General features: G+C 40.0%; 88 protein-coding genes and 1 other annotated feature (1 of these 89 only partly in view). Of the genes, 85 read left to right on the top strand and 3 right to left on the bottom strand.

Translation table 11 applies throughout. The features are described from left to right. From BM098_RS02155 to pyrE, 35 genes are all read left to right on the top strand, one after another. A partial coding sequence (locus BM098_RS02155; protein ID WP_200795823.1) for an IS200/IS605 family accessory protein TnpB-related protein occupies positions 1 to 711 on the top strand: 711 nt, incomplete at its 5' end. A 498-nt stretch (positions 712 to 1,209) separates the two neighbouring features. Next, on the top strand, positions 1,210 to 1,593 hold the full coding sequence (locus BM098_RS02150) for a DUF3397 domain-containing protein (RefSeq protein ID WP_089829912.1): 384 nt from the start codon (positions 1,210 to 1,212) through the stop codon (positions 1,591 to 1,593). A gap of 304 nt (positions 1,594 to 1,897) precedes the next feature. After that, positions 1,898 to 2,329: a division/cell wall cluster transcriptional repressor MraZ gene (gene mraZ / locus BM098_RS02145; protein WP_089829910.1), complete on the top strand. Its 432-nt coding sequence runs from the start codon at positions 1,898 to 1,900 to the stop codon at positions 2,327 to 2,329. Between the two features lie 45 nt (positions 2,330 to 2,374). Then, positions 2,375 to 3,352 (top strand): 16S rRNA (cytosine(1402)-N(4))-methyltransferase RsmH, encoded by a 978-nt coding sequence (gene rsmH, locus BM098_RS02140; RefSeq protein ID WP_089829908.1) that lies wholly within the window; start codon positions 2,375 to 2,377, stop codon positions 3,350 to 3,352. Further along, positions 3,349 to 3,708 carry a cell division protein FtsL gene (gene ftsL, locus BM098_RS02135; RefSeq protein WP_089829906.1) on the top strand — a complete coding sequence of 120 codons (360 nt, stop codon included), beginning with the start codon at positions 3,349 to 3,351 and terminating at the stop codon, positions 3,706 to 3,708. The genes rsmH and ftsL overlap by 4 nt, the downstream gene beginning before the upstream one ends. A gap of 10 nt (positions 3,709 to 3,718) precedes the next feature. Next, positions 3,719 to 5,932 carry a penicillin-binding transpeptidase domain-containing protein gene (locus BM098_RS02130; RefSeq protein WP_089829903.1) on the top strand — a complete coding sequence of 738 codons (2,214 nt, stop codon included), beginning with the start codon at positions 3,719 to 3,721 and terminating at the stop codon, positions 5,930 to 5,932. Between the two features lie 441 nt (positions 5,933 to 6,373). Next, positions 6,374 to 7,852 carry a UDP-N-acetylmuramoyl-L-alanyl-D-glutamate--2,6-diaminopimelate ligase gene (locus BM098_RS02125; RefSeq protein WP_089829937.1) on the top strand — a complete coding sequence of 493 codons (1,479 nt, stop codon included), beginning with the start codon at positions 6,374 to 6,376 and terminating at the stop codon, positions 7,850 to 7,852. Further along, complete coding sequence (locus tag BM098_RS02120; RefSeq protein ID WP_089829901.1) at positions 7,853 to 9,184, top strand: UDP-N-acetylmuramoyl-tripeptide--D-alanyl-D-alanine ligase; 1,332 nt, start codon at positions 7,853 to 7,855, stop codon at positions 9,182 to 9,184. It abuts the gene before it with no gap. Between the two features lie 39 nt (positions 9,185 to 9,223). Then, complete coding sequence (gene mraY, locus BM098_RS02115) at positions 9,224 to 10,207, top strand: phospho-N-acetylmuramoyl-pentapeptide-transferase (protein ID WP_089829899.1); 984 nt, start codon at positions 9,224 to 9,226, stop codon at positions 10,205 to 10,207. Then, positions 10,208 to 11,551: a UDP-N-acetylmuramoyl-L-alanine--D-glutamate ligase gene (gene murD, locus BM098_RS02110; RefSeq protein ID WP_089829898.1), complete on the top strand. Its 1,344-nt coding sequence runs from the start codon at positions 10,208 to 10,210 to the stop codon at positions 11,549 to 11,551. It begins immediately after the preceding gene. Positions 11,552 to 11,839: 288 nt separating this feature from the next. After that, a complete protein-coding gene (locus BM098_RS02105; protein WP_089829896.1) occupies positions 11,840 to 12,670 on the top strand; it encodes a cell division protein FtsQ/DivIB in 831 nt (276 codons plus the stop codon). 4 nt (positions 12,671 to 12,674) lie between these two features. Continuing rightward, positions 12,675 to 13,358, top strand: a complete 684-nt coding sequence (locus BM098_RS02100; RefSeq protein ID WP_089829894.1) for a DUF881 domain-containing protein — start codon at positions 12,675 to 12,677, stop codon at positions 13,356 to 13,358. Positions 13,359 to 13,374: 16 nt separating this feature from the next. Then, positions 13,375 to 14,088, top strand: coding sequence for a DUF881 domain-containing protein (locus BM098_RS02095; RefSeq protein WP_089829892.1), 714 nt, complete (start codon positions 13,375 to 13,377; stop codon positions 14,086 to 14,088). Continuing rightward, on the top strand, positions 14,088 to 14,492 hold the full coding sequence (locus BM098_RS02090; RefSeq protein ID WP_089829890.1) for a small basic family protein: 405 nt from the start codon (positions 14,088 to 14,090) through the stop codon (positions 14,490 to 14,492). The genes BM098_RS02095 and BM098_RS02090 overlap by 1 nt, the downstream gene beginning before the upstream one ends. Before the next feature lie 294 nt (positions 14,493 to 14,786). Beyond that, entirely contained in the window at positions 14,787 to 16,088 is a 1,302-nt protein-coding gene (gene ftsA / locus BM098_RS02085) for a cell division protein FtsA (protein WP_373863167.1), read from the top strand. Positions 16,089 to 16,125: 37 nt separating this feature from the next. After that, positions 16,126 to 17,238, top strand: a complete 1,113-nt coding sequence (gene ftsZ, locus BM098_RS02080; RefSeq protein WP_089829885.1) for a cell division protein FtsZ — start codon at positions 16,126 to 16,128, stop codon at positions 17,236 to 17,238. Positions 17,239 to 17,583: 345 nt separating this feature from the next. After that, the gene (gene pgeF / locus BM098_RS02075) at positions 17,584 to 18,375 is read left to right on the top strand and encodes a peptidoglycan editing factor PgeF (protein ID WP_089829883.1); all 792 of its coding nucleotides are present in this window, start codon (positions 17,584 to 17,586) and stop codon (positions 18,373 to 18,375) included. A 29-nt stretch (positions 18,376 to 18,404) separates the two neighbouring features. Beyond that, positions 18,405 to 19,079, top strand: a complete 675-nt coding sequence (locus BM098_RS02070; protein ID WP_089829881.1) for a YggS family pyridoxal phosphate-dependent enzyme — start codon at positions 18,405 to 18,407, stop codon at positions 19,077 to 19,079. 8 nt (positions 19,080 to 19,087) lie between these two features. Further along, positions 19,088 to 19,546, top strand: a complete 459-nt coding sequence (locus BM098_RS02065; protein ID WP_089829879.1) for a cell division protein SepF — start codon at positions 19,088 to 19,090, stop codon at positions 19,544 to 19,546. After that, positions 19,546 to 19,797, top strand: a complete 252-nt coding sequence (locus tag BM098_RS02060) for a YggT family protein (RefSeq protein ID WP_089829877.1) — start codon at positions 19,546 to 19,548, stop codon at positions 19,795 to 19,797. The genes BM098_RS02065 and BM098_RS02060 overlap by 1 nt, the downstream gene beginning before the upstream one ends. 9 nt (positions 19,798 to 19,806) lie before the next feature. Further along, positions 19,807 to 20,589 (top strand): YlmH family RNA-binding protein, encoded by a 783-nt coding sequence (locus BM098_RS02055; protein WP_089829875.1) that lies wholly within the window; start codon positions 19,807 to 19,809, stop codon positions 20,587 to 20,589. A gap of 65 nt (positions 20,590 to 20,654) precedes the next feature. Beyond that, positions 20,655 to 21,149 (top strand): DivIVA domain-containing protein, encoded by a 495-nt coding sequence (locus BM098_RS02050; RefSeq protein WP_089829873.1) that lies wholly within the window; start codon positions 20,655 to 20,657, stop codon positions 21,147 to 21,149. A gap of 77 nt (positions 21,150 to 21,226) precedes the next feature. Then, positions 21,227 to 21,439, top strand: a binding site (T-box leader). A 47-nt stretch (positions 21,440 to 21,486) separates the two neighbouring features. Then, complete coding sequence (gene ileS / locus BM098_RS02045) at positions 21,487 to 24,246, top strand: isoleucine--tRNA ligase (protein WP_089829871.1); 2,760 nt, start codon at positions 21,487 to 21,489, stop codon at positions 24,244 to 24,246. A gap of 148 nt (positions 24,247 to 24,394) precedes the next feature. After that, positions 24,395 to 24,856 carry a signal peptidase II gene (gene lspA, locus BM098_RS02040; RefSeq protein ID WP_261766415.1) on the top strand — a complete coding sequence of 154 codons (462 nt, stop codon included), beginning with the start codon at positions 24,395 to 24,397 and terminating at the stop codon, positions 24,854 to 24,856. Continuing rightward, positions 24,853 to 25,764 (top strand): RluA family pseudouridine synthase, encoded by a 912-nt coding sequence (locus BM098_RS02035; protein WP_089829869.1) that lies wholly within the window; start codon positions 24,853 to 24,855, stop codon positions 25,762 to 25,764. The genes lspA and BM098_RS02035 overlap by 4 nt, the downstream gene beginning before the upstream one ends. Positions 25,765 to 25,950: 186 nt before the next feature. Then, the gene (gene pyrR / locus BM098_RS02030; protein ID WP_089829867.1) at positions 25,951 to 26,493 is read left to right on the top strand and encodes a bifunctional pyr operon transcriptional regulator/uracil phosphoribosyltransferase PyrR; all 543 of its coding nucleotides are present in this window, start codon (positions 25,951 to 25,953) and stop codon (positions 26,491 to 26,493) included. 174 nt (positions 26,494 to 26,667) lie between these two features. Beyond that, positions 26,668 to 28,038, top strand: coding sequence for a solute carrier family 23 protein (locus BM098_RS02025; protein WP_089829865.1), 1,371 nt, complete (start codon positions 26,668 to 26,670; stop codon positions 28,036 to 28,038). A 66-nt stretch (positions 28,039 to 28,104) separates the two neighbouring features. Beyond that, on the top strand, positions 28,105 to 29,049 hold the full coding sequence (locus BM098_RS02020) for an aspartate carbamoyltransferase catalytic subunit (RefSeq protein ID WP_089829863.1): 945 nt from the start codon (positions 28,105 to 28,107) through the stop codon (positions 29,047 to 29,049). Then, entirely contained in the window at positions 29,015 to 30,292 is a 1,278-nt protein-coding gene (locus BM098_RS02015) for a dihydroorotase (protein WP_089829861.1), read from the top strand. The genes BM098_RS02020 and BM098_RS02015 overlap by 35 nt, the downstream gene beginning before the upstream one ends. After that, positions 30,289 to 31,371: a carbamoyl phosphate synthase small subunit gene (locus BM098_RS02010; protein ID WP_089829857.1), complete on the top strand. Its 1,083-nt coding sequence runs from the start codon at positions 30,289 to 30,291 to the stop codon at positions 31,369 to 31,371. Before BM098_RS02015 ends, BM098_RS02010 begins: the two co-directional genes overlap by 4 nt. Beyond that, positions 31,371 to 34,571 carry a carbamoyl-phosphate synthase large subunit gene (carB, locus tag BM098_RS02005; protein WP_089829856.1) on the top strand — a complete coding sequence of 1,067 codons (3,201 nt, stop codon included), beginning with the start codon at positions 31,371 to 31,373 and terminating at the stop codon, positions 34,569 to 34,571. Before BM098_RS02010 ends, carB begins: the two co-directional genes overlap by 1 nt. Then, on the top strand, positions 34,571 to 35,338 hold the full coding sequence (locus BM098_RS02000; protein ID WP_089829851.1) for a dihydroorotate dehydrogenase electron transfer subunit: 768 nt from the start codon (positions 34,571 to 34,573) through the stop codon (positions 35,336 to 35,338). Before carB ends, BM098_RS02000 begins: the two co-directional genes overlap by 1 nt. Beyond that, on the top strand, positions 35,335 to 36,249 hold the full coding sequence (locus BM098_RS01995; RefSeq protein WP_089829850.1) for a dihydroorotate dehydrogenase: 915 nt from the start codon (positions 35,335 to 35,337) through the stop codon (positions 36,247 to 36,249). The genes BM098_RS02000 and BM098_RS01995 overlap by 4 nt, the downstream gene beginning before the upstream one ends. After that, positions 36,242 to 36,949, top strand: coding sequence for an orotidine-5'-phosphate decarboxylase (pyrF, locus tag BM098_RS01990; RefSeq protein WP_089829848.1), 708 nt, complete (start codon positions 36,242 to 36,244; stop codon positions 36,947 to 36,949). The genes BM098_RS01995 and pyrF overlap by 8 nt, the downstream gene beginning before the upstream one ends. After that, entirely contained in the window at positions 36,939 to 37,556 is a 618-nt protein-coding gene (pyrE, locus tag BM098_RS01985; protein ID WP_089829844.1) for an orotate phosphoribosyltransferase, read from the top strand. Before pyrF ends, pyrE begins: the two co-directional genes overlap by 11 nt. A gap of 52 nt (positions 37,557 to 37,608) precedes the next feature. On the opposite strand, the gene BM098_RS01980 is transcribed toward pyrE, so the two are convergent. Next, a complete protein-coding gene (locus BM098_RS01980; RefSeq protein WP_089829837.1) occupies positions 37,609 to 39,324 on the bottom strand; it encodes an Rqc2 family fibronectin-binding protein in 1,716 nt (571 codons plus the stop codon). 279 nt (positions 39,325 to 39,603) lie between these two features. Between BM098_RS01980 and remA the strand changes: the two genes are divergently transcribed. The 12 genes from remA to BM098_RS01920 all read left to right on the top strand — a co-directional run bounded on the left by remA (position 39,604) and on the right by BM098_RS01920 (position 51,713). Beyond that, positions 39,604 to 39,864 carry an extracellular matrix/biofilm regulator RemA gene (gene remA, locus BM098_RS01975; protein WP_089829836.1) on the top strand — a complete coding sequence of 87 codons (261 nt, stop codon included), beginning with the start codon at positions 39,604 to 39,606 and terminating at the stop codon, positions 39,862 to 39,864. 34 nt (positions 39,865 to 39,898) lie between these two features. Next, entirely contained in the window at positions 39,899 to 40,522 is a 624-nt protein-coding gene (gmk, locus tag BM098_RS01970) for a guanylate kinase (RefSeq protein WP_089829834.1), read from the top strand. After that, complete coding sequence (rpoZ, locus tag BM098_RS01965) at positions 40,522 to 40,734, top strand: DNA-directed RNA polymerase subunit omega (protein ID WP_089829933.1); 213 nt, start codon at positions 40,522 to 40,524, stop codon at positions 40,732 to 40,734. The genes gmk and rpoZ overlap by 1 nt, the downstream gene beginning before the upstream one ends. Before the next feature lie 78 nt (positions 40,735 to 40,812). After that, positions 40,813 to 42,015, top strand: a complete 1,203-nt coding sequence (gene coaBC / locus BM098_RS01960) for a bifunctional phosphopantothenoylcysteine decarboxylase/phosphopantothenate--cysteine ligase CoaBC (protein WP_089829832.1) — start codon at positions 40,813 to 40,815, stop codon at positions 42,013 to 42,015. Beyond that, positions 42,012 to 44,423 carry a primosomal protein N' gene (gene priA / locus BM098_RS01955; RefSeq protein ID WP_089829830.1) on the top strand — a complete coding sequence of 804 codons (2,412 nt, stop codon included), beginning with the start codon at positions 42,012 to 42,014 and terminating at the stop codon, positions 44,421 to 44,423. Before coaBC ends, priA begins: the two co-directional genes overlap by 4 nt. A gap of 14 nt (positions 44,424 to 44,437) precedes the next feature. Further along, positions 44,438 to 45,379, top strand: coding sequence for a methionyl-tRNA formyltransferase (gene fmt / locus BM098_RS01950; RefSeq protein WP_089829828.1), 942 nt, complete (start codon positions 44,438 to 44,440; stop codon positions 45,377 to 45,379). After that, positions 45,372 to 46,733, top strand: a complete 1,362-nt coding sequence (gene rsmB, locus BM098_RS01945; RefSeq protein ID WP_089829826.1) for a 16S rRNA (cytosine(967)-C(5))-methyltransferase RsmB — start codon at positions 45,372 to 45,374, stop codon at positions 46,731 to 46,733. The genes fmt and rsmB overlap by 8 nt, the downstream gene beginning before the upstream one ends. 21 nt (positions 46,734 to 46,754) lie before the next feature. Beyond that, a complete protein-coding gene (locus BM098_RS01940) occupies positions 46,755 to 47,504 on the top strand; it encodes a Stp1/IreP family PP2C-type Ser/Thr phosphatase (RefSeq protein WP_159430084.1) in 750 nt (249 codons plus the stop codon). After that, complete coding sequence (gene pknB, locus BM098_RS01935) at positions 47,498 to 49,516, top strand: Stk1 family PASTA domain-containing Ser/Thr kinase (RefSeq protein ID WP_089829824.1); 2,019 nt, start codon at positions 47,498 to 47,500, stop codon at positions 49,514 to 49,516. Before BM098_RS01940 ends, pknB begins: the two co-directional genes overlap by 7 nt. Then, positions 49,517 to 50,401: a ribosome small subunit-dependent GTPase A gene (gene rsgA, locus BM098_RS01930; protein WP_089829821.1), complete on the top strand. Its 885-nt coding sequence runs from the start codon at positions 49,517 to 49,519 to the stop codon at positions 50,399 to 50,401. A gap of 2 nt (positions 50,402 to 50,403) precedes the next feature. Continuing rightward, positions 50,404 to 51,063, top strand: a complete 660-nt coding sequence (gene rpe, locus BM098_RS01925) for a ribulose-phosphate 3-epimerase (protein ID WP_089829819.1) — start codon at positions 50,404 to 50,406, stop codon at positions 51,061 to 51,063. A 2-nt stretch (positions 51,064 to 51,065) separates the two neighbouring features. Beyond that, complete coding sequence (locus tag BM098_RS01920; RefSeq protein ID WP_089829817.1) at positions 51,066 to 51,713, top strand: thiamine diphosphokinase; 648 nt, start codon at positions 51,066 to 51,068, stop codon at positions 51,711 to 51,713. Between the two features lie 184 nt (positions 51,714 to 51,897). Here BM098_RS01920 and rpmB read toward each other — a convergent pair whose 3' ends face one another. Beyond that, the gene (gene rpmB, locus BM098_RS01915) at positions 51,898 to 52,086 is read right to left on the bottom strand and encodes a 50S ribosomal protein L28 (protein ID WP_089829815.1); all 189 of its coding nucleotides are present in this window, start codon (positions 52,084 to 52,086) and stop codon (positions 51,898 to 51,900) included. A 355-nt stretch (positions 52,087 to 52,441) separates the two neighbouring features. Here rpmB and BM098_RS01910 point away from each other — a divergent pair, with 355 nt between their 5' ends. The 11 genes from BM098_RS01910 to rnc all read left to right on the top strand — a co-directional run bounded on the left by BM098_RS01910 (position 52,442) and on the right by rnc (position 62,672). Continuing rightward, positions 52,442 to 52,804 (top strand): Asp23/Gls24 family envelope stress response protein, encoded by a 363-nt coding sequence (locus tag BM098_RS01910; protein ID WP_089829813.1) that lies wholly within the window; start codon positions 52,442 to 52,444, stop codon positions 52,802 to 52,804. A gap of 37 nt (positions 52,805 to 52,841) precedes the next feature. Further along, entirely contained in the window at positions 52,842 to 54,509 is a 1,668-nt protein-coding gene (locus tag BM098_RS01905; RefSeq protein WP_089829811.1) for a DAK2 domain-containing protein, read from the top strand. A 93-nt stretch (positions 54,510 to 54,602) separates the two neighbouring features. Then, positions 54,603 to 55,268, top strand: coding sequence for an L-serine ammonia-lyase, iron-sulfur-dependent subunit beta (sdaAB, locus tag BM098_RS01900; protein ID WP_089829810.1), 666 nt, complete (start codon positions 54,603 to 54,605; stop codon positions 55,266 to 55,268). Positions 55,269 to 55,357: 89 nt separating this feature from the next. Beyond that, positions 55,358 to 56,239: an L-serine ammonia-lyase, iron-sulfur-dependent, subunit alpha gene (gene sdaAA, locus BM098_RS01895; RefSeq protein ID WP_089829808.1), complete on the top strand. Its 882-nt coding sequence runs from the start codon at positions 55,358 to 55,360 to the stop codon at positions 56,237 to 56,239. Between the two features lie 10 nt (positions 56,240 to 56,249). Beyond that, positions 56,250 to 58,286 (top strand): ATP-dependent DNA helicase RecG, encoded by a 2,037-nt coding sequence (gene recG / locus BM098_RS01890; RefSeq protein WP_234987379.1) that lies wholly within the window; start codon positions 56,250 to 56,252, stop codon positions 58,284 to 58,286. Positions 58,287 to 58,378: 92 nt separating this feature from the next. Then, positions 58,379 to 58,942, top strand: coding sequence for a transcription factor FapR (gene fapR, locus BM098_RS01885; protein ID WP_089829805.1), 564 nt, complete (start codon positions 58,379 to 58,381; stop codon positions 58,940 to 58,942). Between the two features lie 12 nt (positions 58,943 to 58,954). Continuing rightward, positions 58,955 to 59,959 (top strand): phosphate acyltransferase PlsX, encoded by a 1,005-nt coding sequence (gene plsX / locus BM098_RS01880; protein WP_089829803.1) that lies wholly within the window; start codon positions 58,955 to 58,957, stop codon positions 59,957 to 59,959. Further along, the gene (gene fabD / locus BM098_RS01875) at positions 59,956 to 60,897 is read left to right on the top strand and encodes an ACP S-malonyltransferase (RefSeq protein ID WP_089829801.1); all 942 of its coding nucleotides are present in this window, start codon (positions 59,956 to 59,958) and stop codon (positions 60,895 to 60,897) included. The genes plsX and fabD overlap by 4 nt, the downstream gene beginning before the upstream one ends. Continuing rightward, a complete protein-coding gene (gene fabG / locus BM098_RS01870; protein WP_089829800.1) occupies positions 60,894 to 61,628 on the top strand; it encodes a 3-oxoacyl-[acyl-carrier-protein] reductase in 735 nt (244 codons plus the stop codon). The genes fabD and fabG overlap by 4 nt, the downstream gene beginning before the upstream one ends. Positions 61,629 to 61,661: 33 nt before the next feature. Continuing rightward, positions 61,662 to 61,895, top strand: a complete 234-nt coding sequence (locus BM098_RS01865) for an acyl carrier protein (RefSeq protein WP_062319884.1) — start codon at positions 61,662 to 61,664, stop codon at positions 61,893 to 61,895. Positions 61,896 to 61,988: 93 nt separating this feature from the next. Continuing rightward, positions 61,989 to 62,672 (top strand): ribonuclease III, encoded by a 684-nt coding sequence (gene rnc / locus BM098_RS01860; protein WP_089829798.1) that lies wholly within the window; start codon positions 61,989 to 61,991, stop codon positions 62,670 to 62,672. A 54-nt stretch (positions 62,673 to 62,726) separates the two neighbouring features. Here the strand turns inward: rnc and BM098_RS01855 are convergent, their stop codons facing one another. Next, positions 62,727 to 62,936, bottom strand: a complete 210-nt coding sequence (locus BM098_RS01855; RefSeq protein WP_159430083.1) for a DUF1128 family protein — start codon at positions 62,934 to 62,936, stop codon at positions 62,727 to 62,729. A 122-nt stretch (positions 62,937 to 63,058) separates the two neighbouring features. Here BM098_RS01855 and smc point away from each other — a divergent pair, with 122 nt between their 5' ends. The 27 genes from smc to fliI form a co-directional block, all read left to right on the top strand. After that, positions 63,059 to 66,628, top strand: coding sequence for a chromosome segregation protein SMC (gene smc, locus BM098_RS01850; protein WP_089829795.1), 3,570 nt, complete (start codon positions 63,059 to 63,061; stop codon positions 66,626 to 66,628). A gap of 15 nt (positions 66,629 to 66,643) precedes the next feature. Beyond that, positions 66,644 to 67,636 (top strand): signal recognition particle-docking protein FtsY, encoded by a 993-nt coding sequence (ftsY, locus tag BM098_RS01845; protein WP_089829793.1) that lies wholly within the window; start codon positions 66,644 to 66,646, stop codon positions 67,634 to 67,636. Positions 67,637 to 67,712: 76 nt separating this feature from the next. Further along, the gene (locus BM098_RS01840; RefSeq protein ID WP_089829930.1) at positions 67,713 to 68,030 is read left to right on the top strand and encodes a putative DNA-binding protein; all 318 of its coding nucleotides are present in this window, start codon (positions 67,713 to 67,715) and stop codon (positions 68,028 to 68,030) included. A gap of 13 nt (positions 68,031 to 68,043) precedes the next feature. After that, positions 68,044 to 69,396 carry a signal recognition particle protein gene (gene ffh / locus BM098_RS01835; RefSeq protein WP_089829791.1) on the top strand — a complete coding sequence of 451 codons (1,353 nt, stop codon included), beginning with the start codon at positions 68,044 to 68,046 and terminating at the stop codon, positions 69,394 to 69,396. An 80-nt stretch (positions 69,397 to 69,476) separates the two neighbouring features. Next, entirely contained in the window at positions 69,477 to 69,749 is a 273-nt protein-coding gene (gene rpsP, locus BM098_RS01830) for a 30S ribosomal protein S16 (protein WP_089829789.1), read from the top strand. 14 nt (positions 69,750 to 69,763) lie between these two features. Further along, positions 69,764 to 69,991 carry a KH domain-containing protein gene (locus BM098_RS01825; protein ID WP_089829787.1) on the top strand — a complete coding sequence of 76 codons (228 nt, stop codon included), beginning with the start codon at positions 69,764 to 69,766 and terminating at the stop codon, positions 69,989 to 69,991. A 191-nt stretch (positions 69,992 to 70,182) separates the two neighbouring features. After that, positions 70,183 to 70,707 carry a ribosome maturation factor RimM gene (rimM, locus tag BM098_RS01820; RefSeq protein WP_089829785.1) on the top strand — a complete coding sequence of 175 codons (525 nt, stop codon included), beginning with the start codon at positions 70,183 to 70,185 and terminating at the stop codon, positions 70,705 to 70,707. After that, on the top strand, positions 70,697 to 71,461 hold the full coding sequence (trmD, locus tag BM098_RS01815) for a tRNA (guanosine(37)-N1)-methyltransferase TrmD (RefSeq protein WP_089829783.1): 765 nt from the start codon (positions 70,697 to 70,699) through the stop codon (positions 71,459 to 71,461). The genes rimM and trmD overlap by 11 nt, the downstream gene beginning before the upstream one ends. A 128-nt stretch (positions 71,462 to 71,589) precedes the next feature. After that, positions 71,590 to 71,931: a 50S ribosomal protein L19 gene (rplS, locus tag BM098_RS01810; RefSeq protein ID WP_089829781.1), complete on the top strand. Its 342-nt coding sequence runs from the start codon at positions 71,590 to 71,592 to the stop codon at positions 71,929 to 71,931. A gap of 217 nt (positions 71,932 to 72,148) precedes the next feature. Beyond that, positions 72,149 to 72,673, top strand: coding sequence for a signal peptidase I (lepB, locus tag BM098_RS01805; RefSeq protein ID WP_089829780.1), 525 nt, complete (start codon positions 72,149 to 72,151; stop codon positions 72,671 to 72,673). 12 nt (positions 72,674 to 72,685) lie between these two features. Further along, the gene (ylqF, locus tag BM098_RS01800) at positions 72,686 to 73,543 is read left to right on the top strand and encodes a ribosome biogenesis GTPase YlqF (protein WP_089829778.1); all 858 of its coding nucleotides are present in this window, start codon (positions 72,686 to 72,688) and stop codon (positions 73,541 to 73,543) included. A gap of 104 nt (positions 73,544 to 73,647) precedes the next feature. Then, on the top strand, positions 73,648 to 74,424 hold the full coding sequence (locus tag BM098_RS01795; RefSeq protein ID WP_089829776.1) for a ribonuclease HII: 777 nt from the start codon (positions 73,648 to 73,650) through the stop codon (positions 74,422 to 74,424). Positions 74,425 to 74,447: 23 nt separating this feature from the next. Next, positions 74,448 to 76,298 (top strand): hypothetical protein, encoded by a 1,851-nt coding sequence (locus BM098_RS01790; protein ID WP_089829774.1) that lies wholly within the window; start codon positions 74,448 to 74,450, stop codon positions 76,296 to 76,298. Continuing rightward, positions 76,295 to 76,594 carry an EscU/YscU/HrcU family type III secretion system export apparatus switch protein gene (locus tag BM098_RS01785; protein ID WP_089829772.1) on the top strand — a complete coding sequence of 100 codons (300 nt, stop codon included), beginning with the start codon at positions 76,295 to 76,297 and terminating at the stop codon, positions 76,592 to 76,594. Before BM098_RS01790 ends, BM098_RS01785 begins: the two co-directional genes overlap by 4 nt. A 174-nt stretch (positions 76,595 to 76,768) precedes the next feature. Next, the gene (gene dprA, locus BM098_RS01780; protein WP_089829771.1) at positions 76,769 to 77,674 is read left to right on the top strand and encodes a DNA-processing protein DprA; all 906 of its coding nucleotides are present in this window, start codon (positions 76,769 to 76,771) and stop codon (positions 77,672 to 77,674) included. 122 nt (positions 77,675 to 77,796) lie between these two features. Further along, entirely contained in the window at positions 77,797 to 79,875 is a 2,079-nt protein-coding gene (gene topA, locus BM098_RS01775; protein WP_089829769.1) for a type I DNA topoisomerase, read from the top strand. A gap of 325 nt (positions 79,876 to 80,200) precedes the next feature. Beyond that, positions 80,201 to 81,106, top strand: coding sequence for a tyrosine recombinase XerC (xerC, locus tag BM098_RS01770; RefSeq protein WP_089829767.1), 906 nt, complete (start codon positions 80,201 to 80,203; stop codon positions 81,104 to 81,106). A gap of 13 nt (positions 81,107 to 81,119) precedes the next feature. Beyond that, positions 81,120 to 81,665 (top strand): ATP-dependent protease subunit HslV, encoded by a 546-nt coding sequence (gene hslV / locus BM098_RS01765; protein WP_089829764.1) that lies wholly within the window; start codon positions 81,120 to 81,122, stop codon positions 81,663 to 81,665. 15 nt (positions 81,666 to 81,680) lie between these two features. Then, complete coding sequence (gene hslU / locus BM098_RS01760) at positions 81,681 to 83,060, top strand: ATP-dependent protease ATPase subunit HslU (RefSeq protein WP_089829761.1); 1,380 nt, start codon at positions 81,681 to 81,683, stop codon at positions 83,058 to 83,060. Between the two features lie 15 nt (positions 83,061 to 83,075). Beyond that, positions 83,076 to 83,861 carry a GTP-sensing pleiotropic transcriptional regulator CodY gene (codY, locus tag BM098_RS01755; RefSeq protein ID WP_089829759.1) on the top strand — a complete coding sequence of 262 codons (786 nt, stop codon included), beginning with the start codon at positions 83,076 to 83,078 and terminating at the stop codon, positions 83,859 to 83,861. A 651-nt stretch (positions 83,862 to 84,512) separates the two neighbouring features. Continuing rightward, positions 84,513 to 84,905 carry a flagellar basal body rod protein FlgB gene (flgB, locus tag BM098_RS01750; protein WP_089829757.1) on the top strand — a complete coding sequence of 131 codons (393 nt, stop codon included), beginning with the start codon at positions 84,513 to 84,515 and terminating at the stop codon, positions 84,903 to 84,905. Between the two features lie 2 nt (positions 84,906 to 84,907). Further along, positions 84,908 to 85,363 carry a flagellar basal body rod protein FlgC gene (flgC, locus tag BM098_RS01745; RefSeq protein ID WP_089829754.1) on the top strand — a complete coding sequence of 152 codons (456 nt, stop codon included), beginning with the start codon at positions 84,908 to 84,910 and terminating at the stop codon, positions 85,361 to 85,363. A gap of 18 nt (positions 85,364 to 85,381) precedes the next feature. After that, positions 85,382 to 85,681, top strand: a complete 300-nt coding sequence (gene fliE, locus BM098_RS01740) for a flagellar hook-basal body complex protein FliE (protein ID WP_089829752.1) — start codon at positions 85,382 to 85,384, stop codon at positions 85,679 to 85,681. Positions 85,682 to 85,716: 35 nt separating this feature from the next. Continuing rightward, positions 85,717 to 87,327, top strand: coding sequence for a flagellar basal-body MS-ring/collar protein FliF (gene fliF / locus BM098_RS01735; protein WP_089829750.1), 1,611 nt, complete (start codon positions 85,717 to 85,719; stop codon positions 87,325 to 87,327). A gap of 11 nt (positions 87,328 to 87,338) precedes the next feature. After that, complete coding sequence (gene fliG, locus BM098_RS01730; RefSeq protein ID WP_089829749.1) at positions 87,339 to 88,349, top strand: flagellar motor switch protein FliG; 1,011 nt, start codon at positions 87,339 to 87,341, stop codon at positions 88,347 to 88,349. Then, the gene (fliH, locus tag BM098_RS01725) at positions 88,342 to 89,133 is read left to right on the top strand and encodes a flagellar assembly protein FliH (protein ID WP_159430082.1); all 792 of its coding nucleotides are present in this window, start codon (positions 88,342 to 88,344) and stop codon (positions 89,131 to 89,133) included. Before fliG ends, fliH begins: the two co-directional genes overlap by 8 nt. Then, positions 89,123 to 90,283, top strand: the 5' portion of a protein-coding gene (fliI, locus tag BM098_RS01720; RefSeq protein ID WP_089829745.1) for a flagellar protein export ATPase FliI. It continues 147 nt past the right edge of the window; only the first 1,161 of its 1,308 coding nucleotides appear in the window; its start codon is at positions 89,123 to 89,125; its stop codon lies off the right edge, out of view. Before fliH ends, fliI begins: the two co-directional genes overlap by 11 nt.

Here is a 90,283-nt window from a genome sequence, read left to right as displayed (position 1 = left end):
ACCTCAACATCAACGGGTATGGTTGGTGTTGATTTGAATGTGAATCATATCGCCGTCGCCAATATCAACGCCATAGGTCAATGTGTGGATGCCTTTACCCTTCCGTTTAACTTAGAGGGTAAAACCAGTGGACAGAGGGCGAAAATCATCGAAGCAGAGGTTATTGCCCTCGTTGACTATGCCGTTAAACATCATAAACCACTCGCGATTGAAAAATTGGATACAACGCGGTCCAAAGTGTCGCGTCCTTATGGAAATAGGAAAGCCAATCGCCAAATGAGTCAGTTTGCTTATCAGAAAATGATCCTAGCGATTAAATCAAGAGCTGAAAAAATGGGGGTGGCTGTCTACGTTGTTAACCCCGCTTATACCAGTCAAATTGGCAAGATGAAATATATGAAGCGACTCGGTGTGTCCATTCACATGGCAGCCGCTTATGTCATTGCCCGTCGGGCAATGGGCTTTAAAGAAAAACTCCCACCGGTATTGTATTCACTTGTTCCAGAGCAGAAACAAGGTCTACATCATTGGGCGCACTGGGCGTATTTGACGCGTACCCTGTCTTTTGTCAGAACCTATACGTTCTATCAGACAGAACGATTCGACCCAAGTAAGTTGTGCTCCTGGAGCGCACTATTTCCCCAACATGCTTTAATAGATGTTGAGAAAATAGGTTTGCGGCGGTTGGAAAGTAGAAAAACCTATGCTTAGTTGAACGAGCATGGGTCGCCTTTAGGGTGTCCTTACGGAATCCCCTTCCTCAAACATTCGTGAGAATGTTAGGTGGGGGTAGTTCAATTTGGTTGTATAATAACTGGTGTTGGTGAAGGGATTTTAAAAGCAAAAGAAAATCCTTTGACGAATGAAGGGGTGTAAGCTATATTGGTAATGATGGTAGATGACAAAAGTAAGGTGTCTAAAGTGGGATAAAGCAATTACAGGGATCGGTGCGACTGGATTGATAGTTGCTTCTTGTATGCGCAAAATCACGCGATTTTTCGCTCTACGCCCGGAATCAGTAACTGTGTTATCACCAGGCAGTGTGACTGAAAAAACAATTATAGGTGTGTACCATAGATGTTACCCATCAATCGATATTAAGTCTCATGAGATTACCATGATTCTGTAAGAAGGCTATTCGTGTGGGTTCAACAGTTCCGGTAGTGACATCTTTATATTAGACCATTAAAAAAGAGAGGGTGAGTATACATGACGACCTTTTTATCAAATATCGTTGCCATCTTTATTACATTCCCACCGATTTTTATGATTGTGTTTTACTACATATTTAAATGGTTATATCAACATAAAAAGCACGCCTTTCATTTGAGTGTAGAAGTATCTAGTTTAGTGTTTATTTTAGCGAATCTCGTTATTTTAAATCATATGTTTGCTTTTTCATATGGCTGGTTGATTGTTATTGGTCTACTTACTTTGTTTATTATCTTTTTAGTCACCCAGTGGAAGTTAGTCGGAGATGTGCTAATTAAACGACTCACAAAATTGTATTTGCGTTCATTATGGTTGATTGGTGTGATTGGCTATATTGTACTTGTCACATTAAGTATTATTTTGAGTGTTCAGGGTGCCTAATATAAGATCATACTGGTGTAGTAGTCCTACCGCTTTAGTCGGTGGGGCTATTTTGTTGTACTTTAAATTTTCTAATTGGTCGTTCTAGCTGGTTGGGTAATCAGCATAGAAAGCAGCAAGTAAAAGCAAGGGGAAAAAACATTCATCCTTTCCTTAAAATGAATCCATTTCCAATGAAAAACGCTTTTGTAAATGATAAAAGGCGAACACATGTACTATTTACCAATTTTTCTAATCGTAACCCAAAAATATGTGGTGAGAAGTGGGGGGATGTGGTAGACTATAAGAAAAGGTGGCGATGATTATGTTTATGGGTGAATACAAACATAATATTGATACGAAAGGTCGGTTAATTATGCCGGCTAAATTTCGCGACGACCTTGGTGAACGTTTTGTAATCACCCGTGGTTTAGATCAATGTTTATTTGTATATCCAGAAACAGAATGGCACATCTTAGAGGAGAAAATCAAAAAGCTCTCGTTAACTAAGAAAGATGCCCGAGCATTTAGTCGCTTCTTTTTCTCTGGTGCGACAGAGTGTGAAGTAGATAAACAAGGGCGAGTTAACTTACCACACACCTTAACTGAGTATGCGGGTATAGAAAAAGCGTGTGCGGTTGTCGGTGTATCCAATCGAATTGAGATTTGGGCAGAAGCCGCATGGGAAAGCTACATGGAAGCTTCCGCAGATACGTTCTCAGAGATTGCTGAAAATATGATGGACTTTGATTTGTAAGGAATATATAGAAGTTATAGAATGCTATAAATGAGGTGAAATGATATGTTCGAACACGAAAGCGTATTAATGAAAGAAACAATTGATGGACTTAATATTAACCCGGAAGGAACTTACGTAGACGGTACTCTTGGTGCTGGTGGACATTCACTTCAAATTGTCAAACAATTAACGACTGGGAAACTGGTTTGTTTTGATCAAGATTTAGAGGCCTTATCTGCAGCAAAAGAACGATTAAGGCAATATGAAGCTAATATTATTTTTATTCATTCGAATTTTAGACATATGAAACAAGAGTTGGTATTACGCAATATCCAATCAGTAGATGGGTTTTTATTTGATTTAGGTGTTTCATCACCACAACTGGACCATAGTGAACGTGGCTTTAGCTATCATCAAGATGCCCCGCTCGATATGCGCATGGACCAGACTCAAACATTAAGTGCCTATCAGGTGGTTAATGAATGGGACTATCATGATCTTGTGAAAATATTTTTCCGTTATGGTGAAGAGAAATTCTCAAAACAAGTAGCCCGTGCCATTGAAAAGCGACGTGAACTTGCGCCGATTAAAACAACAGAAGAACTCGTGGATGTCATTAAGGAAGCAATTCCGCACCGCGCAAGAAGAAAAGGTGGTCACCCGGCGAAGCGGATTTTCCAAGCGATTCGAATAGCGGTAAACGATGAATTAGAAGCTTTTTACGATGTTCTACATCAGGCTGCTGAATTAACAAGCATCGGTGGGCGGATAGCAGTTATTACCTTTCACTCGTTAGAAGACCGCATTTGTAAACAAGCATTTAAAAAGTGGGGCACACCGCCGCCGCTTCCTAGAAATATGCCGGTCGTTCCTGAAGGGAACCAACCGCCGTTTAAAATGGTGACAAGAAAACCAATTGTCGCAAATGAAACGGAATTATCCGATAATAGACGCGCACGGTCAGCGAAATTACGTATTGTTGAAAAAGTAAAAACGTGGGATGAACAATTCTTTTATAGCAAAGGACGGGATGAAGGATGAGTCTAGAAAGAGCCTATGTGCATCAACAAATACCACAAAAAAAACAATCGAAGCAAGTTAAAGTTGTCGTTAAATCTAAACGTTTTACATCAGGTGAATACATATTGATGGGTCTATATGCGTTAGGATTTTGCCTCGCTCTCTTTTTTGTCGTTCATATGAGCGCGGATATTGACGGGATCAATCGGAATATTGAGTCAATCAAAACAGAGATGACCGAACAACAGAGTACCAATGAAAATTTAGCTTATCAAAAAATGGAGTTATCTAATCCAGATCGTATTTTAGCTGTCGCGAAAGAGAATGGATTAGATATTCAAAATACTAAAGTTAAACAAGCATCAAAAGTTAATTGAGTGAATGACAATGAAAAAACAACCAACACCAAAGAAGCAATCAACAAGAATTAAATCATACCACCCGGTCATTATCGTGGTGGTATGCTTCTTTATTGCCCTGACAGGAAAGATGTTATATATTCAAGCGACAGGAGAAGTAGATGGGTTTAACTTAGAAGCGTGGGCGAGAGACCAGCGTGAGAAAGAAGAAGTCACACCCGCAACACGCGGGTATATATATGACCGCAATGAGATGGTGTTAGCACAAGATATCAATGTCTACCGTCTTTATGCGATTGTCGATGCCGATTTTTCACCAGACCCTAATAAGCGATTGAATCACGTTGCTGACCCTGCGACGACAGCAGAACAGATCGCTCCTATCATTGGGATGGAGGCGTCGGAGGTGCAACAAATCCTTGAAGAAGGGGCTGCAGATGATAGATTTCAAGTTGAGTTTGGTCGTGAGGGAACAAACTTAACCCGAGAACAAAAATTGCAAATTGAAGCACTTGACTTACCGGGTGTGCACTTTATTGAAGAAGCAAAGCGCTATTATCCGAATGGTATCTTTGCTTCACATGTCATTGGTTTAGCACAAACAAATGACGATCAGCTCATCGAAGGTATTACAGGTATTGAAGCACAACTGGATGATATTCTAACAGGGACGGATGGTGCTGTAACGGCACTTGAAGATAGCTATAATGACCCGTTAGTAAATGAAGAGATACGTGTATTAGAAAAAGCTGATGGTTTTAATGTTCAACTCACATTAGATCAAAAGGTTCAGACGATTTTAGAAGATGCGTTAAGTCAAGTTGAGACTGAATTTAATCCAAAGCGAGTAACCGCAACCGTCGTGAATCCAAAGACAGGTGAAGTGCTGGCAATGGGCTCACGTCCCAGCTATAATCCAAATGATTTAGGGAATGTAACCAACTGGTATAACGATATTGTCTCAACACCGATTGAACCAGGTTCAACAATGAAGATTTTCACCCTAGCCTCAGCGATTGAAGAAGGGGTATATAATCCAAATGAAACCTATCAATCAGGGACGTATAAGATCCCTGAGATTACTCGTCCGGTTCCTGATTACCGTAAACATTGGGGGACGATAACGTATGCAGAGGGTTTCCAACGTTCTTCAAACGTAGCAATGGCTAAATTGGTTTGGGAGAAAATTGGACCGGATAGATTTTTAGATTATTTAAAAGCGTTTCAATTTGATCAATTAACCGGCATTGACTTGCCGCGTGAGACGATGGGACGCCTTGTATATCGTTACCCGATTGAACAGCTAAATGCCGCTTTTGGTCAAGGGTCGACAGTAACACCGATTCAAATCGTTAAGGCCGCAACTGCGATTGCGAATAAGGGCCAAATGATGAAGCCTTATATTATTCAATCGATTACCGATCCAAATACAGGCGAAGTCATCAAAGAGAACACACCGACAGTAGCGGGAGAACCAATCTCTGAAGCGACAGCTGAAGAAGTGTTACAAGCGATGGAAGACGTTGTAACCGAAGAAACTGGCACAGCCAATGGTATTTTTGAATTGCCATCATATACGTTAGCGGGTAAAACCGGTACAGCGCAAATTTCAGGAGGGGCATCTGGTTATTTATATGGGCGCGAAAACTATATATTCTCATTTATCGGTATGGCTCCGAGTGAGGACCCAGAATTATTGATGTACGTTACCGTGCAACAACCCGAGCTTGAAGTGACCGAATCCGGTTCTAAACCGGTGTCGTATATTTTTAATCATGTGATGGAAAATGCCTTACATTATCAAAATATTCAACCTGACAAAGACCAGACAGCGACCGTTAATCAATTGGTGATGCCGATGGCGGTTGGCTTAAAGACAGCAGACGTATCAGAGAAGTTAACAAGCCAAGGCGTGCGAGTGACTGTCATTGGTGATGGTGAGACGGTAATCGCAAGTAATAAAACAGCGAGTGAAACCATTTTATCGACTGATCATGTCATGTTAGTGACCGAACATCCGAAAATGCCAGATCTTACTGGTTGGTCACTACGAGAAGTCGTTCAATTAAGTGACTTACTTGAGCTTGATCATGAGATTGTTGGTCAAGGTTATTTAGAAAAACAATCAATCGAACCTGGCACTGAGGTCACAAAAGGTGACTATGTTTTATTTGATTTCACTGACTTTGAACCAGTGACACCAGAATCAGATAGTGAAGCAGCTGAGGGAACGAATGACTAACGAAGCGCTCGCTAATATATAGTGAAAGACAGTGCATGATGCGCTTTTTACTCGATACCGTAAACGGCTAGCCGGCAGTTAGGTTAGGTCAATACTGTTTTTGAGTGAGTAAGCGCATTGTCACTGCTTTTTTGTTTATAGTTTTCTTTTATAATCTAGTGTGACGTTAGGATGAATGATGATTGAACCAAGATCAAAAAGAGGCATGAGAATAAAGCAATGGCATTTTACAATCCAGTGAGAATTAATCATGGCATCATACGTCATTTTTGATATAATAGGTAAGGATGAATGAACAAAAGGCATTTATAAAGAATGCCTTTTTCCTATGGCGTAGAGACGAAAGATTTTAGTGATGAAAAAATGAAAGATGGATATAAGATAAATTGAATGACTAGAGAGGAGGTAGAGGTAGAAAGCTATCTTTCTACTGAAACCATGATGAAAGAACTTCAAACATTATTAAAAGAACTCCCGTATGTTTATCGCTTAATTAATGACAACAACCCAATCATTACTCAGATTACGGCTGATTCGCGTGAAGTAAAGGCGGGTGCCTTGTTTTGTTGTGTCAAAGGATATACCGTTGATGGACATGACTTTGCTAAAGAAGCTTATGCACAGGGTGCAGTGGCCCTTCTTGTCGAACGTGAAGTATTAGATGTTCCCATTGTTCAGATTAAAGTAAACGATGTTTTTCGCGTGCTAAGCTTTTTGGCGAATGCGTTGTATAGTTACCCGACCAATGATATGCATATGATTGGGATTACCGGGACAAATGGAAAAACGTCTGTCACATATATTCTTGAAGAAATATTCAAACAGAATCAGGCTCGTACCGCTTTGATTGGGACAATCCAAATGAAGATTGGGGAGAAGAGTTACCCAATAAAAAACACAACACCAGAACCCTCATATTTGTTTAATAGTTTTCGAGCGATGAAAGAAGCGGGTGTGGACCATTGTATGATGGAAGTGTCGTCACATGCGCTTGAAGAAGGCCGGATTAGGGGGATTGACATAGATATTGCCGTCTTTACGAATCTCACGCAAGACCATCTTGATTACCATCCAACGATGACGGATTATCGTTTAGCCAAAGAACGCCTCTTTCAACAGCTAGGCAATCGTTACGATCCACAATACCCGAAATATGCCATCATTAATGGCGATGATCCTTACGCTGATTATTTCATCCGGGCAACAAGTCAACCAGTTGTGACGTACGGTTTGACGAAGACGAGTGATTTATATGCCTCAGATATCAAATTATCAGCAACAAAGACACAATTTACATTAGCAGGTATGGTAAGTGACGTGACCATTACATCTAGATTGATTGGTAGATTTAATGTTTATAACATGCTAGCCGCCGCCGCAACAGCGTTAAAAAGTGGTGTGCCTATGAGCGATATCAAAGCAGCACTTGAATCAATCCCAGGTGTGAAAGGGCGATTCCAATCTGTTCAAACGACCCGTGACTATTCCGTTATTGTTGATTATGCCCATACACCGGATTCTCTTAAAAACGTCCTAGAAACAGTTCAAACGTTTACCAAAGGAAAAATTTATTGTGTTGTAGGTTGTGGTGGTGATCGCGATAAGACGAAACGTCCCCTTATGGCGCATGTCGGCGAAACATATAGTGATATGACGATTTTAACGTCAGATAACCCACGCACAGAAGAACCTGAAGCAATTATTAAGGATATGGAACAAGGGCTAGAAACAACCGACTATGTCATAGAGGTTGATCGTAAACAAGCAATTCACCGGGCGATTGATTTAGCGGGTCCTGATGATGTTATTTTAATTGCAGGAAAAGGACATGAAACGTATCAAATCATTGGACGAGAAACCTATCCATTTGATGATTATCAAGTCGCTCATGATTACTTAGAACAAAGGCTAGGTGATTAAATGATACCGTATCAATTATTAACAGGAGTGGCGCAATCTGTGATAGGAAAAGCGCCGGAGGATGTGGTGGGCGTGTCAACGGATAGTCGCTTGCCCATTGCTAATCACTTATTCATCCCACTTGTTGGAGAACGTTTTGACGCCCATGATTTTCTACATGATGCTATCAAACAGGGAGCGACGGCGATTTTTTGGCAAGCCGATCATCCGTTACCCGATATCAATGTTCAAGCCCTTACAGTGTATGTAGTAAAAGATACCCTAACAGCCTTGCAAACTTTAGCAAAACAATACAGACAGACGCTTTCAGCCACTGTGATTGGTATTACTGGCTCTAATGGGAAGACGTCAACGAAAGATTTGATTGGCGCAGTAGCAAAGGTCAGAGGGAAGACCCATCTAACCAAAGGGAATTTAAATAATCATATCGGGTTACCGTTAACGATTTTATCGGCACCTCAGGATACGGCTTATTTAGTGTTGGAAATGGGAATGAGTAACTTTGGTGAAATTAAACAGCTATCAGAAATCGCTTCACCGGATATTGCGGTGATTACTAATATTGGCGAATCGCACATTGAATTTTTAAAAACGCGTGAAGGGATAGCGATAGCGAAATTAGAAATTATCGCAGGTCTAAAGTCATCGGGTGTATTGATTTATGATGGTGATGAGCCCTTACTAAAACAGTCTTATTATGTTAAAACGCGAACAGTTGGTTTTTTAGATGGTAGTACAGATGGCATTCATGTTGAAGCGTTAACGCTTGAGAGAACAACCTTTAGAGATAACGTACACAAACAATCGTTTACGATCCCACTGATTGGTCAGCATCATGCGAAAAATGCGATGTATGCGGTTCTAATCGGCCGAGAAATCGGCTTAACTGATGCACTTATTCAACAAGGGTTTAATCAGTTAACCTCAACCGGTATGCGATTTGAGCAAGAAGAATGGAACGGGCACTTACTGATTAATGATGCTTATAATGCCTCGCCTACGTCGATGAAGGCAGCCATTAAAATTATTCAGTCATTATCAGACCCACGTCAGAAAGTGCTTGTGTTAGGTGATATGTATGAACTCGGTGAGCAATCAGATGATTACCACCGGGCCGTAGGTAAAGTGATTGAAGCACCGATTGATTACGTCTTGACTGTTGGTCAACAGGCTAAACATATCGCTGACGATACTAAAGTAACACACAGACACGTGGAGACACTTGTAGAAGCTAAAACTTTGCTTAAACAGTTGAAAAAACCAAGTGTAATTTTATTTAAAGCTTCACGTGGTATGCGTTTAGAAACACTTATTCAACAATTAAAAGCCTAGTTAAAAATAAAGGTGAGATGAGAAAGATGGAGGAACAGTATGGATTTACTTTATATTATCGCAAGTATACTTGTTAGTTTTTTAATTGTCGTGATGACGGCACCTATCATTATTCCTTTTTTACGCCGACTGAAATTTGGTCAAAGTATCCGTGAAGAAGGTCCAAAATCCCATCATAAAAAAACAGGTACACCAACGATGGGTGGGGTCATGATCATTGTTAGTGTCGTGCTCGGCAGTCTTATTTTACATCGGTTTGTTTTGGGGACGTTTTTTTCAAGAGAATGGCTATTACTTATGGTCGTGTTTATCGGCTTTGGTGCGTTAGGTTTTATTGATGATTTTATCAAAGTTGTACTCAAACGAAATTTAGGTTTAACATCGATTCAAAAATTGATTGGTCAACTCGTTGTCAGCGTGTTATTTTATCTTTTACTTTTAGGCACAGATATTGACACGGCACTTCAACTACCAGGAACCGACATGTCCTTTGATCTCGGGTTTCTTTATCCTGTTTTTGTTGTTGTGTTACTCGTTGGTGCATCAAATGCGGTCAACTTAACGGATGGTTTAGATGGACTTGTTGGTGGGTTAGGTGCCATCAGTTTTCTCACTTTCGGGTCAATCGCGGTATTAACGACGAATGAGTCAGTAATTGCGCTTATTAGTTTTAGTGTAGCTGGTGGTTTACTTGGCTTTTTAGTCTTTAATGTACACCCGGCTAAAGTTTTTATGGGTGATACGGGTTCGCTTGCGCTTGGCGGTTTACTCGGAGCAATTGGTCTTATGCTTAAACTTGAAATATTACTTGTCTTAATCGGCTTCGTCTTCGTTATTGAGACGTTATCGGTGATGATTCAAGTCATTTCTTTTAAGACGCGTGGGAAGCGTGTGTTTCTTATGAGCCCGATTCACCATCATTTTGAACTAAAAGGATGGTCAGAGTGGCGTGTTGTGACAACGTTTTGGTTAGTCGGTTTACTTTCTAGTGTGCTCTCGATTCTTATTCAGGTGGTGTTATAAATGGTTCATCATATTAAAGATTTTCCTTATCAACAAATCCTTGTGTTAGGTTTAGCTAAGACAGGGACAGCTGTCAGTAAAATATTACAAGCTGAAGGCTTTCATGTTGTCGTGAGTGATTTAAAAGCAAACGAAACAGACTTAGAAGTAAAAGCCCTGATCGATCTTGGCGTGACAGTTCATCTGGGTGAACCGTCTGAGGCATTGTTAGATGGTTGCGACGTGATCATTAAAAATCCTGGTATTCCTTATACGAATCACTTATTACAACAAGCGGATCAACGCGGGATTCCGGTACTGACTGAAATTGCTTTATTACCTTACATGATTGACGTTCCAATAATCGCAATTACCGGCTCAAATGGAAAAACAACAACAACAACATTGACAGAACAGATGTTGTTAAAGAGTCATCAAAGTGTTGCTGCTGCTGGAAATATTGGACATGTTGCGACTGAAGTAAGTTATGAACTTGATAAAGATATCCTTGTATTAGAATTGTCGTCATTTCAATTGATGGGTAGTGGCTCGTTTAGACCAAAGGTGAGTGTATTGCTTAATCTGTTTGAAGCGCATCTCGATTATCACGGTGATTTTGACGCTTATAAAGAGGCGAAAGCGCATATATTTAAATATCAACAAGCAGATGATTATCTCGTCTATAATGCCGACAACGCAGATGTCACTAATCTTATAAAAACAGCAAAAGCAAAACCTGTTCCTTTTTCACGCAAAAGCGTCGTATCAGAAGGTGGTTATGTTAAAGAAGATGCACTGTTCTTTAAAGATAAAAAAATCATCGATATTGCGGATATAAAACTTGTTGGGGCCCATAATTTAGAAAATATTTTAGCAAGTAGTGTGAGTGTCCTATTGCTAGGCGCAACAGTTGAAGGAATTCGACAGGTGCTCACAACATTTACTGGGGTAAAACACCGATTACAGTTTGTTTTAGAAAACAAGGGTGTTCGTTTTTATAATGATTCAAAAGCAACCAATATCTTAGCGACAGTGACGGCTTTACAAGCTTTTGATGCCCCTGTTCGACTAATTGCAGGTGGGCTTGATCGTGGGAATGGTTTTGATGAATTAGTGCCGTACTTAAATCATGTTGTAGGTGCTTATGTCTACGGTGAAACAAAGGATAAGATACAAGCAACAATGATGAAACAGAACATACCAACAATGGCTGGTGAATCATTAGCGGAAATGACAAAACGTGCAGCTGCAGATGCTAAAACTGGTGAGGTTGTATTATTATCGCCTGCTTGCGCAAGTTGGGATCAATTTGAAAATTTCGAAATACGCGGTGATGTATTTATCGACACCGTCCGCACACTCTAACAATTAGATGTTGTTAGAGTGTTTTTTTATCTTTGTCTATCCGCTATAATATATCATTTTCAGCCGGATCGAACACTAGACCAGAGACAGCTTGTGTACATAAGATTGGTTGAGGGGTGTTATCTTGTTAAATATTGAAAATAATAACGATTGATGTTACCGACTTTTTTCTTTTTAACTATAAAAAACCATTCAATAGTCATATAAAAAACCGCATCATAACTTGAGTAAATATGCTATAATTAGGAAGAGACACATTGATTATATTATAGATAGAAGGCGTTAATAATGACCGAAGAAAAAAAGGTCGTATCGATAGAAGATCGCATACCAAGACTTAGAGAAGCGCGCCGAAAGCAAGCCAATCGGCGCTTTATTTTTTATTTTACAATTTTACTTGTTTTAATTGTCCTTGTTGTCTATTTGCAGTCACCACTTAGCTATGTAAGGAAGGTAAAAGTCACGGGGTCTCAGTTTATCTCAGAAGAGATTATTCTAAAACAAAGTCATTTGTCAACAGAACAGAGTCTGTGGTCTTTCCAACTTAAAGATATTGAAGCAGCTATTTTAGCTTTACCTGAAATCGAATCAGCTGAGGTCAAGCGTTTATGGTCACATACTGTTACCATTAATGTGACCGAACATAAGAAGATTGCTTATATTGACCAGGGAGATTATTTAGCACCCCTGCTTGAGAGTGGTCATACATTAGATTATGTTGAAAAGGTGGACTATAAAGGAGATGCGCCCTTACTGATTGGATTTGACGACGAAGAAATTCGCCAGCTAATGATCGAAGGCTTACAAGCCTTGCCTAGTTACTTATTAAGTCATATTTCTGAAATATATCACCAACCAACAGAAGCAAATCCTTATCAAGTCCATTTAAATATGATTGATGGGTTTGAACTCTTAACAACGATTCGTGGATTTAGTGAACATTTAAAAGTTTATCCATCGGTCGTGAGTCAATTAGATAAAGAAAATCCAGGTTTGATTGAAATTGATCATTCTGGGGCGATCTTTAATCAATTTTCAAATGAAGATACAACCGATCCAGATTTAGAGATATATGAAGAAGGCGAAGAAAATCAATTGATTATAGAAGAGGATGAATAGCTTCATGCATGTGAGTGGAAAACATGTTATATTATCGCTTGTCTTGTTTGTATTTGGTTATTTAGTTGCGGTCAGTTATGAACAAGCACAAAACTTATTAGAAGATGAAGAGGTCTCGGTTGAAGAGTGGGACCGGGCCTTTTATTACCGACAACAATTGATTGATTTTGAAGAGCGCAACCATGCGCTTGAACAACAAATCAATGATTTACGCGTTGAGCTTTTGCAAACGGAAACCTCACTCAGTGAAGAACAACAAAATTTAATGTCTGCAGTTGATTTAAAGCGCGAATTACAAGCCTACGTTGGGGAGTTAGCCATTGAAGGTCCAGGCGTCTTTATTACATTAAATGATCAAGACTATGTCCCCGATCGCGCCAATGTGAATGACTATATCGTTCATGACCGGCATGTTCAATTGGTGATAAATGAACTTTTAAGTGCCGGGGCCGAAGCAATTGAAATTAATGGTCAACGCCTCTTGCATAATAGTCATGTTTTTTGTGTTGGGCCAGTTATTACTGTTGATGGAACGACCTATCCTGCGCCCTTTACAATTGAAGCGATTGGCAATCCAGATACGTTGTTACAGTCGCTTGAATTAGACCAAGGAGTGATTGACCAGCTCGTTAATGAGCGCATTGAAGTAGAATACGGGGAAAAACATGTGGAGATGACGCCACAATAAGAGGGATGACAAATATATGAATAAACAGACGTTCATTCTTGCGCTTGCGGCTTTTTTTATCGGTGTCCTGATTAGTTTACACCTTTCAATTGAAGAAGAGACACCAGAGCGGGATACGCGAGATTTATGGGAAATAAGAACAGCATTACTAGAAGAACAAGAACAACAACAAACGCTCCAAGACGAACTGAATGACTTAAAAAATATACAAGTCGATTATGAAGATAATGTCTATGGCACTCAGATTCGAACATTACGTAAGCAAATCAATGATTTACAAGACCAAGCCGGGTTAACAGAAATGACAGGACAAGGAGTAGAACTTATGCTTGTTGCCGATTATGAACAAGCTAATGAGTCGGAAGGTTTTCCTGAATTAACGAGTGAATTATTAAATCGCTTGGTTAATGAATTAAATGTTTACGGGGCTAACCATTTAGCTGTAGGTGATGAGCGGATTGTGAATCATACCGCTATTCGTGATGTATTAGGGCGAGTCTACATCAACCAGCGGCCGCTAAGAGATTTACCAGTGACTGTGAAGGTCTTAACCGATGATCCCGAACGATTAATTAATTACATGGAAGTAAGCCAATCACTGAATGACTTAGCAATTCACAATATTAGCCTGACAATGAACGATAAACAATCTGTCACGGTACCAAGCTATACTGGAGACTTTGTACTTGAGCATGTTGACGTGAAGGATTATGAAGAGGGTGATGAATAATGTGGTTAATGATAATATTTTTAGGTTTAGGCATAGGGCTAGGCTTGTTGTCCGATTTTTCGATTCCAGCGCTTTATTCTAACTACCTGTCGCTCGCAATTTTAGCAGCGTTTGATACCCTCTTAGGAGGGATTCGTGCTCACTTTGAACATGTCTTTAATCAGTTTATTTTCGTGACAGGCTTTTTCTTTAATATTACGCTAGCAATTTTTTTAACGTTTATAGGTGCGCAATTAGGGGTAGACCTTTATTTAGCTGCTGTATTTGCTTTTGGTTGGCGTTTATTTCAAAATATCGCCATTATAAGACGACGTATACTTGACCGATGGCAACAACAAAAAACATTAAAAAAGAAAAGTCAGTCAACGTTATCGATTGAAAAGTCAAAGTTAATCGACAAATAAAACGATATGTCGAATAAAATGTAGGTAATGGTTATTTTTATGATAAAATCATTAAAAAAGTATGATATTTTAGAATAGACTATTAAATGTCTTGCAATTAAATGATATACTTAGCATATTGCATACCTTTTTAACAAATAATTGTTGTTATTGTAAAAGACGTTATGAAGGAAGTAGTTTAGGGAATAAGGAAATATGTGAAATAAATTAAAACAAACATTAAAACCATTGAAAACATTCAAAATGAATGGAAATAAGTGAACGAAGTGATTTCGCTTATAGGAGGTGCTAGTATTGGCTAACGAAGTGTTAGTAAGTTTGGATATAGGAACATCCCAAATAAAAGTGGTCATCGGTGAAATAACTGAAGATCGGTTAAACATTATTGGCGTAGGAACAGCTAAATCAAAAGGCATTAAAAAAGGTGGCATCGTTGATATCGATAAAGCAGTTCAATCGATTCGTGCTGCCATTGAGTCAGCGGAAAGAATGATTGATATGCAGATTCATTCTGTGATTATTGGTTACAATGGTAATCAAGTCGAACTACTGCCTTGTCAAGGGATTGTCGCTGTCCCAAATGATGATAAAGAAATTAACGATGAAGATGTGCTCCGTGTTATTGATAATGCCAAAGTAATTTCTTACCCGCCAGATCGAGAGTTTTTAGATCTTGTAATTAAACAATTTATTGTGGATGGTTTAGCTGGCATTAATGACCCCAGAGGCATGATCGGTGTCAGACTTGAAATGGAAGGCACGATTATGACATCATCACGAACTATGATACATAATACAACGAAATGTGTAGAAAGAGCGAACCTTGATATTCAAGACCAAGTATTGCAACCATTAGCAGCAGGCTCAATTGCCCTATCAGAAGATGAAAAAGAACTCGGCGTTGCTTTAATTGACATTGGTGGTGGTACAACGACAGTGTCTATCTTTGATGATGGGCAGCTTAAAGGCACACGAGTGATTCCTATTGGTGGTGAAAATATCACAAAGGATATTTCTTATGGTTTAAAAACAAGTTTTGAAGAAGCAGAACAAATAAAAATTAAACATGGCTATGGGTATTTCCCTGACGCCAATGAAGAAGAACAGTTTGAAGTGAAAGCGATTGGAACAGAAGATATATCAACATTTAATCAAAAAGACTTATCGGACATAATTGAAGCCCGATTAGAAGAAGTTTTTGTTTTAGTCGCAAAAGAAATTTCAAAATACGGTTACCGTGACTTACCTGGTGGCTTTGTCTTAACAGGTGGAACGATGTTAATGCCGGGCGCTTTAGAACTGGCAAGAGACCTCTATCAAGGCAATGTACGCGTGGCTGTACCTGATTACATTGGGGTAAGAGAACCGCAATATACACCTGGTGTTGGAATCTTGAAATTTGCATATGATAATGCGAAAATACAAGGAAAACCTTTAAGAGATGCTGTGTCTGACCAAGCGCAATATGAAGAACGACCGGTCAAAAAGGATAAATTAAAGCAACCGAAACAGCAGAAATCAACCAAGCCAAAGAAATCAAAAGATGAAAACAAAGAATCAGGTGTAGCAAAATTATTCAAAGTGTTTTTCGATTAATAAACTAGAGAATTGTGGCGATTAGGAGGAACAAATTATGTTAGAATTTGATACAGAATTAGATCAATTAGCAAAGATTAAAGTCATTGGGGTTGGTGGCGGTGGTAATAATGCTGTTAACCGTATGATTGAACATGGGGTCCAAGGTGTAGAATTTATTGCTGTGAATACCGATGCTCAAGCCTTGAACTTATCAAAAGCAGAAGTAAAAATTCAATTAGGTACAAAATTGACACGAGGTCTTGGTGCTGGAGCGAATCCTGAAGTTGGTCGCAAAGCTGCAGAAGAAAGCAAAGAACAGTTAGAAGAAGCCTTACAAGGCGCTGACATGATCTTTGTTACAGCTGGTATGGGTGGTGGTACCGGTACCGGTGCAGCACCTGTCATTGCTCAAGTCGCAAAAGAAATTGGCGCATTAACGGTCGGTGTCGTGACCCGTCCATTTATGTTTGAAGGGCGTAAACGCTCAACTCAAGCCATTCAGGGGATCGACGGTTTAAAACAAAACGTCGATACATTAATTGTCATTCCAAATGACCGTTTACTAGAAATTATTGATAAAAACACGCCTATGCTAGAAGCGTTTAGAGAAGCTGATAATGTCTTGCGTCAAGGTGTTCAAGGGATCAGTGATTTAATTGCAACACCGGGTATTATTAACGTTGACTTTGCCGATGTAAAAACCATCATGCAGGACAAAGGGTCAGCATTGATGGGAATCGGGATTGCGACTGGTGAAAATCGTGCAGCAGAAGCGGCGAAAAAAGCAATCTCATCACCATTACTTGAAACAACCATTGATGGTGCTCACGGTATCTTAATGAATATTACGGGTGGGGCTGGCTTTACGTTATACGAGGTGCAAGAAGCGGCAGCGATTGTAACAGACGAAGCTGACCAAGAAGTTAACGTGATCTTTGGTGCAGTAATGAACGAAGAATTAAAAGACGAAATTGTTGTCACAGTAATTGCGACGGGTTTTGATGAAACGAAGAAAAAATCTGATAACACACGTCCAACACAGAACGAAAGACCAACCCAAGAAACAAAACAAAAACCTGAACAAACAACACCGGATGAGCCCGGATTTAATGAAGACGATACGCTAGATATTCCAACGTTTTTACGAAATCGCAATCGTCATCGATAAGTGATATTTAAGTCAATGATTAAATAATATACCACGCAAAAAGAATGCACCTCATTCTTTTTGCGTGGTTTTTGCGTTGATTAACACAATTTCAAACACTTTCGCCATAAAAACATGATCCACATAATGAGTTAATCGTGGCGAGATCAGATGATTCTTATAAGCGCAGGCGCTTTAAGACGGCTGAGTGTTGTTGGCCTATTAAAGAGCCGTATGTCTTGAGTAACTCTTTAATCCATGATTAAAAGAACCATTTCTTTCTTACAGGAGAGAAATGGTTCTGTTTCTCTCACTAAATATGATAAAATAAAGACGGTTAAATAATTGATGTGAGGAAGCGAATAAATGGACCTTTTTAAACGACAATCCAAAAGACGGCTGCATGCCGAAAAAGTTACGCATCAACACCACATCAATTTAGGTATGTCTACTCGTATAGGTGGTGTATCAAAAGGTAACTATACGAGTCTAAACACTGGGCTCCATGTAGGTGATTGTGATGCTGATGTCATCGAAAATAGAACGCGTGTTTTAAATGAAATGAATCAATCATTAGACCGGGCTGTATTTGCCGAACAAGTTCACGGACATAAAGTAAAGATCATAGAATCATCGGATGCAGGGCGGGGTGCTTATCGCTTGAGCAATCATATACCAGGTGTCGATGGCTTGATTACCACCTCTTCTGATATCGTCTTAGCCCAGTTTTATGCTGATTGTGTGCCTCTTTACTTTTTTGATCCAATCCATCATATTGTTGGCATTGCCCATGCTGGATGGAGAGGCACGGCAAAAGGTATTGCGAAAACCATGCTAGATGCTTTTTTATCAGTTGGAGCTGATCTTAATCATATTCATGTCGTTATTGGACCGGCCATTGCCCAAGCAAATTATCAAGTAAATGGTGATGTAGTTAAACAAATGCCAGTGCCGGTTGATAAAGACATTGTTGTTCAGGTATCGGAGGACCAATACTTATTAGATGTCAAAGCGGTTAATGCAAAATATTTACGGTTGTTAGGTGTTAACAACGATCAAATTATGACGTCGTTGCTTGATACGTACAGTCATCCTGACTTGTATTCTTACCGGAAAGAACAACAAACAGGACGCATGATGGGCTATATTTTTCAGTAACGAGAGAAGTGTTAAGAGGAGGAAAACATGTGACTTTAGAAGTGCGTTATCACAAACTTATTGAAGACATTCAGTCGGCTTGTAGTAAAGCCAATCGTGATGTCAGTGAAATCACTCTCATTGCGGTGACGAAATATGTTACAATAGATGAAACGAAACAGGTACATGCGCTTGGTATTCATGACTTAGGTGAAAATCGAGTGAAAGAAGCAAAAGAAAAAATTGAAGAGATTGAAGACGTGACGTGGCACTTTATTGGTCCACTGCAATCACGTAAAGTAAAAGAGATTGCGGAACAAATCAATTATTTTCATGCGTTAGACCGTTTGAGAATCGCAAAAGAACTTAATAAACGTCGTTCATCCCCGCTTGAATGTTTTGTTCAAGTGAACATTAGCAAAGAAGCAACCAAAGGGGGCGTCGAACAAGAAGCGCTCAAAGATTTTATTCAATCGCTGGCGGGACTTGAGAACATTCGCGTCGTTGGCTTAATGACAATGGCACCCCATTCAGATGATGAATCACTTGTGCGCGGAGTCTTTAAAGAACTCAATAAGTGTCGCGACGATATCCAAGCACTTGATTTACCATATGCGCCATGTCAGTATTTATCGATGGGCATGAGTAATGACTTTGAATGGGCTATTCTAGAAGGAGCTACACATCTTAGAATTGGTTCAACATTAGTGAATCCTGAAAGGTAGGGAGTAACATGAGTATGAAAAATAAGTTTCGAACACTTTTTTCTGTAGATGAAGAAGAGTACTATGAGGAAGTACCAGAAGAGTCTTATGACACATTCCATCAAACACGGAGTGATAAACACGATAAAGACGAACCAAAAAAGAAAAAAGAAAACATTGTGAGTTTACAGTCGGTCCAATCACAAGCAAAAGTGGTTTTATCAGAACCAAGGCATTACGAAGAAATTCAAGATATTGCGGACCACGTCGTTAACAGACGGTCCGTTGTGATTAATTTACAGCGTGTATCAAAAGAAGAGGCCACCCGGATTGTTGATTTTTTAAGTGGCACTGTTTATGCTGTATCTGGTGATATTCAAAAGCTTGGACCGCACACGTTTTTATGTACACCGGATAACGTAGAAGTTGAGGGTGCGATTTCTTCACTGATAGAAGATGACTTTGATGAACAAGGAAGGTATAAATAATGGAAAGTTTATTGTTAAGATTGTTTGATTTGTATCAGTTTGCGATTATTGGTTATATTTTGATGTCTTGGTTTCCTGGGGCACGACAGTCATCCATCGGTCACTTTTTAAGTTCAATTGTTGAACCTTATCTAGAGCCATTCAGACGTATTATTCCACCGATTGGCATGTTGGATATTTCAGCTATTGTTGCGCTATTTGTATTAAGATTTGCTCGTACTGGACTTATTTATGTCTTAACGGCATTTTAGGTGGTTGCCATGGATTTATATCAACATTTTAGACCAGAAGAACGACCGTTCGTTGACCATGTTCTCGACATGCGCGACCGGGTTGAACAACAGTTTATGACGTTGTTTACTGATTTTTTAGACCCTAGAGAAGCCTATATTTTCGAGTCGATTATTGGAAATGATGACCGCTTTAACGTTGATTGTTTATTTGGTGAGAACCAACTCGAGCGCACGATGTATGCTCTTAGTCCTTATTATGCATCAGTTGAAGATAAAGACTTTCCTGTTCAATTACTTGAAGCGAGTTATCCAGCTAAGTTTATTGACATTAAACATCCCGATGTATTAGGCAGTTTTTTGTCACTAGGGATTAATCGTAAGAAATTAGGCGACGTGACGATTGAGGAAACAACCGGTATAATTTTGTTACTAGTTCATCAAGATATCGCTGGATTTGTTTTGCGTGAATTCACCCAAATTAAAAAAGCACAAGTGACGTTTACAGAAGCTTTACTAGGTACCTATCGCCCGCATCCATCCACATGGACAACGCATCAAACAACGGTGTCCTCATTGCGTTTAGATGTACTTATAAAAGAAATGTATCAAATGAGTAGAAAAGATGCGAAGGCACTGATTGAACGAGAGTGGGTGAAGGTAAACTTTAAAGTTGTTGAGTCACCGGCCTTTTTGATTGAACCGAATGATTTGATTAGTGTGAGAAAAAAGGGACGGGCAAGGTTAACATCGATTGAAGGACAAACAAAAAAAGAAAAATGGCGCATTTTGTACCAACGTTTGGTACAATAGAAGCAAGGGTTTTCTTTTAAACGAGGCTGCTTAAGAACATATTTGATACAAAGGAGGAATACATAATGGCATTAACACCACTTGATATTCACAATAAGGAATTTTCTAGAGGAATGCGCGGGTATGACCAAGATGAGGTCAATGAATTTTTAGATCAGGTTATGAAAGATTTTGAACTCGTTATTCGTGAGAAGAAGGAACTAAAGCGCGAGATAGAATTACTAGAAGATAAATTAACCCACTTCTCAAACATTGAAGAGACATTAAATAAATCGATACTCGTGGCTCAACAAACGGCGGATGAAGTAAAAGGCAATGCGACGAAAGAATCTAAATTAATCGTACGCGAAGCAGAAAAAAATGCCGACCGGATCATTAATGAAGCGTTAGAAAAGGCGCGTCGTATTGAAATTGAAGTAGAAGAGTTGAAAAAACAAGGGAAAGTATTCCGTACCCGTTTGAAAATGTTGATTGAAGCACAACTTGAACTTGTTGAAGCAAATGATTGGGATCAATTATTAAATATGGAACTCAATGAACTAGAAGAGGGCGACGAATAAAAAATATTGACACAACTTGACGTCTGTGACATAATTACCTATAATTCATGAACAGAGAGTTTTTAATTAAATGAAACGATAAAGCGATGCGAAGAACAGTAGGTCATTTATTATCATATGAGCGAGCTAGGGGTGGTGAAAGCCTAGTATGATCCCTAAATGAACGAAAATCATCTTCAAGCTTTCATTCTGAACTAAGAGTAAGAATGAACGTCACTGTCACGTTACGACATCAGAGTGGGCTTTATAAGCTAACTAGGGTGGTACCGCGAGTTCTCCTCGTCCCTTTTTGGGATAGGAGGACTTTTTTTATTTACAATTTTAAGGAGGATGAACAATGGAGTATAAAAAGACGTTACTCATGCCAAAAACTGCCTTTCCAATGCGAGGCAACTTACCAAATAAAGAGCCAAAAATGCAGGAAGAATGGGACCAAGCAGAGCTATATGAACAAGTGCAAGCTCGCACGAAAGATCGTCCTTTGTTTGTTTTACATGATGGACCCCCGTATGCAAACGGTGACTTACACATGGGACATGCCTTAAATAAAGTCTTAAAAGATTTTATCGTGAAATTTAAATCAATGACAGGTTATAACGCTCCGTATGTACCAGGCTGGGATACACACGGTTTACCGATTGAAAATGCGCTACAAAAGAAAAAAGTGGATCGTAAAAAATTAACGGCGGCTGAATTCCGCGAAAAATGTGCCGCTTATGCGATGAAACAAGTCGATAATCAACGGACGCAATTTAAACAACTAGGTGTCCGCGGAGATTGGGACAATCCTTATGTCACATTAGATAAGAATTATGAAGCAGCTCAAATTAAAGTGTTTGGTGATATGGCGAAAAAGGGTTATATCTATAAAGGCCTAAAGCCTGTTTACTGGTCACCATCATCAGAATCAGCATTAGCTGAAGCAGAAATTGAATATCAAGATAAGCGTTCAGCTTCTATTTATGTTGCTTTTAACGTAAAAGATGGCGGTGATTTGTTAAAAGGCGATGAACAGTTCTTAATCTGGACGACAACACCATGGACGATTCCGTCTAACTTAGCGATTGCGCTGCATGCAGACTTAAATTATGTTGTTGTTCGTGTGAACGATGAAAAAATCATCGTCGCTGAAGAATTACTTGAGACCGTAAAAGATGAGTTAGAATGGACCGATTATGAGATTGTTCAAACATTTAAAGGACAAGCGGCTGAGAACTTAGTGGCAAAACACCCACTGTATGACCGTGATTCGTTAATCATTTTGGGTGAGCATGTGACAACGGATGGTGGAACGGGTCTTGTTCATACGGCGCCTGGACACGGTGAAGATGACTTTATCGTTGGTAAAAGATATGGCCTTGACGTCTTATGTCCAGTCAATGATAAAGGTGTGTTTACTGAGGAAGCACCTGGATTTGAAGGACTGTTCTATGACCAAGCAAATAAATTAGTCACAGAAAAATTAGATGAAGCGGGTGCACTGAAGAAGCTAAGCTTTATTACACACTCCTATCCACATGATTGGCGGACGAAAAAGCCGGTCATCTACCGTGCAACAAATCAATGGTTTGCGTCGATTAAAGACTTTAGAGACGATATTCTCTCGGAAATCAACCGGGTGAACTGGATTCCAAAATGGGGTGAAACACGTCTTTATAATATGGTGCGTGACCGTGAAGATTGGTGTATTTCTCGTCAACGTATTTGGGGTGTACCGATTCCTGTCTTTTATGGTGAGGACCAAACACCCATTATTACTGATGAGACGATTAATCACGTCGCGGAACTCTTCAAAGCACATGGCTCAAATGTATGGTTTGAACGTGAAGCAAAAGATTTATTACCAGCCGGTTTCACTTCGGATCATAGTCCCAATGGTGTATTCACCAAAGAAATGGACATCATGGATGTGTGGTTTGACTCTGGTTCATCACATGAAGGCGTGCTTGAAGAACGTTCAGACTTACGTCGTCCAGCAGACCTTTACCTTGAAGGTTCAGACCAATACCGTGGTTGGTTTAACTCATCACTGTCAACAGCGGTTGCGGTGAGTGGTCAGTCCCCATATGAGTCAGTCTTAAGCCACGGGTTTGCGCTTGACGGTCAAGGGCGTAAGATGAGTAAGTCAATCGGTAACGTTGTCTTACCATCAAAAATTATGAAACAGTACGGCGCTGATATTTTACGTCTGTGGGTAGCGTCAGTGGATTATCAAGCCGATGTGCGTGTGTCTGATGATATCATTAAACAAACGTCAGAAGGCTATCGTAAAATCCGTAACACGTTCCGTTTCTTGCTTGGTAATATCAGTGATTTTGATCCAAGTAAAGATACAGTAGCAGAACAAGATTTACATGAAGTTGACCGCTACATGTTGATTAAATTACAACAACTGATTAAAAAAGTAACCGAAGCATATAATGCGTATGACTTCCAAAAAGTTTATAACCGGGTGCATCAGTTTGTTTCTAAAGAACTGAGTGCTTTCTATCTTGATTTTGCGAAAGATATTCTTTATATCGAAGCAGCTGATAGTAAGCGCCGTCGTGCGATTCAAACCGTGTATTATGAAACAGTTGTGTCAATCACAAAACTTATTGCGCCAATCTTGACGCATACAGCAGAAGAAGTATGGCAATATATCCCTCAAACAGAAGCGAGTCATGTCCAGTTAACGGATATGCCAAAAGTGCGTGAAATTGGCGGGGAAGCGGACTTACTTAAGAAGTGGGATCATTTCTTAGTCGTACGTGATGATATTCTAAAAGCATTAGAAGAAGCACGTGCGGAGAAAGTCATTGGTAAATCGCTTGAAGCGAAAATTACCGTAAAAGCAAAAGATGACCTGACCCAATCAGTCCTTGAAGAGATCGATCGTCTCGATCAACTATTCATCGTATCAAAAGTTGACCTTGTGGCAACGACTGACTTTGGTAAAGGTTATGAGTATGTCGATGTTGCGGTAGAAAAATATGATGCAGATAAATGTGAACGCTGTTGGGTAGCGGATGATACGGTCGGTACAGTAGCAACTTATGAAACATTATGTGAACGCTGTGCAACTATTGTTGATGAACATTATCAAAATGTAGAATAAATAAGCCATGCTAAAAAGAAACGTCTGTTTGAGTCGTCAACTTAAGTGATGCCGACTCAAGTAAAGACGTTTCTTTTTTTAAAAGAAGAAAAAAGCCGCAAAGTGTGGTAAAATCGAACAAGAGTAAAAAAGAAAGTGGGGAAAATCTGTGTATTATGTGATTGCTGTGGTCATGATTGTGATTGATCAGTGGACGAAATATTTAGTGATTGAAAATATGACAATTGGTGAAAGTATTCCTGTTATTGATAATGTCTTTTACTTAACATCACACCGTAATCCCGGTGCAGCTTGGGGGATTTTACAAGGACAAATGTGGTTCTTTTATATTATCACCCTCATTGTCGTTGGGATTATTATTTATTACATTGAGCACTATGCGAAAACAAATCGTTTGTTAGGTATTAGTTTAGGACTTGTCTTAGGCGGTGCGATTGGAAATTTAATTGACCGCGTGAGATTTCAAGAAGTCGTTGATTTTGTTGATGTGTATATTTTTAGCTATGATTACCCGATTTTTAATGTTGCTGACTCTAGTCTTGTCGTCGGTGTGATTTTAATCGGTATTGCCACCCTATTCGAGGAAGTTAGAAAGGATAAAAAAGCATGAGTGAAACGTATAAAGTTTTAGAAGTAGAGAAAAGTCAGCGGCTTGATAAGTATTTAACTGAAAAGCGAGAAGATTTATCCAGAGCCCAAATCCAAACATGGATTAAAGAAGGCTATGTCACCGTCAATGAGAAAACAGTTAAAGCAAATTACAAAGTCCAACCTGAAGATCAAATAGTGTTAGAAGAAAAACAACCTGAGGAATTAGATATTCAACCAGAAAATATTCCCTTAGAGATCGTCTATGAAGACGATGATGTTGTCGTTGTCAATAAACCAAAAGGAATGGTCGTCCATCCGTCACCTGGCCACCCTAATGGAACACTCGTCAATGCGTTAATGTTTCATATCAAAGATTTATCTGGGATTCACGATGTGATCCGTCCTGGTATTGTTCACCGAATTGATAAGGATACCAGTGGTTTACTCATGGTCGCAAAAAACGACCACGCTCATCAATCATTGGCCGGGCAATTAAAAGATAAGACGGTAAAACGTTCATATGTGGCTTTAGTTCATGGGGATATCCCACATGAATACGGGACAATTGACGCACCAATTGGCCGTGATACCAAAGACCGTCAGAAGATGACGGTTGTTACTGGTGGAAAAGAAGCAGTGACGCACTTTGAAGTACTTGAACGAATTGGTCAGCAGTATACGGTGATTAAGTGTGTCCTTGAAACAGGACGTACCCATCAAATTCGGGTGCATATGCGTTACATCGGTTTCCCACTCGTCGGTGACCCGAAATATGGCCATCGTAAATCCATTGATACCAAAGGTCAGGCCCTGCATGCTCAGGAGATTGGTTTTCATCATCCAACAACGAACGAGTGGTTAACATTTACTGCTGCACCACCAAAGATTTTCACCGACACATTAGAAAACCTCCGTCAAAGCTATTGACTTTAAAGGGGATGTCGGGCATAATGAAAACAGAATTAAATAACACCTTTAAAGACAGTCCCGTGAGACTGAAAAGGCCGATTGTATGATTAGCATATCTGACTAATCCCTTTTCTCTGCGCGCGGAGAAAAGGGATTTTTTGATTATAGGTCGACTAAAGGAAGTTTGAGGGGAGCGATAAACAGATGAAAGAAAAAGCACAAATACTAGATGAAGCGGCCATCAATCGTGCCCTCACACGTATTGCTCATGAAATACTTGAACGCAACAAAGGGGTTGATGACCTCGTTTTAATCGGCATAAAAACACGAGGAGTTCCGCTTAGTGAAAGGCTAAAAGCGAAAATCAACCACATTGAAGGAGTAGAGGTACCTATCGGTGAGATTGATATTACCCTATACCGGGATGATTTAACTCATGTATCAAAAACATCAACACCACAAGTCAATAATGCGACGATTGAGACGAATATTGATGGTAAAAAAGTGATTCTCATTGATGATGTACTATTTACGGGTCGTACTGTTAGAGCAGCCATGGATGCTCTCGTTGACCTTGGACGTCCTGCTCAAATACAGTTGGCCGTGCTCGTCGATCGTGGTCACCGTGAATTACCAATTCGTGCTGATTACATTGGGAAAAATATTCCCACTGCACAAGAAGAGATTGTGACGGTCCAATTAAAAGAGCATGACAATATCGATTTAGTAAACATTAATGAAAAATAAGCACAAACCTTTAATGTAAGTCCAGAGAGGCTTCGAAGGTTGTAAATAGGACACGTGTACCTAAATGGACACGTCTACCTCTTTATGACGTTCAAGCGTCGTAAAGAGGTTTTTTTAATGCCTAAAAAGAGTTAAACCAAACAAAAGAGAGATTAAAAGGAGGAAGTCATTTCTATGGAAAGATTAGATATGGTCATGGACGTCAGAGACGTTCCGAAAAAATCAAAATGGTTTATGTTAAGTTTACAGCACTTATTCGCAATGTTTGGCGCCACTGTGCTCGTGCCGTTTTTAACCGAATTACCCGCATCAGTTGCCCTCATTTCAAGTGGGACAGGGACTTTGAGTTACTTACTGATTACTAAAGGCCGCATTCCAGCATACTTAGGTTCAAGTTTTGCCTTTATATCCCCGATTATTTCAGCCAGAGCGGTAGGGGGCGGAATAGAAGGCGCGATGATGGGGAGTTTTGTGGCTGGTCTCTTGTATGGTCTCGTTGCGCTTCTCATTGCTTCATTCGGTATTGATTGGATTATGAGAGCTTTACCACCGGTTGTCGTCGGTCCTGTTATTATTGTCATCGGTTTAGGACTTGCGCCAACGGCTGTCAATATGGCGATGAATGTTCAAGGCGAGTATAGTGCGACCCATTTTTCAGTCGCTATTCTCACCCTTGTCGTTACGATTGTTGGTTCACTCTTTTTTAGAGGCTTCTTTGGGCTCATTCCGATTCTTATTGGTATCATTGTCGGTTATACTTACGCAATGATTCAAGGGATTGTTGATACTTCAGCAATTGAAGCAAGCTTTACTCGGATTATTGAAGCCGGCTCATTCTCAGAATTCTTAAGTGCGATATTTGTCGCCCCGGACTTTGTCATCCCGTTTGTTCACTATCAACCGCTTGATGTCCTAAATTTAAATATCATGGCGATAATGGTACCAGTCGCACTTGTCACGATTGCTGAACATATCGGTGACCAGATGGTTCTGTCAAAAGTAGTTGGACGAAACTTCTTAAAAGAACCTGGTTTACACCGCTCTATTTTAGGCGACGGGGTGGCGACGATGATCGCCTCTGTTTTAGGGGGACCTCCGAACACGACATACGGTGAAAACATCGGTGTGCTTGCGATTACAAGGATTTTTAGTGTCTTTGTTGTCGGCGGAGCGGCAGTGCTTGCGATTATTTTTGGATTCATTGGCATTATTTCAGATGTGATTTCATCTATTCCGAGCCCCGTCATGGGAGGGGTATCAATTCTTTTATTTGGGATTATCGCCTCAAGTGGCTTAAGAATGTTGGTTGATAATCAAGTGGATTTAGGTAATAACCGTAACCTGATCATCTCATCGGTCATCCTTGTGATTGGGATTGGTGGCGCGATGGTTCAATTTTCACTTGGAGACCTTGACTTTAAAGTCGAAGGAATGGCGCTAGCTGCCTTTATTGGTGTGGTACTGAACTTAATTTTACCGGGTAAAGAAGCAGCCTATGGCAACGGTAAAATGTTTGGTGACACAGACATAGATCAAGATGTGTAAAGGCTAGCTTCGGCTAGCCTTTTGATTAACATAGTTAGTCATAATTCATGAAAGGGTGACGAATGAATGAAAGATTTTGTATCGATGAAAACAATGACAAAAGACCAATTACTTGGGTTATTAAAAAGAATTGAAGCGATTGAAACGGGTCAAACAAAACCGAACTTTAATCAAGATGAAATGTTTATTGCGAATTTATTTTATGAACCGAGTACACGCACAAAAATGAGTTTTGAAGTAGCTGAAAAAAAACTCGGACTAAACGTCTTAGACTTTCACGTTGAATCTTCAAGTACTTTAAAAGGAGAAACGGTTTACGACACGGCAAAAACATTTGCGGCCATCGGTGCTAAGGCCATTGTCATTCGTCACCCAAAAGAAAATATGGTACAAGAACTTGCGGATCAACTCGATATCCCTGTAATTAACGGCGGAGATGGTAAGGGAGAGCATCCAACTCAATCACTTTTAGACCTTTATACGATGTATCAAGAATTTGGTTCATTTGAAGGCTTAAAAGTAACGATTGTCGGTGATATCCTTCACTCACGCGTGGCGCGTTCAAATGCGATTGCCCTTTCGACCTTAGGCGCAGAGGTGAGACTATCAGCTAAAGCAAGCTACCGCGATGAGACACTCGATTTTCCTTATCTTGAGCTTGATGAGGCGATAGAGGATAGTGATGTGATGATGTTGTTGCGGATTCAACTTGAACGACATGATAATAAAGAAACATTAAATAAAGCCGAATATTTAAATCGTTATGGCTTAACGGTTGAACGTTATCAGCGTTTAAAACAAACCGCGATTGTCATGCATCCAGCACCAGTGAACCGCGGCGTAGAGATTGATGATACACTCGTTGAAGCTGAAAAATCCAGAATATTTAAACAGATGACCAATGGTGTCTACAGCCGAATGGCAGTTATTGAAATGGTTTTGTTTCAACAACAGTTAAAAAAGGGGGAAATTAAACATGACTTTACTTATCCAGAACGCCTATACAGCTAATGATTTAGAACAAACGATCGATATCTTGGTGGTTGATGGCATCATCGACCAAATCGGGAATAGAATCGTCCCGTCTGAAACGGATACGGTGATTGATGCAAGTGGACAAGTCGTTGCACCTGGCTTTATTGATGTCCATGTTCACTTAAGAGAACCGGGCGGAGAACATAAAGAAACAATTGAAACAGGCACAAAAGCAGCCGCAAAAGGCGGCTATACGACAATTTGTGCGATGCCTAATACAAATCCAGTGCCAAGTGATGTTGCTTCTCTCAAAGTCGTTCAAGATAAAATTAAAACAGACGCCATCGTTAAAGTTTATCCATATGCATCAATTACGAATGGATTAAAAGGGGAAGCACTCGTTAATTTTGATGCTTTAACAGAAGCAGGTGCCTTTCAATTCTCTGACGATGGTGTTGGGGTTCAAACAGCGGGTGATATGTATGAAGCAATGAAACAAGCAGCCAAAAACAATAAAGCGATTGTCGCTCATTGTGAAGATAATTCTCTCATTCATGGCGGCTGTGTCCATGATGGTGACGTCGCCGCTCGTTTAGGTGTGAATGGCATTCCTTCGATTTGCGAAGCAACCCAAATTGCGCGTGACGTTTTACTAGCTGAAAAAGCCAACTGTCACTACCATGTTTGTCACGTCTCAACAAAGGAAAGTGTCCGGGTGATCAGAGATGCTAAACGGGCTGGTATTCATGTGACCGCCGAAGTATCACCGCATCATTTGATTCTTTCAGAGGATGACATGACATCGCGTGATACAAACTTTAAAATGAATCCACCGCTTCGTGCGAAAGCAGACCGTGAGGCATTACTTCAAGGCTTATTAGATGGCACGCTTGATTTTATCGCCACCGATCACGCGCCGCACCATGAAGATGAAAAGAATCAACCCATTGAAACGGCACCATTTGGGATTGTCGGTCTAGAGACAGCCTTTCCAGTTTTATATACCCACTTTGTTAAGCCGGGTGTGATGACCTTAGCGGACCTCATTGATTACCTTACAGTTAAGCCAAGTGAGGTGTTTGGTATGGCCCAAGGGAAACTTGAGATTAACAAACCAGCAGATCTAGTCTTACTTAATTTAGAAGCAGAAACAATGATTGATAAAACAACCTTTATATCAAAAGGGAAAAACACACCATTTAATCACCAAAAGGTGACGGGGGAAGTGGCGATGACGATTGTTGATGGTGAACTTGTCTATAAGGGGGAAACAAAATGAAACGACAACTTATATTAGAAGACGGTACGGTGTTTACGGGGGATGCTTACGGGGATTCACACCAAAAAGAAGGAGAAATTGTCTTTAATACAGGGATGACTGGCTATCAAGAAATTATATCTGATCCGTCTTATTGTGGTCAAATCGTCACAATGACGTATCCATTGATAGGAAACTACGGTATTAATCGTGACGATTTTGAATCAATTGATCCTTCAGTGTTTGGCTTTGTCGTTAAAGAAATGTGCGATGCGCCGTCAAACTTTAGAAATGAAGAGACATTGGACGACTTTCTTAAACAAAAAAAGATTCCCGCTATTAGTGGCATTGATACAAGAAAATTGACAAAAATCATTCGTAAGCACGGCACGATGCGAGCCGTTTTGACTGAAGCTGGTCAGATAAATAATAATGTCCCAACCTTTTCTAAAACGATGACTGACCAAGTCAGTCGTGTTTCAACGAAAAATCCTTATGTTGTCCCCGGAAGAGGCCACCGCGTGGTGTTAGTAGATTTTGGAATGAAGCATGGTATTTTACGAGATTTAACGAAACGAAACTGTCATGTGACAGTGGTGCCATATGACTATACCGCTGAACAAATTTTAATGTTAAAGCCAGAAGGCATTATGTTAACGAATGGACCCGGAGACCCAAAAGATGTGCCGGTAGCGATTGATATGATCAAATCCATCATGAAAGAAGTACCTGTGTTCGGGATTTGTCTCGGTCACCAATTAATCTCACTCGCAGCAGGAGCCGATACAGAAAAAATGCGTTTCGGTCATCGGGGATCAAACCACCCGGTAAAAGACTTAACGATCGGTAAAACGCATATGACTTCTCAAAATCACGGGTATGCGGTTAAACGTTCTTCGCTAGCGGAAACAGACCTAGAACTGACCCACATTGCAATCAATGATGATTCGGTTGAAGGGGTTAGGCATAAAACGCACCCGACGTTCTGTGTGCAGTATCATCCAGAGAGTTCACCAGGACCTGAAGATACGGGTTACTTATTTGATCAATTTATGGCCAATATTGAAGCCGCAAAACGACTCAACAAGGAGGCGCTCTAATGCCAAAACGTACAAATATTAATAAGATTCTCGTTATTGGTTCCGGACCGATTATTATTGGTCAAGCAGCAGAATTCGATTACTCAGGCACACAAGCCTGTCAAGCATTAAGAGAAGAAGGCTATACGGTTGTGCTAGCGAACTCTAACCCAGCAACAATTATGACCGACCATACGGTTGCGGATACGGTTTATATGGAACCGTTAACAGTAGAATATTTATCAAAGATTATTCAAAAAGAGCGTCCTGATGCCATTTTACCGACCCTCGGTGGGCAAACGGGATTAAACTTAGCGATTGCGCTAGAAAATAGCGGGATATTAGAAAAATACCCAACTGAGATGCTTGGGACAAGTCTAGATGCGATTCAACTAGCGGAAGACCGTGAAAAGTTTCGCCAGTTAATGCATGATTTAAATGAACCGGTACCGGAAAGTGAAATTGTTAATTCGGTTGATGAAGCACTTGCCTTTGCAGGTGAGATTGGTTATCCGCTTATTGTTAGACCTGCATATACACTCGGTGGTTCGGGCGGGGGGATGTGTTATAACGAACAAGACCTTCGTGAGATTACCAGAAGCGGCTTACAGTATTCGCCGGTGAATCAATGCTTAATTGAACGCAATATTGCTGGATTTAAAGAAATAGAATATGAAGTGATGCGTGATAAAAATGATCAAGCGATTGTTGTATGTAATATGGAAAATATTGATCCGGTTGGGATTCATACTGGAGATTCGATCGTTGTTGCCCCGTCACAAACACTAAGTGACCGCGAGTATCAACTGTTACGAAATGCCTCGCTTAAGATTATTCGTGCTTTAGAGATTGAGGGAGGCTGTAATGTGCAACTTGCCCTTGACCCAGATAGTTTCCAATATTACATCATTGAAGTGAATCCACGTGTTAGTCGTTCAAGTGCGCTTGCTTCAAAAGCAACCGGGTATCCGATTGCGAAGATTGCGGCGAAAATCGCCATCGGTTTAACCCTTGATGAAATTAAAAATCCAGTGACTGAAACAACTTACAGCGCCTTTGAACCAGCGCTTGACTATGTCGTTACTAAGTTCCCACGTTTCCCATTTGATAAATTCACATCCGGTAACCGAACCCTCGGTACCCAAATGAAAGCAACAGGGGAAGTCATGGCGATTGGTCGGACCTTTGAAGAGTCCTTCTTAAAAGGCATTCGTTCACTTGACTTTAATGATGATGATTTTTACTTGCCAGAATGTGTTGATTTAGCCGATGATGACTTAGTCGAACAAGTAGTGAAAGCAGATGACCGACGTATCTTCATACTAGCTGAACTGATGCGCCGGGATTACAGCGTCGAACAGTTATTTGAACTAACCAAAATTGATTGGTTCTTTTTAACGAAAATCAATAAAATTATTGCGTTTGAACATGTATTATTACATGAATCACTCACACTTGAGTCTTTAGAACAGGCCAAAAAGTTGGGCTTTTCTGACCGTCAACTGGAACGGATTACGATGGTGTCAGAAGATGATATCTACAACATGCGGATGGAACACAATATTAAGCCGGTTTATAAAATGGTTGATACGTGTGCGGCAGAATTTGAATCAAGTACACCGTACTTCTACTCGAGCTACGAGGAAGAACAAGAATCATGCGTGTCTAAGCGAGACAAAGTTATCGTCATTGGCTCAGGACCGATTCGGATTGGACAAGGGATTGAGTTTGATTATGCGACCGTCCACTCTGTCCTTGCCTTAAAAGAAATGGGCTACGAGGCAATTATTATGAATTCAAACCCAGAAACGGTATCAACTGACTTTAGTGTATCAGATAAATTGTATTTTGAACCACTAACCTTAGAAGATGTTATGCATGTTGTTGAGCTGGAACAACCAGTAGGTGTGATTGTCCAGTTTGGCGGACAGACCGCGATTAACTTAGCTGATGGGCTAACAAGACGAGGGGTGACGATTCTTGGTACTGACCTCGAAGCGATTGACCGCGCAGAAGACCGTGATAAGTTTGAGCAACTGTTGACGAGCTTATCGATTCCACAGCCGCAAGGTGAGAGTGTGAAGGCACTTGCTGAAGCAAAAGTAGTTGCGAATCGCATCGGTTACCCGGTACTGGTTAGACCTTCTTATGTGATCGGCGGTAGTCAAATGGAAATCGTCTATAACGACGAGGAGCTAGCCCACTACTTAGAAAAAACCACGCATATAAAACGTAAACACCCTGTGCTGATAGATAAATATTTAACTGGGATTGAAGTTGAGGTGGATGCGATCAGTGATGGTGATACGACAATTATTCCAGGGATTATGGAACATATTGAACGCGCGGGTGTGCACTCAGGTGATTCGATTGCGGTGTACCCTACCCAGCGCTTAAGTAAAGCAATAAAACAACAAATCATTGACACAACGATTAAGATTGCTAAAGCCTTAAAGATTAAAGGTCTGATCAATATTCAGTTTGTTGTTCACCAGAATGATGTGTACGTGCTTGAAGTAAACCCGCGCGCGAGCCGGACAATTCCATTCTTAAGTAAAATTACAGACGTGACGATGGCCAATCTGGCAACACGTGCCATCATGGGTGAAGCGTTAAAGAGTCTTGGGTTTGAAGAAGGTTTACTGGAAGAAGCCGATCATGTCTCTGTTAAGGTTCCGGTCTTTAGCTTCCAGAAACTTAAAAGTGTTGATACAATCTTAGGACCAGAAATGAAATCAACCGGTGAAGCGATTGGGCGTGATAAAACGCTAGCCAAGGCGTTATTTAAAGGTCTTGTCGCCTCGGGTATTGAGATCCCATTTGAAGGGGCTGTCTTATTTACCGTCGCAGATAAAGATAAAACAGAAGCAACAGCGATTGCTCGCGGGTTCCAACAACTCGGTTTTGATATTTATGCGACTGCTGGAACAGCTCAACATTTATCCGATCACGGTGTGGTGGCAACAGCTGTAGATAAGATAGGTTCTGACAAAGAAAATGTCTTAACGCTGGTTGAAAAGAATGCGGTCCACTTTGTTGTTAATACACTGACGTCTGGGAATAAACCACTTAGTGACGGCTTTAAAATCAGACGAGCAGCAGTTGAGCATGGGATTGCTTCTCTCACTAGTCTAGATACAGCCCGGGCTATTCTTAATGTGATCGATCAAACAACGTTCCAAGCACGTCCCATGGTTGTTAATCAGGAGGTCATTCGTTAATGAAAAAGTTAGAGACACGCGTAATGTCAATGGAAAAGATCGCACAAGCAACGTATCAATGTGTTATTCACGTTGAGATAGATCTATTACAGACAATTAAACCGGGTCAATTTGTCCATATTAAAGTAGGAGAAGGGACGGAGCATATGCTCCGTCGCCCCATCTCGATTTGTGACTTAGACTTTGAAAATGAAACGATGACGCTTATTTTTAAAGTGTTTGGTCAAGGGACTAAGCAACTTCAGACACTAACTGCTGGCGATCTGATTGATTTATTAATCCCTTGTGGCAACGGCTATCCGATTGATGAGATTGAGGCAAGTCACGTGTTATTGATTGGTGGGGGGATTGGTGTTCCACCACTTTATTATCTCGGGAAACAGCTCGTCCAAAAAGGGATTAAAGTGACCAGTGTCCTCGGATTTCAATCCGCTAGTGATGTCTTTTATGAGGAGGCTTTCAAAACACTTGGAGACGTGTATGTGGCGACCAATGACGGTTCCAGTGGCACACATGGCTTTGTGACAGATGTTATTGATACAGCAGATCTTTCAGGTGATTACTATTTTAGTTGTGGCCCAACCCTGATGCTTCAAGCGGTTGAGACGAAACTATCAGACACGCCTGGTTACTTGTCACTTGAAGAACGCATGGGTTGCGGGATTGGTGCGTGTTATGCTTGTGTCGTAAAGACGACAGACGGTGCATCAACAAAAAAAGTCTGTCAAGACGGACCCGTATTTAAAGCAAGTGAGGTGCAGTTATGAGTCTATTAAAGGTTGATTTACCAGGATTAGCATTAAAGAACCCGATTATGCCTGCATCTGGTTGTTTTAGTTTTGGAAAAGAATACAGTCAGTTTTATGACTTAAGTAAACTGGGATCGATTATGGTTAAAGCTGCAACACTGCACAAACGTCTCGGTAATGATACGCCGCGCGTAGCAGAGACCAAGTCAGGCATGTTGAATGCGATTGGCCTGCAAAATCCAGGTGTTGAAACAATCATTGATCAAGAGCTGCCATTTTTAGCTTCATTTGATGTACCCGTTATTGCCAATGTTGCTGGCAGTACTATTGAAGAATATGAACAAGTAGCAACAGCCCTTAGACGAAGTAACATCGCGGCGATTGAACTAAATATTTCATGTCCTAATGTGAAAGAGGGGGGCGTTCAGTTTGGAACGGACCCAGAAATTGCGGCAGAAGTGACTAGACGGGTAAAACAAGCAGCAAACGTCCCGGTCTATGTCAAGTTATCACCGAATGTAACGGATATCGTCGCTATTGCTAAAGCAGTTGAAGTTGCGGGTGCTGACGGGCTGACGATGATTAATACACTAACGGGTATGGCGATTGATTTAAAGAAACGTCGTCCACTGCTTAATAACGGTGTCGGTGGTTTAAGTGGACCAGCCATTAAACCAGTGGCGATTCGGATGATTTATCACGTTTATGAAGCCGTTAATATCCCGATCATTGGGATGGGCGGCATAAGAAGTGCTGAAGATGTGTTAGAATTTTTACTCGCAGGAGCGAGTGCTGTTGCGGTAGGAACAGCAAATTTTGAAAACCCGCTCGTTTGTTCAGACATCATCGATGACTTACCGTTCGTATTAAATAAGTATGGATTTGATTCGGTGACTGATGCGATAGGAAAGGGGCATGTTGATGCGTAAACCAATCTATTTAGCACTTGATTTTGAGGATTTTCAAACGGCGGATCAATTTTTAATCAAGCATCAATTAACAGATGTACCGGTAAAAGTGGGGATGGAGTTATTTTACAGAGAAGGACCGGACGTTATTAAACGTTTACGAGCAAGAAATCAAGACGTGTTTCTGGATTTAAAACTTCATGATATTCCGACGACTGTTTATAAAGCGATGAAAAATATTGCCAAATTAGATGTCCAAATGACGAATGTTCATGCGCTCGGTTCAGCAGAAATGATCAAGCGGGCCAAAGAAGGGTTAATTGAAGGCAGTACGAGTAATGTCGCTGATTTAATTGCGGTGACGATTTTAACTTCTCATAACGACCAAACACTACGCGACGAATTAAAGCTCAATCAAACTGTGGATGAGACTGTTATTGACCTTGCCGCCCTTGCTAAACAAAACGGGGCTGATGGTGTTGTTTGTTCGGCACTTGAAGTCCCAAAAATTAAAGCACGTTTTGGTCAAGAATTTCTAACTGTGACACCTGGTATTCGACTAACAGATACAAACGTCAATGACCAACAACGGATTGCTACACCTGAACTGGCAAAAAAGAACGGCGCGGATTATTTAGTTATAGGCCGGAGTATTACTCAGAGCGAAAATCCAAGACAGCAATATTTAAAAGCATGGGAGGCAGTCAATCGTGACATATGAACAACGAATCATTAAACACTTACTTGACATCGATGCGGTTCAAATTAAACCAGATCGCTCTTTTACGTGGACATCAGGTATCAAATCACCCATCTATTGTGACAACCGGCTAACGATGAGTTATCCAGAGGTAAGAAAATTAATTACAACAGGCTTTATGAATAAACTGGTTGATATAAAAGAAGAACTAGACGGGATATCAGGTTGTGCCACCGCAGGTATTCCGCATGCGGCCTGGTTAAGCTCAGAGCTTGACTTACCGATGAGTTATGTGCGCGGTTCAGCCAAAAAACATGGCAAAGAAAATCAGATTGAAGGTGTGATTAAACCTGGCGATCGGATTGTCGTTATTGAAGATTTAATTTCAACGGGAGGGTCTGTGATTGAAACAATCCGTGCGATTGAAGCAGTAGGGGCAACGGTCGTGAAAGTACTCGCGATTTTCAGTTACGGTTTAAAAAAAGCAGATGAGGCATTTGAAGCTGTTAATAGTCGATATGAAACACTCGCAAACTTTGATCAATTGATTCAATACTTATTGGATGAAGGAAAGATTACGAAAGTGGAACATCAAGATCTACAAAACTGGCGCGATACGCTATCGTAATGACACACAATGAACAAAAGACGCACTCACAACAATGTGAGGCGTCTTTTGTTTACTTATCGCTCGCGAGATTTTCGTTTTGTTTTAACTGTTCAACCACATCTTTCTTTGGCGTAACAGCGAGTGTTTTTTGAGAATCATAAATGACATACCCGGGCTTTGCGCCGCTTGGTTTATGCACATGTTTGATCTCTGTATAGTCAACAGGAACAGAACTTGACTGTTGGGCTTTACTGAAATATGCCGCTAACATAGCCGCTTCAGTTAACGTTGTTTCACTTGGGTCATCGGCACGAATCACCACATGAGAACCTGGAATGTCTTTTGTGTGTAACCAGATGTTTTGTTTACTTGCAAATTTCATCGTCAAGTACTCGTTTTGTTTATTATTTTTACCGACAAAGATAGGCGTCCCGTCACTAGATTGATAGCGGTCGGGTGTTGGCTTTTTAGGTTTATTCTTTTTCTGATTCTTCGCGACTTTCTTTTTGATCAGACCTTCTTCTTCTAACTCTTCTCTAATCTCAATTAAATCTTCTAAGCGTGCTTTTTCAATTTGTTCAATCAGCTGGTCAAGGTAAGCAATCATCTCGTATGCCTTTTTGATTTCAATATCTAATATGCGTTTTGATGTTTTAAGTTTTTGATACGTCTTAAAATAACTTTGAGCATTCTCACTTGGTGATTTATTTGGATTGAGTTCAATTGTTAGTGTCGGTGTGTCATCTTCGTAATAGTCTAACACCTCAACGGACGCATCTCCCTGTTTCACTAAATGCATATGAGCAGTCAACAATTCGCCCATTTTTTGATAGCGCGCAGCGTTTTCAGCTTTTTTTAATGTCTGTTGTTGCTTTTTAATCTTTCTCACTGTTTTACTGCGTTCATTTTGTAATACCCGGATTAAATCACCTGCACGCTGTTTAACTAAGTCACGGTCGGCTTTATCGCGGTAGTAATAATCCAAAAGCAGATTGACGGATTCAAACGGTTTTAAGTCAGCCGTAAAGGATGTGAGTGGAAATAGATAAAAAGCAGCCTGTGATTGATCGATTACAGGCTCAACAGGTCCATTATTGACTTTAGCTAAAAGCTGCTCGAAGCCTTCAATTTGGGCATCTAAGTCATCGCCGAACGTTTTGATTTCTTGTTCGATTTGTGGGGAAATCCCCATGAAATGGTTTAAGAACGGACGCTCATCTGAAGCTGATTCTATCGTTGAGTGGCGCACTTCTTTAGTCAAATTGAAGGGGTTCACTTTTCCTTGCGTTGGTGGATAGATGTAAGCTTGTCCCGGTTGAATCGTACGGAACCGGTTTTGATACGGTGATAAATGTTTCATCGCATCCAAAATGTGTCCTTTATCGGCATCAACTAAAATAATATTGGAGTGTTTCCCCATAATTTCTATGACAAGCCGTTTTCTAACATCATCTCCGATTTCGTTCTTACCTTGAATAGATAGCTCAATGATTCGTTCATTCTCATATTGCGAAATGTTGTGGATAAAGCTACCTTCTAAATGTTTTCTCAGTAACATACAAAACATCGGTGGTTCCTTTGGGTTGGTATATTTTTCAGCTGTTAAATGTACTCGGGCATAGACAGGATGCATCGATAATAATAAGCGGTGCGTTTGACCATTGGCCCGAATATTTAACACTAATTCTGTTTTTGTTGGTTGATATATTTTTAAGATACGACCAGTTGCAAGTAAGGTGTGCAACTCTTTACTTACGCGTCGTGTCACTAAACCATCATACGTCATTATCATCACCTCGTGTTGATATTATAGCACGGAATCAGTTGGGATGATACCGATCGATCATTGTCAGCTTATGTGAAACGTTACTAACTTACTTCATCAAACATTTACAAAGATCGGCTTGATTGTGTATACTGAAGATATAAGGAATAGAAGAGATTGTTGGCAGAATAAAGAATTTCGTCAAGAAGCATTCCAAAATGACGCTTTTTATACTATAATTATAAAGATTATTATGTCATTCATATGATGAGCGGCTATAGTTTAAGGGGGAGCAAAATTTTGAGTTTACGATTAATCAATATCGGATTTGGTAATGTTGTTTCAGCCAACCGGATCATTACGATTGTTTCACCAGAGTCTGCGCCAATCAAACGTATTATTTCTGTCGCAAGAGAGAATAATAAACTTATTGATGCAACATATGGTAGACGAACCCGTGCAGTCATTATTACAGATAGTGATCATATCGTGTTATCTGCGGTACAACCAGAAACAGTCGGAAATCGCGTCATCACGCACGAAGAAGAATTATTAGATTAATGCTAATGAGATTAGTTTGATTGGGGGAGTAACTTTGTTATTTAAACAAAAAGGTATTCTTTTCGTTCTATCTGGACCTTCAGGTGTAGGAAAAGGCACTGTTAGAAAAGCACTGTTTAAAAAGGATACATCATTAAAGTATTCAACATCAATGACCACGCGTCCGATGCGACCGGGTGAGCAAGAAGGCGTCGATTATTTTTATCGTTCAAAGGAAGCTTTTGAACACATGATTGAAAACAATCAACTGCTTGAACATGCGGAGTATGTCGGTAATTACTACGGTACGCCACGTGAGTATGTTGAACAACAATTAGAAGAAGGCAATGATGTCTTTTTGGAAATTGAAGTTCAAGGTGCACTGCAAGTGAAAGCAAACTTCCCAGAAGGGGTGTTTATTTTCTTATCACCACCAAGCTTGGAAGAGTTAAAAAATCGAATTGTTAGTCGCGGAACAGAAACAGAATCTTTAGTAATGAATCGTCTAAATGCCGCGAAAGAAGAAATCGATATGATGGATGCTTACGATTACGTCGTTGTAAATGATCGAGTTGATCATGCGGTTGAAAATGTCCAAGCGATTGTTAAAAGTGAACATTGTAAACGAGAACGTGTGGCATCTGAATATAAGAAAATTTTGGAGGTGAGTCAATCATGATGTTAGAGCCATCTATTGACCAATTATTAACGAAAATTAATTCAAAGTATACCCTTGTGACATTATCATCACGTCGTGCACGCCAAATTCAAGATGAAAAAATTGTTCAAATTGAAAAACCAACATCTGCAACTAACGTTGGGATTGCGCTAGAAGAAATCTATGCTGATAAGTTGACATATATTTCAACTGAATACAAAGAACGTCGCTAAATCTTCACACGTTAACCCCCTTGTTCGCCAAATACGGTGGCTAGGGGGTTTTCATGCATATAGAAAGGATGGGTCATGATGACTTTATCAGGAAAAAAGATTGTCCTTGGCGTCACAGGTGGCATTGCGGCTTATAAAGCCATTAGCTTAACGAGTAAATTGACACAAAGTGGAGCGATTGTCAAAGTGATTTTAACAAGCGGTGCCCAAAAGTTTGTCACTTCCCTGTCATTTCAAGCTATTTCTCGTCAGCCTGTCTATTTAGATACATTTGATGAACTAGATGCAGCTGAAATTCAACATATTGCCTTAGCTGATTGGGCAGATTATGTCGTCGTCGCCCCAGCTACAGCGAATATCATTGGTAAATATGCAAACGGCATCGCGGATGATTTATTATCGACAATGCTACTTGCGGCAACGTCTCCTGTGTTTTTTGCCCCTGCGATGAATGTACATATGTATGAACATGCTGCGGTTATAAACAATATGGACACGTTACAACAGCGTGGTGTGACATTTATTGAGCCAGATGAAGGCTATCTTGCGTGCGGATATGTTGGGAAAGGCCGTTTAGCTGAACCAGAGGAGATTGTTCACTTCCTTAAGGAGAAATCACGTCAAGCCTCGCTTTTACAGGGGAAACACGTCTTAATTACAGCTGGTCCAACCCAGGAGAAAATTGATCCAGTTAGATTTTTGACCAATCACTCATCAGGGAAAATGGGCTATCAATTAGCCACAGTGGCCGCTGAGTTAGGGGCTAACGTAACGCTCGTGAGTGGTCCAGTGCAACTTGAGACACCCGGAGGTGTCACGCGAGTAGATGTAGTATCAGCTAAAGAGATGTATGAGGTGGTTACGTCACGCTATGATGAAGCGGATATTGTGATCAAGACCGCGGCTGTTAGTGATTATACGCCTAAGGTCACGTATGACCAAAAGCTAAAAAAACAAACCAAACCACTCGCACTCGATATGGTTCGAACAAAAGATATTTTAAAAACACTCGGTGACCAAAAAACCAATCAATATTTGGTAGGGTTTGCGGCGGAGACAGAAGATGTCGTTGCTTATGGTAAAGAGAAATTAATTAATAAACAACTTGATATGGTCGTTATCAATGATGTATCAAAGCCAAATCAAGGGTTTCATGCCGATACAAATGCGGTCACAATCGTGACTAAAACAGGCCAAGAACACACCCTACCGCTCCAAACGAAGCGAGCAGTGGCTAAAGAGATATTACGAATCATTACTGAGGAAGTTGATCAAGCATGACAGAAAAAATTGCTAAAGTTGTCGTCGACGTACCCGCAAGTAATATTAATCGATTCTTTGATTACCTCATTCCTGATAAGTTATTAGGAGCAATAGAGATTGGTATGCGGGTGATAGTACCATTTGGTAATCGAACGATTATGGGGTATGTGTTAGAGACAGTTAATGAAACGACGTTTGATGAAACGAAGTTAAAACAAATTAAAACGACACTTGATGTACAACCTGTTCTAACAAAAGAACTGATAGATTTAGGTCAATGGCTTGCTGAGTCAACGCTGAGTTACTTTATTTCAAGTTTTCAAGCGATGCTACCACAAGCGCTAAAAGCATCGTATGATAAATCGCTCCACCGGCTTCATCCACCAATAAATCAACGGTTGGCTGATTTATTTGACGGGCGGGATTATATTGGGTTTGACGAGTTAAATGATGATTTTCCTTTACGGATCGTCAATGATGAGATTGGAAAAGGAAATGTCGAGTGGGATTATCACGTGTCAACAAATGAAAGTTTCAAATATGTCACAATGGTTGAAGTCATTGGAACAGAAGCTAAATTCGATCTTTATTTAGCCGACCTCACTAAACAGTCCAAAAAACAATTCGAACTCGTTCAATATTTTTTAGATGATCATGCAACCCGTCCACTCAAAAAAGTGCTGAAAGACAATAAAACAACGCGAAACACACTCAATAAGCTAATTGACCAACAACTGATTCGCCTGGTTAAACAACAAGTGAATCGGGACCCTTATCAAGGGGAAACAGAAAAAACAACCCCGCTCACCTTAGCTCCGCAACAACAAAAAGCGCTTGATGCGATTGTTCGAAAGATGAATCAACACGAAGCAAAAACCTTCTTACTGCACGGCGTGACTGGCAGTGGTAAAACAGAAGTCTACTTACAGGCGATTGATTTAGCGATAAGACAGGACAAAGAAGCGATTGTCCTCGTACCAGAAATTAGTTTAACACCAATGATGGTTGAGCGTTTTAAACGTCGTTTTGGCGATGCGGTGGCTGTATTACATAGCGCTTTATCTAAAGGTGAACGTTTTGATGAATGGCGGAAAATCCAAAAGAAACAGGTCAGTGTGGCTGTAGGGGCGCGCTCAGCTATTTTTGCGCCATTTGAAAACCTCGGGATGATTATTATAGACGAGGAACATGAGTCGACCTATAAACAAGAAGATCATCCGCGCTATCACGTTCGTGATGTCGCTAAACACCGGGCAGACTATCACAAGTGTCCGGTTGTATTAGGCACGGCAACACCTACACTTGAAACGTATGCCCGAGCAAAAAAAGGCGTCTATCAGTTGATAGAGATGCCGGAAAGAATCAATCAATCACTGATGCCAAAGGTGACGATTCAAGACATGCGAGAAGAACTGCATCAAGGCAATCGAACAATGTTTTCACGTCAACTGAAAGAAGCCATCGAGCGGCGACTTGAAAAACGAGAACAAGTGGTACTGTTTTTAAATCGACGTGGTTACTCAACGTTTGTCATGTGCCGTGATTGTGGGCATACAGTGGAATGTCCATCTTGTGACATCTCGCTTACCTATCACCAACGGGATCACCGGCTTAAATGTCATTATTGCAATTACAGTGAGCCGATGCCTAACGTTTGTCCAAACTGTCAGTCAGAATCGATTCGCTTTTTCGGAACTGGGACAGAAAAGGTTGAAGAAGCTTTAAACGAAACCTTCCCCGAAGCACGTATCATTCGCATGGATGTTGATACGACAAGAAAAAAAGGCGCACATGAACGATTATTGAAACAATTTGGAAATAAACAAGCTGATATCTTACTAGGGACACAAATGATCGCGAAAGGTCTAGACTTTCCAGATGTTACTCTTGTCGGTGTGCTTGCGGCTGATGGCTTATTAAACTTGCCAGACTTTAGAGCGGCAGAAAAGACCTTTCAATTGCTCACCCAGGTTTCAGGTCGGGCAGGTAGGCATGAATTGACTGGAGAAGTTATTGTTCAGACGTATACGCCTGAACATTATAGTGTGTTGTTCGCGAAAGACTATGACTACCACGGTTTTTTCAAACAAGAGATGGCCCTTAGAAAAGCCTATCAATATCCCCCGTATTATTTCCTGACCTTAATAACGGTGACGCACGAAAATCGCTTGAAGGCAGAAGAAGTGACGCGGGTAATTCAAAAATTACTTGTTAAACATTTGACGAAGGAAGCGGTTATTCTTGGTCCAACGCCATCACCGATTGAAAGAATTAAAGGTCGTTATCGCTTTCAATGCATGGTAAAATATAAAGATGAACCTGACTTAATGTCGGTATTAAGAAAAATACTACAGCATTATGAAGCTGAAAGTAGAAAAGAACAGTTAATGATCCATATTGATTTAAACCCACAACAACTTATGTAGAAAGAAGGTTAATTATGAACCGGATTGTATTTATGGGAACACCTGACTTTAGTGTGCCTATTTTGGAACAGTTAGTGAAAGATGGCTATGATATTCCTCTTGTCGTCACCCAACCTGATCGGCCCAAAGGGCGTAAAAAAGTGTTAACGCCACCACCGGTGAAAGTGGCAGCTGAGCGCTTGGGGTTAGCAGTCTTTCAACCAGAAAAAATCAAGACAGATTATACGCCTGTACTTGAAGCCAAGCCGGATTTAATCGTGACCGCAGCATTCGGTCAGATTGTCCCAAATGTGTTACTAGAAGCACCTTATTATGGCTGTATTAACGTCCATGCCTCACTACTCCCAGATTACCGTGGTGGTGCGCCAATACACCAAGCAATTATTGACGGAAAACGTGAAACGGGCGTCACAATTATGTATATGGTTGAAGCTCTAGATGCTGGGGACATATTAACGCAACAGACACTTCCGATTGAACGGGAGGACCATGTAGGCAGTCTGTTTAATAAATTGAGTGAAGTTGGACGGGACCTTTTACAACGAACGTTGCCAAAATTATTTAATCATACACTCACACCAACTAAGCAGGATGAAAGCAAAGTCACATATGCGAGAAACATTACCCGTGACCAAGAACGGATTGATTGGAATAAAACGAGTAACGACATTTATAATCATGTGCGCGGGATGCACCCTTTCCCTGTCGCTAGTACAACACTAGATGAAAAGAACGTGAAATTATGGTGGGTTGAAACAAACCAAACCCACACAAATCAAGCGCCCGGAACGATTATCGCACTCGAACAAAACGGGGTAGTTGTACAAGCAGGCGAGGGCTCAGTGAAACTAACAGATATTCAACTGGCAGGAAAGAAACGCATGCCAATTAAAGATCTCTTAAATGGTCAACATCCATTTAAGATAGGGAAAGTATTAGGTGAACACTATGAGTAAAACAGTTAGAGCGCATGCGTTGGACGTGCTCGTTAAAGTGGGCGATAACGGTGCCTTTAGTCATTTATTGATTGATCAAACGTTAAAAAGCAATGATTTAGAGAGTAGAGATCAAGGTCTGTTTACTGAGCTTGTTTACGGGACACTAAACCGGAAATTAACGTTAGCGTATGACCTTGATCAGTTTGTAAAAAAAACAAGCAAACTGCAAAGTTGGGTCAAGTGGTTACTCTACCTGTCATTTTATCAACTAAAATATTTAGATAAGGTACCTGATCATGCGGTCGTTAATGAAGCTGTTGAGCTTGCGAAAAAGAGAGGACATCAAGGCATTGTTAAATTAGTCAACGGTGTGTTACGTCAAGCATTACGTCAAGGCTTCCCCTCGTATGGTGAAATTGAGCCGGAAACGAAAAGACTCAGCATCGAAACGAGTACACCTGAATGGTTAATCGAACGCTGGATCGATAGTTATGGTCTAGAAAAGGCTGAACAAATCGCCAAGGCCCAGTTAATAAAAGCAGATAAATCGGTACGGGTCAATCCATTAAAAATGAGCCGTGACGAGGTGAAACAATGCTTAACAGAGGACGGATTTGATGTAGAAGACTCACCGTTTTCGTCTAAAGGTCTTATAATTAACACAGGTAATATTTTGAAACACCCTTACTTTGAAGAAGGCATTGTGACTATTCAAGACCAAACGTCGATGTTAGTTGGAGAGATGATGGCGGTTAAGGAAGGGCAGACAATTCTTGATAGCTGCAGTGCACCCGGTGGTAAATCGACGGATTTAGCCGAGCGTTTATCGAATACTGGGCATGTGTATAGCTATGACTTACATGAGAAGAAAACATCACTCGTTGAGAAAAAAGCCGAGCAATTAGGGTTGATCAATATGAAGACCAAAGCGATGGATGCACGTAAGCTTGACCAAGTTTTTGAGCCTAAGACATTTGATCGGATTTTGATTGATGCTCCGTGTTCGGGGTTTGGTGTCATTCGAACGAAGCCAGATATCAAGTATACGAAAACAAATGAAGATGTCTTAAACCTATCGATGATTCAATTCGATATGTTGGCGACAATCATGCCTTTATTAAAAGAAGACGGAAAACTGATTTATAGTACGTGCACCATTGACCCAACAGAAAACGAAGCGTTAGTGGCTGAGTTTTTATCTGGTCAAACACGATACGAAGTCGATCCAAACTTCTTTACTGAATTACCGGACTTCTTACAAAATTCAGCAGGGATTACGCCATTTGGCTTGCAAATATTCCCTGATGAATATCAAACCGATGGGTTCTTTTTAACCCGATTACAATATAAACAAGCAACTGATGATATGTAATCAGTGGGTGAGGTGAAAATGATGCATATATTTATAACCGATCAAGGACGCGTTCGTCCTTATAACGAAGACACGGGTGGTGTCGTCTGTAATCAAGACAAACAAACGTTGTATGTCATTGCTGATGGTATGGGAGGCCATAATGCTGGAGATGTAGCCAGCGCCATGGTTTTACAGTATTTCCAAACGCACTGGCCAAAGGAGCGACAGTTCACACGCGTTGATGATGTTGAACGCTATCTTATCAAATCGATTCAAACAGTCAATGAACAAATTTATCAAAAAGCAAAAGAAAATGACGCCTATCGTGGGATGGGGACGACGGTTGTGGTCGTCATCATTATTGACGAGATGGCGGTTGTCGCGCATGTTGGTGATAGCCGTTGTTATAAATTAGCTGAAGGTCAACTAAGACAAATTACTAAAGACCACTCCCTTGTGAATGCGCTCATTCATGCAGGTGAAATAACCGAACAAGAAGCTCGGGTCCATCCAAAGAAGAATATTCTCACTCGGGCAGTCGGTACCGACCTTGCCATTGATGTTGACGTTACTATGGTGAGTTGTGAGCTAGGCGATACGTTGTTACTTTGTACAGACGGGTTAACGAATAAATTAACAGATGAAGAAATAAAAACAATTATTCAATCGGTACAAAAAATTGATGATGCAGGTAAGCAGTTGATTGATGCGGCTAATGCTCGTGGCGGCGAAGATAATATCTCCCTTGTGTTAATTAATGAACAAGCAGGAGGTGACGCCTCTTGTTAGAAGGTAAAGTATTAGGAGAACGATATAAAGTTCAGTCACTGATCGGTGGTGGCGGTATGGCTAATGTCTACTTGGGGTTTGATTCGATTTTGAAACGAGAAGTCGCTATTAAAGTCTTAAAGCTTGAGTATGCCAATGATGATGATTTTATCAGGCGTTTTCACCGGGAAGCGCAAAATGCGACGAGTTTGTCACATCCTAATATTGTGACGATTTATGATGTCGATGATGAAAACGATATTTATTATATGGTGATGGAATATGTCAATGGTATGACGCTCAAACGTTACATTCAGCTCCACGCCCCGCTAGACCCAGAAGAAGCGGTTATGATAACAGCTCAAATTGCAGAAGCCATTCAACACGCGCATGACCATCATATTATTCACCGCGACATTAAACCACAAAACATTTTAATGACGCGTGACAAACAAGTGAAAGTAACCGATTTTGGGATTGCACTTGCACTAAGTTCAACATCGATGACGCAAACAAATGCGGTCTTGGGCAGTGTGCATTACTTGTCGCCAGAGCAAGCCAGGGGGGGCTTAGCAAACACAAAATCAGACATTTACTCGCTTGGTATTGTCTTGTTTGAATTATTAACCGGTCGCTTACCGTTTTCCGGTCAATCCGCCGTGTCCGTGGCACTCAAACATCTTCAACAAGTAGTACCACCGGTGAAGAAATGGGCGAAAGACGTGCCGCAAAGTGTCGAGAATGTAGTGTTGAAATCAACTGCTAAAGATCCGCTCAATCGGTATCAATCGATGGATGAATTTATTGAGGATTTACGAACCGTATTAGATGAGGATAGGCTACATGAAGCCCCGTTTCAGGTCCCTATTATAGAAGGAGATGAAACGAAACAAGTGCCAGTGATTCAGGAGAGCTTATTCCAAAATCAATCCGGTGATGATACTGTTGTGCATCGAAAATCGGCAATGGTACAAGATCCTTCCACTATGACAGCTAAAAACAAAAAGGAAACATCAAAGCAGAAAAAAATCATTTGGGGAAGCTCAATTGCCGTATTAATTTTACTATTTAGTTTATTGTTTAGTTTGTTTGTGTTGCCGATTCTACTCCAACCTGATGATGTTGAATTAATTGATTTGACCGATCGAGATAGAGAAGAAGCGAAACGCTGGTTAGAAAATAATAATTTAACGTATGACATTGAGGAAGTTTATGATGATTCAGTTGATGTTAATGTAGTGATTAGTCAATCACCCGATTCCGGTCGGTTTGTTAAAGAAGAAACTGGGGTCGACCTCGTTGTATCATTAGGTGAGGAACCGGTTGGGATGGAGGATTATACCGATCAATCTTACAGTCAGGTGGAAAGGTTATTGCTCAACCAAGATTTTCAAAATGTTCAGCGTATAGATGTGTATTCAGAAGAGCCCGTTGGGACGATTTTAACGCAAGTTGAACCCCAACCAGGTAGTGATGTTGTCCCATCTGAAACGATTGTTGTATTTGAAGTGAGTGTTGGTAAGCGGATGGTAACCTTAGATGATTTGATTGGCTTAGATGAATTAGAAGCGCGTGACTATTTAACCGATAAAAATTTAGTCGCAAAAGTCACGGAAGCACACGATAATGAGGTGCAAGAAGGTGAAGTTATTCGTCAATCACCCGAAGGTGACGTTGAGGTAGAAGAAGGGTCGGTTGTCAATCTTGTCGTCTCACTTGGTGAAGAAGAAAAACCGGTGAAAACGTATAAAGAAGAGGTGACGGTCAGTTATACACTAGATGAATTACCAGCTGACGATGAAAATACGACGACAGAAGAACGTCTTATCCCGCAAGAAGTAAGAATCTATATTGGTGACGTGTCACACGATTCAGAAAAGACGTACCAAGTTCAAATGATTACTGAAGATACAACCTTTACGATTCCAATGGAAATCGCACCAGATGACCAAGCGGTTTACCGGATTGAGCGTGATGATCAGACAGTAGTTCAAAAGACAATTCGATACGAAGATATTGAAGGTGGTGAATAAATGGCCAATGGAAAAATTATGAAAGCTCTTAGTGGTTTTTATTATGTAGAAGATGAGACAGGCGAGGTATTTCAGTGCCGGGCAAGAGGTGTGTTTCGAAAAAATAAAGAAACACCACTCGTTGGCGATGATGTTGAATTTGAATCAGCAAACAAAACAGATGGCACTGTCACGAAACTTTTACCGCGCAAAAATGCGTTAGTCAGACCTCCAGTCAGTAATGTCGACCAAGCGTTAATTGCAGTCTCTGTTAAAGAGCCTGATTTTAGTACGGTGTTGTTAGATCGTTTTTTAGTTTTAGTTGAAAAACATAACATCACCCCCGTCATTTTACTCACTAAAATGGACTTGCTTAAAGAAAATGAATACGAAATGGTCGCAAACTACCAAAAGATCTATGAAGCGATGGGGTATGTAGTCAAATCTTTTTCAACAGAGATTGACCAAGAATCACATCAGTTAGAGGAACTACTAGCAGGAAAAACAACCGTTATTGCTGGTCAATCAGGGGTTGGGAAATCGAGCTTTTTAAACCGATTGAACCCGCATTTAAATATTAAAACCGCGGCCATATCAGATAGCCTCGGACGAGGGAAGCATACGACGCGTCATGTTGAGTTAGTCCCAATTTTAGGGGGGCATGTCGCTGATACACCTGGGTTTAGTTCATTAGATTTTGCTGAGATTAATCTAGAGGAATTACCGAAATTATTCGTTGATTTCGAACAATATAGCGAAGCATGTAAGTTTAGAGGCTGTATGCATATGAATGAACCGAAATGTCGTGTGAAAGAGGCGGTTGCTCGCGGAGAAATTGCGTCATTTAGATATGACCATTATCAACAATTTTATGAAGAGATTAAACAAAGAAAGCCGAGGTATTAATTATGTCAAAAATAGCACCTTCAATTTTATCTGCAGATTTTAGTAAATTAGGTGAAGAGATTAAAGAAGTAGAACAAGCAGGCGCCGATTATATTCACGTTGATGTTATGGATGGACACTTTGTACCAAATATTACGATTGGTCCATTGATCGTTGATGCGATTCGCCCAGTAACAAACTTACCACTGGATGTCCATTTAATGATTGAAAATCCTGATCAATACATCGATCAATTCGCCGATAGCGGGGCTGATATAATCACCGTCCATTATGAAGCGTGTACCCACTTGCACCGGACGATTATGCATATTAAAGAAAAAGGCGTGAAAGCAGGGCTCGTGATTAATCCGGCCACACCGGTTGAATTGATTCGTCCAATTTTGCCTGAACTTGATTTATTATTATTCATGACGGTAAACCCCGGCTTTGGAGGACAGTCCTTTATTCCGAGTGTACTTGATCAAATCAAGCAAGCTGATCAATGGCGGAAAGATATGCAGCTAGATTTAGAGTTTGAAGTTGATGGTGGCATCAATACTGAAACAGCAGCTTGGTGCAAAGAAGCGGGTATTGATGTGTTTGTAGCTGGAAGCTTTATTTTTAATAAAACAGATCGTCATGAAGCAATCAATCAATTGCGTCAAGCGATCGGGGATCAGTAACTATGACCGTATATGGTATTGTTGCAGGAGGGCCAAAGGCCCTCTTGCCTTGTTTAACAGACCAAAAAGTTGATTGTTGGATTGGTTGTGATCGTGGTTGTCTCTATATATTAGAAGCGGGTCTGACATTATATCAAGCAATTGGCGATTTTGATTCGGTCTCTAAAGAGGAGCATGAATTCATTGAAAAAGAAGCAAAACAGATGCAGGTGTTCTCAGTAGATAAAGATGACTCAGATTTAGAACTCGCCATAAAAATGCTCCAAAATCAACCAGAAGATTCGTTGATTCTTTACGGGATTACAGGTGGGCGTCTAGATCACACTTTAGTGAATATTGCTTTATTAAAACGTTTAACCAAACAAGGGGTTAACGCTAAAATGATGGACTGTTACCACACGATTGATATTTATCTACCCGGTGTGCACCAGCTTTATCTGGATCCTACGCGTTACATTTCGATTTTGCCAGCAACAGACCAAGTTGAGGGTGTAACTTTAGCAGGGTTTAAATACCCATTGGTGGAGGCGACGCTAGAAGAAGGATCAAGTTTAACGCTATCGAATCATTTAGTATCGACAACGGGGTCTATTTCTTTTAAGGCAGGTATCTTGATTGTTATAAGTGCGGATGAGCCACCAGCTTTTTAATGAAAGGGTTGAGGCTTAAGTGCCTTTTTAGAAAAATACTCAGATTTTACTAAGAAGATGTTTGCGCAGATGTGAAAGCATTAGCCTGATTGTGTCCGATGCTTGTCACCAATTAAATTAAAAGAAAAAAATAAAGCGCAGGCCAGAAGTGGCGACTGCGCTTTATTTCATCATTAACGTATGATTATACACGTTCAACTTTACCTGATTTTAATGCACGAGCAGATACGTAAACACGTTTTGGTTTACCATCTACCATGATGCGTACTTTTTGAACATTAGCTTTCCAGTTACGTTTGTTAGCGTTCAACGCGTGTGAACGATTGTTTCCAGAAACTGTCTTACGTCCGGTTACGACACATTTGCGGCTCATATTTTTCCCTCCTACATACAACTATCTCATTTCATACTCATATAATCTATCATAGTTGATCGACAATTGCAATTAAATTTAAGTAAAAATCTGCTTTTAGAAGCTTATCACTACAAGGTTCTTGATCGCAAATCAAGGATAAACACTTGACAGCATAAGGTTTTTCGTTCAAAGTAATGAGAGAAGAAATTTTTTAAAAATAAAGGAATAAAATTGATTCATACGCTTTCTTTTGTTAAATCCTTTTCTTAAGTGAAAAAGTATTGTAAAATGTTTAATGGCTGTTCATGTTTTTAATCGTGAAAGAAGTAACGACAAAATAATAACGTTGGATCCAAACGAGGAGGTAAAACAGATGACAATTGAATTAACAACAAAAGATGGTCATGTTACCATTACAAATGAAGTTATTGCTACTGTCGCCGGCGGTGCAGCTATTGAGTGCTATGGTATCGTTGGTATGGCATCAAAAAATCAATTGAAAGACGGCATTGCTGAAATTTTAAGAAAAGAGAATTTTTCTAAAGGGGTCGTCGTAACGCAACATGAAGATAACATTTCGATTGATATGTATATTATTGTGAGCTACGGTACAAAAATATCAGAAATTGCGCATAATGTGCAATCACAAGTCAAGTATACATTAGACAAGACTTTAGGTTTACCAATCAAAGCAGTTAACATTTATATTCAAGGCGTGCGTGTTCAAGCTGACTAACGCCTACTTTTGTAAGGTTTAAAGGGAGGAACTCATTGTGGCATTAAAACAACTAGAAGGTGATAAGCTCCAAGAAATGGTGTTAGTTGGCGCCGATCACTTATCAAATAATGCAGATATGATTGATGCATTAAACGTTTTTCCTGTGCCAGATGGCGATACAGGAACAAATATGAACTTATCTATGACATCAGGTGCACAGGAAGTAAGTAAGCTAAAAAGTCCTGCTGTTAGTGAAGTGGCAAGTGCTTTTGCTAAAGGGCTTTTAATGGGCGCTAGAGGAAACTCAGGTGTTATTTTATCGCAACTTTTCAGAGGCTTTAGTAAAGGGGTCGAAGGACTTGATGTTTTAACGACAAAAACATTTGCTGAAGGTTTAGAAAGTGGCGTGAAAACAGCGTATAAAGCAGTTATTAAACCGGTTGAAGGAACAATTTTAACCGTCGCAAAAGATACCGCAAATAAAGCGTTAGAAATTGCAGAAACAACAGACGATTTAGAAGAATTTCTTGAAGAAGTTGTAAAAGCTAGTAAAGTGTCTCTAGATTATACGCCAGAACTTTTACCTGTTTTAAAAGAAGTTGGTGTTGTAGATAGTGGCGGTAAAGGACTTGTTGTGATTTATGAAGCGTTCTTAGCATCATTAAAAGGTGAAGCTTTACCAGAGCGCGAAGTAGCTTCTGTTGCAATGGATGACTTAGTGAGTGCAGAACATCATCAATCACATCACCAAGATTATTTGGATACATCAGAGATTGAATTTGGTTATTGCACCGAATTTATGGTGGCATTTGAAGCAGATAAGTTAAAAGAATGTCCGTATGATGAAGAAAAATTCCGTGCGGAATTATCAGAGATGGGTGATTCATTGCTTGTCGTTTCAGATGATGATTATGTTCGCGTACACGTCCACGTGGAGTATCCAGGTGAAGCGATGAACTTAGCGCAACGTTTTGGTAGCTTTATGATGATTAAAGTAGAAAATATGCGTGAACAACATAGTGCGATCGTAAATGAAGACCAATCGAAAGAACAGAAAAAGCCACTAAGTGAATACGGTATTGTCGCTGTTTCAGTCGGTGAGGGTATTGCTGAATTATTGGAAAGCTTAGGAACAACGGTGGTCATGCAAGGTGGACAAACGATGAATCCGAGCACAAAAGATATTACAGAAGCGATTGAAAAAGCACATGCGAAAAAAGTGATTGTGTTACCGAATAACAAAAACATCATCATGGCCGCTGAACAAGCAGCTGCATTAGCTGAATGTGATGTTGTCGTTGTACCAACAAAAACGATTCCTCAAGGGATGAGTGCTTTACTGGCGTTTAACTCAGAGGTAAGTATCGAAGAGAATAAACAACAGATGATGAATGGTGCTAAAGCTGTTAAGACGGGACAAATTACGTATGCGGTTCGCGATACACAAATCGACGGTTTACCGATTGAGAACGGTCATTTCATGGGCTTATTTGATGGTAAAATCAAAGCCTCAAATAAAGATCAATTTGAAACGATTAAAGCCTTATTAACGGAGCTGGTTGACGAGGATGATGAGATTTTCACGCTATTACAAGGTGAAGATGCAACAGATGCGTTAACGACAAAAGTCGTCAACTATTTAGAAGATCAATTTGAGGACCTTGAAGTAGAAGTCCATCAAGGTAAACAACCGATTTATTCTTATATTTTCTCAGTTGAATAAGTATGATTTTAGATAGAAAGTGTTTCGAATCTTAATTTCGAGACACTTTTCTTTGTATTATTGATTTTTATGAAGTGAAGGGAAGCGTGTGATATGGGGAAATTTCAATCCGTTTTTGATATTATAGGACCTATCATGGTAGGTCCATCAAGTTCGCATACGGCAGGTGCAGTTAAGATCGGTCGAGCGGCAAGATATTTGTTCGCCGCGGAGATTCATTACGTCAAATGCCATTTGTATGGTTCATTTGCTAAAACGTATAAAGGACACGGGACTGATGTTGCACTTATTGCGGGTATTTTAGGTTATAATACAGATGATAAAAGGATCATTGATGCCTTGTCGCATGCACATAACCAAGGGATACATATCGATTTTATTGAGGATGATTCGGCTGTTTCACATCCCAATACGGTCAGGATTGAAGTGATGAATGCAACGGATCATTTGGAACTGGTTGGTCAATCAATTGGTGGTGGTAAAGTTGAAATCGTTGAGTTAAATGGCTTTAACTTAAACTTATCAGGTAATCATCCGGCCATTTTAGTTATGCATAACGATCGTTTTGGCGCCATTGCCTCCGTGACGGAGATTTTAGCCCGGTACGAAATTAATATTGGCCGAATGGAAGTGAATCGTAAAGATGTCGGTAAAGAAGCCCTGATGACAATTGAATTAGATCAGAATATTGAGCCTGAAGTGGAGATTGCTTTACGGGAAGCTAAACATATTTTACGCCTCGCTAAAGTCGTTGACTAAGGTTTAAAATCTAGTTATTAGGACGTCCGACTGTTTGTTAGTAGGGTTGAAAGATATATAGACAGAGATGAAAGGGAAGGGAAGATAGCATGTTTCGTACAGTAAAGGAATTAATAGAACTAGCAGAACTGAAAGATACATCAATTGCTGAAATTATGATTGAACGTGAGATGACACTATATGAATTGAGTTATGACGACGTGTTTAACCGGATGCAAGCTCAACTTGTGGTCATGGAAGAGGCGATTGAGTCCGGCCTAGATGGCGTGCGATCTGTGACAGGATTAACTGGAGGTGATGCGGTGAAACTAAACGCGTACCTCACTGAACATGAACCTCTATCGGGTCCGATTTTACTTGATGCTGTTAGTAAAGCAGTGGCAACAAATGAAGTCAATGCTGCTATGGGGAAGGTTTGCGCTACGCCAACGGCAGGAAGTGCCGGGTGTGTGCCAGGTGTGTTATTTGCGGTCAAAGACCGGCTGAAAGCGTCGAGAGAAGATATGGTAAAATTCCTATTTACGACTGGCGCCTTTGGATTAGTGGTAGCGAATAATGCCTTTATCTCTGGTGCCCAAGGGGGTTGTCAGGCAGAAGTTGGGTCAGCATCGGCAATGGCGGCGGCCGCGGTTGTAGAGATGGCGGGTGGCACGCCCGAGCAGTCAGCGCACGCCTTTAGTATCACACTAAAAAATATGTTAGGGTTAATATGCGATCCCGTAGCTGGACTTGTCGAAGTCCCGTGTGTAAAACGAAATGCCTTAGGTGCCTCTCAAGCTATTGTATCCGCCGACATGGCCTTAGCGGGTGTTGAAAGTGTTATACCAACAGATGAGGTTATTTCAGCCATGTATCGCGTTGGTCAGCGGATGCCGGTAGCATTTAAAGAAACGGCAGAAGGTGGTTTAGCTGCCACACCGACAGGAAAACGACTAGCTCGAGAAATTTTCTCAAATCAAACGACAAAGTGAGTTGATAGCGATGTTGGAAGAAAAGGTGACGACAATAAAGGGTGTGGGCGAAGCACTAGAAGAAAAACTTAATCAGTTGCACATCTACACAGTGCGAGATTTGATTTATACTTTTCCATCACGTTATGATCATCATCAAATCTTACCACTGAGTGAACTGGTTCACGAACAAAAGGCAACGATTCAAGGCACGATCGTTGCCGATAGTTTAGTGAGCTTTTTTGGTAAGAAAAAGTCTCGCTTAACGTTTCCGCTACAAGTCGGCGAGGTCATTGTCAAAGTCATTATGTTTAATCGGCACTTTTTAAAAGCACAACTACAAGCAGGAAAGACAGTAACAGTAACAGGGAAGTGGGATCAGTATCGTCAACAGTTAACGGCAGAGCATCACTTCCTTGGTGAGAAAGGGCCGGATGAGCCGATTGAACCGGTGTACTTATTAAGACAAATCATACCGTCAAAACGATTTAAAAAGCTAATCAAGCAAGCCTTTGAACAAATAGAAGACCAGCTCGATGAATTTTTACCTGATACATACAGAACGAAGTATAAATTGATTTCTTTAGCTTATGCGCTTAAACAGATGCATTTTCCGAAAAGTTTTAAGCATTTAAAACAAGCCAAACGTCGCCTCGTCTATGATGAATTGTTGTTGTTTCAATTAAAACTGCAAGCAATTAAAAAGTTTGACCGTGAACGCACGACTGGTTATAAAAAACAACCGGATTATGAAAGTGTTCAACAGTTCATCGAGGCTCTATCGTTTACCTTAACAGAGGCTCAGGAAAAAGCTCTCAAACAAATTGAAACGGACTTAATTTCACCTTACCGGATGCATCGTTTACTTCAAGGTGATGTTGGATCAGGAAAAACAATTGTTGCGGCTATTGGTATATATTTGACTCATACGGCAGGTAGTCAGAGTGCATTAATGGTGCCAACTGAAATACTCGCCGAACAACATTATCAAGGCTTTTGTGAGTTGTTCAAAGACAAGCTTAATATTGCCTTATTAACAGGTTCAGTCAAAGGGAAAAAGCGACGCGAGATTTTAGCAGGTTTAGCCAGTGGTGAGGTCGATGTTGTGATTGGAACGCATGCGCTCATTCAAGACGAAGTTGATTTTGATGCGCTAGGATTTGTTGTCATTGATGAACAGCACCGCTTTGGTGTCAACCAGCGGAAAGTGTTGCGTGAGAAAGGCATGAACCCAGACGTCTTATTCATGACAGCCACGCCGATCCCACGGACACTTGCGATTACGAGTTTTGGTGATATGGACGTCTCGATTATTGACGAGATGCCAGTGGGACGAAAACCAGTTGAAACGTTTTGGGTGAAGGATAATATGTTAGACCGGATTTTAGCCTTTATCGAAAAGGAAGTAAATAAAGGACATCAAGCGTATATTGTTACCCCGCTTATTGAAGAGTCCGATAAGATGGATATTCAGAATGCGGTCGATTTATACCAGCAGTTAGCTGTCTATTATGACAGCCGTGTATCACTAGACTTACTCCATGGTCGGATGACCAATGATGAAAAAGAAGCTGTAATGAAAGCATTCACTGAAGGTGAGCGAGATCTTTTAGTCTCGACTACCGTGATCGAAGTAGGCGTCAACGTTCCAAATGCGACGGTGATGGTCATTTATGATGCGGAACGATTTGGACTTTCACAACTGCACCAATTACGTGGCCGGGTAGGGAGAAGTGATACGCAGAGTTATTGTATTTTAATCGCTGATCCAAAAGGCGATGTTGGAAAAGAACGGATGCGTGTGATGACGGAAACGACCAATGGTTTTGAATTGGCAGAATATGATTTGAAATTACGTGGTCCAGGTGATTTCTTCGGAAGAAAGCAGAGTGGGTTACCTGAATTTCGCTTAGCTGATTTAGTTGAAGATTACCGAACATTAGAGACGGCGAGACGTGATGCGAGTGACATTATTTATAGTGAGCTGTTAGATAAAGATGCGGATTATGCACCATTAAAACGGCATATTGATTTGATTATAATGCAATATCAACAAGGATTTGATTAATTTAGGCTTGCAAAAACTATTAAAGTCATATATATTACTATTAGTACCTAGTCATAGGATGAAAAGACGGCAGAAGTATAGGTGGTGAAAAGATGCGATTACCAAAGAAGATTCGCCAGGAAAAATTAAAAGATAAAATTGAAGATACCCCGTTTATTACGGATGAAGCATTAGCTGATTTTTTCAATGTCAGCATTCAAACGATTCGACTCGATCGAATGGAATTATCGATTCCTGAATTGCGTGAGCGAATTAAGTCAGTCGCGACGGATCAGTGGAATGAAACCGTTAAGGCACTTCCACTAGACGATGTTATTGGTGAAATTATTGACCTTGAACTTGATAACCGAGCGATTTCAATATTAGATATTACAAAAGACCATGTGTTTAGTCGCAATGATATTGCGCGGGGGCACCATTTATTTGCTCAAGCAAATTCACTTGCAGTGGCTGTGATTGATGATGAACTAGCCTTAACTGAAAAGGCTGAAATAAAGTTCACCAGACAAGTAAAGCAAGGTGAACGCGTAGTAGCAAAAGCACATGTTGAAACGTTAGAAAAACATAACCGGACACATGTCGTCGTCGAAAGTTTTGTCGAAAGTGAGCCCGTATTTAAAGGGAACTTTACGATGTATCGTCAGAAGGAACAGTAGGAGGCAAAATTCATGCGAATTGTCATAGATGCAATGGGTGGTGACCATGCACCAGAAGCGATTGTGAAGGGTGCGATGTTAGCGACAAAAGCCCATAAAGATTTAACCATTATCTTAGTCGGTGATGAAGCAAAGATTAAACCATATTTAACCTCAGTGGAACGGATTGAGATTATTCATACGACAACCGTCATCTCAGGCGACGATGAGCCTGTAAAAGCGGTGCGACGAAAAAAAGATGCTTCTTTAGTGTTAATGGCTAATGAGGTGAAAGAACAACGTGCGGATGCCTGCATTTCAGCAGGTAATACAGGTGCGCTGATGAGTGCTGGTTTATTTCAAGTCGGCCGCATTAAAGGCATTGAACGTCCAGCTCTAAGTCCAACGTTACCGACAATCGATCAAAGAGGCTTTGTCTTACTTGATGTCGGAGCGAATGTAGAAGCGAAAGCAAAACATTTATTACAGTATGGTATTATGGGATCCATTTATACTGAGAAAGTTCGTGGGATCAAACAACCCCGCGTCGGCTTATTAAATGTTGGTACAGAAGATAATAAAGGGACAGAATTAACCAAGGAAGCCTTTCAATTGTTAAAACAAGCCCCGATAAACTTTGTCGGTAACGTCGAAGCACGTGATTTACTCTCAGGAGTGGCTGATGTTGTTGTTACAGATGGCTTTAGTGGAAATATTGCCCTTAAGACAGTTGAGGGAACAGCGATGAATATGTTTAAAATGCTTAAAGTAACCTTTATGTCATCGCTTAAAACAAAGCTCGCCGCAGCTGTCTTAAAGAAAGATTTAAAAGGATTGAAAGACCAACTTGATTACGCTGAGTATGGTGGTGCGGCTTTGTTTGGTTTGAAAGCACCTGTTGTAAAAGCGCACGGATCTTCAAATGACCGGGCGATTTATAGTGCGATTAAACAAACAATGACCATGGTTGAGTACCGCGTGAGTGAAACGATTGCTGCTACCGTTCAGTCAATGAACGATGTGGAGATGAGCGAATGAAACGAGTTGTCTTCATGTTTCCAGGACAAGGGTCGCAAAATTTAGGGATGGGCATGAGTGTGTATCAACATGACCAAAACGCGAAACAAACCATCGATCAAGCCAATGAATGGCTAGGATTTGATTTGCGTGGGTTGATGTTTGATGGTCCGATTGAAGCGTTAACGGAAACTAAATTCGCTCAACCTGCTCTCGTTTTAACGAGTGGAGTGTTAGCAGCCGTTTTAAAAGCAGAAGGTGTTGAACCTGTTGCCGTTTTAGGGCATAGTTTAGGCGAATACAGTGCGCTTGTAGCCAGTGGTAGTTTAACGCTAGAACAAGCTACAACGCTCGTTTATCAAAGAGGATTGTTGATGGAACAAGCAGACCCAGAAGCTAAAGGTGGGATGAGTGCCGTTCTTGGGCTATCTGAGGATGCGCTTGAAGAAGTGTTAAATACGACGAATAATCAAGTAGAAATCGCGAATCTTAATTCGCCTGGTCAAATTGTTATTTCAGGTGATAAGGAAGCGATTGATGCGGTCACGCCACAGTTAAAAGAAAAGGGAGCTAAGCGAGTGATTCCTTTAGCAGTGAGTGGTCCCTTTCATTCATCATTTATGAAGCCACAAGCAGAAAAGTTTCGCGAAGTATTAGCGGGTGTAGCTGTCTTGCCGCCTGAAGTACCGTTACTTCATAACGTCACAGCGCAACCAGAAATAAAACCAAGCGAGATCAAAGAGCGTTTAATCGAACAACTATATAGCAAAGTCCGTTTCGAGGAAAGTATTCGTCACTTGTTAGACCGCGGTGATATTGATGCCTTTGTCGAAGTAGGTACTAAAAAAGTCTTATCAGGCTTAGTGAAAAAAATTCATCGGCGGGCGCGTGTGTTTCAAGTAGAAGATAAGGACACATTAACCGCCTTCGTTGACTGGTACAAGGAGGATGAATCATGACTAAAGTGGCTCTCATTACGGGTGCTTCACGTGGAATTGGTCGAGAAATCGCCCTAACTTTCGCTAAAAATGGCTACAATGTCGTTGTTAATTATAATGGTAATAAAGAGAAGGCTATAAAGGTTAAAGCTGAAGTGGAAGCTTTAAACCAACAAGCGCTCGTCATTCAAGCAAACGTGGCCGATGAGGCTGATGTGAAAGACATGGTTAAAAAAACGGTAGATACTTTCGGGCAGCTTGATGTTGTCGTTAATAACGCAGGTATCACCCGAGACAATTTACTCATGCGGATGAAAGAAGCTGACTTTGATGCAGTGATTGACACAAATTTAAAAGGTGTCTTTCTCATGATGAAAGCTGTTGCTCGTCCAATGATGAAACAAAAAGGTGGCGCTATTATTAACTTAAGCTCTATCGTGGGTCTCTCTGGAAACCCTGGCCAGATTAATTATGTTGCCGCAAAATCAGGCGTGATTGGGATGACCAAATCAGCCGCAAAAGAATTAGCTGCCAAACAAATTCGCGTTAATGCGGTGGCACCTGGGTTTATTACGACCGATATGACTGAAGCGTTATCGGATGAACAAAAAACATTACTACTTAATCAAATCCCTCTTAAAGCTCTAGGGGAACCAAAACAAGTCGCTGATGCTGTTTATTTCTTAGCATCTGATGCGGCTAGCTATATTACCGGACAAACATTATCCGTTGATGGCGGCATGTATATGTAAGACTAATTTGATTTGAAGGGGGGTGAATGACAAATGGCAGAAACTTTCGATCGTGTAAAGAAAATTGTTGTTGACCGTTTAGATGTGGAAGAAGAAAAAGTAACACTTGAAGCATCTTTCAAAGATGATCTTGAAGCAGATTCACTAGATGTTGTTGAATTAGTGATGGAACTTGAAGATGAGTTTGATATGGAAATTGCTGATGAAGAAGCAGAAAAAATTCAAACAGTAGCTGATGCTGTGAATTACATAGACAGTCAAGCTTAAAAAATATTACAAAGGTCTCGTTTTTTTAAACGAGACCTTTGCTTTTTTCAACAATTAAAGATAGAATATAGGGAGAAAAAAGGAGGTGAAGGAATGAATTTTAAAGATTTACAAAAAGAGTTAAAGATTTTCTTTCATGATCAGAAGATCCTTGAACAAGCATTTACTCACTCATCGTATGTGAATGAGCATAAAAATCGTATCCATCAAGATAATGAGCGACTTGAGTTTTTAGGTGATGCTGTTTTAGAGTTAGGGATTTCCCAGTATCTCTACCGTGAGTTTCCAAATAAGGCAGAAGGTGAACTGACGAAACTAAGAGCGTCAATCGTGTGTGAGCCGGCGCTTGTGAAATTTGCAAAAGAATTGCATTTTGATAAATTCGTCTTACTTGGTAAAGGGGAAGAGCGTACCGGGGGAAGAAAGCGCCCAGCACTATTAGCGGATGTATTTGAAGCTTTTATTGGGGCATTATATCTCGATCAAGGATTTGAAGTTGTGGTTTCGTTTTTAAAACAGCATGTCTATCTCAAAGTTAAAGAAGGGGCCTTTTTACATGGGCTGGATTATAAGAGTCAACTACAAGAATTAATCCAACAAAATAAACATGCTGAAATTGAATACGAAATTATTGCTGAACATGGACCTGCACATGACCGCGAATTTGTCGCGCACGTAAAAATTAATCAAGAAGTATCAGGTAAAGGGCAAGGTCGAACGAAGAAAGAATCAGAACAGCGCGCAGCAAAACGTGCGCTTGACTTACATCAGTCTTAAAAAATGTAAAAACATCGCTTGAATCTTTGTTATAAAAAAGATTCAAGCGATGTTTCATTTGCGCAATGTTTTTAATTCTGCAATGACGGCTTCATTTTCCTGTAGAGATAAATGTGAGCGTGACTTGATAAATTGAACGAGTGCGGCTAAGTCATCGATTTTTTCTGGGTTAAAATCCTCCGGATTAAATAACCCCTCATTCACAACATTTAACCTAGCCTGTAATGTTTCGAGTAATGATGCGAGTGTTTGATTTGTTGACAATTGTTTCCCCTCCTTATATCTCATCTTCTAACTCTCCTTAATCTATGATAAAATAAAGTCGGCGAAAAAGAAACAAGGAGTATATAAACTCTTAGGTTTAAATTAGAAAAGGTGACGACACTATGCATTTAAAAAAATTAGAATCGGTTGGGTTTAAATCCTTTGCCGAGAAGATTCATGTTGATTTTGTCCCAGGTGTGACCGCTGTAGTTGGGCCGAATGGTAGCGGGAAAAGTAACGTAACCGATGCAATTCGCTGGGTGCTAGGTGAACAATCTGCGAAATCTTTACGTGGAACTAAAATGGAAGACATTATTTTTCAAGGGAGTGATACACGTAAGCCTCTTAATATGGCTGAAGTGACATTGACGCTTGATAACCGTTCTGGGACCTTACCACTTGATTACATTGAAATAAGTGTGACGCGGCGCGTGTATCGCTCAGGTGAAAGTGAATTTTACATAAATAAAGAGGCTTGCAGACTGAAAGATATCGTCGATTTATTTTTAGACTCTGGCTTAGGACGTGAAGCTTTCTCAATTATTAGTCAAGGGAAAGTAGAAGAAATTTTGAGTTCAAAAGCTGAAGAACGCCGGGTCATCTTTGAAGAAGCAGCTGGGGTATTAAAGTATAAACAACGGAAGAAAAAAGCCGAGTTTAAACTTGTAGAAACAGAAGAAAACTTAAACCGAGTTGAAGATATTCTTCATGAAATTGACCAACAACGTGAACCGCTTTTAGAACAAGCAACAGTCGCAAAAGACTACTTAGCAAAGAAAGAGGCGCTTGAGGCGATTGAAAAGCAGGTGCTTTATACCGAAATTGATCAGATGCATACCGATTGGCGAGCACAACTTGATGAGATTGAACGACTTAAAGACCAAGTCGTTCAACAACAGCTTAACTTAGACCAACAGGAACAAAAAAATGATGATGTCCATCATCAGATTGATGGACTTGACCAAGAAGTACAAGCACTTCAAACGACGTTACTTGAAGTCACAGAGACACTTGAAAAACAGTCGGGTGAACAAAAATTATTATTAGAGCGTGAACGACATAGTAAAGCTTCTTTTGAAAAAATTGTTGCGGATAAAGATAAAACCAAGTGTGCCCTTGATGACGAAACACAGTCGAGACAAGCGCTTGAGGCAACTTATAGTAAGGTGCAAACGACGACACGTGATTTAAAACAAAAAATGGCTGAGATTAAAGAAAAACTCACGGTGTCTGTCGACGATCTTGATCAGCAACTGGCCGATAAAAAAAGTGATTATATCGAGCTGTTAAACGAGGAAGCGCGGCTCAAACATGCGCGAGACTCATATGAAAAAGAATATGATAATTTGTCTCTTAAGGAGTCAGACTTTAAAGCACAAGTCAGTGACAAAAAACAAGCATGTGACACCCTCCAAGAGGAAGTAGACAACTTAACGAGTGAAACGGCCAGGCGTAAAGATGTACTTGAACAGAAATCAAATGAGGCGTCAAGTTTAAAAGGTCAAGAAGATACAGCCGCAAAAGAACTTCAAGCCATGTATGATAAGCGTCGCCACGCTGAGCGTCAAATTGATCAGTTAGAATCAAAAAAAGAGATGCTAGAGGAATTAAAAGAAAGTTTTCAAGGCTTCTATCAAGGTGTTAAAGTAGTGCTTAAAGCACGCGATGCTAAAACATTAACTGGTGTTCACGGAGCGGTGATTGAACTGATTGATGTTCCACGTGAGTATCAAATGGCTTTGGAATCGGCGATGAGTGCACAATCTCAACACGTGATTGTGACAGACGAGCAAGCAGCGCGTGATGCAATTGGTTACTTAAAAAGTCACAATCAAGGGCGGGCAACATTTTATCCACTGACATCAATAAAACCACGTGCATTGCCAAGGACGTACCAAGAGCGGTTAACGAATGAAGCGGGCTTTGTCGCTGTTGCAAGTGATATCATTCATACGAGTGAACCGTATCAGCCGGTTGTGAAATATCTTCTTGGCCAAACGTTGATTGCAAAAACATTAGCAGATGCAAACAAAATCGCAAAAATTGTTGATAGAAAGTACCGAGTTGTAACACTAGAAGGAGATTTGGTCAACCCTGGTGGGTCTATGACAGGTGGTGCGATGAAACGTCAACAGTCCTCATTATTTTCACGGGAGTCTGAGTTGAAACAAGTAACAGAAAAGTTAACAGCGTTCATTACCCGTACAGACGCCTATAGCGAATCGATCAAAGCAAAAGAACAGGCCTACAAAACCCTAAAAACGGACAAGCAAGCATTAGATGACACACTGACGACAGCAAAAACACAATTGGCCGAAGTAGAAAATGAACGCAAAGCAAAAGTGCTTGAGTTAAAGCACTTAGAAGAAAGTTATCGCTACAATACAAGGTTACTACAAACATTTAATGATGACCAAAGCCAATTAAAAAACCAACGAAAGCTCTCAGAACAAAAGCTGACTGAAATAAAAGCACAGCTTGGTTCAGTAAAAGCAGCTATTGATCAATTAGAAGAAGAAAAAGCACATCATGAAACGTACCGGAAAACGTATGACCAACAGTTGCAGCAGCTTAATATTGATTACGCCGAACAGATGAAGACGCTCGAATATCAACTTGAAAAATTAACAGCGGCTAAAACTAAAGAACAGGAATTATTAGAAGCATTTCAACAATTAAAAGCAGCTGAAGCGATGCATCAAGATAAAGACATGCATGAACAGCAAAAACAGCAATTGGATGAGGCGCTTAAATCGTTAGAAAAAGAAAAAGGTACGTTGTTAGAAACCATCCAACAAAAAAGACAACAGCGGTTAAACTTACAAGCAGCACTTGAAACGAAGGAAGCAGAATTAAAAACAGAGCGCAATCAGCTGAGCGCAAAAAAAGAAACACAAACCCGGTTAGAAGTAAAAGCTAATCGTTTAGATGTCGAATTAGAAAACCGATTGAATTATCTGCAAGAAACCTATGAATTGAGCTTTGAACGCCTTAGAAGTGAAACAGAGAAAACAGAGACATTAGAAGATGATCAGTCGAAAGTCAAATTGTTAAAACGTGACATCGATGAATTAGGCGTTGTCAATCTTGGCGCCATTGACGAGTATGATCGTATTAATGAACGATTTGAATTTTTAACTAATCAAGAACAAGACTTACTTGAAGCAAAAGAAACGTTATATGATGTCATTTTCGAAATGGACACCGAGATGGAGAAACGTTTTGAAGAAACATTTAGTCAAATTAAAGTCGCCTTTAGCGAAGTTTTCCACCAGTTATTTGGCGGGGGGCATGCAGAGCTGAAATTAACCAATCCAGACGATTTACTTGGAACGGGCGTTGAAATTAAAGCGCAACCGCCTGGTAAAAAAGCACAACAATTAGCTCTACTCTCAGGAGGTGAACGCGCACTCACTGCGATCGCACTGCTGTTTAGTATCTTACGGGTGAGACCGGTACCGTTTTGTGTCCTTGATGAAGTAGAAGCTGCGCTTGATGAGGCTAATGTCGAGCGTTTTAGCCGTTACCTGAAGGATTATAGTAAGGAGACACAGTTCATTGTCATTACCCACCGGAAAGGCACAATGGAAGGCGCAGACGTCTTATACGGGGTAACGATGCAAGAGTCAGGAGTTTCCCGTTTTGTTTCAGTGAAATTAGAAGAAACGGCAGCAATTTTAAATGAAGCATAAGAAAGAAGGAGAAAAATGAGCTTTTTAAATAAATTAAAAGATAAATTCACTCAAACAAAAGAAAAAGAAGAAGTATCAGATAAATATAAAGAAGGTTTGTCAAAAACGAGACAATCGTTCTCGTCTAAACTCAATGACCTTGTTGCTAGGTATCGTAAAGTTGATGAAGAGTTTTTTGAAGACTTAGAAGAAATTTTGATTTCAGCAGATGTTGGCGTAAATACAGTCATGACATTAGTTGAAGATTTAGAAATGGAAGCGAAGCGTCAAAATATTAAAGATGCGCGCGAGCTTAAAGATGTGATTTCAGAAAAACTCGTTGAGATCTATGCGGGTGATGATTTTGAAGTGGCGTCACCTCTTAATCTACAAGAAGATGATCTAAGTGTGATACTGTTTGTTGGGGTCAATGGCGTAGGGAAAACGACATCGATAGGTAAATTAGCTTACCAGCTATCTCAAGAAGGAAAAAAAGTTTTGCTTGTCGCCGGTGATACGTTTAGAGCAGGCGCAATTCAACAACTCTCAGTCTGGGGAGAGCGTGTGGGTGTTGAGGTGATTAAACAAAGTGAAGGTAGTGACCCAGCGGCAGTCATGTATGACGGGATCCAAGCAGCGAAGTCACGCGGGGCTGACGTACTGCTTTGTGATACAGCGGGACGCTTACAAAATAAAGTGAATTTAATGAACGAGTTGAGTAAAGTTAAGCGCGTCATCGAAAGAGAAATTCCTGGGGCACCGCACGATGTACTGCTCGTCTTAGATGCAACGACCGGACAGAATGCATTAATTCAAGCGAAACAATTCCAACAAGCAACAGATGTGACCGGCATTATTTTAACAAAATTAGATGGTACCGCTAAAGGTGGCATTGTCCTTGCGATTAGAAAAGAATTAAATATTCCAGTGAAGTATGTTGGTTTGGGTGAGAAGATGACCGACCTCGAACCATTTGATCCTCAAGCGTTTGTTTACGGTCTGTTTAGTGACATGCTAACTGAGGAGTAAGGCTTGACGGACAACGCGTAATCGTCTAGTATGCTTAATGTAAAGTTTTTTTACTTAACAAGGAGTGATCAAGATGATGTTAGAAAAAACGACGCGAGTAAATTTCTTGTTAGATTTTTATCAAGCGCTTTTAACGCCGAAACAGCGGAGTTATATGGAACTATACTATTTAGAAGATTACTCCTTAGGAGAAATTTCTGATACTTTTGATGTGTCAAGACAAGCTGTCTATGATAATATTAAGCGAACAGAAAAGATGCTTGAATCGTATGAAGAACGATTACAATTATATGAAAAGTTTTTGAATCGACAAGCACTTATTCGAGCACTTGAAGGTAAAGTGACAGATGAGGCGTTATTAACCGATATTAACGCGCTAAAAGAATTGGATTAGGAGGGATTTCTCTATGGCATTTGAAGGCTTAGCAGATCGTCTGCAAAGTACAATTAAGAAAATGACCGGAAAAGGGAAAGTATCCGAACAAGATGTCAAAGAAATGGCCCGTGAGGTCCGTTTAGCACTCTTAGAAGCGGATGTTAACTTTAAAGTTGTCAAAGATTTTGTGAAGAAAATTAAAGAACGAGCAGTTGGTGTGGAGGTCATGGAAAGTTTAACGCCTGGCCAACAAGTCATTAAAATTGTTAAAGAAGAATTAACCGTACTTATGGGCGGGGAACAGAGCAAAATCGCCGTCAGTGAACGTCCGCCGACTGTGATTATGATGGTTGGTTTACAAGGGGCGGGTAAAACAACTACCTCAGGTAAATTGGGGAATTTATTGCGTAAAAAACATAACCGTAAGCCGCTACTTGTTGCTTGTGACGTTTACCGTCCAGCGGCTGTTGATCAATTAGAAACGGTCGGTAATCAACTTGGGATTCCGGTCTTTAGTCAAGGAACGGAGAAAAATCCGGTTGATATTGCTAATGAAGCGATTGAGCATGCAAAACAAGAGCATTTAGATTATGTCATCATCGATACGGCGGGTCGATTACATGTTGATGAAAACTTAATGGGTGAACTAACCCAAATTAAAGCCAACATTAATCCTGATGAAATTTTCTTAGTTGTTGATGCGATGACAGGACAAGATGCCGTGAATGTGGCCGAAACATTTGATCAAACCCTTGATATTACTGGCGTTGTCTTAACGAAACTCGATGGTGATACACGTGGTGGAGCGGCGCTATCTATTCGCGCTGTGACCGATAAACCAATTAAATTTGCGGGTATGGGTGAGAAACTTGATGAACTTGAAGCCTTTCATCCTGAGCGAATGGCTTCGCGTATTTTAGGTATGGGTGATGTGTTGTCCTTGATTGAAAAAGCACAAGACAACATTGATGAAAAGAAAGCAAAGGAATTAGAGCAAAAAATGCGTTCAGCAAGTTTTACCTTCGATGATTTTCTTGATCAGATGGATCAAGTCAAAAGCATGGGACCACTTGATGAGCTCTTAGGAATGTTACCGGGAGCTAACAAGATGAAGGGTTTAAAAAATGTTCAAATTGATGACAAGCAATTAGTGCATGTAGAAGCGATTATTCAGTCCATGACGAAAAAAGAACGACAAGACCCAAGTCTGATGAATGCTAGCCGAAAAAAACGGATTGCGAAGGGCTCTGGACGCCCAATTTCTGAAGTTAATCGTCTCTTAAAACAATTTGATGAAATGAAAAAAATGATGAAACAAATGTCTGGTGCACAAGGCGGGAAGAAGGGTAAAAAGAAAAAAGGACCTAATTTTCCGTTTATGTAATGTAAAAACACTTTACAGACGTCAAACAATCTGATAGAATCTAAACTTGTGAAAAACATTTTTAATGGAGGTGCAAAAACATGGCAGTAAAAATTCGTTTAAAGCGTATGGGTTCAAAGCGTAATCCATTTTATCGTGTAGTAGTTGCAGATGCGCGTGCGCCACGTGATGGACGTATCATCGAACAAATCGGCACATACAATCCGGTAGCAAACCCGGTTGAAGTGAAATTAGATGAAGAAAAAGCAATGAACTGGATGGCTAATGGTGCAAAACCATCAGACACTGTTCGCAATTTATTCTCTAAAGAAGGCATCATGAAAAAATTCCACGACTCAAAAAACCAAAAATAAGGTAGTGTGATCACATGGAAGCCTTGATAACATCAATCGTGACGCCACTTGTTGATCATCCAGAAGATATCCGTGTTGACACTAAAGAAGAGCACAACAAGCTTGTGTTTCATCTTACGGTCAATGATACGGATGTTGGTAAGGTGATTGGGAAGAACGGTCGTATTGCGAAATCAATTCGCACGATTGTTTATGCAGCTGGAACAGATACAAAAAAACGTATTTATCTAGACATCATGTAGAACAGGGAAAAGGGCAACCTTTCCCTGTTTTCTGCATCATGGCGCTTTTTGTATAATCACGGTGATGTGAGGATAGAATAAAAGCAAAAAAACGAAAAATAATAACGGTAGGTAAACGATTTGTTTTTTAATCTGAATAACGATCGAAGACGCGTTCTTGAGGTGAAAAAATAAATTGACGAGGTGAAGACATGACAACATATTTTAACGTTGGAAAGATTGTAAATACACACGGGATTAAAGGTGAAGTAAAAATCGTAAGAATTACAGACTTTGATGAGCGTTTTACTCCTGGCAATCGCTTATTCTTATTTAAGAAAGATAGCAATACGCCAGAAATCGTCACCATCAAATCGCACCGTCAACATAAGGGGTTCGATATGGTCTTATTTGAAGAATACAATAATATTAATGATGTAGAACCATTAAAAGAAAGTCTACTTAAGATAACAGAAGCCTATCAAACGCCGCTTGAAGAAGATGCTTATTATTATCACGAAATTTTAGGTTGTGGAGTTAAAACGACAGATGGACGTGTCCTCGGTGAGATTAAAGAAATTTTATCACCTGGTGCGAATGATGTTTGGGTTGTACAACAAACGGGCAAGAAAGATTTACTAATTCCGTATATTGAGGACGTTGTCACAGACGTTGACATCGATAAAAAGCAAATCACAATTGAACCGATGGAAGGTTTGTTGTCGGATGAAGATTGATATTTTAACCCTGTTTCCAAATATGTTTGATGGTGTGTTGCAATCATCGATTATGAAAAAAGCACAGGACAATGGAGTGTTTCAATATAATGCGATTGACTTTAGAGACTATGCTGATAATAAGCATAATAAAGTGGATGACTATCCCTATGGTGGTGGTGCAGGCATGGTATTAATGCCACAGCCGATCTTTCGGGCGGTTGAGGCGATTGAGAAAAATGAAGTTAAACCCCCGCGTGTGATTCTCATGTGTCCCCAAGGTGAACGCTACACCCAACAAAAGGCAGAAGAGTTAGCCAAGGAAGAGCATTTGATTTTCATTTGTGGCCATTATGAAGGCTATGATGAAAGAATTAGACAGCATCTTGTCACCGACGAAATATCTATTGGCGATTTTGTTTTAACTGGTGGTGAGCTCGGTGCGATGGTTGTGATTGATAGCGTTGTTAGACTGCTTCCAGACGGACTTGGAAACGAGGCCTCGGCGAAAGAAGATTCTTTTTCGACAGGTTTACTCGAACATCCTCACTATACTCGCCCAGCTGAATTCAATGGCTATGAGGTACCAGAAGTTCTTCGGTCAGGACATCACGGAAAGATTGAGGCGTGGCGAAAAAAAGAATCGCTCAGACGCACATATGTCCGTCGACCAGACTTATTAGATAACTACCCTTTATCAAAGCTTGATAAGACGCTACTGCAAGAAGTAAAAACCGAAGAAGAAACTAAACAAAAAAACAATAAAACAGACTAAACACCTTGTTTTTAGTGCGTGAATATGGTATAGTAACTGTTGGACTTGAGTGGAAGCTTAAGTGAAAACGATGTTCCGCTGTAAGAATTCTTCTTATATGAACATGAGTGGAGAAGGAGTGTATACACATGCAACAATTAATTGCAGACATTACAAAAGAACAAATTAAGGATCGCCCAGTATTCAAAGCTGGTGATACGGTTAAGGTACACGTGAAAGTAGTCGAAGGTACACGTGAACGTATCCAGGTATTTGAAGGTGTCGTTATTAAACGTCAAAACGGCGGCATTAGTGAAACTTTCACTGTGCGTAAAATTTCTTATGGTGTTGGTGTTGAACGTACTTTCCCAGTACATTCACCACGTGTCGATAAGATTGAAGTTATGCGTCGCGGTAAAGTACGTCGTGCGAAACTTTATTACCTACGTAACCTACGTGGTAAAGCTGCACGTATCAAAGAAATCCGCTAATTTAACGAAAAACGATCAAAAAAGGAGCTTGAAGTTTCAAGCTCCTTTTTTCAACGCTAAAATAACGGTCAACGGCAAACATGTGTACAAACGACCACTAAAATCAAACATGAAAATTTCATGAAAACTTAGAGAAGATCTCCCTATTATAGATGAATATTTGATACACTTAAAGTAAATGTGGACGTTTAATCGTCACTTGCGGAGTGAAAGAAAAATGAGAAAAATAATGAATCATTTGATGACGGTACTCGTAATTGTGCTCGCCGTCTATCTAATAAGAACTTTTGTATTGATGCCTATTTCTATTGATGGAGATTCAATGGAACCAACTTTACATAACCAAGATTTTTTAATGATGGAGCGGTTATCGTATTATTTTGATGAACCCGAGCGATTTGATATTGTCGTCTTTCATGCGACGAAACAAAAGGATTATATTAAACGGATTATCGGGTTACCGGGTGAGACGATTGAATATAAAGGTAATCAGTTGTATATTAATGGTAGCGAGAAAAAAGAGTATTTCTTAACTGATTTGAATGAATATACCAATGATTTTACCATTAATGATATCGAACCTGGTCGCGACCAGATACCTGAGGGGTACTACCTTGTCTTAGGGGATAACCGTAACAATTCGACAGATAGCCGGACAATTGGTCTTGTCCCTAAAGACAAAATAATCGGCCGTGCGTTTTTACGTTACTGGCCACTGGATGATTTTAATTTAGTTCGGTAAGGAGTGATAAATATGCCGATTCAATGGTTCCCAGGCCATATGGCAAAAGCAAGAAGAGAAGTGCAAGAAAAGTTAAAACTTGTAGATTTTGTGATTGAATTAGTGGATGCAAGGGCACCTTTTGCATCCGAGAATCCGATGCTAAAACAAATTCTCAATCAAAAGCCGAAAATGCGGGTATTAATGAAAAAAGATTTAGCTGACCCTAAAGTGACCCATGCGTTTATTGAGCACTTTAACGGATTGGGAGAACGTGCGATTAGTGTCGATGTCAATCGTAAAGAAGATATTAAAAAAGTTGTAGAAACGGCGAAGCTGATGGCGCATGATAAGCTGGAACGAATGCGTAGAAAAGGTATTAAGCCACGTCCAGCACGGGCGATGATTATCGGCATTCCAAATGTCGGAAAGTCGACATTGATAAACCGTTTAGCCAATAAAAAAATTGCGAAAACGGGTGACCGTCCAGGGGTCACTAAAAGTCAACAATGGATCAAGGTGAAGAAAGACTTTGAACTGCTTGATACACCTGGTATTCTTTGGCCGAAATTCGAAGATGAAGTGATTGGTTATCGGTTAGCTTGCCTTGGTACGATTAAAGACCAGATTCTCCACATGGATGATTTAGCTGTCTTTTTATTACGCTACTTAAAAGATCACTATCCAAATGTTTTAATGGAACGTTACCAAATAGAAGACATTAACCAAGACGTTATTCCGCTCTTTGATCATATTGGTCGTCTAAGAGGTGCGATTGCTCCGGGTAATCACGTCGATTATGACAAAACGGCTGAACTCATTATTCGAGACTATCGCTCAGGTAAACTCGGGTTAATATCATTAGAACGTCCAAAAGACGCATCTCACTAGGTGCGTCTTTTGTCTATCACTCTTTAAGAAATAAAATCGTTCGAAAATCATATTCACATTTGATGGGTGGATACGATATAAACAGTAAGAGAGTAGGATGTAGAATGGAAAACTCAGCTTTACACAAGGAGTCAATTCGGTCGATCAAACAACTATTGAATGAAGCACTTGATCAAGATACGCTTAAAATACTTGAACAAGATGATAGGAAAGGGGTGAAAGACTTACTGACCCGATACTATAAACGAGAGAAAAAACAAGCCCAGTTAAAAAAAGATTATCAGCTAAAGTTTAAATACGAAAAAGTAGCAAGAGCGACAGGGTATCAGTGTATAGCAGGAGTAGATGAAGTTGGCCGTGGACCACTTGCTGGTCCTGTTATTGCAGCGGCTGTCATTCTACCAGAAACGTGTGATTTAATTGGCCTAACAGACTCAAAGCAGTTATCTGAATCAAAACGAGAGTATTTTTATCAAGCGATTCAACGAGAAGCGCTTGCGATAGGGATCGGCATCGTATCAGCTGAAATAATTGATGCGATTAACATTTTAGAAGCATCAAAGCAGGCGATGTTAGAGGCCATTGATTCATTGGAGTTGATGCCTGATTATCTGTTACTTGATGCGATTGAATTAAACACAGTTACGCCGCAACAATCTTTAATTAAAGGTGATATGAAAAGTATATCCATTGCAGCGGCGAGTGTCATCGCCAAAGTCACACGGGACCGTCTCATGTCCCGTTACGATACACAGTACCCGGGCTATGATTTTTTATCTAATCAAGGCTATGGAACAAAGAAGCACCTAGAAGGGTTAAAACAGCATGGCGTCACACCGATTCACCGTCGGTCATTTGCGCCAGTCAGAGCTCATTTATGAGCGTATAAAAGGATGGTGAGAGGATGCAAGTCCAAAGTCAATATAAATCCCAAGCGTTAAAACACCAACAAGCACAGACGAAGTTAGCCTTATCAAAGGGACAAATTGTTAAAGGTACCATTGAGCAATTGCATCCCGATCAGATGGCAACGATTAAAATGGGAAATCAAAGTGTAGCCGCAAAACTTGAGGTACCTGTGGAAAAGGGGCAAAGTTACGTGTTTGAAGTCACGTCTTCTGGTGAAATACCAGAACTGAAAATGATTGAACAACAAGTGGTAAAACAGGAGGCTTCACTCGGGGCGCTACTTAAAAATATGGGGGTACCTGTGACAAAAGAAGCAGAGCAACTGTTGCGACAACTTTTATCAGAGAATATTCCAGTAAAGCCTAGTCAGTTTAAAGCGGCATTAGCTATTTATAAAGCTCATCCAGAGCCTGAGATAAAAAACGTATTAATGAGTATGGTTAAACATCAGATCCCCCTCTCAAGTGAGACAGTCACATCGTTTGCGCGGGGATTGGCAGACTCGACGAGTTTACTTGTTGATCAATTGATGCAGACTTTAAATGAGCTTGTCCCTTCAGATAAATTGACACAGTTGATGCAGCAACTGTCTATGGTGAAAACACCTGTTGCATCACCTGATTCAGCCATTTTTGCTTTAACAGATACACAAATGGAACAAATTATGGCGTTATTCAATCAAAAAGGCATCCAATTGACTCAAGGAGCAGATGTACCGAACGCTTTGAAACAGTTACTTGAAAGTCAACTTGGTGTTAATGAACAGACAGCCCAACAGTTAAAACAATGGGTTGCTCTTGAGCGACTCCCGCTTAACCAACAAGAACGACTTATGTTTTTAAAGCAAAATCAGGCACAAATAAATACCGTTTTCCCTGATATCGATGGAGCTGATTTAGGCGCCCGGCAGTCAATCAGTAAAGAAATAATTCAAGCAGTAGTAAAAGCATCGAGTGAACAGGTCGCCTTAATTCAAAAATCACCATCAGAACAAATGGTAGGAATGGAGAAATTACACACATTTCTTAAAGAGCATCCTTCGCTGTTAGAAAAAGTGACCCGGCAGTTACCGGTTAATCAGCAACAAGGACTGCAACAGTTTATGGATCGTCCAACAGCTGGAACAGCTGGAAATATTAAAGCATTCTTAACCCAATTATTTGACCAACAACTAACACAAACAGATTTTAAAGCACTCACACCACTTGTAAAAGAAACAAACTTGCTTCAAACCCTACCTGTTGAACAACAATTTTTGGTGGGTGTAAAAGATTTTCTGTTGCAATCAGGTCTAACGTATGAACAACAATTACTCGATTCAACCGACATAAGTGTCACGTTAAAACAATTATTATTAGATGTTCAACAATCATCAGAAGTAAAATTGCCGGCCATTGATCAGCTGATTCAATCACTTACAGATCAACAGTTATCAATAGTAAGACAAGATGAGCATTTTATTCATTACGGTGTTGCCTTACCAATCACAACAGGGGAAGACCAAGAAGTGTATCTAGAAATGTATGGACAAAAAGAGACGTCAGGAGAACTTAATCCAGATTACTGTCATGTCGCTTTTTACCTTACACTTGGTTCACTTGGCGAAACCATTGTAGATATGGCGGTGCAAAATCGTACCATTCAAGTGACGGTCATTAATAATCAAGAAGTGGCTAACCTTTTAGAGCCGTTGAAACCGTCACTTAAAGATGGATTAGCTCGTCTTGATTATCACTTGACCTCGCTTCATCATCGTCCGTTTAAAGATAAGGAGCCGGTAGTTAACCATCATGATGTTTATAAGAAAGCTGCGACAGACCAAAAAAGGTGGGATATGCGCGCATGAATGATCAGAAAGAAAGATCGTACCATTTAAGAAAAGCGATGGCCCTGCGCTATGATGAAACAAAAGATTTAGCACCGGTTGTCTCGGCTAAAGGTCAAGGTTACGTTGCTAATGAAATTATTAAACGGGCTCACGAAGCTGGTGTGCCGATCCAGGAAGACAAAAGTTTGGTTGAAGTGCTGGGGCAACTTGAAGTGAATGAAGCCATACCAGAAGAGTTATACTTAGCGGTTGCTGAGGTGTTTGCCTTTATTTATCAAGTAGATAAATCCAGTGGGATAACAAAGAAAAAGTAAAAATAAATAATCAAGCCTAATGAAAGAGGGTTTTTATATAAAACGCCTCTTTTTTTTATTTTAAACACAACTTTTGCTAGTTTTTAATGAACTGTTGTCGATACGAATAAAGGATTCAATCGACAGTTAAAGGACGAGTGTTTTACAATAAAAGAAAACGGTTGGAGGTGCCCTGTGGAGAACCGAGAATATATCATTTATTTATATGAAGAAATCGGATTAACCAGGCGAAAACTAGCTAGACTGATGGCATTAAATCATGACGTTCTATCAGAATCCATTGTCCAGCAACACCCTGATATTTTAATGATCTTAAAGGTAAGAGAATGTCAGGATATTTCAAGTAAAATGAGGCAAGGATTTAAAGGTTTTGTTAAGGCATTAGCTTGTCGTAAATGTAAAACATGGACGATACTAGATGAGGATTACCCGGATATATTTCGGACGATTCCAGATCCCCCGGTCGTCTTATATGGATTGGGACAAGTGCACTTAGTGAATCAGACCAACAGGCTAAGTGTGATAGGCTCACGTGAGCCGACAATTCATACCGAAAAACGGATGCAACAGTTATTGTTGCCGGTAATAAAAGACTTCGTGATTGTTTCTGGAATGGCCAAGGGGACTGACGCTCTTGCCCATCACTTAGCCATAAAAGGTGGTGGAAAGACCATTGCTGTTATTGGTAGTGGTTTTTTGTACCCTTATCCCTATGAGAATCAAGCGTTATTTACTGAGCTTGCGCACCATCATTTAATCCTCTCAGAGTATCCACCAGACAAAAAACCTGCGCGGTTTCACTTCCCTGAACGGAATCGCTTGATTAGTGCTTTAAGCTTTGGGACGTTAATCATTGAAGCAAAACTTAAAAGTGGGACGATGATTACCGCCGATCAAGCGTTAGAACAAGGACGAGTTGTAATGGTAATGCCAGGCGATATTCTGAATCCAAATACAGCAGGTTGTCATGCCTTAATTCAACAAGGTGCAAAATTGGTACAAAATACCCAAGATATTGTTGAGGAATGGCTTGAGAATAAGCGTCATTGGCAAATAATTAACCAAAAATGCAAGGAATAATAAATAAAAATCTGCCTTTTTTTAATCGTTTAGTTGACAAATGCTAATCTTCTATTTAATAATAGTGGAGATTTCACAGATATTAAAAAAACTGAAAAACGAAACCTCTTGGAGGGGAAGAAATGGCAGATTATTTAGTAATAGTAGAGTCGCCTGCAAAGGCGAAAACAATCGAACGATATTTAGGTCGTAAATACAAAGTAAAAGCATCGATGGGACACGTCATTGATTTACCGAAGTCTCAAATGGGTGTGGATTATGAAAATGACTATAAACCGAAATACATTACCATTAGAGGTAAAGGACCGGTATTAAAAGAATTAAAAACAGCGGCAAAAAAAGCAAAGAAAGTCTATCTCGCAGCCGACCCCGACCGCGAAGGGGAAGCGATTGCTTGGCATTTAGCTCACGCTTTAAACATTGATGAAGACTCAGAGTGTCGGGTCGTTTTTAATGAAATTACTAAAGACGCGATCAAGGAATCATTTAAACAGCCGCGTTCAATTAATATGAACTTAGTAAACGCCCAACAAGGACGACGGATCTTAGACCGTCTCGTTGGATATAACATTAGTCCATTACTATGGAAGAAAGTTAAAAAGGGTTTAAGTGCTGGTCGCGTTCAATCGGTCGCAGTTAAAATGATTATTGACCGTGAGAATGAGATTAAAAACTTTGAACCGGAAGAATATTGGTCAATTGATGCAAAGTTTAATAAAGATAGTGACGTATTTGATGGACAATTTTATCGCGTCGATAATAAAAAAGTTAGCTTATCAACGAAAGATGATGTTGATCAAATTTTAGCGAAGATACCAGCAAAAGAATTTGATGTTGAATCGGTGAAAAAACGCGAACGTAAGCGTAACCCGTCACTTCCATTTACAACGTCATCGCTTCAACAAGAAGCGGCACGTAAATTAAACTTTAGAGCGCGTAAGACGATGATGCTCGCCCAACAGCTCTATGAAGGAATTGATTTAGGTAAAAAAGATGGCGGGATTACAGGTTTAATTACTTATATGCGTACCGACTCTACCCGATTATCTGAAACAGCACGTAATGAAGGGCAACAATATATTGAAGATAAGTACGGGAAAGCATTCTTAGGTGCCGATCGAAAGTCCAAAAGCAAACAAAAAACGCAAGATGCGCACGAAGCCGTGCGTCCAACCAGCGCTTTTCGTACGCCTGCTTCATTAAAGTCCGTACTATCTCGTGATCAATATCGCTTATATAAACTGATTTGGGAACGATTTACCGCTAGTTTAATGGCGCCAGCAGTTATGGATACAGTAACGGTAACATTAAACCAAAACGGTATTCAGTTTAGAGCAAACGGCTCACAAATTAAATTTAAAGGGTTTATGGAAGTATATGTCGAGGGAAACGATGACAATAAAAAAGATGAAGATCGTCTTTTACCGGAGCTAGAAGAAGGTATGACGGTAAAAGCTGAAAAAATTATACCGAATCAACACTTCACTCAGCCACCTCCGCGTTACACAGAAGCGCGCTTAGTAAAGACGATGGAGGAAAAAGGCATCGGTCGACCATCAACATTTGCGCCAACATTAGATACGATTCAAAAGCGTGGCTATGTCAGTCTTGATAATAAGCGCTTTGTACCAACAGAACTCGGTGGGATTGTGATGGACTTAATTGTTGAATTTTTCCCTGAAGTCATCGATATCGATTTCACTGCTCAAATGGAACATGACCTTGACCGAATCGAAGATGGCGACATCAAGTGGGTTAAAATAATTGATGATTTCTATCAAGGCTTTGAAAAACGTTTAACAAAAGCTGAAGCTGAAATGGAGAAAATTGAAATCAAAGATGAACCCGCTGGGGAAACGTGTGAAAAATGTGGATCCGAAATGGTCTTTAAAATGGGACGGTACGGGAAATTTATGGCTTGTTCAAACTTCCCAGAATGTCGAAACACAAAACCGATTCTTAAAGAGATTGGTGTTGCTTGTCCTAAATGTAAAAAGGGGCAAATCGTTGAACGCAAGTCTAAAAAGAAACGTACCTTTTATGGCTGCGACCAATATCCAGACTGTGATTTCTTATCATGGGATAAACCAATCGAACGACCTTGTCCAAAGTGTAATGAGATGTTAGTTGAAAAGAAAGTAAAAAAAGGAACACAAATTCAATGTTCAAGTTGTGATTACAAAGAAGAACAACAATCATAATTGGTAAAAGGGTACGCCTTGTTAGGCGTACCCTTTTACAATATCCACGTGCAAAGTATCGCATAGAGTTGTCGTCAGTAAAATCACAATCATTACAATTGGTCGATTTGTGTGAAAATTCATTGACAATCAAATTAAACAACTATATAATTATCCGTTGGTAAGTAAAAACACTTGACATGGTGAAATGAGATATGGGTTGTTGATAACATAAGTATCGAAATATTAGACGATTCAGATTGTTAAAGCAATTCGGTAAATTAGTTGCTAAAAGCGAGAGAATATGATACGTTTGATTTAATCGGTTAACTGGGAGGATGTTTTGATGCAAGCATTTTCAATCTACAAAGATCAATTCAAAATGTATTTGCAAATTGAGAAAAATGCATCCGACTACACGGTAAAGGAATACTTACATGATATTGATCAACTCTTTCTATTTATGCAAAAAGAACAGATCAATGAAATGAATGAAGTGGATGACGCATGTGTTCGTCTTTTTTTAATGGATTTATATGAACAATCACTATCACGCCGGACGGTTTCGAGAAAGTTATCAGCCATCCGAACGTTTTTTAAATTCATGGAAAGGGAAGGCTATGTATCGGATAATCCGTTTATCGGCACTCGATTACCAAAGCAAGACAAAAAGTTGCCAGATTTTTTATATCAAGAAGAGTTATCACAATTATTTGATGTAAGTGATTTAGGTGATCCGTTAGGGCAAAGGGACCAAGCTTTATTAGAAATATTGTATGCAACTGGCATGCGTGTGGCAGAGTGCGAAGGTTTAAGTCTTAAAGATCTGGACTTGTCACTTAATATCGTCAAAGTATTGGGTAAAGGGAATAAAGAGCGCTATATTCCCGTTGGTTCATACGCTGAGCAAGCATTGAATCGATATATTAATGAGGGTAGACGATCATTACAACAAAACAATGAGACAGAAGCACTTTTTTTAAATGCGAGGGGAAAATCGCTGACCGCAAGAGGGATGCGATTGATCCTTAATAAATTAACAGAAAAAGCCGCGTTAACAGTGCATGTACATCCACATATGTTGCGTCATACATTTGCAACACATTTATTAAATGAAGGTGCAGATTTGCGGAGTGTACAAGAACTGTTAGGACATGCACACCTTTCTTCAACACAGCTGTATACGCATGTGACGAAAGATCGGTTAAAAGACGTCTATGATCATAGTCATCCGCGAGCGAAGAAGAAATAAATGAGGTGAAAACATGCCAGTAGAGTTTCATGCGACCACAATATTTGCTGTCCGGCATGATGGACAATGTGCGATGAGTGGTGATGGTCAAGTGACAATGGGTAATGCTGTTGTTATGAAGCACAAGGCGAAAAAAGTCAGACGTTTATTTAACGGTAAAGTACTCGCCGGATTTGCCGGTTCTGTTGCTGATGCTTTTACGTTATTTGAGAAATTTGAAGCCAATTTAGATAAGTTTGATGGAAACTTAACACGGGCCGCTGTGGAATTAGCAAAAGAGTGGCGAAGTGATAAGGCGCTGAGACAGTTGGAAGCAATGTTAATCGTTATGAATAAAGAGACGATGCTACTTGTATCAGGAACGGGTGAGGTCATTGAACCGGATGATGACGTCCTGGCGATTGGGTCTGGAGGTAATTACGCACTTGCGAGTGGGCGTAGTTTGAAACGCTATGCTAAAGATTTAAGCGCAAGAGACATTGCCCAACACGCCTTGACAATTGCTGGTGAGATTTGTGTTTATACAAATGATCAAATCGTTATTGAAGAATTAGTGTAATAAAGAGGTGACAGAATGAAAAAAGAATACACACCGAAAGAAATTGTCAACGAACTTGACCACTATATTATAGGTCAAAATCAAGCTAAGCGTTCTGTTGCAATTGCTTTAAGAAATCGTTACCGCCGCATGCAGCTTACAACAGACTTAATTGATGAGGTGGCACCAAAAAATATTTTAATGATTGGACCAACGGGTGTCGGTAAAACAGAAATTGCCAGACGTTTAGCGAAGCTTGTTGGCGCACCGTTCATTAAAGTGGAAGCAACGAAGTTCACAGAAGTCGGTTATGTCGGTCGTGATGTTGAATCAATGATTCGTGATTTAGTGGAATCATCGATTCGTTTAGAAAAAGAAGCGCGTACTTTGCTCGTACAAGATGAGGCAGAAGCGCTTGCAAATGACCGTTTATTAGATTATTTAGCACCGACTGGTAAAAAGGGACAAAACACGATTAAAAATCCATTTGAAATGTTCTTTAATCAGCCAGATGAAACAGAAACAGACGATGAACCGACTGAAGATAAACAGCAAAAGCGTGATCAAATCAAACGGCAATTAGCTTTAGGTGAACGAGAAAATGACACTGTAACGATTGAAGTTGAAGAGCAACAACCGGGTATGTTTGATACTGGAAATAATCAAGGCATGGAGCAAATGCAAGATATGCTATCAAACATGATGCCGAAAAAAATGAAAAAGCGGAAACTTACAGTTACAGAAGCACGCGAAGTATTAAAGCAAGAGGAAGCTTTAAAGCTCATTGACCTAGATGATGTATATCAAACCGCGTGTGAGCGAGTTGAAAATGCAGGTATTGTCTTTATTGATGAGATTGATAAAGTGGCAGGTGGTCAGTCTTCAGGTGATGCCAACGTTTCACGTGAAGGTGTACAGCGTGATATTTTACCGATTATTGAAGGATCAACAGTTGTAACAAAGTATGGGCCAGTAAAAACGGATCATATATTGTTTATTGCTGCCGGTGCCTTTCATATGTCAAAGCCATCCGATTTGATTCCTGAGTTGCAAGGGCGGTTTCCGGTACGAGTAGAACTTGAAAAGCTAACGGTGAATGATTTTGTTGAAATTTTAACAGAACCTTCAAATGCTTTACTCAAGCAGTACCAAGCGCTGTTGAAAACTGAGGAAGTGACTGTCACATTTTCTGATGACGCCATCAAACGAATCGCTGAAGTAGCTTTTCATGTCAATCAAGAAACAGATAATATTGGGGCACGTCGATTGCATACAATATTAGAAAAGTTGCTAGAGGATTTATCATTTGAAGCAGATGCGATGGCTATGGTTGAAATTGAGATTACACCGCAATATGTCGATGATAAATTAGAAAAAATTGCAAAAGATAAAGACTTAAGTCAATATATTTTATAATAATGGAGGATCACTATGGAATTATTACAGCGCGCACGAAAAATTAATTCAATATTACAAGGAACAACAGGTAAGTCGGTGAACTTTAATGATGTAGCATCAACGCTACAAGAAATCATGAGCGCCAATATTTTTGTTGTTAGCCGTAAAGGTAAATTACTTGGGTTTTCAATTAATCAACAAATCGAAAATACACGTATGAAAGCGATGCTCGAAGAACGTCAATTCCCAGTGGAATACACGGAAAGTTTATTTAACCTTAAAGAAACGACGTCAAATATTGATATCGATAGTCCTTATACAGCTTTCCCAATTGAAAATAAGGATTTATTTAAAGGTGGTCTCACCACAATTGTACCGATTATTGGTGGGGGCGATCGCTTAGGTACTCTAATCTTAAGTCGCCTCAACACGGATTTTAATAATGATGATTTGCTATTAGCCGAATACGGCGCAACCGTTGTTGGAATGGAAATCTTACATGAAAAATCAGAAGAGATTGAACAAGAAGCGCGTTCCAAAGCTGTTGTGCAAATGGCAATCAGTTCATTATCATATAGCGAACTAGAAGCAATTGAACATATTTTTGCTGAGCTTGATGGAAAAGAAGGGCTACTCGTTGCTAGTAAAATTGCCGACCGGGTCGGCATTACTCGTTCAGTCATTGTCAATGCCCTGCGGAAATTAGAATCAGCTGGTGTGATTGAGTCACGTTCCTTAGGAATGAAAGGAACCTATATCAAAGTATTAAATGATAAGTTCTTAGTTGAATTACACAAATTAAAGTCTTCACAAAATTAATGTATTAATTGATTATGACAACAGAGAAGCTGTGCTTGAGATAACTTATCAAGCACAGCTTCTTTTTGTTTCAAAAAATATTGATGTCACCACTAGAGGATGAGTAATCATAGAATGGTGGCTTGACTGAAGCGATCATCTCAACCTAATTTTACAAGTCACTGTTCCATCTAAAGGTATAGGATATTAAACTCATTAGAAGGTTAATTTTTAGAAAAATATGAGAACCTTCGGCATAAAAAGTAAATATTGCATCCTTAATTTAACTTATTTTCGTAAAAAATAGTTGATTGAAGAAATATAATGCATGAGTTGAATAAAAATGATATGATAGACCTACATGTTAAAATCGCGGAAAAACATTTCCGTTTTAAGGAATATAAAAAAGGAATAGCTGTAATATTGCAAAAAAATACAGTTTCACACCCTTATAATGAGAAGTTAAAGAGTGATGAGATATAGATTAAGATACGGTGAGAAGAAAACGAAAAAAACAATGGTTCCATGGGCTTATATCTTGATAATTAACTAGGTAAAAATGAGCTTTATCTTAGTGTTTGGAAGACATTATCAAACATAGACAATCCCATTGTTTTCATCTACAATAACAAAAGGTTAGTATATAAAAGTACGTATAAGGAGAGGACTAAAATGACGTTTTTTAGTCGTACATTTGATTCACTGCAACAGGGTTTAGACTATGCAGCACTTAACAATAAAACAATCGCTAACAATATCGCTAATGTGGATACAGCGAATTACAAGGCAAGAGAAGTTGAGTTTAAATCAATCTTAGACAATGAATTAAAGACTAACATTGAAGCAAAAAGAACCCATGAAAAACATTTTACTTTTAATGAAGTAAGTAATCAGTTTAATGTAACAACGAATAAGGGGACATCTTATAACCACAATGGAAACAATGTCGATATTGATAAAGAGATGTCAAATTTGGCAACAAACCAGATTCATTACAATGCAATGATTGATCGGATGAACGGACAGTTTAATAATCTGCAGTCGGTCATTAGAGGAGGAAGCTAATTATGTCTATCTTTAATGGGATGAATATAAGTAGTTCAGCACTTACCGCTCAGCGGCTTAGGATGGATACCGTCTCTGCGAATATCGCTAATGCTGACTCTACGAGAGCACGGATAAATGAAGATGGCGAGTTTGAACCGTATCGACGGAAAATCGTTAATTTTCACAGTGATTCATCTAGCTTTAGAGATCAATTTTCTAAAATCAAAGGTGATGAGAATAAAAGTGTGAATGGTGTTAAAGTCGCAAGTATTACAGAAGATGATGCGCCGTTTGTGACGGTCTATAATCCAAATCATCCAGATGCGGATGAGGCGGGTTATGTCCAAATGCCCAATGTCGACCCACTACAAGAAATGGTAGACTTAATGAGTGCAACCCGCTCTTACGAAGCAAATGTTACCGCATTTAATGCGACAAAAGGGATGCTTATGAAAGCATTAGAAATTGGTAAGTAGTAAAGGAGGTTAATAATTATGATTCAAACGAACTTCATCCAACCTATGACAACTCCTACAATAAAGTCACAAGCAGGCACTGAATCAAAGGCTAATAGCGCAACATTCAAAAATATGTTGACAGATGCTTTAAATGATGTGAATCAATTACAACTCGATTCGCAAGCGAAAACGGAACAGTTAGTGAATGGTGAAATTAATGACCTTCACGATGTTATGATTACCGCTCAAAAAGCTTCGGTCGGACTTAATTTGGCTGTTGAAGTTCAGAGTAAGGTTATTACCGCTTATAATGAAATGATGCGGATGCAACTTTAATTTATAAGTGATTTTTATTGGTATGGAGGCGCAGAATGAAAGAGAAATTACAACAATTCAAAGAAACAATCGAAAACTTCTGGCGTCAACGTTCAAAGAAGCAACAAGGCTTGATAATTTCGTCAGTCGTCTTGTTTTTGATTATCGTCATTGGCGGAACAATATTCTTTTCGCGTACACCGATGGTGCAGCTTTATTCAGGTTTATCAGCAGAAGAAGCTGGGCAAGTGAAGGTAGAATTAGATACACGTGGAATTGAGCACGAAGTCCGTGATGGTGGAACAACCATTTATGTGCCCAAAGGTCAAGCGGAGGGTCTACTTGTAGAACTTGCTGCTCAAGGTATTCCAGACTCTGGTCAAATTGACTATGGGTTCTTTAGTGCGAATACTTCTTGGGGTGTGACGGATAATGAATTTGGCATGATTAAACTGGATGCGATGCAATCTGAGTTGGGGAATTTATTATCTGGATTTTCCGGTATCAATCAAGCAAATGTGATGATCAATTTACCAGAAGAATCCGTATTTATTACGGAACAGACAGATTCAACATCTGTCGCGATTAATTTAACCCTTGAGCCAGGGCATCAATTTAATAACGAACAAGTACGGGCACTTCATCACCTTGTTGAAAAAGCTGTTCCGAATCTTACTACTGATAATATCGTCATTATGGACCAATACTTTAACTATTATAATCTAGATAATGAAAATATTAATTCGACATCTGATGTTTTTGCTCAACAACAATCAATTAAAAAAGAAATTGAACGTGACTTGCAACAACGCGTGCAACAAATGTTGTCTGTCATGATTGGCCCAGAAAAAGTTATCGCAACCGTTACGGCGGACTTAGACTTCACGCAAGAAAATCGCGTGGAACAACTCGTAGAACCAGTCGATGAAGAGGCGATGAAAGGTATTCCGATCAGTTTAGAGACAATACGTGAGTCTTATGAAGGCGAAGGAGCACTTGATGAGGCAGCAGCTGGTACCGGTGAAGAGGATGTAACCGAATATCCTGTTGGTGATGGAAGTGGTGTTGGTGAATATGAATTGGAACAAGACACGATTAATTACGAATTTAACCGCATTCAAAGGGAAATTAGCGAAAGTCCTTACCGGCTAAGAGATTTAGGTATTCAAGTTGCGGTTGATAATACAAAAGTAACAACGGATGAAGAAGGTAACTTGGAATTATTATCAGCGGAAGAACAACAACAGGTGCAAGCAAGTGTGCAGTCAATCCTCGATTCAATTATTGCGACATCGATTGATGGTAATATCGCAGATATTAACCCGGCAGAGAAAACCTCAATTGTTTTTCAAACATTTAACGGTATTTCACGAGAAACCGATGAGGGAGGCTTTAACTTGCCAATCTGGGCTTATGTAGCGATTGGCGTTGTATTATTAGCACTTATTGCGGTTATCGTCATCTTACTACTTAGAAAATCTAAACAATCACCTGTTAGTGAAGAAGAGATGTATATGTCTGAAGCAGATAGAGTTACAGAAATACCAGGAATTGAGGAACCAGAAGATACAGAAAGCTCTATTAAACGTAAACAACTAGAGAAAATGGCGACAGAGAAACCGGATGATTTTGCGAAATTACTCCGCAGCTGGATTTCTGAGGATTAGGGGGAGTCGAAGTGGCGAAACAACAGGAATTAACAGGTAGACAAAAAGCAGCGATCCTTCTTATCTCACTCGGACCAGATGTATCTGCTCAAGTCTATAAACATTTAACTGAAGAAGAAATTGAAAAATTAACACTTGAAATTTCAGGTGTTAAAAAAGTTGAAAACACTCAAAAAGAAGAAGTGCTCGAACAATTTCATCAAATTGCACTGGCGCAAGATTATATCGCCCAAGGCGGAATTGCTTATGCGAAAACAGTTTTAGAAAAGGCAATCGGTGCAGAGCAAGCACAAGCGGTCATTGGACGGCTAACCTCTTCTTTACAAGTAAAACCATTTGATTTCGCGCGGAAAACAGATCCGAATCAAATATTAAATTTTATTCAGGGAGAACATCCACAAACAATTGCGCTCGTTTTATCCTATTTAGACAACGAACAGGCTGGGCAGATTTTATCTGAATTACCTCAGGAAATGCAGGCAGATATCGCAAAACGGATTGCCTTAATGGATTCTACATCACCGGAAATTATCTATGAGGTGGAACGTATTTTAGAACAGAAATTATCATCAACGGTTACGCAAGATTATACACAAACCGGCGGGATCCAGGCTGTTGTTGAAGTACTAAACGGAGTCGATCGTTCAACAGAACGTACGATTCTTGATTCATTAGAAATACAAGACCCAGAACTAGCTGAAGAGATTAAAAAGCGGATGTTTGTCTTTGAAGATATTGTGACACTTGATAATCGTGCAATCCAACGCGTCATTCGAGAAGTTGAAAATGATGACTTACGTCTAGCACTTAAGGTTGCAAGTGAAGAGGTGCAGGAAGTTGTCTTTAGTAATATGTCATCACGTATGGCTGAAACATTTAAAGAAGAAATGGAGTTTATGGGACCTGTTCGTCTAAAAGATGTTGAAGAAGCACAAACGCGCATTGTCGCCTCGATTCGTCGACTCGAAGAAGTAGGTGAAATTGTGATTGCACGTGGTGGAGGAGATGATATTATTGTCTGATTTTAAACCACTTAAAGCTCGCGAAATAAAATTAAAACCAATTCAATTTAAAGTTGAGGAACCTGAACAGATTGGTGACTCTCCATCAGAAGTGGATGAATCACTTTCAGACCTTGAACAGTTAGAGCAAAAAAAAGCGCATCTAAATGATGAACTAAACCAATTAAAGCAAGAGCTAACAAAAGTCCATCAGCAAATTGAAGCAGATAGACAACAAGCAGAACAAGACATCAACCAAAAAAAGCAGGACTGGCAGCTTGAAAAAGAAACCTTAATTGAGTCGGCCAAAAACGAAGGTTATCAGGCTGGACACGAAACCGGTGAACAAGCGGCTTTAGCTGATTTTAGTTCGCGAATTGAAAAAGCAAATGAGATTATTCATCAAGCTGAACAAGAGAGAGAAATCATTATTGATAAGGCGCACGCTGATATTGTAGAACTGGCTATGGTGGTTGCGAAAAAAGTTGTTTTTGATGCAGTAATGTCAAATGATGCTTTATTGCCGATTGTGAAAACAGCTATTAAAGACTATCACGATCAAACAATTATTCGTATTCGAACGAGTATTCAAGATTTCGATTTGATTCATTCACAAACTGATGAACTGACACGAGTGCTTAATGATGGAGTGATGCTGTCAGTGCTACCTGATGATAAATTACCGATTGGTGGCTGTGTAATTGAGACACCAAGTGGACAATTAGATGTTAGTGTTGATCGCCAATTAGAAAAAATTCATGAAGCATTAACCGAAACAATGGAGGAGATGCCACGTGGACATTAATCAACTCGTTGACGTGATTGATAAGACAGAGACGTATACGCATTTTGGCAAAGTGAAGCGCGTTGTAGGTCTCATGATTGAATCAACCGGCCCTGAAGTGAAAATGGGAGAAGTGTGTTTCATTCATACGTCAAACTATGACAAAATCATGGCCGAAGTCGTTGGATTTAATGATGCTGTCGTTGTCCTCATGCCTTATACTGAGATCAATGATATTGGACCAGGTAGTTTAGTAGAAGCAACTCGGAAGCCGTTAACGGTAAAAGTGGGGCAACGGCTCGTTGGTAAAGTTGTTGATGCTGTAGGTTTACCGTTAGATGATTCGGAGTTGCCGTCAGGTCTGTTGGCGATGAATACGGAACAATCTCCACCTAATCCGTTAAAGCGTCCAAGGATTTTAGAACCAATTGAAATTGGAGTTAAAACGATTGATACATTGCTTACGGTAGGCAAAGGACAACGAATCGGTATTTTTGCTGGTAGTGGTGTAGGAAAGAGTACACTCCTTGGCATGATTGCCCGTAATAGTGAGGCGGATATCAATGTTATAGCGCTAATTGGTGAGCGGGGGCGAGAAGTAAGAGAATTTATTGAAAAAGACCTTGGGCCAGCAGGTTTAAAAAAATCTGTTGTCGTTGTTGCAACATCAGACCAACCGGCTTTGATGAGAATTAAAGGCGCTTATACCGCAACATCAATCGCTGAGTATTTTAGAGATAGAGGCTACAATGTCAACTTAATGATGGATTCTGTTACAAGGGTGGCAATGGCACAGCGCGAAGTAGGTTTAGCGACAGGTGAACCACCGACAACAAAAGGTTATCCACCTTCTGTATTTGCTATTTTACCCAAGCTATTAGAAAGAACGGGGACGAGTGATTTAGGGACGATTACAGCTTTTTACACGGTACTTGTTGATGGAGATGATTTAAACGACCCCATTGCTGATACAACCCGAGGGATTTTAGACGGTCACTTTGTGTTAGATCGTAAATTGGCCGAACGGGGTCAATACCCTGCACTAAATGTACTCAAATCTATTAGTCGAGTTATGCCACAAATTACGACAGAGAAAGAACAGAAACTCGCTAATGAGTTGCGTAGCTATCTCGCAAGTTACGAAGAAAACTATGAGCTGATTCAAATCGGC

Origin of the sequence: Halolactibacillus halophilus (assembly GCF_900115605.1) — a bacterium.
In the GTDB taxonomy this organism is placed as follows: Bacteria; Bacillota; Bacilli; order Bacillales; family Amphibacillaceae; genus Halolactibacillus; species Halolactibacillus halophilus.
This window is presented reverse-complemented; position numbering and strand designations above follow the sequence as displayed.

Coding starts and splice junctions, on each gene's coding strand:
- rpsP (WP_089829789.1), top strand. CDS start 69,477: ATGGCAGTAAAAATTCGTTTAAAGCGTATGGGTTCAAAGCGTAATCCA.
- BM098_RS02105 (WP_089829896.1), top strand. CDS start 11,840: ATGACCGAAGAAAAAAAGGTCGTATCGATAGAAGATCGCATACCAAGA.
- BM098_RS02035 (WP_089829869.1), top strand. CDS start 24,853: ATGAGTGAAACGTATAAAGTTTTAGAAGTAGAGAAAAGTCAGCGGCTT.
- BM098_RS02050 (WP_089829873.1), top strand. CDS start 20,655: ATGGCATTAACACCACTTGATATTCACAATAAGGAATTTTCTAGAGGA.
- BM098_RS02020 (WP_089829863.1), top strand. CDS start 28,105: ATGAAAGATTTTGTATCGATGAAAACAATGACAAAAGACCAATTACTT.
- rpe (WP_089829819.1), top strand. CDS start 50,404: ATGTCAAAAATAGCACCTTCAATTTTATCTGCAGATTTTAGTAAATTA.
- ylqF (WP_089829778.1), top strand. CDS start 72,686: ATGCCGATTCAATGGTTCCCAGGCCATATGGCAAAAGCAAGAAGAGAA.
- fliF (WP_089829750.1), top strand. CDS start 85,717: ATGAAAGAGAAATTACAACAATTCAAAGAAACAATCGAAAACTTCTGG.
- flgB (WP_089829757.1), top strand. CDS start 84,513: ATGACGTTTTTTAGTCGTACATTTGATTCACTGCAACAGGGTTTAGAC.
- coaBC (WP_089829832.1), top strand. CDS start 40,813: ATGACTTTATCAGGAAAAAAGATTGTCCTTGGCGTCACAGGTGGCATT.
- BM098_RS01980 (WP_089829837.1), bottom strand. CDS start 39,324: ATGACGTATGATGGTTTAGTGACACGACGCGTAAGTAAAGAGTTGCAC.
- carB (WP_089829856.1), top strand. CDS start 31,371: ATGCCAAAACGTACAAATATTAATAAGATTCTCGTTATTGGTTCCGGA.
- ftsZ (WP_089829885.1), top strand. CDS start 16,126: ATGTTAGAATTTGATACAGAATTAGATCAATTAGCAAAGATTAAAGTC.
- fliE (WP_089829752.1), top strand. CDS start 85,382: ATGATTCAAACGAACTTCATCCAACCTATGACAACTCCTACAATAAAG.
- BM098_RS02125 (WP_089829937.1), top strand. CDS start 6,374: ATGAAAGAACTTCAAACATTATTAAAAGAACTCCCGTATGTTTATCGC.
- fabG (WP_089829800.1), top strand. CDS start 60,894: ATGACTAAAGTGGCTCTCATTACGGGTGCTTCACGTGGAATTGGTCGA.
- BM098_RS02090 (WP_089829890.1), top strand. CDS start 14,088: ATGTGGTTAATGATAATATTTTTAGGTTTAGGCATAGGGCTAGGCTTG.
- BM098_RS02095 (WP_089829892.1), top strand. CDS start 13,375: ATGAATAAACAGACGTTCATTCTTGCGCTTGCGGCTTTTTTTATCGGT.
- topA (WP_089829769.1), top strand. CDS start 77,797: ATGGCAGATTATTTAGTAATAGTAGAGTCGCCTGCAAAGGCGAAAACA.
- BM098_RS01825 (WP_089829787.1), top strand. CDS start 69,764: ATGGAAGCCTTGATAACATCAATCGTGACGCCACTTGTTGATCATCCA.
- plsX (WP_089829803.1), top strand. CDS start 58,955: ATGCGAATTGTCATAGATGCAATGGGTGGTGACCATGCACCAGAAGCG.
- pgeF (WP_089829883.1), top strand. CDS start 17,584: ATGGACCTTTTTAAACGACAATCCAAAAGACGGCTGCATGCCGAAAAA.
- rplS (WP_089829781.1), top strand. CDS start 71,590: ATGCAACAATTAATTGCAGACATTACAAAAGAACAAATTAAGGATCGC.
- BM098_RS01910 (WP_089829813.1), top strand. CDS start 52,442: ATGACAATTGAATTAACAACAAAAGATGGTCATGTTACCATTACAAAT.
- rpmB (WP_089829815.1), bottom strand. CDS start 52,086: ATGAGCCGCAAATGTGTCGTAACCGGACGTAAGACAGTTTCTGGAAAC.
- mraY (WP_089829899.1), top strand. CDS start 9,224: ATGGATTTACTTTATATTATCGCAAGTATACTTGTTAGTTTTTTAATT.
- hslV (WP_089829764.1), top strand. CDS start 81,120: ATGCCAGTAGAGTTTCATGCGACCACAATATTTGCTGTCCGGCATGAT.
- BM098_RS01940 (WP_159430084.1), top strand. CDS start 46,755: ATGCATATATTTATAACCGATCAAGGACGCGTTCGTCCTTATAACGAA.
- BM098_RS02000 (WP_089829851.1), top strand. CDS start 34,571: ATGAAAAAGTTAGAGACACGCGTAATGTCAATGGAAAAGATCGCACAA.
- BM098_RS01785 (WP_089829772.1), top strand. CDS start 76,295: ATGAATGATCAGAAAGAAAGATCGTACCATTTAAGAAAAGCGATGGCC.
- sdaAA (WP_089829808.1), top strand. CDS start 55,358: ATGTTTCGTACAGTAAAGGAATTAATAGAACTAGCAGAACTGAAAGAT.
- hslU (WP_089829761.1), top strand. CDS start 81,681: ATGAAAAAAGAATACACACCGAAAGAAATTGTCAACGAACTTGACCAC.
- BM098_RS02150 (WP_089829912.1), top strand. CDS start 1,210: ATGACGACCTTTTTATCAAATATCGTTGCCATCTTTATTACATTCCCA.
- pyrR (WP_089829867.1), top strand. CDS start 25,951: ATGAAAGAAAAAGCACAAATACTAGATGAAGCGGCCATCAATCGTGCC.
- rsmB (WP_089829826.1), top strand. CDS start 45,372: ATGAGTAAAACAGTTAGAGCGCATGCGTTGGACGTGCTCGTTAAAGTG.
- fapR (WP_089829805.1), top strand. CDS start 58,379: ATGCGATTACCAAAGAAGATTCGCCAGGAAAAATTAAAAGATAAAATT.
- BM098_RS02130 (WP_089829903.1), top strand. CDS start 3,719: ATGAAAAAACAACCAACACCAAAGAAGCAATCAACAAGAATTAAATCA.
- fabD (WP_089829801.1), top strand. CDS start 59,956: ATGAAACGAGTTGTCTTCATGTTTCCAGGACAAGGGTCGCAAAATTTA.
- rsmH (WP_089829908.1), top strand. CDS start 2,375: ATGTTCGAACACGAAAGCGTATTAATGAAAGAAACAATTGATGGACTT.
- ileS (WP_089829871.1), top strand. CDS start 21,487: ATGGAGTATAAAAAGACGTTACTCATGCCAAAAACTGCCTTTCCAATG.
- fmt (WP_089829828.1), top strand. CDS start 44,438: ATGAACCGGATTGTATTTATGGGAACACCTGACTTTAGTGTGCCTATT.
- BM098_RS01920 (WP_089829817.1), top strand. CDS start 51,066: ATGACCGTATATGGTATTGTTGCAGGAGGGCCAAAGGCCCTCTTGCCT.
- ftsY (WP_089829793.1), top strand. CDS start 66,644: ATGAGCTTTTTAAATAAATTAAAAGATAAATTCACTCAAACAAAAGAA.
- murD (WP_089829898.1), top strand. CDS start 10,208: ATGGTTCATCATATTAAAGATTTTCCTTATCAACAAATCCTTGTGTTA.
- BM098_RS01790 (WP_089829774.1), top strand. CDS start 74,448: ATGCAAGTCCAAAGTCAATATAAATCCCAAGCGTTAAAACACCAACAA.
- BM098_RS02065 (WP_089829879.1), top strand. CDS start 19,088: ATGAGTATGAAAAATAAGTTTCGAACACTTTTTTCTGTAGATGAAGAA.
- lepB (WP_089829780.1), top strand. CDS start 72,149: ATGAGAAAAATAATGAATCATTTGATGACGGTACTCGTAATTGTGCTC.
- BM098_RS02010 (WP_089829857.1), top strand. CDS start 30,289: ATGAAACGACAACTTATATTAGAAGACGGTACGGTGTTTACGGGGGAT.
- BM098_RS02055 (WP_089829875.1), top strand. CDS start 19,807: ATGGATTTATATCAACATTTTAGACCAGAAGAACGACCGTTCGTTGAC.
- mraZ (WP_089829910.1), top strand. CDS start 1,898: ATGTTTATGGGTGAATACAAACATAATATTGATACGAAAGGTCGGTTA.
- BM098_RS02120 (WP_089829901.1), top strand. CDS start 7,853: ATGATACCGTATCAATTATTAACAGGAGTGGCGCAATCTGTGATAGGA.
- trmD (WP_089829783.1), top strand. CDS start 70,697: ATGAAGATTGATATTTTAACCCTGTTTCCAAATATGTTTGATGGTGTG.
- ffh (WP_089829791.1), top strand. CDS start 68,044: ATGGCATTTGAAGGCTTAGCAGATCGTCTGCAAAGTACAATTAAGAAA.
- flgC (WP_089829754.1), top strand. CDS start 84,908: ATGTCTATCTTTAATGGGATGAATATAAGTAGTTCAGCACTTACCGCT.
- BM098_RS01840 (WP_089829930.1), top strand. CDS start 67,713: ATGTTAGAAAAAACGACGCGAGTAAATTTCTTGTTAGATTTTTATCAA.
- BM098_RS02060 (WP_089829877.1), top strand. CDS start 19,546: ATGGAAAGTTTATTGTTAAGATTGTTTGATTTGTATCAGTTTGCGATT.
- recG (WP_234987379.1), top strand. CDS start 56,250: ATGTTGGAAGAAAAGGTGACGACAATAAAGGGTGTGGGCGAAGCACTA.
- BM098_RS01795 (WP_089829776.1), top strand. CDS start 73,648: ATGGAAAACTCAGCTTTACACAAGGAGTCAATTCGGTCGATCAAACAA.
- BM098_RS01995 (WP_089829850.1), top strand. CDS start 35,335: ATGAGTCTATTAAAGGTTGATTTACCAGGATTAGCATTAAAGAACCCG.
- codY (WP_089829759.1), top strand. CDS start 83,076: ATGGAATTATTACAGCGCGCACGAAAAATTAATTCAATATTACAAGGA.
- BM098_RS01865 (WP_062319884.1), top strand. CDS start 61,662: ATGGCAGAAACTTTCGATCGTGTAAAGAAAATTGTTGTTGACCGTTTA.
- rnc (WP_089829798.1), top strand. CDS start 61,989: ATGAATTTTAAAGATTTACAAAAAGAGTTAAAGATTTTCTTTCATGAT.
- pyrF (WP_089829848.1), top strand. CDS start 36,242: ATGCGTAAACCAATCTATTTAGCACTTGATTTTGAGGATTTTCAAACG.
- ftsL (WP_089829906.1), top strand. CDS start 3,349: ATGAGTCTAGAAAGAGCCTATGTGCATCAACAAATACCACAAAAAAAA.
- BM098_RS02100 (WP_089829894.1), top strand. CDS start 12,675: ATGCATGTGAGTGGAAAACATGTTATATTATCGCTTGTCTTGTTTGTA.
- BM098_RS02015 (WP_089829861.1), top strand. CDS start 29,015: ATGACTTTACTTATCCAGAACGCCTATACAGCTAATGATTTAGAACAA.
- sdaAB (WP_089829810.1), top strand. CDS start 54,603: ATGGGGAAATTTCAATCCGTTTTTGATATTATAGGACCTATCATGGTA.
- BM098_RS02025 (WP_089829865.1), top strand. CDS start 26,668: ATGGAAAGATTAGATATGGTCATGGACGTCAGAGACGTTCCGAAAAAA.
- priA (WP_089829830.1), top strand. CDS start 42,012: ATGACAGAAAAAATTGCTAAAGTTGTCGTCGACGTACCCGCAAGTAAT.
- rpoZ (WP_089829933.1), top strand. CDS start 40,522: ATGTTAGAGCCATCTATTGACCAATTATTAACGAAAATTAATTCAAAG.
- rimM (WP_089829785.1), top strand. CDS start 70,183: ATGACAACATATTTTAACGTTGGAAAGATTGTAAATACACACGGGATT.
- smc (WP_089829795.1), top strand. CDS start 63,059: ATGCATTTAAAAAAATTAGAATCGGTTGGGTTTAAATCCTTTGCCGAG.
- xerC (WP_089829767.1), top strand. CDS start 80,201: ATGCAAGCATTTTCAATCTACAAAGATCAATTCAAAATGTATTTGCAA.
- rsgA (WP_089829821.1), top strand. CDS start 49,517: ATGGCCAATGGAAAAATTATGAAAGCTCTTAGTGGTTTTTATTATGTA.